This is a genomic window from Bacillus sp. FSL K6-1003 (assembly GCF_037964945.1).
GTDB classification, from domain to species: Bacteria; Bacillota; Bacilli; order Bacillales; family Bacillaceae; genus Bacillus; species Bacillus mojavensis.
Genome location: NZ_CP150176.1, coordinates 2,300,470 through 2,413,192 on the forward strand (window position 1 = coordinate 2,300,470; position 112,723 = coordinate 2,413,192).

The following is a 112,723-nucleotide window of genomic DNA, read 5'->3' on the forward strand; positions in this document are numbered from 1 at the left end:
TAACGTGTGTGTTTGGGCTTAAGTGGATGTATTCTCCCTTTTTATGACCCATGATTTCAAGCGCGCGATTTCCGATGACCTCGTTCGCATTCATGTTCATGGATGTACCAGCGCCGCCTTGAATCGGATCGACGATAAACTGGTCGTGCCACTTGCCTTCCAGAATCTCGTCAGCGGCTTGTACGATAGCTTGGCCAATTCCTTCATACAGCCGTTTTACATCCATGTTTGCAAGTGCGGCAGCTTTTTTTACAATCGCCAGTGCGTTAATCATTTCTTCATGGATTTTATATCCCGTAATCGGAAAGTTTTCTGAAGCACGCAGCGTTTGGATGCCGTAATAGACATCTGCTTCAATTTGTTTTTCTCCAAGGAAATCTTTTTCCACCCGGTATTCTTTTTGGCCGTTTAACATAATCTTTAACCTACTTTCTCTATAATGGTTATGGTTTTAACGAAATTTACAGGACAACGTCATCGGCAATCGGTGTTTCCATAATTCTTTTCACGATCGGCAAATCTGAGGATTGGCCCAGTGCCCACATTAATTTCGGAACGATTGCTTCTGTATTCATGTTTCTAGAGCGGATAATTAAGTCCTGATTGACTCTGCGGCCGACTTCGTAAATGCTCATATCTTCGCCTTCTTCCAAGCATTGAGTCGTAATGACGACAACAATGCCGCTGTCAATCAGTTCATTAACTTTGGACAAAATGTCTCTGCCTTCAAACGGAACGCCTCCACTGCCATAACTTTCGATGACAATTCCTTTGTACATGCTTTTCAGAGCGTCCAGCATTTCCGGCTTTAAGCCCGGATGCAGTTTGAGCAGACAAACATCTGTGCATAGTGAAGTGTCAACTGTGAAGGCGTCGTTCTCAGGTTCCGTTACTTGTTTGTTGTATTCAATCCCGTCTTCTGTAATAAAAGCGATATATGGATAATTGATGCTTTCAAACGCGTCATAGCTTTTCGTTCTTAACTTGATCGCACGTGTTCCCTGGATGACTCTGCCGTCAAACACAACGTAAACCCCACCTACGCCTTCACAGGCAAAGCGAATGGCATCTGTAATATTTTTTTTGGCGTCTGTCTTTTGAAAGGTAATCGGAATTTGCGAGCCTGTAATTACAATCGGCTTTTTAGCATGCTGCAGCATATAAGATAATGCGGCAGATGTATAGGCCATTGTATCTGTACCATGAGTAATAACAAACCCGTCATAGGCATCATAATTTTCCTTAACAGCTTCCGCTATCTCCACCCAGTATTCAGGCTGCATATTGGTGCTGTCTATATTCATAAGCGATTGGGTTTCCATCGTGTAATCGTTATCAAGTTTTGATACGTAACTTAACAACTCGTCAGCCTTCACCCCCGGGGCAAGTCCGTTTTCCCCTTCAACTGAAGCGATCGTTCCCCCAGTTGTCAACATCAATAATTTTTTCATACCATACACCTCTTCACTATATCTAAAGATGGGTTTGCGAGAAGGCATTCGCTTTTCGCATACTTTTAATGCAATTATAGACACGGAAAATAAAATACGCAAGACATTATTATTCAATTCGCGTACACTTCCGAATACCTATATGATATAATCAGCTCAAGTTGAAAAAGGAGCGGAAGTCCATGAATTTAGATCGTTTAACTGAATTGAGAAAAAAGAAAAATTGGTCGCTTCAATATACGGCTGACCTCCTGGGTATCGCAAAAAGCACATACGCGGGATACGAGTCAGGCTACCGCCGCCCTTCGCTTGAGGCCCTGGCAATGCTGGCAGACCTTTTTGATACAACCTGCGATGATCTCTTAGGCCGCACAAAGCAAAAGGAGACTGCTCCTCAGACCATTGAATTGACCACGTGGAGCAGCCTTGACATTGCTGTTGACGGCAAGCCGCTGTCTGAAGACGAAATAATACAGCTGATCACCTTTATCCGGACAAAGAGAAAAGTTCAGGAGGAACTGAGTTAATTTTCACTCACGACTTAACTTTCCCGTAGGTTCCTCCTCCTCCGGCTTTCAGTTCAAGCTTTCCTGACCTCGCTTTCACAATAAGAGCGGCGGTTTTCGGCGGAACAACCCGAGCCAGATCCTCCTCTGAAGTCTCATGAAGAACAGCCATTTCTGTACCAAAGGCCGTTTTTAGTTTGTCCAGGGTTTTCGGTCCGACACCCGGCACAAATTGCAGCGGAATCTGGTGGACATACCTAGGACGCGCTATGCCCTTTCCAGACTGATCACTCAGTTCGCACAGCCTTTCGCTGACACCCTTTGTCAATCTGGCACTTCCGCATTCCGCGCACGCCGTTGCCCCGCTCTCAGTACGCTTTCCGCATACTTCACAAGCCGTTTGATAATACTTTCCCAACAGCGGATCTAATCCGTAATTTGCGGTAATTTTCCTGTTATCCTGTCCCTTTAATGCGAGAGCGAACTCAGAAAAATCAGCTGAGGCCACATATAGTTCATTATATTCTCTGCCGATCTTCCCTAAGGAATGCGCATCAGAATTTGTTAAAAATGAATATTTATTCAATTCAGATACCCGTGAAGCCATAGGTGTGTCACAGCTTAAACCAAGTTCAACAGCATCTATCATAGAAGAATCAAAAACCTCAGTTAAAGTTGACTTAACGCCTTTTCCGTACAAGCTTTTGTGGGGCGTGAAAATATGGGCGGGGATAAACAATCCGCCCATTTCTTTAACTTTTTTTTGAAGATTCAAGCCTGTTTCGTATATCCGCTGTGAACTTAAGTGAATATTTTTCATCCGTTCTGAAAGCCAGGCTGAAAATTGTTTCATATCAGCAAGTGTCGGCATAAAAGCAAGCACATGAATTGGCCCGCTGCATGCTTCATCGTAAATCTCCAGCTCGCTTCCCAATAAAAGAGTTGTGCTGCGATAACGGACTCCGCCGCCCTCAATCTCGTGATACCTGCCTGAAGCAATGCCTTCCTCAAGCTCTATTATGACTTCTGGAGAATGGCAGTCAATAATTCCAAGAAGTTCAATCCCTTTATATTCACTGGCCTCAACCAAAATCCGGTCCAGCGTCAGCGTTTTTGCACCTGTTATTTTGACAGCCCTTCCTGTGTAGGTCCGACCGATATGGATGTGTAAATCCGCGTAAATCTTTTTCATTTTTATGCTTGCAGCGCTTCTTTCAGCTGAAGATATTGAATCGCATAGGCTGTCTTCGCGTCGTAAACCTCGCGCGACTCAACCAGCTTTAGTGCGTCTTCAAGCGTCACCTCCATCACTTCAACAAACTCGTCCTCATCTAGTTCCCGTTTTTCTTCAAGCACAGACAGCTCTTCCGCAAGAAAAACGTGGACAATTTCATCGGCAAAACCGGGCGATGTATAGAATGCTGTCATTTTAGTCAGCTTTTTCGCTGTGTATCCTGTTTCTTCTTCCAGCTCCCGAAGCGCCGTATACTCCGGCTCTTCTCCTTTTTCCAGCTTTCCGGCCGGTATTTCAACGACCGTCCGTTCCAGGGGCTTCCGGAATTGTTTCACCATTATGATTTTCCCTTCGTCTGTGACAGCCAGCACCGCTACCGCACCAGGGTGTTTTACAATTTCGCGTTTACTCGTTTTTCCGTTAGGGAGCTCGACGTCCTCTACATAAAGATCAATAACTTTACCCGAAAAGATCTGTTCTTTAGCAATTGTTTTCTCTTCTAAGTGTTTCATTTCTTCATCTCCCGTTCTGTCTCTATATCATGCCCCATACATTTTATCATACTAGAGAAAAGGGGGCTCCTTTATGAAAGTATACCGTATGCAAAAGGGCGTCGTTTTAGTGGGGAAAGCGTGGGAGGTGCGGGCGAAGCTCAAGGAATACGGGCGCACATTCCGGTATGTGAAAGATTGGATTTCCGAGCCGTAAAAGTTGAAAACTCCGCTCCTTTATATTACGGTCATTACAAAGCCTAAAAAAGGAGTGTGCACATGAGAAAGCGCAAACTAGGTTCATCTGATTTAGAAATAAGCGAAGTCGGACTTGGCTGTATGTCCCTTGGAACCGAAACAAATAAAGCGCTGTCGATCCTTGATGAAGCCATTGAGCTTGGCATCAACTATTTGGACACAGCTGATTTGTATGATCGCGGCCGCAATGAAGAAATCGTCGGCAAAGCAATTCAAAACAGACGCCAGGACATCATTTTGGCCACAAAAGCCGGAAACCGGTGGAGTGACAAAAATGACGGCTGGTATTGGGACCCTTCAAAAGCTTACATAAAAGAGGCAGTGAAAAAGAGCTTAGCACGTCTGAAAACGGATTATATCGATCTGTATCAGCTTCACGGTGGCACAATAGAAGACAACATTGACGAAACGATTGAGGCATTTGAAGAATTAAAACAAGAAGGTGTCATTCGTTATTATGGAATTTCTTCTATTCGCCCGAACGTCATTAAAGAATATGTGAAAAAATCAAATATCGTCAGCATTATGATGCAATTCAGCCTGTTTGACAGACGGCCGGAGGAATGGCTCCCGCTTTTAGAGGAACATCAGATCAGTGTCGTGGCAAGGGGGCCGGTCGCTAAAGGGCTGCTGACTGAGAAACCGCTTGAACAAGCTTCGGAGACCATGAAACAAAACGGGTACTTATCATATTCCTATGAAGAATTGGCAGAGGCCCGTAAGTCAATGGCCGGCGTTGCTCCAGACCTCACCATGACGGAAATGTCGCTGCAGTATCTTTTAGCGCAGCCGGCAGTGGCCTCAGTAATCACCGGTGCCAGCAAGTTAGAGCAACTGAAGGAAAACGTTCAGGCTGCAAACGCGCGGCGCTTAAGCGAGCAGGAAATCAAAGCGCTCCAATTCTATACGAAACAAGACGTTTACGAAGCGCACCGTTCATAAAGGAAACCAGCACCTGACCGGGTGCTGGTTTATTTGTATTGATGCCAATCGAGCTGGCTTTCATTAAGGAGCTGTTCAAAGCTTTTGTTTTTTTCGATCTCCTTTTTCTTTCTGATCTGTTCCGCTTTCTTTCTTTCCTGTCTCTTCTCATCCTCATCCTTCAATTGGCTTTTCATCTGCATCAGCTTTTCTTTTATATCGGATTGAAGATCGTCCTTTAACTGGTGTTTGTCAGCAGATTTTTGTTTTTTCATGCACCGCTTCCCCCGTGTTTTTGTTTTGAAGCCAGTTTATCATGGAGATTCAGGCTGAACAAGAAGACTCTCTTCATAAAAACGCTGTCATATTTTTCTGACGGCTCAGCAGCGTTTAGGTATAATGGTGCTAGAAGGTTATTCATAATAGAGTTGAAAGGTGCTGTGTCTTTTGAAAAGATTCCTTTTAGCTGTCGGCGCTGTATTGGCAGCTGTAGCTGCTATCGGTATTTGTTTTACAAATATCATTATGTTCATAAAGAAAAAAACCGACGAAGAGATTATGAAAAGAGAAACAGATGACGGGCATGATGTATTTGAATCGTTTGAACGCATGGAGAAAACGGCTTTTGTGATTCCATCGGCATACGGATATGACATAAAAGGCTACTATGTTGCACCACACGATACCTCAAAAACAATGATCATCTGCCACGGCGTGACCGTGAATATATTGAACTCTCTCAAATATATGGATTTATTTCTTGATCTCGGCTGGAATGTGGTGATTTACGATCATCGCCGGCACGGACAAAGCGGCGGAAAGACTACAAGCTATGGTTTTTATGAAAAGGATGATTTAAACGAGGTCGTCAAATGGGGCAAAGACAAAATCGGTAAACGCGGATTGGTCGGAATCCACGGTGAATCAATGGGAGCAGTGACTGCCCTGCTGTATGCAGGGGCACATCCTGACGATGGCGCTGATTTTTATATTGCCGATTGCCCGTTTGCAAGCTTTGAGGAACAGCTTGCGTATCGTCTAAAAGTGGAATACCGGCTGCCTTCCTGGCCGATCCTCCCCATTGCCGACTCCTTTTTGCGGTTCAGGGACGGCTACCGCGCACGCGATGTATCCCCGCTTGCCGTCATCAATACCATCGAAAAGCCGGTTCTCTTTATTCACAGCAGGCACGATGATTATATTCCTGTTTCTGCAACCGAGCGGCTTTATAAAAAAAAGCCCGGTCCAAAGGAACTCTATATTGCTGAAGCTGGAGAACACGCCATGTCATATACAAAAAATCGGGACACGTATAGAAAAACCGTGCAAGCCTTTTTAGACAAAATAACGTAAAAAGCGAAAGGCCCCTAGCCTTTCGCTTTTCCATCATAAAACGTCGGTGATGCCATCCATATGTTCACTGATCCATTCAATCGCAAGGTCTATCGTAGTAAACTCCTGCGCTTCAAATGTCATTTCATCCTGCAAAAGCCAAACATCCTTCTTGACGGATTCCGCTCCTCCGATTGACCAGTGCAGCAGGGTGTAGGGATGGTTTTTGTTCAGAAAGGATACCCACGTTTTATTCTGTGCTGTATTCTTAATTGACTTCAGCTTTTGTTCCACGTTTCGTGTCTCCCTACTTTACTAATATGCTCATTCTTGGACTGAGCATTTGAGCCGGACTTTTCAGCGCCAGCGTTTTGGCTTTCTCATTGTAATCGATTGTCATTTGATCGTCAAAAAACACTTTTTGCGACGACTGGATATATAGCGGGATGCCGTTCGTTTCCAGCTGCTCACACTGTCCCGTTAATTCCTCTGTCACCCAAATGGTCGGTACACCGCTTACTGCGCAGCCGCATCCTTCAGCGTCATAACGGAGCTGCGCCTTTTTTCCCGGATTGGCGTCAAGCGCTTGCTGCAGTGCCTGTGCTGCTGCATCTGTCACATGAATGTTCATAAGGTGAAACCCCCGTTTTTTTCATTTTCGCTATTGTAGCACACCACGCGTCCGTTCGCATTGTTTCTGCCTTTTTTCCACCGCTTCGCTTTTTCTTCTGCAGCCTTGATCCAATCAGTTTTTCCCTGTATATACCGCTTGATATTGTCCGGATACTGGGCCGCCAGCTGTTTTTTGAGCGCGGCGTATTCCTTCGCTGTTTCCGGATGAGCTGTGAGATAATCTCTGAACACCAAATGCCTTTCAATAGCAGGATGTCCTCCCTCATAGATATGGACATGATGGGTACGCTTATTTCCGCCCTTTTGGAAATAGCGTCTGCCAATAATGCCGTTTTCTCCTTTTGGCGCATAGCCGAGCTCCGTCATTTTCGAATCATATTGGTTTATGGCCGCGATATCCTTTACTGCAATCAGGATATCAATGACCGGCTTTGCCGCCATATTTGGTATCGATGTGCTTCCGACATGATACACGTCAATGATCTCCGGGCCGAGCACAAGCTTCAGACGATCTTTTTCCTCACTGAACAGTCTTGCCCATTCTTCATTGTAGTAAGCGATTTCAACCTTTCTTTTCGGATAGAGATGAAAGACTGACAGAAAAAGCCCCTCTGACGCTTTGACGGTTTTCGTCTTTTCAAATCCTGCCTGCGTATACAGCGCCACGGCCGGGCTGTTTTTCTCGGCTGTTACTACCTCGATTTTCTCAGCGTCTTCGTTCTGATCAATAACAAATTGCACGAGTGCTCGTCCAATGCCTTTTCTGAAACCGTCGGGATGCACAACAAGCCTGCAAATGGTCAGCTCATGCATAAACTTCTCGTATGAAATGACGCCGAGCAGTTTCCCGTTTTCCCGGAATCCCGCAAATCGCTCCTGAGAGGCTCTGATATCCTCAGCTTTTTCGTGTAAAGCAGGGATTCCGTCAAAACCGATAAGCTCCGCTTCTTTTACATAAGCTGGCTTTTGAACGTCAATAATCTCACGTGATACAGCCTCTTCCTTATGCTGAAGAAATGCAATCATTTGTTTTCTCCTGAAAACAGCCGCTGCTTTTCGACTTTGGCGACGCGGACCGCATACGATTCATACCACACGCTTTTTCCTTTTTCTTTCGCTGCTTGGTGTTCGGTGTGATGCCTCCAATGATTGATTGCGTCCATACTCTCCCAATAGGAAACTGTGATGCCGGTTCCATCCGCTTCGCGAACGCTTTCCACACCTAAAAATCCGGGCTGGCTCGCCGCAAGCGAAACCATCCGCTCTGCTGTTTCTCCATATGCTTCGTCATTTTCACTTTTGACAGAAGAAAAGATAACAGCATAATAAGGAGGCTCAGGTGTTTTTGACAAAAAATCCATAGCGGTTCCTCCTCATATGTTTTTCACAAAAAGAACCCTGTCTTGGCCCGGTCCATCGTAATTTGCAAATACTGAGATGCCATTTACTGTTTTGCTGCCTTTTTCAATCTCAAACCCAAGTCTTGTATGATACGCGATTGACACCTTATTTACCGGGGATGTGACGCACTTTACCCGGGTGCATCCCCTCTGCTTAACCGTTTCAATAAACACATCGTATAATTGTTTTCCAATTTGCATTTTTCTGAAATCCGGATGCACACCGGAAAAATGGATGTATGCCGTTACAGGATCTGATTGCGATTGAAATCCGATTAAAAATCCAGTCATGCTGTTTTGTTCATGTGTAATAAAGCTGGTGTCCTGAAAATGTTCAAAAAATAATCGCGGGAGTTTTTCTTTCAGCTGCCTGCCGCCCCACCATTCATTCATCACAGACGTTACCATTTCATAATCTGAAGACGTGATTGTTCGAATATCCATTACGATTTCTCCCTCCGTCTGGCAAAACGAATGTCTCTTTTTTCTCACAATATAAAAATTATATTTTGCCTGACTGGAATTGTAAATGCCTTCTTTTCTGTATCATACGTTTTCAGACTGCTGAGGGAACATGTTTGCTATTTTTCATACCTAGTTCTCCCCCTCCAGCCGCCGGGAGGGAGAACATTTACAGAAAAATATCAAGCACCTGATCAAGTCTTAGCTTACAGAGCTTGCCGGCGTCTCCTTTGATCCACACTGTCTTTTCAAACTCCTCATAGCGGCAGATTTTCCCGCTGCAGGTGACAATTTCGCCATCCTGAAAGCAGCTGACAGTGATATCCTGAGCAAATTCCATCGCAGTGCAAAGCGTTTGGTTCATCTCCTCCAGCTTATCCGAATCAAGGATCGGCTTTTGCAGCTTCTGTTTATGGCGTTTTCTCTCAAGCAGGCTTTGTTTATGTTCAGGCAGAAACATCCGGCTTCCTTCCCACAGCAGATTGCCTCTTTGTAAATGCTCATTCATTTATAATGCCCTCCTATTTTAGCCGCGCGTTCAAACGCCTGGCCTGCAGCTGTCAGTGAGGCCGCCCTGATGATCGCCGTGTCGCCGAACCGGCTTTTAATCCCGTCCATCACATAGCCGAGGCTCATCTTCTTTGCATAATCCTGAAATAAATTGAGCTGCCATACTTCATCAGATGAAAGCTGAGAGAGGTTGACCCCGAGGCGGCGGACAGGCTTCCCATCCCAAAACTTGAGAAACAGTCTGCATACAGCCTGGTACACATCCTGCGTAGAATTGGTCGGTTCTGCCAGCTTCACTTGCCGATTGAAGCCGGTCGGCAAATCAAAGTCAGCCCCCCTGCAGCTCACCGAAACCGTCTGCCCCATCATCCCGGCGTTCCGGCTTCGCCTGCACACCTCTTCACTTAGCTCCAGCAGAACGACTTTTATTTCTTTGTCAAAGTGTTCATAGTCTCTCGGGAGTGTCATTCCGTGGCCAATTGCTTTTTGTCCGTCCAGCGATGCCGTTGACACAGGAGAATAGTCGATTCCGTTCGCCGTCATCCACAGCACGTGTCCGTTAATGCCCCATTTCTTTTTTAAAAGCTCGAGTGGAAAAACCGCAAGCCCGCCGATCGTGCTAATGCCCATTCGATTTAAATGATGTTTCATCCGGCTTCCAACGCCAAACATACTCCCTACCGGAAGCGGCCACATCTCGGTTTTCATATTTTCTTTCGTTAATGTAAAAATACCGTTCTTATTCTTTTTGGCAAAATTGTCACACGCGATCTTGGCGAGCGCTTTATTAGGGCCGATTCCGACCCGGGCATAAATGCCGACCTCCCGCATAATTCTGTCTTGAATGCTTTTGGCAATTTCCTCGGGCGCCCCAAACAGCTTCTGGCTGCCTGTGATATCCATGAATTGCTCGTCAATGGAATAGGGCTCCACAAGATCTGTATATTCCTCTAAAATGGCGGTGATTTGCAGTGATACATCAATATACCGCTGCATCCGAGGCCGAAGCACAATCGCTTCAGGGCATTTTTCCTGCGCTTCCCACAGGCGTGAGGCATTGGCTACCCCTTTTTGTTTCGCCAGCGGGCATGCAGCCAATACAACTCCGCCCCTCCTTTCCGGATCACCCGAAACAATCACCGGCTGATTTTTCAAATGTGGATTTTCCGCTTTCTCTACAGATGCATAAAACGATTGCATGTCAACGAGAAAAATCACTTTTTCTTTCATCATACACACCTCTAAAAAGAACTTATGTTCGCTTCTGCTATTATATGCGAAAATACGTTCGGTTTATACTGGTAAATGATTCTTGTCTGACAGAAAATATGATGCAAGGGTTTGAGAGAAGGAAAACATTTAGTAGAATGAAAGCGAACCATAAAGATAGGAGAATCAGAATGGAGAAATTTGTCGAAAAAATGTTGGGACAGGCATTGCGCCAATACGGCCGAAATGTTGCCATTGATCCGTTAAGCCCGTATGAAAAACAAAGCCTGAAAGCTGCCTTAGAGGAAAGACAAAATGAAGATCCAGACGAGGACCTGCATGCGCATATAGAGGATATCATTTATGACTACGTCACAAACCAAGGGCTGTTTTCTTAGTGTCATGCACCTTCATTGTTGGAGAAATTTCGTATATCTGTTTTAGTATGGCCAGAAGGGACGCGGCTGATATCAAGGGGAAGCGCCCCTTCTCATATACGGACACTCAAGCCCATCAGCATAAACTTTTATCTGACGCCCGGTCTCACTCAGCATTTCAGGAACCCTTCCATATGAGCTACAGCCTGATGAGTTAACGTCTTTAAACGAAATCCGATTGATCTCCCGCATTCCTCATGCCTTTAAACTGGACAGGCATTTCTGCAAATGGGAATTACACTTTCATGGTCAGATATAAACGCCAGACAAAAAAATCCGAGTACCTCCACTTCAACGGCTAAACGCCATCATCAACGTGAAACATGAACCATCAAAAACAAAGGTCATCCTGCGCACACATAACACTCCCATATAAACCGATAAGTAAAAATATTTAATCCTCCGTTGGATAAGGAAATTTTTTCATGTATGATAGAAAAAGATCTTACTAACAGGAGAGAACAATAAACATGAAGACATGGAAAGATATCCACCCAATCAGCTGGACAATTATTATCGGAACCATTTTCGGCAGAATGGCAACATCGATGAGCATTCCGTTTTTAGCTATTTATTTAACAGCTGTCCAAGGCGCATCAGCATCCTATGCGGGGCTTGTCATTGCGGCGAGCTCATCAGTCGGCATCATTGCAAGCTTTTATGGCGGATATATCTCGGACAAATTCGGCAGAAAGAACATGATGCTTGTATCCATTTTCGGCTGGATGCTGGTGTTTGCAGGGTTTGCGGCTGCTTCTCACCTCTGGGTATTTTTTGTGGTAAATGCGTTAAACGGACTTTGTAAATCACTGTTTGAACCTGCATCAAAAGCATTGCTGTCAGATATGACAGAAGAAAAAACAAGATTGCTGGTTTTTAATCTGCGGTATGCAGCCATTAATATCGGCGTTGTCTTCGGCCCTGTGCTGGGTCTGTACTTTGGTTCATCACAATCTACCGCTCCTTTTTTGGTGCCCGCAGTGATTTATGGGATGTACGGTGTGATCCTTGCCATCCAATTTAAAAAGCATCCACCCGCGACATTAGAACAATCCAGAAATATGAACGTTCGGGAAGCGTTTATGGTAACGCAAAAGGATCGTCTTTTTACAGTTGCTCTTATCGGCATTACACTATCCATCTTCGGCTTTTCGCAGTTCAGCTCTACATTCCCGCAATATATGGCGCAAAATCCTTTTATCGAAGATGGGACAAAATTGTACGGCTGGATGCTGACATTAAACGCCATTGTTGTTTTGGCAACACAGTTTCCCATCGTCTACCTTGGTAAACGGTTTTCGCCGCTTTGCTCCCTGATGCTCGGCAATATCATGATCAGCGCCAGCATGATGATCCTTACCATGTCACACGGCGTTTCTTCACTTGTTATCATTGTGGTTGCATTTACAGTTGGAGAAGTGCTCTTATTCTGTATGATGGATTTGTTTGTAGACCAGATTGCAAAACCCGGATTAAAAGGAACGTATTTCGGAGCGATCGGCTTTTCGCAGTTTGGGAATGTGATTGGCCCTTGGGCAGGCGGCTTATGTATCGATATATTTGGCGCCGAGCATCCAAGTTCCATTTTTTCTGTCCTTAGCGGCATCACCCTGCTTGGCCTGCCGTTTTTAGCGTTTGCCTATCGGAGGATGAAAGCGGGAATCACTGAGCAGCAACCCGGACTAGGGAAGCCGCTTTAACACAAGAAGACGGGAGAGAATCGCTCTCTCCCGCAAAAACGAGGTGATGAAATATGAATATAGGTGATATCATCTTTCAGCTGATCGTGTTTTTCATGATTGCCGCTGTTATCTCGGCGGCTATCATCGGCTCTAAATATGCGAAAAACCGCAAAGCACAGCTGGACCGAATTGAAAAAAAGCTTAACAGCATGTCCGAAGACCAAAACGATTAACCGCTTGGGGCAACGAGCTCTACCTTGATCCGGTCAGGGTCCTCACAATAGACTGCATAATGCCCGTCTCCCCCGGCAAAAGGATGCCGGTCTCGGTACAGCACACGATAGCCTTTTGCCATCAATTTTTCAGTCATCAGGTCGACTTGAAGCCTGGATTCAGCATGAAACGCGAGATGGTTCAGCCCGACACGGCACCTGTGATATTCCGGCTCTAGATATTCTTCTTTTACCTGAACAATCACAAGGTAAAAGTGATCTTTCTTCCAGCTGATGCCGGAACTCCATTTTTGAAACTCTTTATAGCCAAGCTCTGCTAAAAACCATCCCCAAAACCGCTTAGATGCTTCCAAGTCGGAGACATACAGCTCAATATGGTGCATCATGATCACACCCTTCTCACTAACACTTCTTCTACCTTATGCCGGTCTCCCTTTCGCAATATTAAATCTGACCTGAATTTAGTCGGCAAAATATTTTCATATAAATTAGGGCGGTTGACACTCTCCCAAATCGAGGTTGCCATCTCGTCAGCCTCCTGGTCGGACAGGTCTTTAAATTTATGAAAATACGAGTCCGGATTTTGAAAGGCCGTTTCCCGGAGAAGGCGGAAACGCTCTAAATACCAGGTAAGAATCCGGCTTTCGTCCGCATCTACGTAAATTGAAAAATCAAAGAAATCGGAAACAAAGATGCGGGGATTTTCCCGGTCATCCTCCAAGGTCGGCGATTGAAGTACATTAATTCCTTCGATGATCACGATATCAGCCTGTTCTACAACCTCAAACACACCTTCCTCACGGTCATAGGTTAAATGAGAATAGACCGGGGCCTTTACTCTTTCTTTTCCTGACTTTACGTCATTCAAAAATTCGAGGAGCGCTTTCACATCATAGCTTTCAGGAAATCCTTTTCTTGACAGCAAGTTTTTCTTCTTCAGCTCAGCTGTAGGAAATAAAAAGCCGTCTGTCGTGATCAGGCTGACCTTGGGCCGATCCGGCAAACGTGAAAGCAGCTTCTGCAAAATCCGCGCTGTCGTGCTTTTCCCGACAGCGACACTGCCGGCAATACCAATGATAAACGGAATTTTGGCTGAATGAGGGTGCTTCAAGAAAACATTCACATGCTTATTTCGCTCGGCAGCGGACTTGACATGCAAATGAAGCAGACGAACAAGCGGAATATAGATCGTCTCCACTTCTTCTACGGATAAATGATCATTCAGCCCTTCAACAGCTTTTGCCTCTTCTTCAGAAACCGCAATCGACAAATGGCCTCCAAATCCTGACCAAGACTGCCGGCTGTGCTGTGTATATAAAGTATGTAAATTAAGCTCTTTATTTTTCACTGTTTACACCTGACTCTCTGTAGCTTTAAACAAACGCTTACAAAGATTGTAACGGAAAACATTCCTACTGTCTGCTTATTTTTTCAATTTATCTTTTTTAACAAGTCAGCACCGATTCGGTTATATGCAGTCATTTCTTCTTTCGGAACCATACTGCCTCCCGTTCCCCAGACGACATGTACGGCATTTTTCATGCTGTGCCGCAGATCATTTTCAGACATGTAGTGTTTCCCGGTTTCCGCTAGAAACAGCTGAACAGGTCCGAACATGCCGGCAAGCGCAGACGGCTCTAAATGCTTATTTTCAGATAAAGCCAGCAAATGAAGCAAGGCATACAGCGTTTCGTCTTCGATAGTATAACAGCCGCTCAGCAAAGGTTCTATCAGATTGCCGACAAATCCTGACGGGCGCCCAACGGCAAGCCCGTCAGCAGCCGTTACATTATCCAAGCCGATATCCTGTACAGAGATCCGATCATGCAGGCCTGAATATAGACCTAAGAGCATAGACGGTGAATGGGTTGGCTCCCCGAAAAATACATGGACATGGTTTCCGTACAGGAGCTTCAGTCCAAATGCCACACCGCCCGGCCCTCCGCCGACTCCGCAAGGCAAATACACAAACAGCGGTGTTTCAGGACCAGGCTCGATATTCATAAAGCTGAGCTGCGTTTTTAAACGACTGGCCGCTGCCGCATATCCTACGAACAGATGACGGGAATGTTCATCATCAATAAAATAACAGAATGGGTCTTGTTCCGCCTGCCGCCGTCCTTCTTTAACCGCTTCACTGTAATCTGATTCGTACTCAATGACAGTGACACCCTTTTTGCGAAGTAAATCCTTCTTCCACTGTTTAGCGTCGGAGGACATATGCACCGTCACGCGAAAGCCTAGTTTGGCGCCAATGATGCCGATGCTTAAACCAAGATTTCCTGTTGAGCCGACAGCAATGGAATAGCGGGAGAAAAATGAAGTGAACCGCTCTTCGTGCAAGACGCGATAATCGTCTGTTTCCTTAAGCATTCCTTCTTGAAGCGCCAGCTCCTCCGCATGCTTCAGCACTTCATAAATACCGCCACGGGCTTTAATCGATCCAGAAATCGGAAGCTCATGATCGCACTTTAAAAGCCATCTCCCCGGAAACATTTCACCATACACTTCCTCCAGCTTCTTTTTCATATGGCTTATTTCAATAAGCGGCGATTCAATCATCCCTTCGGCGGCTTTTGTTTCCGGAAATGCCTCTGCAATATAAGGAGCAAAGCGCCGAAGTCTTTTGTCCGCCTCGTCTATCTCACATTCCCACTCAGCCGCTTGTAATGCCACCCCCTCTTTCTTGCCGGGATTAGCCCAGAATACCGGTCGGGCATCAATCAGTTTCTGAATAAATGGATCTTTTATCAGGTCACGCAGAGTTTCTTGATTTATTGACATCAGCGATTTCTCCTTCCTTTAACAACTATATATCTTTATAAAAAACTGCCTGCAAACACACCAAAAGGCGTCTCACACAGGCAGTTCCATGCTTATTTTTTCATGAGCACCCGTCCAGCCAGCTTTTCCACAAGTGCTGGAAACATCTGATATAGCTTTGTTCCGGCATTCATCAAACGAGGAAGATTAATTTCACGTTTGTTCGTCATAATGGCAGACGTGATTTGTGCTGCCACATCATCTGGGTCAAGCATCCAGCGTCCGACATTTTTGACATAGTCTCCGCTTTTATCAGCGATAGAAAAAAAGTCAGTCTGAATCGGCCCTGGATTGACTGTCGTCACATAGACGCCCGTGCCCGCCAGTTCCATACGCAAAGCGTTTGAATAGCCGAGCACAGCATGTTTTGTCGCTGAATAAAGGCTGGATTTCGGCGTAGCAATTTTCCCTGCTTGAGAGGCAATATTAATGATATGTCCGCTTTTTTGCTCAAGCATATGCGGAAGAACAGCTTTTGTACAGGCAATCAGACCGAAAACATTGACATCAAACATTGATTTCATTTCATCTAGGGTCGAATCTAAAACCGTTTCAAAAATACCAAAGCCAGCATTATTGATCAGCACATCAACCGGACCGATCTGATCACGGACGAGGGTGATATCTTCAAGACGGGAGACATCCAGAGGAAAAATATCACACTGTCCGCTCCATTCCTCGGTCATTTTTCTTTTGATTTCCTTCAAACGATCCTCACGTCTTGCCGACAGCAAAACATGGGCTCCTTCAGCCGCACATAAATAAGCGATTCTTTCTCCAAGCCCTCCTGAAGCACCTGTAATCCAAATACGCTTGCCAGCTATATTTTTCACCCTGTTCACCTCTCTATTGCTCTAAAGTATGCGGTATTTCCATCCCAATATGACGTGATGCCTGCTTCGGCCGCCAATATATCAAGATGCCCAACCGTTTCTGACATCGTTAAAAACAACTCTTTTTCATAAACAGCAGGAAAGAGCTGCTGACAAACCTGAAAAGCGGTAAGCGGTTTTTCCGACAGCATGTGACGCACATCCTTGGTCCGGCTGCTCTGCTTGTCAAACCGCTTCTTGATCAGCGCTCGTACATTGCTAATCGTCTCGCCATGACCGGGAAACACTGTGTTCGGGGCAAGTTCAGACAGCCTTCTCAGCGACCGCTGATAATCCAGTAAAGGCTCCGTTCTTTTTTCTCCCGTTTTTGGCGCTTCAAGAATCGGGTTAGACGAGCTGTTCGCCAGCAGCAAATCACCGCCAAGCATTCTTCCGGTCTTTTCATGAAAGAGAACAATATGCGACTCTGCATGTCCGGGCATCTCCAGAACAGTCCAGTCATCCATCCCGTCAATTTTTATCCCTTCCGTCACCGTTTGGGTCAAGGATCTTGTACAGGAAAATGCGTACGCCGACCGGATAAGCCTTTCTGCTTTCACATCATCAAATGGAACGCCTAACTCAGGCAGGAGCTTTTGAAAAAAATGTTTTTGCCACTCCATAAATCCCTTGTCTCTGCTGATATATGGTTCGTTAAACGGATGTCCAATCACTTTAATGTCATCAGAAAAAACATCAAGCAACCCTGCATGATCCGCGTGATGGTGAGTCAGCACGATCTGCTCAATATCTGACATTTCTATATGTACAGCGGCAAGCTGCTCTTTTAGGGCTGCAGCCGCCTCTTTGGTTTTCGGTCCACAATCGATCAGTGTCAGCGCATCACCTTTTACTAAGTAAACGATAACATCACCGACGGCAAACGGTGTCGGGACGCGAATCGGAATGATATCTGCAGTTGTCATTCTTTTGCTCCTTGTCTTCATTCATTACTCATATTTTAGCTTTTTCTCGGTCTTGTGTCATTATTGCCGTATGAGAACGGCCCTTTTTGAAAAAGCTATTGACATGAGCTTGTCCCCCATTGCATAATGAACAACAACTAAAATGAGAACCATTGGAACGCTATGACGAGAGGAATAGTATACAGGCAATGGCCAGAGAGAGCGATATCCCCAGGCTGAAAGGTATCGCGGCCCGCTTGTTTGTAGAACCTGCCCTCAGAGCGGTTAGGAAAACCTAAACGTTTCCCGCGTTACGGGATTTGAGCTGAGCACAAGTTGTGCTAATGAGGGTGGTACCGCGAACCTTTTCGTCCTTTACGTGATGAAAAGGTTTTTTGTTGTTCTAATAGAAGGAGGATATCCATGAAAAAGATAGGATTTGTCGGCGCCGGGTCCATGGCTGAAGCTATGATTAACGGTTTTTTGCAAAGCGGCATTACAAAACCTGAAAATATTTATATCACAAACAGGTCAAATGAAGAGAGACTCAATGAATTAAAGGAAATGTACGGCGTGCGACCATGCAGGGATAAGAGCGAGTTTTTCACACAAACTGATATCGTCATTCTTGCTTTTAAGCCTAAGGATGCGGCAGAGAGCATTGACAGCATTCGTCCTTATATGAAGGATCAGCTTGTCATTTCTGTGCTTGCAGGCCTTACCATCGAAACCATTCAGCATTATTTCGGCAGAAAGCTTGCTGTCATACGGGTGATGCCGAATACTTCAGCTGCCATCAGAAAATCAGCAACCGGATTTTCCGTAAGCGCTGAAGCAAGCCAAGACGATATCACAGCGGCTAAAGCATTGCTAGAAACAATCGGTGACGCCACATTGGTTGAGGAGCAGCACCTTGATGCCGTTACCGCGATAGCAGGCAGTGGCCCCGCTTACCTGTATCGCTATATTGAAGCGATGGAAAAAGCGGCGCAAAAGGTCGGTTTAGATGAGGAAACGGCAAAAAAACTGATCCTGCAGACAATGGCAGGCGCGACAGATATGCTTCGCCAAAGCGGAAAACAGCCGGCGCAGCTGCGCAAGGAGATTACGAGCCCTGGGGGAACAACAGAGGCAGGCCTTCGCGCTTTAACGGAGGCCCGCTTTGAAGAAGCAATCATTCATTGTATTGAAGAAACGGCCAAACGAAGCGCTGAAATCAAAGAGCAATTTGCCGGAGCCGCTTTAGAAAAGCATTTTTAGAGAAAAACATAAGACAGAAGACAATGCGCTTTCTGTCTTCTTTATCCTAAGACTGGCTGGCAGCTTCTGATTGTTTTAATAATGCAGAGATTGTAAAGGAAAGCAAGTCGGGAAGCACCTCAAAGGAATAAGGCACATACAGTCGTTCCGTCCATTTGTGCGGGTCTTTTCCAGACGGGCCGACATTTAATACCGGAACATACAGCGCCTCGTCTACCCTGCTTGGAAGTGAGTATCCTCTGTTAAAGAGCGGCATATTGCTTGTGTATGCACCAACATCCTGTTTTTCCAGCTGAAGATAGCTCAAATCCGAGAGCCCTGGGAAATACTGAACCTCCCGTAAAGCAATGCCGTACCTATCAGCTGCATATTGAATGAGCTTGCCGGCAGTATTCTTGATTACCTGATCGTTTTTTGATGACACCGCCGGATAAAACGGAGGGCTATAAAAGAGAGCAATGAGCGGCGCATCTTCCTTACACAGCGCAGCGAGCTCTGATACAATTTTAGTCGAAAAATCTCTGTCTCCAAGGTCTCCCCTGTTTGCATAGGTGAAATTCAGCACCCGTTCTGTTTCCGAGCTTCCGACACGACTTTTCGCACGTGCAAGAAGCTCATCAAACGTAAAAACAGAGACAGTTCGTTCAATTGGATGAAAGTGCTCAAACTTCTGAAAATCACCTGTTTTCTGCTGAATATGGTTTGAAATCTCCTCTGCTGCCTGCTCTGCGGTTTTTTTCAGCATGTCATGCAGCTCACTCGCGGAGCGCTGCATTGTCAGCACATTAAATAACGTAACGGCTGTATGCGGTGTTTGGACGGAATATGCCTCTTTCAAGTCCTTTTGCATTAAGTTTACCGGCGGCGGGGTGACTTCCCCGTCAGCCATTTCGCAGTAATTCACGTTCAGCTCCAGCAGACGATTGATCTCAGAAACCATTAAATTTGCATTTAAACCGGAAAACGGCTCTCCGACATGCGTTTCTATCCCTTTACAGAAAAATCCTGCGAGAACCTTGCCAATGCTGCCTGTATACACATATTGCCGCTGGTCGCCCGGAAATTTTTCAAACATCGGTTCGCTATTCAAACAAGCAGTGTATGTAAGATGATATTTATGCTTGATTTCTTTCAGTGCAGGAACGGCTTCGATCATTCCTCTTGAATTCACTTCCTCGTCAGGAACCGTAATCAAAAGGACATTCCCATCAAAATGACCATTCATTGCCCGCTCAAGCATCGACAGCTGAACAGTAAGCCCCGCTTTCATATCCATCGTGCCTCTTCCAAACAGCCAGTCGCCGCTTTCCGCGTCTGTTCTCACGCGTTCAGGAAGCAACTCTTTTTTCTCCAAAAAGGAGTTTAAAAGCTCAGCCGGCTTACAGGCCATATGCTTGAATTCGCCGTAGTCCTCTATGTCCACGACATCAAAATGGCTCAACAATAGCACTGTCTGTTTGACATCTTTCTTTTTGACAAGCGCCGTCAGAAACGTTCTGCCGTCTTCCATTGGATGGAGTGTGACATGATCAGGGTTATTTTGAAAATAAGGCTTGTCCTTTAAAAGATAATAAAGATATTCCGCAAGTGCGGCTTCTCCTTTCGAACCAGTGACACTTTCGTACTGGACAAGCGAAGTTAAAAGGGTAAGCAAATTATCCTTGGTCTGCCAATTCATCATTTCCGCCCTCCTATGTATAAAAACGCTTCGATTCTAAAAAATAACATGACTCCCTGTCTATTATACAGAAATGTTTGACAAAATCGGATCGTTTGAGCAGTTTATATGACGGGAAAGAAATGACTTGTTATAATCAACCTCTAAAAACCTTACGGGAGGCGAAAGAAATGGCCAGAAAATTATTCACACCTATGACGATTAAAGATGTAACGTTAAAAAACCGCATTGTGATGTCACCAATGTGCATGTACTCTTCTCACGAAAAGGACGGAAAGTTACAGCCGTTCCACATGGCTCACTACATAACACGCGCAGTCGGCCAGGTCGGGTTAATTATTGTGGAAGCATCAGCGGTTAATCCTCAAGGACGCATCACAGACCAAGATTTAGGGATATGGAGCGACGAGCATATCGAAGGTTTTGCAAAGCTGACTGAGCAGGTAAAAGCGCAAGGCTCAAAAATCGGAATTCAGCTTGCCCACGCAGGACGTAAAGCAGAGCTTGAAGGCGATATTTTCGCTCCGTCTGCGATTGCGTTTGACGAGCAATCCAGCACACCGGTTGAAATGACAACTGAAAAAGTGAAAGAGACCGTGCAGGAGTTCAAACAAGCAGCAGCCCGTGCAAAAGAAGCAGGCTTTGATGTGATTGAGATTCATGCGGCACACGGATACTTAATTCATGAATTTTTATCTCCGCTTTCTAACCATCGCACAGATGAATACGGCGGCTCACCAGAAAACCGATACCGTTTCTTAAGAGAAATCATTGATGAAGTCAATCAAGTGTGGGATGGTCCTTTATTTGTCCGTGTATCGGCTTCTGACTATACAGACAAAGGCTTAGACATCGCTGATCATATCGGTTTTGCAAAATGGATGAAGGAGCAGGGCGTTGACTTAATTGACTGCAGTTCAGGTGCCCTTGTTCATGCAGACATTAACGTATTCCCTGGCTATCAGGTCAGCTTTGCCGAGAAAATCCGCGAACAGGCTGATATGGCGACTGGTGCTGTCGGAATGATTACAAATGGTTCAATGGCTGAAGAAATTCTTCAAAATAACCGTGCAGACCTCATCTTTATCGGCAGAGAGCTATTACGCGATCCTTACTTTGCAAGAACTGCCGCAAAACAGCTCAATACAGATATTCAAGCCCCTGTTCAATACGAAAGAGGCTGGTAATCTTGAGATTCGAGATATCCGCGGCTCCGCCGCCGGATATCTCTTTTTTTATTTTTGGAGAAACGATCAGCTGACGTTCTCCGTCTCCCTAGTAGAACCAATTAGAGGAGATGACTCCAATGAATGCAGCATGGATCGAAAGGACCTATATGGTTGACGGTTGTGAATTTCATACAAAATACCGAAAAGGATTTAGCGGTGTAACCATTGTTTTTGAAGCCGGCTACGGCACTTCTTCAGAGACGTGGAAACCATTAACAGCGGACATTGATGGCGAATTTGGCATATTCACATATGATAGAGCGGGTATTGGGAAAAGCGGACAAAGCAAGGCAGAACGAACAGCCGACCAAAAGGTGAGAGAATTAGAAAGCTTGCTTAAGGCAGCAGGTATAAGACCGCCTTATCTGGTTGTTTCACATTCATACGGATCGGTTATCAGCAGTTTATGGGCCTGTAAAAACCGAGAGGATATTATCGGCATGGTGCTCCTTGATCCCGCTTTAGGAGATGACGGCACAGGCGGCTTTACATTTATTCCTGAAGAAATGCATACAGCATACAGAAAGCAGATGATGCTCGAGGAGACATATGCTGAATTTTTGAAAAGCCTGCAGCAAGTCAAACAGCAGCAAGTCCATTTAGGAAACATGCCCCTTATTGTCCTGTCATCAGGTGAACGCACTGAGAAATTCGCCTCTGCTGAAGCGGACTGGAGAAACCTGCATAGCAGTATTTTGTCCCTATCCGATCAAAGCGGCTGGATACAAGCAAAAAACAGCTCACATAACATTCATCATGATGAACCTCATATCGTCCATCTGGCGATTTATGATGTATGGTGTGCGGCCTGCCAGCAGGCCGCCCCGCTGTACCAGGCAGTCAATTAAACAAAAAACCCGGCTAAAGCAGCCGGGTCTTTTATTATTTTGTTTCGCGATGAAGGGTATATTTTTTTAACCGCGGTGAGTATTTTTTCAGCTCTAAACGATCAGGATTTGTGCGTTTATTTTTGGTTGTCATGTAGTTTCTGTCCCCTGTTTCAGTGCAAGCCAAAGTAACATTTACTCTCATGTTTAACATCTCCTTATAAAGCGTAATGATTACGTTTTATTATACAGCTTAATAACAGATTGTCAAACACCTTCTCAGCCTCTCGGAACTTGTACTTCTAAGAAATCATAAGCCGTGATGCTGTTCGGAAAAACGGCTGCCGCTTCTTTCTGAAGCTCCAGAGAGGCCTCTCCCTGATATCTTGCGCTGATATGAGTTAAGATGAGCTGCTTCGCCCCAGCTTCTTTTGCTGTTACAGCTGCTTGTTCTGTTGTACTGTGAAAATAATCAAAAGCAAGCTTCACATCATCCTTAGCAAAGGTGGCTTCATGCACAAGCACATCACAGTCCCGCGCAAGCTCTTTTATCTTATCGCTCACTCTCGTATCCCCGGAAAACACGACAGCTCTCCCCTTTTTAGGAGGCTCCAAAAAATCCTCCCCATTTATGGTGCGTCCGTCTTCAAGCGTCACGATTTCACCTTTTTTTATTTTCGAATATACAGGTCCAGGCGGAATATTCATTTCCTTTAATAACGCCGCCTTTAAAGAACCAGGCACATCTTTTTCTTGTACGCGGTACCCAAAGGCCTCTACACCATGAATCGCGGATGCAGCTGTGACGATAAACTGGTCGTCCTCAAATACGGCTCCCTCTTCAATCTCTTGTATCACAAGCGGATATGTTAGGTGAGTTTTCGTGACGGCAAGACTTGTTTCAATAAAGGCCTTGATGCCTTTCGGTCCGTAAACCGTCAGCTCGTCCTCACCGCCCTGAAAAGAACGGCTGCCAAGAAGCCCCGGAAGACCGTATACATGATCGCCGTGCATGTGAGTAATGAAGATTTTTTCTATTTTTCGAGGTTTAATCGATGTATGTAAAATTTGATGCTGTGTGGCTTCCCCGCAGTCAAACAGCCATACAGATCGCCTTTCTTCAAGCAGCTTTAATGCGATCGACGTCACGTTTCTCGACTTAGCGGGAATTCCGGCTCCCGTCCCTAAAAAAAGTAATTCCACATTTCCTTCCTCCTACTAGAACTAGTTACCTACAAGAATACAGGATCAGGCGTAAAATGTGAATCTCGCCTCTGATTCGGGCAAACCTTTCGTTCTAGAAATATTTTTGCGCCATTCTGCAAAAAAAGGGGCTTAAATGTTTGCTTTCGTTGAATTTTAGATTTAAAATGAAGGAAATATACGGGGTACTAAAATAAAGCTTCGAATAAAGTGAGGTACTTTTAGTGAAAACAAACCAACAACCAAAAGCAGTAATTGTCATATTCGGTGCAACGGGAGATTTGGCAAAACGAAAACTCTATCCGTCCATTCACCGTTTATATAAAAATGGACAAATCGGAGAAGAGTTTGCAGTTGTAGGAGTCGGAAGAAGACCTTGGTCCAATGAGGATCTTCGCCAAACCGTCAAAACATCTATTTCCTCAGCTGCTGATAAACATATAGATGACTTCACGTCTCATTTCTATTATCACCCGTTTGACGTGACAAACCCTGGTTCTTATCAAGAGCTTAACGTACTGCTCAATCAGCTGGAAGATACATATCAAATCCCGAACAACAGAATGTTCTACTTGGCAATGGCTCCAGAATTCTTTGGAACAATTGCAAAGACATTAAAATCAGAAGGTGTTACAGCAACTACAGGCTGGTCCCGCCTTGTGATTGAAAAGCCGTTTGGCCATGACTTGCCAAGCGCGCAAGCATTAAATCAAGAAATTCGTGAAGCATTTACAGAAGATCAAATTTATAGAATCGATCACTATTTAGGAAAACAAATGGTGCAGAATATTGAGGTTATTCGATTTGCCAATGCGATTTTCGAACCGCTATGGACAAATCGCTACATCTCAAATATCCAAATCACATCAAGCGAATCACTTGGTGTTGAAGACCGTGCTAGATATTACGAAAAATCAGGCGCCCTTCGCGACATGGTCCAAAACCATATTATGCAAATGGTTGCGCTTCTCGCAATGGAGCCGCCGATTAAACTGAACACAGAAGAAATTCGCAGCGAAAAAGTGAAGGTGCTGAGAGCCCTCCGCCCTATTGCAAAAGACGAAGTGGATGAGTATTTTGTGCGCGGACAATATCAAGCCGGTGAAATTGACGGTCTGCCAGTCCCTGCTTATACAGATGAAGATAACGTCGCTCCTGACTCAAATACAGAAACCTTTGTTTCTGGAAAGCTTCTGATCGACAACTTCAGATGGGCTGGTGTTCCATTCTACATTCGTACCGGAAAACGAATGAAAGAAAAGTCTACAAAAATTGTCGTTCAATTTAAGGACATTCCGATGAACCTGTACTACGGCAATGAAAACAACATGAATCCGAACTTACTCGTCATTCATATTCAGCCTGACGAAGGCATTACACTGTACTTAAACGCTAAAAAACTCGGAGGAGCAGCACACGCGCAGCCAATCAAATTGGATTACTTCAGCAATTGCAATGATGAACTGAACACTCCTGAAGCATATGAAAAATTGATTCACGACTGTCTTCTTGGCGATGCGACGAACTTCGCACACTGGGATGAAGTGGCCCTTTCTTGGAGCTTTGTCGATTCCATTTCTGAAACATGGGCAGCCAACAAAACCCTATCGCCAAACTACGAAGCAGGTTCTATGGGTCCAAAAGAATCAGATGATCTTTTGGCGAAAGACGGCTTGCATTGGTGGAATATATAAAGAAAAAGGCTGAAAGTGCTTGTAAAGCATTTTCAGCCTTTTATTGATGTATTTAACTCTCTGCCTCTAAGCGGCTCAAAAAGACAATTGATTTTCTCTCTGTCGTAATCTAATATCCAACTGTTATATGTTTCATACATATCCCGTATTGTTTCAGCTGCAGCAGCTAAAATATCGCAGCCTCGATCATCATAAAGATGAAAAATGGTTCTCTTTTTTATATTGATAAAGTAAATATCTTGAGAAATGCTTGGTTTTATCCCCATATCTTGATTACATATCGCTCTCAGCATTGGAATATATCTTACATCACCAGCTTTACACCTCAGAAAAAATCTATGCGTTTTATCATCATCAGAACAAGTATAAGAGACAGCAATGTGCTGCAGTTTTTTCAACACAGCTTTTTCTCGAATGTACCGTGAGAAAATATGTAATTTGCTCTTATATCTCCTTCCCCCTCCAAAACCAACAGCATCAGCTATAACAAATATATCATCATCATCGGCATGTAGAGACTTAAATAAAGTGACAGCTCTCTTGTATGCGTTATCTATATAAGGGTTGTGTAGATAAGCAGCATTCACATTATATCCTACGCCTATTTCAAACCGGATGCCGATCTGCCAGTTATAAAACAAAGGAGGTGTAAGTCGTAAACCAGGAAAATTTTCAAGTACATACTCATTTACAGGCAAAACATACATCCTTTCGTTCCCCGCACTCTATTTCAAAAAAAAATCCCCCAGCTGTCAGGCTGCGGGATTTTTCACATTATTATTTCATCCATTCCGTATGGAAGACACCGTCTTTGTCTGTGCGCTCATAAGTATGGGCGCCGAAGTAGTCACGCTGCGCTTGGATCAAGTTTGCAGGCAGCACGGCTGTGCGATAGCTGTCATAATAAGCTAGTGCGCTTGAGAATGAAGGTACCGGCACACCTTGGGCAACTGCAAGTGAAATCACCTGGCGAAGCGCTCCTTGGTAGCTTTCTGCAATGTTCTTGAAGTGGCTGTCAAGCAGCAGGTTGTCAAGCTCAGGATCACGGTCGTAAGCTTCTTTGATTTTCTGCAGGAATGCCGCACGGATGATACAGCCGCCGCGGAAGATCATAGCGATTTCACCGTAATTGAGATCCCAGTTGTATTCTTCAGAAGCAGCTTTCATTTGGGCAAATCCTTGGGCGTAAGAACAGATTTTGCTCATGAACAACGCTTTTCTGACGGCTTCGATCAGGTCTTCTCTATTTTCTGTAACAGGCTTCACTTCAGGTCCTGAAAGAAGGTTGCTTGCTTTCACACGCTCATCCTTCATCGCTGAAATAAAACGTGCGAATACAGATTCAGTGATAATTGGAAGCGGAACACCTAAGTCAAGTGCACTTTGGCTTGTCCATTTTCCTGTTCCTTTTTGACCCGCTTTATCAAGAATCACGTCAACAAGCGGTTTGCCTGTTTCTTCATCTTTTTTCGTGAAGATATCAGCAGTAATCTCGATCAGGTAGCTGTCAAGCTCGCCTTTATTCCATTCAGCAAATACTTCATGAAGCTCATCAGCTGAAAGGCCAAGTACCTGTTTCAGGATGAAATAAGATTCAGAGATCAGCTGCATATCGCCGTATTCAATACCGTTATGCACCATTTTTACATAATGGCCGGCACCGTCCGGACCGATATATGTCGTACACGCTTCACCATCAACTTTTGCAGAAATTGCTTCAAGAATCGGCTTCACAAGTTCATGAGCTTCTTTTTGTCCGCCGGGCATGATAGAAGGCCCTTTAAGAGCTCCTTCTTCTCCGCCTGAAACGCCTGTGCCGATAAAATGAATGCCGCTTTCAGCAAGCTCTTTGTTTCGGCGCTGTGTATCTTTATAGTATGTATTTCCGCCGTCAATTAAAATATCGTCCTTCTCTAAGTGAGGAAGAAGAGATTGAATTGTCGCATCTGTAGCAGTTCCCGCTTTAACCATTAACAAAATTTTGCGCGGTGTTTCCAAGGATTGAACAAATTCTTCAATGCTGTAGGTGCCGACAACGTTTTTGCCTTCAGCCTCCTGCAAAAATTCCTCGGTTTTGCTGCTTGATCTGTTGTAAACAGAAACAGAAAATCCTCGGCTTTCAATATTTAAAGCCAGATTTTTACCCATTACCGCAAGTCCGATAACTCCGATTTGTTGTTTTGACATATTCTAACGTCCCTTCTGAAAACGTTTAACCATTTTAAAATTTACATTAAAATAAAATGATCTTTATACTATTGAAATTACCATACTTCACCCCCTTATTTCAAGACATTCAGCTTTTCTTTTCATCTTGAAAAAAATCTTTATTAAAGCTTGTCCCGCTTGTTTTGCTCTCGTCTTTTTTAACCTTTGCACCTTTTCTGATCAGCTTGGAGCCGTACTTTTCATTCAGTTTTTCCATCATCTGCTGAATCGGTTCATCCTTCGCATCCTCTGTAAAGCTGAACAAATCGAGTTGCTTATAGGCCTGCTCTTTTTCTACCAAATCCGTTCCGGTAATGCCGAGCAGCCTGATTGGATTTTTGTTCCAATGCTTAAAGAAGAGATGTTCTGCTTCATTATATATCTCGTTTTTTTGATCTATCGGATTCTTCAGTGTGATGCTTCTTGTAATGGTTTTCCAGTCCGCGTATCTGATCATAATAAACAGCTTTGAAGCCATTACTTCCTTACGCTGCAAACGGTCGCTAACGGATGCGGACAGTTTTCGAAAAACAGCTAACAGCTCATCCTCATCGGCAGAATCATGAGAAAGTGTGGATGAATTGCCTACGCTTTTAAATTCATAAATGCGCTCCGGATCAACAGGGGCATGGTGAATGCCGTTCGCTTTATTTTTGAGACGGGGCCCATTGATGCCGAGCAGCCGTTTTAGCGAGTGTTCGTCAGCGGCCGCTAAATCTCCAATCGTATCAATACTAAGCCCGTTCAGTTTTTCCGCCGTCTTTTTGCCTACGCCATGCATTTCTCCAACTGGGAGAGGCCAAAGGATATCAGGCACTTCTCTTTTTCTCAGGATGGTGATCCCAAGCGGTTTTTTCATATCGGATGCCATTTTAGCGAGAAATTTATTCGGGGCAATTCCGATGCTTGACGGAAGCAGCAGCTCTTTCTGCAGTCTGCTTTGTATTTCTTTTGCCGTCTCATAGGCATTGCGGCTGTATGGTGTATCCGTCATATCCATATAGCCTTCGTCGATGGATACAGGCTCCACCAGATCTGTATATTCACGAAGGATGCTAAACATCGCTCTTGAAGAGCTTCTGTAGCGGTCAAAGTTCGGCGGAAGGACGATGAGATCAGGACAGTTGCGCTTTGCTTCCCAAACCGGCATGGTTGTTTTCACGCCGTGCGCCCTTGCTTCGTAGCTGCATGTGACGACGATGCCTTTTCGTTCTTTGACGTTTCCGGCAACTGCAACCGGCTTTCCTCGGAGAGCCGGGTCATATGCCATTTCCACCGATGCATAGAAACTGTTCATATCAATATGGAAAATAATTCGGCCCTTCCCCGGCATAAACATATCTCCTTTCTGTTCATTAGACAACGGCTTGTACATATAGTAAAATGAAGGTATTGAATGGATGTGATGACAATGTTTGTGGAGTCGATAAATGACGTTTTATTCTTAGTCGATTTTTTCACAATTATTCTTCCGGCTCTGACCGCCATCGGGATCGCTTTTCTCTTGCGAGAGTGCCGTGCCGGCGAGCAGTGGAAATCAAAACGAACAGATGAACATCAGACGGTCTTTCGAATAAACCGAACAGACTTTCTTATTATTATATATCATCGCATTACAACTTGGATACGTAAAGTCTTCCGCATGAATTCACCTGTGAATGATGATGAAGACGTCAGTTCCCTTCTTTTATAAACCGCATTTATAAAAAGGAGGAGAACAAATTGTTAAAAACATATCAGAAACTTTTGGCTGTAGGGGCCTTTTTGATCGTATTATGCTCTGGAAACGCAGCTTTTGCTGCAACAAATCAGGTGGGAGGTCTCGGTAACGTCGGTTTTTTCCACGACTATTTAATCGAGCCGTTTTCCTCGCTGCTGAAAGGCGTTGCCGGACTGTTTCACGGAGAATACGGGTTATCTATCATTCTGGTAACCATTATTGTGCGCGTGGTGGTACTGCCTTTGTTTGTCAATCAGTTTAAAAAACAGCGTGTGTTCCAAGAAAAAATGGCAGTCATTAAACCGCAAGTAGACAGCATTCAAGCCAAAATTAAAAAGACAAAGGACCCGGAAAAGCAGAAAGAACTGCAAATGGAAATGATGAAGCTGTATCAGGAGCATAATATCAACCCGCTTGCGATGGGCTGTCTTCCAATGCTGATTCAGTCTCCGATTATGATTGGGCTTTATTACGCGATTCGCTCAACACCTGAAATTGCTTCACACTCGTTTCTATGGTTCAGTTTAGGGCAATCTGATATTCTCATGTCCCTTAGTGCAGGGATTATGTATTTTGTCCAAGCCTATGTCGCACAAAAGCTGAGCGCGAAATATTCCGCTGTCCCGCAAAATCCTGCAGCGCAGCAATCTGCAAAACTAATGGTGTTTATCTTCCCTGTGATGATGACGATTTTCTCGCTTAATGTTCCTGCGGCCCTTCCGCTGTACTGGTTCACCAGCGGACTGTTCTTGACAGTGCAAAACGTCGTACTTCAGATGACACACCATAAACAGAAAAAAACAGCCGCTCTTACAGAACCGGTGAAATAAAAAAACAACTCCGACTTTTGTTCGGAGTTGTTTTTTTATTTCCATCACTTTCAAGAACCTGCATTCGTTTAAAAAGAAGAAAATCGGGAATACCTTTACTCACATCCAAATGAAAGGAGCTGGTGTCGTGACGGAACAGTCTCAACAAAAAAATATTGCTGTGCCTGAGGGAATTTGGATCATGAAACAAACATGGAATGATGTCTTATTTTCTCATTGGCCTGTTGATGACTCTACCCTTCGAGCTAAGATTCCGTCCATATTGGACATAGATACATATCACGGACAAGCTTGGGTAAGCATGCTTCCCTTTATGGTCACAAACCTTCGCGCGCGTTTTCTCCCACCTATTCCCGGAGCCCAGTCCTTTCCAGAGCTTAACCTGCGCACTTATGTCACCTATAAAGGCAAGCCGGGCATTTATTTCTTTAGCTTAGATGCTGATCATCGGCTGGCAGTTCAAGGTGCACGGACTTTCTTTCATTTGCCTTATTTTTACGCCGATATGAAAGCCGAAAAAAAATGGGATGCTATGGAATATAGAAGCAAACGGAGAGACGCTGGAAAAGCAGAATTCGGTGCCACGTACCGGCCACTCTCTGCGCCTTTTACAGCGCAAGAGGATTCGCTTGATTACTGGCTGACGGAGCGATACAGACTTTACACCACTCATCGTGACAAGCTATATTATGAGGACATTCACCATCACCCTTGGCTTCTTCAAAGAGCCGAGGCCCAGTTTTCAACCAATACAGTGGCTGATGCTCACGAAATCACTTTACCAAACTCAGAACCGCTGCTTCATTATGCCAAAAAACAAGACGTATTATTTTGGCCGCTTCGACAATGGCGCTGACTGTTAGGAAAAAACCCGAATGCCAGATCCGCACTCGGGTTTTTATTCATTATTTTGCTGCTTCTTCAATAATCGCAACAACCATTTCTGCTGTTTTCACCAGCTCTTCAATCGGCATTTTTTCGTTCTTCGTATGAATTTGCTCATACCCGACAGCCAGATTGACCGTTGGGATGCCGTGGCCTGCAATTACGTTTGCGTCGCTTCCGCCGCCGCTCGTTTGCAGCTCGCTCGTGCGTCCGATTTTCGCTGCCGCTTTTTTCGCGATTTCAACGACTTGGTCGCCATCTTGATATTTAAACCCTGGATACATGACTTCGATTTCGACTTCTGCACGTCCGCCCATATCAGCCGCTGCCTCTTCAAAAGCAGCTTTCATTTTTTGAACCTGCGCTTCCATTTTTTCTGGAACTAAAGAACGGGCTTCAGCGAGAATGTGAACTTCGTCGCACACAATGTTTGTTTGTGTGCCGCCTTCAAATCGCCCGATGTTTGCTGTTGTTTCTTCATCGATGCGGCCCAAAGGCATCTTTGAAATGGCCTTGCTTGCGATTGTAATCGCTGATATCCCTTTTTCTGGTTCAACTCCAGCGTGTGCAGTTTTACCGTAAATCGCCGCTCTTACCTTCGCCTGAGTCGGTGCCGCAACAATGATATTGCCGACTTTTCCGTCTGAATCAAGAGCATAACCGTAGGATGCTGTTATCATGGAACGGTCAAGCGCCTTTGCCCCGATAAGACCTGATTCTTCACCTACTGTGATGATGAATTCAATCGTGCCGTGCTCAATGTTTTCTTCTTTGAGCACTTTAATTGCTTCAAACATGGCAGCCAATCCCGCTTTATCATCGGCGCCTAAAATTGTTGTGCCGTCTGTTTTAACATACCCGTCCTCAACAACCGGTTTTACGCCGTTTCCGGGTACGACTGTGTCCATATGAGATGTAAAATAAATTGTATCTGTCTTTTTCGTTCCTTTTAATGTGCAGATCAGGTTTCCTGCTCCGTGGCCAGTGATACCCATTGTATCGTCTTCTTTGACGTCTACACCTAAATCAGAAAATTTTTGTTTCAGCACTTTGCAAATTTCAGCTTCGTGCTTCGTTTCTGAATCGATTTGAACAAGCTCTAAAAATTCTTCCAGCAGGCGTTTTTCATTCACCATTTGTAAGTCCCCTCCATGTTTAAAGCGGTATGTTACCGTGCTTTTTTTTCGGTCTCTCTTCTGTCTTATGTGCAAGCATGTAAAAAGCTTGGATGAGTCTTTTCCTTGATTCTTCCGGCAAAATGATGTCATCGACCATTCCGCATGCCGCCGCTTTGTAAGGGCTGGCGTTTTGTTTTTTGTATTCAGCTGTTTTTTCGCGTTTTGTCTTTTGCGGGTCAGCTGACGCTTCAATATCTTTATCATACAAAATAGATGCCGCCCCCTCAGCACCCATCACTGCGATTTCGGCATTTGGCCAAGCAAACACGAGATCCGCTCCGATGGATTTGCTGTTCATGGCGACATACGACCCGCCATACGCTTTTCTGATGATGAGCGTTACTTTGGGAACCGTCGCTTCTGCATAAGCAAACAGCAATTTGGCTCCGTGCCTGATAATGCCGTTATGCTCCTGCTGAATGCCGGGCAAAAACCCCGGTACATCTTCGACAGTTAACAGCGGGATCTCAAAGGCGTCACAAAACCGGATAAATCTCGCTGCTTTATCAGCCGCGTCAATCGTCAGGCTCCCTGCTAAATGTTTCGGCTGGTTTGCCACAATTCCGATCGTTTTTTTGCCGAGCTTTGCAAATCCGATGACGATATTTTTCGCAAAATACGGCTGAATCTCAAAAAAAGACTGTGGATCAGCCAATTCCTGAATCACCGCCCGAACATCATATGGCTTTGTGCTGTCAGCCGGCACGAGGCGGTTTATTAACGAGCTGGAGGCCTCATCCACAGATGAAGGCGGTGATATCTGTTTGTCGAGCGGCAAATAAGACAGCAGCTTTTTCACTCCTGTCAGAACCTCCTCTTCCGTTTTTCCGGAAAAGTGGGCATTTCCGCTGACGGCATTATGTATTCCCGCTCCTCCTAAGCTCTCCGCGTCAACCTGTTCTCCTGTTACTTTTTCAATGACCTTTGGACCGGTAATAAACATTCGGCCCGTCTGTTCTGCCATAAAAATAAAATCAGTAAGTGCCGGAGAGTACACAGCGCCTCCAGCGCACGGCCCTAATATAACCGAGATTTGCGGAATGACTCCGGAATATAAGACGTTTCGGTAAAATATGTGACCGTATCCATCTAATGATACCACACCCTCTTGAATTCTCGCACCACCTGAGTCGTTCAGCCCGATAATCGGGGCTTTATTTTTTGCTGCCAGATCCATAAGAGAGGTAATCTTTTTCGCATGGGTTTCGCCAAGCGCCCCGCCGAATACGGTAAAATCCTGCGCAAACACATATACTGAGCGGCCGTCAATCGTACCGTAGCCCGTCACGACTCCATCTCCCAATATACGCTGCTCCCTTGTTAAGCTTCGGCTCTCCATGAAGGGATATAATTCGATAAAACTATCCTCATCCAAGAGATAGGCGATTCTTTCCCGCGCTGTGAGCTTTCCCTTTTTCCGCTGTTCAGCTTGCTTTGCATGTCCCCCGCCTTCTTCTGCCTGCCTGCGCCTGTTGTATAGATGACCGATATGCTCATTCATATTCAATGTCTTGATCTCCTTTCGGTTCACAGAGCTCGACAAGCACGCCATTTGTTTCCCGCGGAGAAATAAACGCGATCTGTTTCCCGTTTGCTCCCTGTCTCGGCTGCCTGTCTATTACATCAATTTGCCGGTTTGATAAGGCTTGAAGCTGATCTGTTAAGCCGCTGCATAGAAACGCAACATGGTGCAGCCCCTCTCCTTTTTTATCTAAAAATGTACGGACAGGGCTGTCAGGCGTTAACGGCTCAATCAGCTCCAAATAAACGCCTCCCGCTTGGAAAAGGGCAATGGTCACCTTTTGCTCTTCAACCGTTTCTTGATGAAGAAACGTTAATCCCAATACATCTTCATAAAAAGCTCTGGCCTTGTTTATGGAATAAACGGCAATCCCAATATGGTCAAGTCCGGTCATTTTCATCCCTGCTTTCCGGCAATAGATATCGCTTGTCCGCCCATACAAAACACGTTAAAATATAATCAGATTGTCTAAGGAGTGAAACCATGTCTCAAAAACTGATGAAAAGCGTTTTAATCGTGATTTTGGGAGTTTTTATTCTTTCAACAGTGCTCTCAGGAATCGTTATGTTTTTATAATGATAAAAAAGCAGGCGGCCTATTGAACAGGAACAACCTGCTTTTTTATCAGGGCTTTATGCTCAATGGCTATCTCCTCAAAAGACCGGGAGTCTTTCGTGATCAGCACTCTCGTCCCCACCGGTATCTCTTGAAACAGATGAACAACGTCATCGTTATGCATACGTATACAGCCGTTAGATACAAATTGACCGATAGATTCTTCCCGGTTTGTCCCATGAATTCCGTAGACCCGGCCGTCTGTCCCTCTCGCATCAAACCCAATCCACCTTGCCCCAAGCGGGTTCTCAGAAGCTCCGCCTTCAATATTTTTCTTTCTGTAATAAGGATTCACCGCTTTTACTGTAATCGAAAATTCTCCCTCAGGCGTCAAATCATCCGACTTTCCGGTTGCCACACGATAAACGCCTTCAATTTTGTTGTCGATGATGAGAGCAAGCTCATTTGTTTTCTTGTTGACGATGACATACGGGTCACCTGGAAGCGGATTTTGGCCAAGAGGCCATATCGGAGAAATAATCATCATTATTGAACATAAGAAAAAACGCATAAGCTCCTCCTTTTCCATTAGGTTGACCAATGTAGGATGAGCTCATGCGAGTTAAGCGAGCGATTTTTCTGCTTTGATTCCTTTGAAATAACTTTTGATTACCAAATATTGCTCCATTTCCCCCAGAAGATGAAAAAGTGCGGCTCTTGCTTCAAATTCTTCTCTCGTCGCAGGAAGTGGCATCTCCTCGAATTCTTTTCTCATATCAGCAAGTCTTTTCAAAAACTTGTAGGCTGTATTTCCCGGGTGGATTGCTTCCCGCAGATCACAAAGAAATTCGGCAATCATTTTTCCCTGATCCACCGTAATGGAAATCGATGTCACTTTAGGGAGAAGGCGCTCGATGATTTCAAATTGTTTTTCTCTCATTTTAAAATAATGATAGTGCTGATTTTCGTGGCGCAGAATGTGGTTTTGTACATCTCGATACGCCAGGTTTTTGGCTTCAGTGATTAACTGGTGTGTTTCCGGAATTTCTTTTCCTGTCCAATCTTGCTCACCAGTTAACAAATACCGTTCGATTTCTGCGAAAATGACAGCAAAATTGTCCTCTATCTTTTTTCGATAGGCGATTAGCTTCCGGTCAAGGCTCGGCATATACAGATTCATTAAAAGAGCAACGCCGATTCCGACCGTAATTAACTGGACTTCATTCCAAATGAATTGGGGCGTAATGCCGCCGGACATATACAGATGAAGGATAATAACTGAGCTGGTGACGATTCCTTCGTTTATTTTTAAAACAACAGTTGTCGGGATGAAAATCAGCAAAAGCAATCCAATGACAAACGGATCATAGCCAATCAGTTCGAAAAAGAGATAGGAAAAGAGAATTGCCAGACAGCATGCTGCAAATCGGGCCCATGACGCTTGAAGCGACCGTTTTTGTGTGATTTGTATGCACAAAATGGTGATGATTCCTGCTGATGCAAAGTTTTGCAGATGTAAAAGCTGGCTTATATAAATGGCCAAAGCTGTTCCAAGTGCGGTCTTTATTGTGCGGTAACCAATTTTAAACATGTCGGACTCCATTCTATTTGTTTCTTCAACAAAAAAGAAGAAGCACAAGCCTTCTTCTTTTTTCCTATATTCTATAATATTTTTTCTAAAAAGTCCTGCGCTCTTTTGGATTTTGGCGAAAGAAAAAATTCTTTCGGATTGCCGTCCTCGACAATCATCCCTTCATCCATAAATAACACGCGGTCGGCCACTTCTTTTGCAAAGCCCATTTCGTGAGTAACGATCACCATAGTCATGCCGGTTTTAACCAGTTCTTTCATGACCTGGAGCACTTCTTTGACCATTTCAGGGTCAAGCGCGGATGTCGGCTCGTCGAACAGCATGATTTCCGGATTCATTGCCAAAGCACGGGCGATGGCAACACGCTGCTTTTGTCCGCCTGATAAACGGTTTGGATAGTCATTTCGCTTTTCAAACAACCCGACTTTACGCAGCAGTTCCTCAGCTTTTTCTTGTGCAGTCTGCTTTGATTCTTTCTTGACATTTACAGGCGCGTACATGATATTTTCGAGAACCGTTTTGTGCGGAAAAAGATGAAAATGCTGAAATACCATTCCAATGTTTTCCCGTACCTTTAATGTATTGGTTTTCGGCTGCGTAATCTCTTTGTCTTTTATTGTGATGGTTCCGCCGTTAGGCTTCTCCAAAAGATTCAAACAGCGAAGAAATGTGGATTTGCCTGAGCCTGAAGGGCCGATGACGGCAACAACCTCACCTTCAGCGATGTTTGTTGAAATGTTTTTTAATACTTCGTGTTTCCCAAATGATTTTGACAGCTTTTCAACCTTAATCATTGGATTTCAGCTTCCTTTCTACAGCCTTGCCGATAAACGTTAAAATAAGGACAAGCACATAATAAATCAATCCGGCGATAATCAGCGGCTCAAGGTAATTGTACGTGGCGGCGCCCGCTTGATACGCGCGTCTCATGACATCGCCAAGACCAATAACGGTAACAATCGCCGATTCTTTTGTTAACGTAATTAATTCATTTACAATGGCAGGTGATATATTTTTGAAGGCCTGCGGCAAAAGCAGATCCTTCATCATTTTGCCGTACGGAACACCCAGTGCGACAGCAGCCTCTTTTTGCCCTTTATCAATGGCATTGATTCCCGCTCTGATAATTTCCGATACATAAGCAGCGGAATTCAGTGACAATGCGACAACCGCCGCCCAAAACTGGTCAATTTGAAAGCCCAGCAGCTGCGGGAGCCCGAAATAAACAATCATAAGCTGCAGCACTAAAGGCGTGCCGCGAAAAACTGATGTGTAAAAATCAGCAATCCAGATCAGCGGGCGGAACGTGCTGATCTTGCATAAGCTTAGCACAATCCCTAATATAAGTCCGATAATAGCAGATACCACAACAATTTTTAATGTAATTGCTAAGCCTTCTAATATAAAAGGAATTTGGGGGATCGTTGCTGAAAAATCCAAATTCATAGCCTTTGTCTCCTTTTCTTACAGGAAAAAGAATTTCCTATTCAATAAAAAGGCTCAACGAAAAAGTTGAGCCGCTTTTTTTACTTCTCGCCAGTGAACCACTTTTTCTTCAATTTATCGAGCTCTCCATTAACTTGCATTTCTTTGAGGGCTTTATTGAATTTGTCCGTCAGTTCACTGTCTTTTCTGAAAGCAATCGCTGAACCGGCTTCCTCCGCTTTCGCATCAGGAATTACGAAGCCCTGCAGGTCATCATTTGATTTGAAATACCCTTCTGCCACCATGTCTTCGATAATCGCAGCATCAAAACGGTCAGATTTGATTTCCTGCACCAAATCAGAAATTCTGTTGCGGTCTTCAGTTTTAAAATTATACTCCGGTGAAAGCTCTTTCCCCTTCTCTTCTTGAATGGAGCCAAGCTGAACGCCGACTGTTTTTCCTTTCAGATCTTTTAAAGACTTAATGCCGCTGTCTTTTTTGCTGACAATCATATGATTCGCTGTGTAATATACATCAGAAAAATCAACTTGTTTTTTACGATCAGGCGTCGGTGTCATTCCTGACAAAACCAAATCAACCTGTTTTGATTTCAGTGCTGTAATTAAGCTGTTGAAGTCCATATCCTGCACTTCAATTTCGTAGCCGGTTTTCTTTGCAAGGGCCTTTGCCAAATCTACATCAAAACCGACAATGTTATCGCCATCTTTATATTCAAATGGTTTGTAATCCGCCGAAGTTCCCATAATTATCTTTTTCTTTCCGCTTTCTGAACCTGAATTGCTTGAGCCGCAAGCAGATAATGCAAAGGTGATGCACGCAGCTACCAGTAATAAGAGCCATTTTTTCATGATCCATTTCCCCCATATTCATTACTTTTATCATATTTGAATATTTATTCGTTAATTTGTATTTTAAACACTTTCTTATTTTTATGCAATACTATTTTTAAAAATTATCTCGAAGCTTATTTTTCCAGCAATCTCTTCTCCTATCACTAGGCAAAAGGACATCTTTTATAGCGCATCCATTGAATAAACTCTAATATTTATTCATCATGACTTGGAATTTTATGCACAAAAAAACCCCGTGCCGCTCGGGCATCCGGGGTTTTATCTTATACTTCTTCGCAATATTCCTCGAAGGCTTCCTGCAGTTTTGAGACAACTGCCATCGGCTCATGGCCTTCAATTTCATGACGCTCGACCATTTTCATGATCTTTCCGTCTTTTAGAATAGCAAATGACGGAGAAGATGGCGGGTATCCTTCGAAATATTCGCGTGCTCTTGCCGTCGCTTCTTTATCCTGTCCCGCAAATACAGTCACGAGCTGGTCAGGTCTTTTGTCATAATGAACGGAATGGTATGCAGCCGGTCTTGCAATCCCGCCCGCGCATCCGCAGACAGAGTTGACCATGACAAGCGTCGTTCCTTTTTTCGTAAGTGCCTCGTCCACCTCTTCAGCTGTTTTCAGTTCGGTATATCCGGCAGCCGTAATTTCTTGTCTCGCTTGGCGGACAACATCATTCATAAATAAATTAAAGTCCATGTTCAATGAAGACCTCTCCTTTTTCATCATCTGTTCTTATGATAGCAAGGAAACCGCCTTATCGGCAAATGCCACCGCTTATATCGGAGGATTTTTTGCTTTTCGTTTACTCCTTACAAGATAAGGGAATTATATAATCAGATGTATAAATAAAGGAGCAGTTTTGTATGAGCCACCGGAAAGCTTTACTTATTCATAACGGAAACGCCGGCAACAAAAATATAGAAAAAGCATTAGGAGCTGTTGTGCCAGTTTTATCACAATCGTTAGATGAGGTCATCATTAAACAGACAAAGAAAAAAGACGATGCTTATCATTTTTGCCGTTCAATAGATGATTCTGTCGAGACTGTCTTTATTCTCGGCGGCGACGGTACAGTTCATCAATGCATCAATGGCATCAGTTCTTTAGAAAGAAAGCCGTCTATCGGTATTTTGCCCGGCGGAACGTGCAATGACTTTTCAAGAGTGCTGGGCATTCCTCAACATCTTGCAAAGGCAGCCGAAGCACTCGTCTCAGGAAAAAAATCTAAGGTTGATGTATGCCAGATGAACGATCATTATTTTTTAAATTTTTGGGGGATCGGCCTGATCGCAGAAACATCGAATCAAATCAACGAAACGGAAAAAGCGTTATTAGGAAAAATCAGCTATTTTACAAGCGCGTTACGTACCGTCTCATCAGCTGAGTCCTTTCCTATTTCATTGACAATCGATGGGCAAGAGATAAAAGATGAAGCCGTTATGCTGCTTGTCATGAACGGACAATACATTGGAACGAATCGAATTCCCCTGCCGGATGCCAGTATAAGTGACGGATTACTCGATATCCTCATTTGCCGCAGCACCAACCTCTCCGCTTTGCGCGAGCTAATGAATATGGAACAGGGTTCAATAGAGCGGCTCACCGGAGAGCTGTCCTATGTTCAGGCCTCTCGCGTCGAAATTGAAACGGATACCATCAAAAAGGCTGATACAGATGGAGAAGTGTATACACATACACCCGCTGTGATTCAAGTCCTTCCGCAGCACATTGACATGCTTATTCCCCGCAATGAATAACTGTCCGCTGGTAATGGACTTTATAAAGAGCGAAAAGCTTCATAGAAAGAAATCCGTTGACTCTCCCCTAAGAGGAGGTCTTACAGTATAAAGGATACACTTTCGTAAAAAGGGGAAGTTACATGAAGAAACAGAACATCACATTAGCTATATTATTAACCAATTTATTCATTGCTTTTTTAGGGATCGGGCTTGTGATCCCGGTAACGCCCGCGATTATGAATGAATTGCATTTATCCGGTACCGCAGTCGGCTATATGGTTGCATGTTTCGCTGTTACACAGCTTATTGTTTCACCAATCGCCGGACGCTGGGTTGACCGCTTTGGACGTAAAATTATGATCGTGATTGGTCTATTGTTTTTTAGTGTTTCGGAGTTTTTATTCGGCATCGGAAAAACAGTTGACATTTTATTTATATCACGTATGCTTGGCGGTATCAGTGCTGCCTTCATTATGCCCGGAGTCACGGCTTTTATCGCCGATATCACTACTGTTAAAACACGGCCGAAAGCGCTCGGCTATATGTCAGCCGCTATTTCGACAGGTTTTATTATCGGCCCCGGCATTGGCGGATTTTTAGCGGAAATCCATTCCCGTCTGCCTTTCTACTTTGCGGCAGCCTTTGCGTTAATAGCAGCAATTTTATCGATGCTAACGCTACGGGAACCGGAGCGAAATCCTGAGAATGAGAAAATAGAGGGGCAAAAAACAGGATTCAAACGGATTTTTGCACCTATGTATTTCATTGCTTTTCTCATCATTTTAATATCGTCTTTTGGATTAGCATCGTTTGAATCTTTATTTGCGTTATTCGTTGATCATAAATTCGGATTTACGGCCAGTGACATTGCCATTTTGATTACTGGGGGAGCAATTGTCGGAGCCATCACGCAAGTCGTCTTATTCGACCGCTTCACAAGGTGGTTTGGGGAAATCCGTTTAATCCGCTACAGCTTAATTCTCTCAACAAGTCTTGTGTTTTTGCTGACCATCGTAAATTCCTATGCTGCGATTTTATTAGTTACCTTCACCGTATTTGTCGGATTTGATCTTATGCGCCCGGCGGTAACAACCTATCTGTCAAAAATTGCGGGAAATGAACAGGGATTTGCCGGCGGAATGAATTCAATGTTTACCAGCATCGGCAATGTGTTCGGCCCCATCATCGGTGGAATGCTATTCGATATTGACTTAAACTATCCATTCTATTTTGCAACAGGAGCTTTAGCCATAGGCATTGCGCTGACCATTGTCTGGAAAGCCCCTGCCCATATAAAAGCCAGCATGTAAAAGTAGCGTATTCTTTGTGTACTGCAAAGGATGCGCTTTTTCATTATACTGATCATAAGGGGGGATGGCATGAAGGACTCGTTTTACTCAATTGGAGAAGTTTCAAAACTGGCAAATGTGTCGATTAAAGCGCTTCGTTACTACGATAAGATTGATTTATTCAAACCCGCCTACGTCGACCCGGATACGAACTACCGCTATTATACTGACTCCCAGCTCTATCATCTTGATTTGATCAAATCATTAAAATATATTGGCACACCTTTAGAAGAGATGAAAAAGGCACAGGAATTAGAGATGGAGGAACTGTTTGCTTTTTATACAGAGCAGGAAAAGCAAATCAGAGAGAAATTAGATTTTTTATCAACATTGGAGCAGACCATTTCTCTGGTGAAAAAGCGAATGAAACGGCAGATGGAATATCCTGCGCTCGGTGAGGTGTTTGTTCTAGATGAGGAAGAAACACGGATTATACAGACAGAGGCAGAGGGAATCGGGCCTGAAAACGTGCTCAACGCCTCATACAGCAAACTAAAAACATTTATCGAATCAGCCGATGGTTTTTCGAACAATAGCTACGGTGCTACTTTCTCGTTTCAGCCGTACAACAACATTGATGAAATGACTTACCGTCATATTTTCACGCCTGTCTTAACGAATAAACAAATTTCTGCGATTACGCCGGATATGGAAATCACAACAATACCAAAAGGCAAATATGTTTGTATCGCTTATAATTTCTCGCCAGAGCATTATTTTCTCAACTTACAAAAGCTGATCAAGTATATCACGGACCGTCAATTAACGGTTATCAGTGATGTTTACGAGTTAATCATACCGATTCATTATTCTCCGAAAAAACAAGAAGAATATCGGGTTGAAATGAAAATCCGAATCGCAGAATAATGGTACATAGAAAAAGAGCATTTTTTGAAGGTATCGTTCAAAAAATGCTCTTTCTGTTTGTTTAGTAGACAGATGTTTTCTCATCTATCGATTCTAAAATTTCTTTGACACGTGCCAGGAATCTTCCACACACGAGGCCATCAAGCACTCTGTGATCTAAAGACAGGCACAGATTGACCATATCTCTGACAGCAATCATGCCATGATCCATGACAACCGGGCGTTTGACGATCGATTCCACTTGAAGAATTGCAGCCTGAGGATAATTGATGATTCCCATCGACTGAACAGATCCGAACGAACCTGTATTGTTGACGGTAAACGTTCCTCCCTGCATATCGTCTGCTGACAGTTTTCCATCTCTCACCTTTTTGGCAAGGTCGGTAATTTCTCTCGCAATGCCTTTAATCGTTTTTTCATCAGCGTTTTTGATCACCGGAACAAATAAAGAATCTTCCGTGGCAACCGCGATTGAAATGTTGATATCTTTTTTCTGAATGATTTTGTCCCCCGCCCACATGCTGTTCATTTGCGGGAATTCTTTTAACGCCTGAGCGACCGCTTTTACGAAAAAGGCGAAAAAAGTTAAATTAAAGCCTTCTGCTTTCTTGAAGGAATCTTTTATACTGTTTCGGTATGCCACCATGTTTGTGACATCGACTTCCATCATCGTCCAAGCGTGAGGAATTTCTGTTTTGCTTCGTTTCATATTTGAAGCGATCGCTTTTCTAACAGCTGTGACAGGAATTTCTTTATCTCCGGCTGCTGAAACAGGATGAGAAACGTCTTCTTTCGTCTCCTGTTTTTGCGCTGGTGCAGGAGCTGCTGCTTTTGGCTCTTCAGTCTGTTCTGAAACGCCGCCTGAATCAATGATACGCTGAATATCTTTTCGCGTGATCCTTCCGCCGGCTCCCGTTCCTGTCACTTGCTCAAGGTCAATGCCATGCTCTCCGGCCAAACGAAGTACGGCTGGAGACAAACGTTTCTTATTGGCCTGACTGCCTGCTTCGGTGCGGTTTTCAGGAGCTACTTGCCCGGCAGTTGGCGCTTCGGTCTGATCTTGTTTTTGTTCAGCCGGCTTTGCGCCTTCTGTTTCGATTTTGCAAATAATTTCTCCGACTTGCAGGGTCTGGCCTTCTTCTCCCACAAGCTCTGTTATTGTACCGGTAAAAGAGGACGGAACCTCTGCGTTTACCTTATCTGTCATGACTTCTGCAATCGGATCGTATTTGTTCACTTTATCTCCAGGGGCGACGAGCCATTTGCTGATCGTGCCCTCCGTTACGCTTTCGCCAAGCTGCGGCATCGTCATTTGTTCTATTGCCATGATCGTATCCTCCTTACGTCTTTAAAACTCCGCTAATTCTCTCATCGCCGCTTCTACTTTATCAGGGTTGACCATAAAGTATTTTTCCATTGTCGGCGCATAAGGCATAGCTGGAATATCAGGACCTGCAAGCCGTTTGATCGGCGCGTCTAAATCGAACAGACAATGCTCGGATATAATGGCAGCCACCTCACTCATGATACTGCCCTCTTTTGTATCTTCTGTGACCAAAAGGACCTTTCCGGTTTTGGATGCGGCTTCGATGATCGCTTCTTGATCAAGCGGGTATACCGTTCTTAAATCCACCACATGTACAGAAATGCCGTCTTTTTCGAGACGTTCTGCAGCCTGTAAAGCAAAGTGGACACAAAGCCCGTATGTGATCACCGTGATGTCGTCGCCTTCCCTTTTTACATCAGCCTTGCCGATAGGAAGTACATAATCATCTGCCGGTACCTCTCCTTTGATCAGACGGTACGCGCGTTTATGCTCAAAAAACAGCACCGGATCTTCATCACGAACTGCGGCTTTTAAAAGTCCTTTCGCGTCATATGGCGTTGAAGGCATCACAATTTTCAGTCCGGGCTGATTGGCGAAAATTGCTTCGACTGATTGAGAATGATAAAGCGCTCCGTGCACGCCGCCACCGTATGGCGCTCTGACAACGATCGGGCAGCTCCAGTCATTGTTGCTGCGGTAACGGATTTTAGCAGCCTCGGAGATAATCTGGTTTACCGCCGGCATAATAAAATCTGCAAATTGCATTTCAGCAATCGGCCTCATGCCGTACATAGCCGCTCCGATACCGACTCCGGCGATCGCCGATTCAGCAAGCGGCGTATCCATGACACGCTCTTCTCCAAATTGTTCGTACAGACCGGCTGTGGCTTTAAATACACCGCCTTTTTTCCCTACATCTTCCCCAAGAACGAAGACACGTGAATCTCGTTCCATTTCTTCTTTCATCGCCAAATTGATCGCATCAATATATGACATTACTGACATTTGTACTTCCTCCCTACTTCGCATACACATAATCGAGCGCTGACTCAGGAGCTGCATAAGGAGCGTTCTCCGCCTCATCTGTCGCCTCGTTTATGATTGCCATGATTTCGTCCAGCATGGTTTGTTCTATCTCTTCAGTCAGCAGGCCTATTTCCTTTAAGTAAGCTTGATAAGTAAACAGGGGATCACTTTTTTTCGCTTCCTCTACTTCTTCACGGCCTCTGTAGCTGCTGTCGTCGTCATCGCTGGAATGCGGTGTCAGGCGGTAAGAAATCGTCTCAATTAAGGTAGGGCCTTCTCCTCTGCGCGCCCGTTCACGCGCTTCTTTCACCGCTTGATAAACTTCGAGCGGATCGTTTCCATTCACCGTTACACCAGGCATTCCATAGCCTACGGCACGATCTGAAATATTTTCACAGGCCACTTGCTTATCGTAAGGGACCGAAATTGCGTATTTATTGTTTTCACACATAAAAATAACCGGAAGCTTATGAACAGCGGCAAAGTTTGCCCCTTCATGGAAATCGCCTTGGTTTGAAGATCCTTCTCCAAATGTGACAAAAGCCGCAATGTCTTTTTTCTCCATGCGTCCAGCCAGCGCAATGCCGACCGCATGCGGCACTTGCGTTGTTACCGGAGAAGACCCCGTCACGATCCGGTTTTCCTTTTGACCGAAATGCCCCGGCATTTGGCGGCCACCTGAGTTTGGATCTGCTGCTTTGGCAAACCCGGACATCATTAAGTCCTTCGCGGTCATGCCAAACGCGAGCACGACACCCATGTCTCTATAGTAAGGCAGCACATAATCCGTTTCACGGTCAAGGGCGAAAGCTGCTCCTACTTGTGCTGCTTCCTGTCCTTGACAAGAGATAACAAACGGGATTTTACCAGAGCGGTTTAACAGCCACATTCTTTCATCGATTTTTCTTGCTAACAGCATGGTTCTATACATATCAACGGCTTCCTGATCAGTCAGCCCTAATGCTTGATGTCGGTTTGTACTCATTCAAGCGCCTCCTTTATGCTTTTAAAAATGAATGGCTTTGCCATCTGCAGCAAGCGCTGCTTCTCCAATCGCTTCAGACAGCGTCGGGTGCGGGTGGATCGTTTGCCCGACCTCCCATGGCGTCGCATCCAGCACTTTTGCAAGACCTGCCTCTGATATCATGTCAGTGACATGCGGGCCTATCATATGCACCCCGAGAATATCATCTGTGGCACGATCAGCTATGATTTTTACGAAACCATCGCTTTCCCCGTACACAAGTGCTTTTCCGATCGCCATAAATGGGAACTTTCCTATTTTGACATCGAATCCCTTCGCCTTTGCCTCTTCTTCCGTTAAACCCACACTAGCTGCTTCCGGGCTAGAATAGATGCACTTCGGTACAAGTGCCGGGTCAAGCGGGTGCGGATTAAGGCCTGCGATATGCTCCACTGCAAGAATTCCTTCATGTGACGCCACGTGGGCAAGCTGAAGGCCCCCGATGACATCCCCGATCGCATAAATATGAGATTCTTTCGTCTGGCAGCTGCCGTTAACAGAGATGACGCCATTTTCAGTGACAACATCGGTGTTTTCCAAACCGATGCCTTCGATATTTGCCTGTCTGCCAATGGAAACAAGCATTTTTTCCGATGTATAAGTGACGGTTTCTCCGTCTTTTTCCGCCTGTATGCTGATTTCACCTGATGATTTTTTCAACGTATCAGGCAGCACTTTAGCTCCTGTGACAAACTGAATTCCTTTTTTCTTAAGAAGGCTTTGCATTTCTTTTGAAATGTCCTGGTCTTCAGTCGGCAATATCCGGTCCGCATATTCGATAACCGTTACATTTACGCCAAAGTCATGAAGCATGGATGCCCATTCGATTCCAATAACTCCTCCGCCGACGATGATCATCGATTTTGGAAGCTCCTCCATTTGGAGCGCTTCATCCGAGGTTAAAACAAACTCTCCGTCCGCTTCCAGACCCGGCAGCATTCTCGGCCTTGAGCCTGTAGCAATAATGACCTGCTTCGGGATCAGCATGTCATTTTCTTCGCCATTTCCCCGTTCAACAGAAATTGTTCCCGGCAGCGGAGAGAAAATAGACGGTCCAAGGATGCGCCCATATCCGTCGTACACGTCGATTTTTCCTTTTTTCATTAAATGATTCACGCCCGCTGCAAGCTTATCAACAACCGCCTGCTTACGGTGCTGCACCTTTTCAAAGTTGAGGGACACGCCGGACGTTTCGACTCCGAATTGATCGGCTTCACGGGCTGTCCGGTACACTTCTGCGCTTCTAAGCAGCGCTTTACTCGGAATACAGCCTTTATGCAGGCATGTTCCGCCAAGCTTTTCTTTTTCTACAACGGCTGTTTTTAAGCCGAGCTGCGCCGCTCTGATCGCCGCGACATAACCGCCTGTACCGCCGCCCAGAATGACTACATCATACTCAGTTGCCATCTGACTCACTCCTGTCTATTCAATGCGATATTGTTTGGATTGCTCTTCGCCCTGCAATACCCTGAGCGCCCCTTGGGCCAGAGATTGCAGTTCGTTTTCTCCCGGATAAACTAAAACGTCCGAAATCCAATCTATGTATGAGCTGATGCTGGAAACAAAGCTTTTGCCGTAAGCCAGACCTCCTGTCAGAACAATGGCCTCGACTTCGCCTTTTAATACGGCGCTTGCTGCTCCGATTTCCTTCGCTACCTGATACGCCATGGCATCAAAAATTAAGCGGGCTTTTTCATCGCCCCCCTGAATCATTTGTTCAACTTTCACAGCGTCATTTGTACCGAGATAACCGGAGAGCCCGCCGGTTCCGACCAGTTTTTTCATCATTTCTTCTTTTGTATATTTTCCTGAAAAGCATAAATTGACGAGATCCCCCGCAGGCACTGTTCCTGCGCGTTCAGGACTGAACGGCCCCTCTCCGTGAAGGCCGTTGTTGACATCTACCACCCGGCCCCGATCATGCACCCCTATTGTAATGCCGCCGCCCATGTGAGTAATAATCATTTTCATATGCTCATATCGTTTGCCAAGAGAGGCTGCCGCCTTACGGGCGACAGCTTTTTGATTTAAAGCATGAAAAATGCTTTTTCGTTCAATTTCAGGCATGCCTGACATTTTAGCGAGCTCTGACATTTCGTCAACTACAACAGGATCCACAATATAAGATGGAATGTTGAGACCGTCAGCAATTTCTCTTGCGATAATACCTCCTAAATTGGAGGCATGCTGTCCGGCATAACCGCTTTTCAAGTCCTCAATCATGTCGTCATTCACTTCATATGTCCCGCCTTCTATCGGGCGGAGAAGACCGCCTCTGGCACAGACAGCATCAAATTTCGAGATATTAATGCCTTGTTCATGAAGCGTTTCGAGGATATGCTTTTTTCGAAACTCATACTGGTCAATAATATGGTCGAACTGCTGCAGCTCTTCTATGTTGTGTCTCAGTGTTTTTTCAAAAATACTGCGTTCATTATGAAAAACACCGATTTTCGTCGAAGTTGAGCCTGGATTAATGGTGAGAATGCGTTTTTCATCATGTAGCATTTCAAAACCTCCAGATCAATTTCTTAGCGTCTGCTTAATATATGGTGGCCGTTCTGCAAAAACTGGCTTCTTGAGCGGCGATTGCGTTCAATTCGCTCTTCAGCCAAGCGGTCAGCCGCTAAATACGTCGGAATGCCGTCACGCTGGGAAATGTCAAGGACCCGTTCAATATTAGCGTAAATGCCCTCAACCTTTTTCAGTGCACGTTCCGCATTATAGCCGTAAAGCTCATCCGCCACATTGATAACGCCGCCCGCGTTGATGACGTAGTCCGGTGCGTAAACAATGCCCATTTCGTGAATTTGATCGCCGTGACGAGTTTCTTTCAGCTGATTGTTAGCCGCGCCTGCAATCACTTTTGCTTTCAGCTGCTTAATAGTATCGTCATTGATGGTTGCACCAAGAGCACACGGCGCATAAATATCGCAGTTTTGTGAATAAATATCTTCTGGATCAACTGCATGTGCACCAAAATCTTGTACCGCACGTTCAACTGATTGCTTGTTGATATCCGTAACGATTAAGCTTGCTCCTTCTTCATGAAGGTGGCGGCATAGATTGTAAGCCACGTTGCCAACACCCTGTACAGCGATGGTTTTTCCTTCAAGAGAGTCTGTGCCGAATGCAGCTTTAGCGGCAGCCTTCATGCCTTTATACACTCCGTAAGCCGTAACAGGCGACGGATTTCCTGAAGAGCCGAATGCAGGGGAAATACCTGTGACAAAATCTGTTTCATCATGAATGATATCCATATCCTCAACCGTTGTGCCGACATCCTCAGCCGTAATATATCTGCCGTTAAGCCCTTGAATATAGCGGCCAAACGCGCGGAACATTTCTTCATTTTTATCCTTGCGCGGATCGCCGATGATGACCGTTTTTCCGCCTCCCAGGTTTAAGCCTGCCGCCGCGTTTTTATAGGTCATGCCTCTTGCAAGTCTGAGTGCGTCCTCAATTGCAGCCTCTTCATTTTCATATGTCCACATTCTCGTTCCGCCAAGTGCAGGTCCCAGCGTCGTATCATGAATTGCGATAATTGCTTTTAATCCTGATTGTTCGTCTTGGCAGAAAACCAATTGCTCATAATCGTATTGCTCCATATATTTAAACAGTTCCATATCAGTTCCTCCTAAAGTGTGTATTCTTCAGATGCGCATAATGCCAGCGCGATCGAATACAGTTTGTTTTCAGCGGAATCCGCTCGGCTCGTTAATGCAATCGGCGCTTTGGCTCCCGTAATGACAGCCGCCACGTGTGCTTTTGCAAAATAAATCAGTGATTTATATAAAATATTTCCCGCTTCAATCGAAGGAACGAGAAGAATATCGGCGCTGCCCGCTACGTCCCCCGAAATCTTTTTCTGAGCCGCAGCGATTTGCGATACTGCATTATCTAAGGCAAGCGGACCATCTACAATGCACCCTTTAATCTGCCCTCTTTTGTACATTTGGGCGAGAGCAGCTGCATTGACCGTCGCTTCCATCTTCGGATTTACCGTTTCTACCGCTGCAAGGGCAGCCGCTTTTGGCATATTGTTCCCTACTGCATGCGCGACATGAACAGCATTTTGAAGAATCTGCTGAAGCTCCTCCAGCGAAGGGGCGATGTTCATAGCCGAATCTGTCACAAACATCAGCCTCTCAAAACCGGGAATATCAAATACGGCCACATGAGAAAGGACACGGGATTTCCGCAGGCCTTCCTGTTTGTTTAATACCGCTTTAAGCAAAACAGACGTCGGCACATTCCCTTTCATTAAGACATCCGCTGTTTTTTGATGAACAGCGCGAACCGCTAGCATCGCTGATTCCTCCGGCGTATTGGCATGAATGATTTCCACTTGATGCCCTTGCATGGATGATGTCAAGTCGTTCAGTTTTTTGCTGTCGCCCACTAATAAAAAACGGACGGACAAATGCTCGGCTGCCAGTTTCACAGCCCGGATCACTTCCTCATCCTCAGCATGAGCAACCGCAATGGTCTTGTTTTTGTGCATCGACGCTTTGCCGATCAAATCTTTCAGCTTCATCAGTTACCACCTTTCTTGTCTCGACTCCGCTTTTTATTATGCAAGTTCTATGCCAGCTCGGTGCGATGCTGTCATGATGGATGCGAAGAAAGATTCGTGCAGACGTTTGCGCTTATTCTGCAAATTATTGCATGCCTTCATTTGCAAGGCCGTATTTATCCATTTTGTAATATAAATTTCGAATGCTGACGCCGAGAGCTTTCGCTGTTTTCGTACGGTTAAAATGATGCTTTTCCAGCGTTTGCTGAATCAAGTGAGCCTCAAATTTTTCAACGGCCTTAGACAGCTTTTCGCCTTCGATGTCAGGAAAATCAAAACCGGCTCCCTGTTCTGCGCTGTTTTCTTTTTGTTCTATTTCAAATACAGGCAAATGCTCTTTTTCAATCCATTCCATGTGCGGCTTCAGAAAAATCATTGCTCGTCCAAGGACATTTTCCAGCTCGCGGACATTCCCCGGCCAATGGTAAGCCGACAATGCCCGCAAAGCCTGCTGCGTCAGTCCCTTTACATTCCGGCCATAATCCCGGTTAATTTTTTGAATGAGCCTTTCACTGAGTGCTTCAATGTCTTCAATCCGCTGACGCAATGGGGGAATAGAGATGGGATAACGATTAATACGGTAATACAGATCTTCACGGAACGTTCCATCCGCCATTGCTTTTTCGATATTTACATTTGTGGCTGCAATAATTCTCACATTAACAGGGATTGCCTTCGTGCCTCCCACTCTGACGATCTCTTTTTCTTGAAGAACGCGCAGCAGCTTCGCCTGCATATTTTGCGTCAGCTCGCCGATTTCGTCTAAGAAAATACTGCCGTTATTGGCTTCTTCAAATAAGCCCTTCTTGCCGCCACGCTTTGCTCCCGAAAACGCGCCTTCCTCGTAGCCAAACAGTTCCGATTCCAGAAGATTTTCTGAAAGAGCGGCGCAGTTTACGCGGATGAATTTATTGTATTTCCTGTCGCTTTCGTTATGGATGGCATGGGCAAACAGCTCTTTTCCAGTGCCCGATTCTCCGCGCAGCAAAATCGTTGCCGGCGTTTTCGCTCCGAGCTTCGCCTGCTCAAGCGCAACCAGCATTTGCTCACTTTTGCCGATAATGTCGTCGAAGGTATATTTCGCTTCGAGCGTGCGGATAATCTGTCTGGCCCTGTTAAGCTCTGCGGTCAGCATTTTAATTTCTGACACGTCATGGATCACGCCGACACTTCCTTTTAAAATGCCATCCACAATCACCGGCGCTACATTGACGATGACCTCTTTTTCATTCGGGCCGACCTTCATTCTGACGCCGCGCACTGGGCGTCTTGTCTCAAGCACCTTTAAATGCATGCTTTCTCCTTCAGAAATATCAGTGCTTGCCGGCTTGCCGATAACTTCTTTTTCAGAAAGTCCCGTCATTTTTGTGTATGCTTTATTGATCAACAGGCCAATGCCATTTTCATTAACGACAGAAATCGCCTCATCAGAGGATTGTATAATCGCCTCCAGCATCGTGCGCACCTGTTTTAGATTTGTCACTTCCTCCGCCAGCTCGACCGCATCTGTAATATCCTTAAATACACAGAGTGCTCCGAGCAGACGTCCGCCTTCATCAATGATCGGCAGCCTGGTTGTTACAATTTGCAAATTTTCACCCAAAAGCTGCTTTTGATTGTATTCAGGCTCTCTTGTTTTTAAAATCCGAGGCATCTTAGTGCTCGGGATGACTTCTTTGATCGGGCGCCCAATGACTTCCTCGCGTTTTTTTCCCACCATTTTTTCAGCCATATGATTAAACAGAATGATCTCTTCATTGATATCAATAAAAATCATCCCGTCATGGGTGGAATTAAAGATCCGGTCATGCTTGTAGGTTTGTTCTTTTAACATTTGAATCAGCTGCTGTTTTTCTTCCATGAGCTGAAACACAATATAAGCCATCTTCCCCGGCATAACAATGGTCTGCTCATGCTTTTCCTGAAGAAGTTCGTCAAGTACAGCTTGATCACCCGTTGTATGAATGACGATATCCGGCTTTTGTTGTATGTATGGTTTCCAATCTGATGAAACGGCAATTCCATAATGTTTTGCTTCTTTTAATCCCGGCGCTTCGGGGTTTTTGTCAACCACGGCAATAATGTCTATGATGGCTGTTTTAATGAGAATTTGTAATAACGCCGTTCCCCTTTTACCGGCACCTACAATCAGTACCTTCTGCATCCCGATACCCCTTTGTATGAAAAAATTTGCATACCTATTTTTTCCGTTGCAATAATTTGCACAACCCTATGTTACCACGTTTTCTTCTCTTGACAAAATATTTTTTCCGCTGGACAATAAAGGAAATGAAAAATAAAGGGGTTTTCTGAACATGAGCCGACTTTTTGCGCTTTTGATTTTAGTGCTCCCCGGCGCCATTTCTGCTATGGGCATTAAACTGATGAGAGATATGCTTTTCGGCCATACGGTAAAGCCGTTTTCTTCTCTTTGGCTCCAAGGTTTATCAGGATTTATCTTTTTTGTTTTCGGCCTGTATGTGCTGGCCGGGTTCATCTTGTACAGAGACAGAAAACGCAATCAAGTCAGTCCGCGATTCAGAAAACAAAAGATGTAAAAAAGCCGGAGCGCGCTCCGGCTTTTTTGTTCGCACTATTCATCAGGCAAGACAGTCTTGGCAATCGTTTTGTCCAGCGCTTCATAATCATAATAAGAAATCGTTTCATACAGTTCCTTACGCGTCTGCATATCATCAAGCCCTTCTTTTTGCGACCCGCGCTCCCTTATCAGGCTAAACATCCGTTCATAAGCCTTTGCCGCAGCTCTGAGCGTGGTGACAGGATAGATCACCATCTGAACCCCCATAGCAGCAAATTCATCAGCATGATAATACGGCGTTTTCCCAAACTCCGTCATATTGGCAAGAAGCGGGACAGGGATCTGTTCAGCAAACTCGCGAAATTCGTTTTCCGTTTGAAGCGCTTCCGGGAAAATTGCGTCCGCTCCCGCCTCAATGTATGCCGAAGCGCGTTTTATGGCGGATGCAAGTCCTTCCTGCGCTCTTGCATCTGTACGGGCGACAATGACAAGTGATGGCGCCGCTTGTTTGATGGCTTTTATTTTTTGCGCCAATTCCTGAGCCGGGACAAGCTGTTTGCCATTCAAATGCCCGCATTTTTTCGGAAGCTGCTGGTCCTCTATTTGCACAGCTGCCACCCTTGCCTCCAGCATCTCGCGGGCAGTGCGGGCAGCGTTTAATACCCCGCCAAAGCCCGTATCGATATCAACGAGCAAAGGCAGGTCTGCTGCGCGGACAAGATCTTTTGCCCGTTCGGCCATTTCTGCCGACGTAACAATTCCGAGATCAGGCAGCCCCCTGCTGGCCGTATAAGCCGCACCCGATAAGTATAAGGCAGAAAAACCGGCCTCCTTCGCAAGCAAGGCGGCCATCCCGTCATGAGCGCCGGGAATTTGCAATATTTCCGGCGCGCACATCAGCTTGCGGAAGCGTTCAGCAAGCTCTTCTTGTGACGATTGCTTATTGACGATCCAAGACATGATACGAGTCCTCCTTCTACATACAGAACATATCGACAAAATCGTTTACACGCATGGTTTGCAATGTTTCATAACTGGTGCAGTTCTTGTAAATATGGTTTTGCTGTTTCTCAGAAAAATGGGTTTTGAGATTCGCAGAAAACTTTTCTAACAATTTTGGCACAGCCTCGTCTCTTCGAAAACGATGCCCCAGCGGAAATTCACATTCAACCATCTCTGTACTCGTTCCGTCTTTAAAATGAATCTGAACGGCATTTGAAATGGAGCGTTTATCTGGTTTAAGGTAATCTTCAGTATATGCTTTGTTTTCAGTTACTTCCATTTTTTCTCGAAGCTTATCTATTCTTGGATCACTTGCCGTATCTGCCTCATAATGCTGTGCAGTGATATCACCGAATATTAAACCAATCGCTGTGATGTATTGCAGACAATGATCGCGATCCGCCGGATTATGCAGAGGGCCTTTTTTATCAATGATGCGAATAGCTGATTCATGCGTTCTGATGACAACACGGTCAATTTCATCGATACGGTCTTTGACCTGCGGATGAAGAATGACGGCACACTCTGCCGCTGTCTGGGCGTGGAATTCCGCAGGATAAGAGACTTTGAACAACACATTTTCCATGACATAAGCGTCAAGCGGGCGGGCAAGCTTGATCTCTTTCTTATTGAATAATACGTCTTGAAATCCCCATCCCGGAGCGGTCAAAGCTGTCGGATAACCCATTTCGCCTTTTAACGCCATCAGTGCGAGATGAACGCCCCTGCTGGTCGCATCTCCTGCGGCCCACGATTTGCGCGAGCCTGTATTAGGTGCATGCCGATATGTCCTCAAGGCTGCATTGTCAATCCAAGCATTCGAAAGCGCATGATTGATTTCTTCCCTACCGCCGCCCAGCAGCTTTGCGGCTACAGCCGTCGTTGCCACCTTGACAAACAACACATGATCAAGACCGACTCGGTTTAAGCTATTTTCTAACGCCAGCACACCTTGAATTTCGTGAGCCTTAATCATCGCTTCAAGGATGTCACGGACCGTTAATGGCTCTTTTCCTTCAGACAGCCTCACTCGTGATACATAATCAGCCGCCGCAAGAATGCCGCCCAAATTATCTGACGGATGCCCCCACTCCGCAGCAAGCCACGTATCGTTGTAATCAAGCCAGCGGATCATACACCCTATGTTAAATGCTGCCCGTACAGGATCAAGAACATATGACGTTCCCGGCACTCTGCTTCCGTTTGGCACAAGGGTTCCGGGGACAATCGGGCCGAGCAGCTTGGTGCATTCGGGATAGCGGAGCGCTAAAATCCCGCAGCCGAGTGTATCAAGCAAAACGTGACCTGCCGTTGTAAACGCTTCTGAACTCGTAATCTCTTTCTCAAGCACATAGTCTGTTATTTCTTCAATGACATGATCCGTTTTCAACATTCGACCAATTCCTTTCATGATTTGGATTTGTTCTCATATCGCGGGCCGGTATAGCGGACACGAGGGCGGAACAAGCGGTTATTGGAATGCTGTTCCATCACATGTGCGCACAAGCCTGCTGTTCTCGCACTGAAAAAAACAGGCGTATACAATGGAATTGGTATGCCAAGCATCCAATACACCGGGGCGGCATAATAATCCAAATTCGGATAAAGCCCTTTTTCCCGCTCCATCAGCTGCTCCCCCGCTTCACACATTTCGTATAAGCGATGATCGCCGGCTTGATCGCATAGTTGCTGAAGCGCTTCTTTCATCATAAGCGCTCTCGGGTCCATTTTTTTCATATACACCCGGTGGCCGAAGCCCATAATTTTTTCTTTTTTTCTCAGTTTTGATAACAGGATTTGTTCAAAATCAGGCGTTGTTTTTGCCTCTAAGAGCATATACATGACCGCTTCGTTTGCGCCTCCATGTAGATTTCCCTTCAAAGATGCTACAGCTCCTGTCAATGCGCCATAAAGATCCGATTGTGTTGAGGCGATCACCCTGGCTGTAAAGGTTGAATTTGGCATCTCATGCTCGCTGTACAGGATAAGTGAACGGTCAAAGATCCGCTCTTCCAATGCGGATGGTATTTTTCCCGTCATCATGTATAAGAAATTCGCGCTGTAGGATAGGTGCTGAAGCGGGGAAATTGGTTTTCCTTTATTTATCATTCTATAGCTGCTTGCTGTGAGAGCAGGCATTTTTCCTAAAAGCTGATAGGCGCGCTCCTTGTTTGCAGAAGGCGATCGATCGTCAATTTGGCGGTCGTAGCCGGCAAGAGCTGACACCCCGGTTCGCAGACTATCCATCGGATGAGTATGTTCAGGCAGCAGCTCAAGCAGACGGACAATGTCAGCCGGCAGGTTTGAAGCGCTGTTGACCTTCCTTTTGACCGTTTCCGTTTCATTGTCAGCCGGCAGCCTCCCCTCCAGCAATAGATGCACCAGCTCAAGATAGCTTTTGGTTTTTGAAAGATCTATTAAATCATAGCCTCGAATCAATATCTGACTATACTGTGTGTCAAGATAAGAAATATTCGTTTCTGCTGCGACGACCCCGTCAAGACCTGGAGAAAAATGCTGTTTACCATCCATATCCTCAACCTCCGCTTTGCGTTATTATCTGTCAGATTGTGCCAAGCAGGTGCTTGGAAATAATGAGTCTTTGAATTTCATTTGTGCCTTCATAAATTTGTGTTACCTTTGCGTCCCTAAGCAGCCGTTCGACCGGATAATCCTTCATATAACCATATCCTCCATATATCTGGACTGCCTCAAGTGCAGCTTTCACCGCTGAATCAGAAGCAAATTGTTTAGCCATGGACGCTTCCTTTCCGCAGGCCAGACCGCGGGTATGGAGATCTGCCGCATGATAGACAAGGTGCCTTGCCGCCTCTGCTCTTGTCGCCATATCGGCGAGCTTAAACGATATGCCTTGATTGGCTGCGATAGGCCTGTTGAATTGGACACGCTGTTTCGCATAAGCAACCGCATATTCCAGGGCAGCCTCTGCGATTCCCAGCGCTTGTGCCGCAATGCCGATGCGCCCCACATTCAGGTTCGCCATTGCGATTTTAAATCCATCCCCCTCTTGGCCCAGTAAGTTCTCTTCCGGCACTTCCGCATTTTCAAATATCAGCTCTGTTGTGTTGGAACCGTGAAGCCCCAGCTTTCTTTCTTTTTTGCCGACTGTAAAACCAGGTGTGTTCTTTTCAACGATAAAAGCCGAAATCCCGTTCCTGTTTTGGCCTGGGGCAGTTAAAGCAAACGTAATATAGAGGTCAGCGGCACCCCCGTTCGTTATGAAGATTTTCGATCCGTTTAAAATATATTTGCCGTTCTTTTTGATTGCTGTGGTGCGAAGGCTCCCGGCATCCGATCCAGAGTAAGGCTCAGTCAGCGCAAATGCACCCAAATAGTTTCCTGAGGCGAGTTTCGGTATATACTTCACTTTTTGCTCTTCGTTTCCGAAGTACAAAATCGGATTTGTGCCCACTGAGGAATGAACCGAAAGAATGACACCGACCGCCGCGCTGATTTTAGAAATCTCATGAATGGCCAAAATATAAGAAACAACGTCCGCTCCAGCGCCGCCATATTGTTCCGGCACTGGTATTCCCATCAAGCCGTGTTCACCCATTTTCTTCATTAGCTGAAATGGAAATTCATCTGTTTTCTCCATGACCTCCGCAGCAGGAGCAATTTCTTTTCGGGCAAAATCACGCACCATCTTTCGCATCATGACTTGCTCTTGGGTTAAATGCAACTTGGCCACCCCCGGGTTGGAATTGACTTCAGGTATTCTTCTCCTCGCCGTAATGATAAAAACCGCGTCCGCTCTTTTTGCCGAGCCACCCTGCTTTGACGTACTTACGAAGCAGCGGGCAAGGGCGGTACTTGGAGTCACCAAGCCCGGAGTGAAGGACTTCCATAATCGACAAACATGTATCCAGCCCGATAAAATCAGCTAACTTAAGGGGTCCCATCGGGTGATTCATACCAAGTTTCATAACCTGGTCTATTGCGTCTGGCTCAGCTACCCCCTCATAAAGGCAATAGATGGCTTCATTGATCATTGGCAAAAGCACACGATTGGAGACAAATCCGGGAAAATCATTGACTTCGACCGGCGTTTTCCCCATTTTTTCCGCTAATGCAATAATGGCTAACGCAGTTTCATTTGATGTCGCCAGGCCGCGAATGACTTCAACCAGTTTCATCACAGGAACGGGGTTCATAAAATGCATGCCAATGACATGTTCAGGTCGGTTTGTGACAGCTGCAATTTCTGTTATCGGCAAGGAGGATGTATTGCTGGCCAAAAGCGTATGAGCCGGGCAAATAAGATCAAGGTTTTTGAACAATTTAGTTTTTGCCGTCATGCTTTCTGCAATTGCTTCAATCACAACATCCGCATGCTGCGCCTCCTCCAGCGCCGGGGAAAGAGAAATACGGCTGATAACAGCCTTCACTTCTGCTTCCGTCTTTCTTCCTTTTTCAGCATCGCGGGTCAAATGCTTTTTTATGTGCTGAAACCCCGTTTCCGCTGCCTCAGGATTCAAATCATACAGCCGCACATAAAAGCCGGCTTCAGCCGCTGTTTGGGCAATTCCGCTTCCCATTTGTCCGGCGCCGGCTACCATGATATGTTTGATTTCCATTCAAATCCCCTTCTCCGTCAATGTTTAATGAACTTGAACCAAGACAGCGTCTCCCTGAGCCGCTCCGCTGCAAATAGCAGCAATCCCCAGTCCACCTCCCCGGCGCTTTAATTCGTACACAAGTGTCATCAAAATTCTCGCACCGCTAGCACCGATCGGGTGGCCCAGTGCAATTGCTCCGCCATTGACGTTTACTTGTTCAAGATCAAACCCAACGATTTTTTCACATGTTAATACAACAGAAGCAAATGCTTCATTGACTTCAAAAAGGTCAATATCCTGTAATGTAAAGCCGGTCTTTTTCAGCAGCTTGTTTATTGCGTATCCCGGGGCCGCCGCAAGCTCATGCGCTTGCATTCCGGCTGTTGAAAAACCAAGAATGGTTGCAAGAGGACGCTTTCCAAGTTCAGCGGCTTTTTCCTCAGACATTAATACAAATGCTCCCGCTCCGTCGTTGACTCCCGGCGCATTGCCGGCTGTAATGGATCCGTCACTCGAATAAATCGGAGAAAGTTTCGCAAGCTGATCGAGAGTGGTATCGCGGCGAATCGCTTCATCTTTGTCAACAATGTTTGTTTTTCCTTTCCGGCCAAGCCAGCTGACAGGAACAATTTCATCATCAAACTTTCCTTCATCGACCGCAGCAGCCGACCGCTTATGACTTCGAAGGGCCCATTCATCCTGCTCTTTACGTGAAATGCCATATTCCTTGGCCGCCGTATTTCCGTGAACGGCCATGTGCACTTCATCAAAAGCGCACATTAATCCGTCGTAAACCATTAAATCCCTCAGCTCCCCGTTACCCATCCGTGCCCCCCAGCGGCCAGCGGGAACAGCATACGGAATATTGCTCATGCTCTCCATGCCTCCGGCAACAAGAATGTCCGCATCACGCGCCCGAATCATTTGGTCACATAGAGTGACAGCGCGAAGGCCAGAGGCGCAAACTTTATTTAGTGTTTCCGATGGCACACTCCAAGGCAGTCCGGCTATACGGGCAGCTTGCCGGGAAGGTATCTGGCCCGCACCGGCTTGGACAACCATACCCATGATGGCGCCTTCCGCCTGATCTCCAGAGACTCCGGCACGCTTTAACGCCTCTTTCATAGCAGCGCCCCCGAGTTCAGCAGCTTTTACTTCTTTTAACGCACCTCCAAATTTGCCAAACGGGGTTCTTGCGGCACTTACAATGACTGTTTTCCTCATGGTTTCACCTCAAATCAAAAGATAGACAGCGCTTACATTTCTGGGTGTCTTCTATGAATGTATGCTTTGAAACAGGTATGAATGAATGAAAAAGAAGGCTGCACCGGCAGCCTTCTTGAAAACTAATTTGTTCTATTCAATTTCTTAGCGATGGCAGCAGCCCGCTCAGGAAAATCTGTGAAAATGCCGTCTGCTCTCATTTTCATCAAATGCTCCATATCGTCTGGCCGATTGACTGTATAAGGCCTTACCTTAATCGAGCTATTTCGCATTTGCTGCAGCACTTCATCCGTTACCGCCGGGCTATGCAGCTTTGGGTGGTAGCCGGCTGCCGGAATGGATTTTACATATTGATCAGCCTGATATAGCACATCTGAGGTCAGCACCGCCCGTTCAATATGGGGTGCCAGCCGGCCGCATAACGCTAAGCTTTCATGGTTAAATGCGGACAGAATCGTTCTTTCTTCTATTTTAAATCGCTTTACTGTCTCAAGCACTTTTTCTTCCATTCCTTCATAGCGGATCACGCTATTTTTCAATTCAATGTTAATCAGAAAATCCTTTTTTTCCGCCCACGAGAGCACGTCTTCAAGCAGCGGCACCCTTACATCGCCGACTGTTTGTTGATGACCGGCAGCCGCATCAGCGGTTTTCAAAACATCGTACCTCGTGTCCTTTACGAAACCTTTTAAGGATGTCGTCCGGTCAAGCCTTTCATCATGAATAACAACAATATGTCCGTCTTTTGTCAGCTGAACATCTAGCTCGATTCCATCCGCTCCGTTTTCAATCCCTTTTTCAAATGCAATCATTGTATTTTCGGGATAATGACCTGATGCCCCCCGATGGGCAAAAATCTTTGTCATTGTTTCACCTCAAGCCTAAAGTTGCCCGTTTTCTCTATTATACTGATTTAGGCCTTGTCACTCTAGAATGAAGTGTTTTTGTACTCTGACTACTGTGCGTAATAAGAGTCAATTCCGGCGACAATCGCGTCAGCAGCTTTTTTTTGATATTCTTCACTCCCAAGCTTGTCCGCATCAGAGCTGTTTGTAATAAATCCAAGCTCAGCCAGCACACTCGGCATTTTTGAATATGTAATGACATAAAAATCCGATTCTTTCACACCCCTGTCTCTTGTTTGCAAGGATGATACCAGCTCTGACTGAATATCTGATGCCAGCCGCTGACTGTTTTCCGCTTCATAATCAGACTGAAAGTACGTTTCCGTGCCTGAAGCAGAGGAAACGCCCGAATTCACATGAATACTGACAAAAAGATCAGCATGGTTTGCACTTGCTTTTGCCACTCTTTCCTCCAAGGTCAGAAAATGATCATCCATCCTTGTAGCAACAGGAATTGCTCCTTCCGCTTTCAGCTTGTCCACAACATAACCGGAGACAGCCAAATTAATATTTTTCTCTAACAGCCCGTTTCCGACTGCCCCGCTGTCTTTGCCACCATGACCGGCATCAATATATACCGTTTTCCCTGCTATCGGCTCTGCCGCTTGTGCACAGGGCGCGAGCATAAAAGCCAATCCGCATATCGCTAAACTCCTCCATAACATTCTCAATGTTTCTCCCTCCGGTCTGTCATTACGAGTTCTTTTGCAGCTGAATATCTTCCAGCTGTAAGGTTCCGTTTTCTTTTTTTGTATATTTCACCTGGACTTTTGTGTGATCTGGCAGGTCCTCACAATCGTCGCGTTTGTCCCTTGGAACTTGTATCATGGTTTCTTCTCCGTTAAGGGAAACGGCGATTGTATGAGGATCAGCCGAACCAATGTATTTTCCCTCTTCTGTAAACTTTGGGACTGAATCATCTGCGCTTGCAATACTGCATCCGGAAAGCAGCAGCACAGTTAACAGAAATAGACCAGTTTGTTTCACATGATCACCTCTTCCTGATGTTTGGCTTTTATCTTTGACCAGAATGGCGGATTTGTAAAGCTGGCACGAAAGCTGGCACGACGTTTCCATGATTTTCAAAAGGGCTATCTGACCTGCTGATTTCCTGTTGTTAGAAAGAAAGCAAGCGGATCTGTCTATGAAGATGTCTCTAAAAGAGCTGCATTTTAGAAAAAATTAGCGGAAAGAAGCAACTTTTTATTCATTTTAAAAAAATTGTTGAATAGAGTGAGCAGATGGTTTGACGGAAGGGTTGGACAGGCGTAAGCTTTTAAAGAATATTTACTTTACAGAAAGAAGATACAGCTCATAAAAAAATTCGTTTTGATGCTAGCCGCGGAGGTCATCACTTGCTCCATTCGCCATCAAATCAAAGACGGCTACAAGAGCCCCGAAAAAGAGCGCAGAAAACCACATTCGGCACTCAAGATATTCAGCCGGTGAAGCAGATTGATTGCATCAAATTTTACATATAGGCTAGAATATGTGCGAATCCAAACGAAAGAAGATGATCTTATGAATCCAAAGTACAAACCGCTCTTTGAACCATTTACATTTCGAAGCGGCGTTACGATTGACAACCGGATCACGGTTGCTCCAATGACCCATTATTCTTCCAACGAGGACGGCACGATTTCTGAAGCGGAGCTGGACTACATCATCCCCCGTTCAAAAGAAATGGGAATGGTGATTACAGCATGCGCAAACGTCACGCCTGATGGAAAAGCATTTCCCGGACAGCCAGCCATCCATGACGACTCAAATATTGCCGGGCTAAAAAGATTAGCGCAAGCCATTCAAGCACAAGGGTCAAAAGCGATTGTGCAAATTCATCACGGCGGAACTGAATGTCCTCCTGAGCTTGTTCCGAATCAGGATGTTGTCGCGCCAAGTGACGTGTTTGATAACGGTAAACAAATTGCCCGCGCATTGACAGAGGCAGAGGTTGAAAACATTGTGAAGGCTTTTGGAGAAGCGACAAGACGTGCCATTGAAGCCGGCTTTGACGGTGTCGAAATTCACGGTGCAAACGGCTACTTGATTCAGCAGTTTTATTCTCCAAAAACAAATCAGCGCACAGACCGCTGGGGAGGAAGCGACGAGAAACGATTAGCCTTCCCGCTTGCTATTGTGGATGAGGTGAAACAAGCAATTGCTGATCACGCGAAAGGTGCATTTTTAGTCGGCTACCGTCTGTCTCCGGAAGAGCCAGATACACCGGGACTGACAATGACAGAAACCTTCACGCTTGTTGATGCCTTAGTAGAAAAAGAACTGGATTACCTCCATATTTCATTGATGGACGTCAACTCCAAAGCGCGCCGCGGCGCAGACCCAACACGTACACGTATGGACTTATTGAATGAACGTGTCGGACACAAGGTGCCGCTGATTGCTGTTGGTTCCATCCATTCTGCTGATGACGCGCTTGCTGTGCTTGAAAACGATATCCCGCTGGTGGCGATGGGGCGTGAAATTTTAGTGGATCCTGATTGGGCTGTAAAAGTAAAAGAAGGACGCGAAAAACAAATTGAAACTGTGATAAAAGGCACAGACAAAGAAAAATATCACTTGCCTGAGCCGCTATGGCAAGCGATTGTGAACACACATGGATGGGTTCCTTATAAAGATTAATTTGATGTGACTGCCGGAATATTTCGGCAGTCTTTTTTATAAAAAAAGACCCTTAGGAAAGGGTCCTTTTCGTCAATCGAATAATTTGTGCAAATATTTAAACGGCAAAATGAGAAGCTGCCCAATTACTTCGGTTAGAAAATCGAACAGCAGTCCGTCACGTTTTCTGTTTTTCTTTTTTCTCTTTTTCATGCGTATGTCTCCTATATACTTCAATTGCTCTTTATCCTACGAACATCCAGCGTAAAGGGTTTCAATCCGTTTTTGCCTTTCTGTTTCTTATGGTCCAACCAACGAATATACATACGACCATTGCAGCAAAAGAAATGAAGTCAATCAGCATGCCTATTTTGTGTGACTCCACAACGATGTTTGAATTGACACAAAGCGAAAGAATAAATATAGCGATTAGCAGCCCGTACGTTTCACGCATTTTCGATCACTCCAAGCGTATAAACCAAATAGTCATCAATCTTCCGCATTTATTATAACAGATTTATCCAAAAATAAAACGCCTCCTATTTATCAGTGGAAACCAATAAATAAAAGACGTTTGATTTAAGTGCTTTTGCTGATCATGCTTAAGAAGCCTTATGTTCTAATCTCAGCTTATCCGCAACCATCGCAATGAACTCTGAATTTGTAGGTTTTGCCTTCGTCATGCTGACTGTATAACCGAACAATGAGGATATGGAATCAATATTCCCTCTGCTCCATGCCACTTCAATTGCGTGGCGGATCGCTCTCTCTACACGGCTAGCGGTTGTATTGAATTTTTTGGCGATGTCCGGATAGAGGACTTTTGTAATACTGCCGAGCAGTTCGATGTCGTTATACACCATTGAGATCGCTTCACGCAGATAGAGATAGCCTTTAATATGTGCAGGGACGCCGATTTCATGGATAATGCTTGTGATGCTCGCGTCGAGATTTTTCCTTTTTGGTTCAGGCTGGCTGCTGCGTATAATGCTGCTTTGTGATGACGGCGCGCGATGCGTCACACTGCTGGCATTTCCGCTGACCTGGCGAATATGGCCGACAAGGTTTTCCATATCAAACGGTTTGAGAATAAAGTAGGACGCTCCTAAATCGACGGCCTTTTTCGTGACATCTTCCTGTCCGAAGGCTGTCAGCATGATGACGTTTGGCTGTTTTTTCAGATCTGATTCTCTCAGTCGCTCTAAAACAGCAAGTCCGTCCAAATGCGGCATAATAATGTCCAAGACGAGCACATCAGGATCTTTTTCTTTAAATAGCGACAGACATTCCTGTCCGTTATAAGCAACTCCGATGACTTCCATGTCTTCCTGTCCTTCTATATATTCACTCAACAGGCTTACCAGCTCTCGATTATCGTCAGCAACACAAACTTTAATTTTCTCCACGTTTCTTCCTCCCCAAATGTAGTTAACAGGATTCCACCTTGCTACATGTTTACATTCGACAAAACCGCTATATACCCTCTAAAAAAAATCATAACTAACAATAATAGTGGCATATCTTCGTTATTCTATGTTTTTCTCTGTTTTTCGACTAAAAATGAAATTTGACAAATAAGGAAACGTGAATTTGTCGAAAAATCTTCTTTTGTTCATTTTAACGTATGTATGATGAGAAGTGAAGAGGGAGAAAAGCAAAAAAACTGCCGGAATTCCGGCAGTTAGCTTGCTTTTTCTTTTCCGTAAATATCGATTCCTGCTTCAGACAGCATCCATTCAATATGCACACCGTAGCCGCTTGTCGGGTCATTGACAAACACATGGGTAACGGCGCCGACGACCTTTCCATTTTGAATGATTGGACTTCCGCTCATGCCTTGTACAATGCCGCCTGTTTCCTTCAGCAGTCTTGGATCGGTAATTTTTAAGACCATTCCTTTTGTAGCCGGAAACTTTTGAGGTGTCGTGCTGACGATTTCGATATCAAATTTTTCTACCTTATCATCATCAATGACCGTTAAGATTTCAGCAGGCCCTTTTTTCACTTCATTTGAAAAGGCAACCGGCAGCGCCTTGTCTGAGATTTTGTTTTTAATCGGCTGATGCAGCGTGCCGAAGATTCCAAATGGGCTGTTTCTGTTAATGTCCCCGATCGTTTTGCGTTCAGAGGAAAATCGCGCCAGTTTTTCTCCAGGATTTCCGCCTGTCCCTTTTTCAATTGATGTTACAGTCGATTTGACGATTTCTCCATCTTCCACGACAATTGGTTTTTTCGTATCCATATCGGAGATCACGTGGCCAAGCGCTCCGTATTTTTTTGTTTTCGGCTCATAAAAGGTCATTGTGCCGATGCCTGCGGCAGAATCCCTGATATATAAACCGATTCGGTATTTGCCTTCAGCTTCATCCTTTTGAGGAATCAGCTTTGTTTTGATCTTCTGTTTATCACGTTTGATCAGCAAATCAAGAGACTCTCCGGTTTTTCCCGCTTTTTGAATAAACGGGGCAACATCATTCATTTTTTCAATTTTCTGTCCATTCATCTCAATAATAATGTCGCCTGCTGTAATACCTGCCGATTCACCAGGGGATTTTTTCCCTTCGCTTGTGTTAATTTGATGAAATCCGACCACAAGCACTCCCACGGAATGAAGTTTGACACCGATCGATTGCCCGCCCGGTATGACTTTTAAATCCGGTAGAACTTGCACTTTTGTTTTTTTGATTGGAAATCCGGCAAGATCATATACTAATTCTGACTGGCCTGATTTTTTGCCTGTGACTTTGATTTCATGCGGGTCTTTCTCAACTGTAAACGCTTCTGATGATTTTTCCTGGGCGTTTACAGATAAACTCGTTTCAATCGCTTGTGTTTGGGTTTCAAATACTCTCATTTGCGTTGGAATCAGTAAATACTCTTTTAATGGTTTGCATAAACCTACACTTAATAACGAAACAAGGAGAATTAAACCTATTGCTTTTCTGATGTTATCCGGCATTCACTACTTCACTCTCCTCGCTCCTACCCCACACCTTCTTTATGAATTGCTGCTACATCATTACTTTTGCCTTCTCAGCCCTTATTTATAACTGTCATATAAAGAAAAACATTGGATATACTGATAAACGAATGGATGAGTATACAAAAAAAATAAGCTGCGCATATGCGCAGCTTTAGACTGTTGACAAAAGTTTAAAATCGAATAAAGTTTTAAACTTTTGTCATCCTTTCAGCGTGATTGAAAACCCTTGAAGTCTAGAAAGGGCGGGTGCTGTCATTCGTGAGCACCGTCGCTTAGACTTGACAACGATTGCGAGGGTTTGTCAGCACGCTGAAGCTGCTGCGTATATTGCGCAGCTTATCCAGTTGTTTTGACTTGATCCGCTTGTTTTAACAGCTCTTTCGCATGGCGTTTTGTTAGATCTGTGACTTCGACTCCTGCTATCATGCGCCCGATTTCCGCCACCTTCTCTTGTTTAGTCAGCGGCTTTACACGCGTCGTCGTTCTTCCGTCTTTTAATTCTTTCGCAATGTAAAGATGGGTATCGGCCATGGCTGCCACCTGAGGCAGGTGCGTAATGCAAAGCACTTGTGATCCCATTGATACTTTGTGAATCTTTTCAGCAATAGCCTGAGCGACCCTGCCGCTTACGCCTGTATCTACCTCGTCAAATATAATCGAGGTAACGTCCTGCTGTGAGGAAAAAATGCTTTTAATGGCAAGCATGACCCTTGACAGCTCTCCGCCGGAAGCAACTTTAGAAAGAGATTTCAGCGGCTCCCCCGTATTGGTAGAAATCAAAAACTTCACCAGATCAATCCCTTGTTCAGTGAGCTGAACAGGCTGCCCGTTTACAACCGGCGCTTCCTCACCGCGGGTTGCTGTTCTGACCTTAAACTCCGTATCGAAAGTCGACTTTTCCATATATAAGCTTTTCAGTTCACGATGGATTTCGTCAGCCAGCTTTTTCGCCCATGTTTTTCGGATTCGGGAAACGTTTGCCACTTCTACTGCAACATCTTTACCAACCGAATCCAGCTCCTGCTTCAGGCTCTGAAGATGGCTGTCTCTGTTTTCAATTTGATCAATCTCTTCTTCAATTTTAGAAGCATATTCTAAAATATCCTCAACGGTTGCCCCGTATTTCCGCTTTAGCTGCTTAATCTCATTAAGACGCGCCTCAATAAAATTCAATCGTTCCGGGTCATATTCAAGCTCATCCAGCATATTTCTCATCTGAAATGTAGCGTCCTCCAAAAGATAGTAGGAGTTCGAAACACTCTCAGACAGTTTTTGCAGCGGTTCGTTAATATCGGATAAATCTTCAAGCTGAGACGACGCCATTCCGACCCAGTCCAGACCGCCCTGCTCGCTGCGCAGCGCATTATAAGCATTTTGCAGTGATTCAAATATTTTCTCAAAATTTGAAATTTGCTGACGCTCTTCTTGCAACTGCTCATCTTCGTTCAGTTCGAGTTTTGCTGATTCAATTTCTTCCAGCTGAAATTGAATCAGATCAAGCCGGTGCGCCATTTCCTGCTCACTTTCAGAAAGCTGCTTCAACTTTTTAAGCAGCTTCATGTAGCGCTGATAACCTTCCTGATATGCTTGAAGTGCGCTTTCCACTTCGGCTCCCGCAAACTTGTCCAATAGCTGAAGATGATTTTCGTCCTCCATTAACAGCTGGTTATCGTGCTGCCCGTGAATATCTAATAAAAGCCTGCCGATTTCTCTTAGCGACGCAATCGTTACAAGTTTGCCATTTACCCGGCATACGCTTTTTCCGTTCGTGCTGATATCCCTTCTCATGACGATCATTTCATCTGAAACGTCAATCCCCTGTTCAGCACAAACGTCAAAAACGGGATGGCCGCTGTCTAACTGAAACAGCCCTTCAAGCTCGGCTTTTGTTTCTCCATACCTGACAAATTCAGATGAGCCGCGGCCACCGACTAAAAGTGAAATGGCATCTATGATGATGGATTTGCCGGCTCCGGTTTCTCCTGTTAAAACCGTAAGCCCGCGTTCAAAAGAAACCGTCAGTTCCTCAATAATGGCAAAGTTTTTAATCGATAATTCAGCTAACAAACAGCATTACACCTCTTATCTTTGTTAGATTTCCTTTACAGCAGCTCTAGGAGCCTGCTTTTTACGCCGTCGGTATCTTCAGGAGTCCGGCAAATAATTAAGATGGTGTCATCTCCGCAAATGGTCCCCATAATTTCGTCCCAGTCCAGATTGTCCATCAGCGCTCCGATTGCCTGGGCATTGCCCGGCATGGTTTTCAGCACAATCATATGGCTTGCTGAATCTATTTTCACAAAAGCATCCATCAGTGACCGTTTCAGCTTAGACAGCGGATTGAAACGCTGGTCCGCCGGTAGGCTGTATTTATATGAGCCATTATTTGTCGGCACCTTCACAAGGTGAAGCTCTTTAATATCGCGTGAAACCGTGGCTTGTGTGACCTTGTATCCATCCTGCTTCAGCATGTCAACCAATTCATCTTGGGTTTCGATTTCATTGCTTGTAATGATTTCTCTGATTTTGATATGCCTCTGGCCTTTGTTCATGTAAGCACCTCTATTTCCAGCTTATCTGTTCTTATATGGTATATGATTCTCCGTAAAAAGTACATGAATGCAGAAAAAAGGAATAATAGCGCCCTATTATTCCGGTACATCTGCTTTTTTTTCTTTTAACGTCCTATGTGCTTCTTCCACTATGCGGCTGATTTCCTCTTCAGGCAAGCCTGCGCCTTCTTGACCTTCACCCGGCCACTGCAAATGAAGGAGAAATTCAATATTTCCGTCTCCTCCCGTAATTGGAGAAAATGACAGGCCTTTGCAGAGATAGCCCTCGCTAGCCGAAAAACTGACCATACGCCGCAGGACATCTTCATGCACCTTCGGATCTCTGACAATGCCTTTTTTGCCGACGGATTCCCGGCCTGCTTCAAACTGAGGCTTGACAAGCGCAATACAATCGCTGCCTGGTACAAGCAATGTTTTTAAAACAGGCAGGATCAGCCGAAGTGAAATAAAGGATACATCAATCGTAGCAAACTCCGGCATGCCCTTTGTGAAGTCTGCCGGAGTCGCATAACGAAAATTCGTGCGTTCCATCACAACGACGCGTTCGTCCTGTCTTAGCTTCCATGCAAGCTGGTTGTAGCCCACATCCACCGCGTACGACTGTTTTGCGCCGTTTTGCAGAGCACAGTCCGTAAAGCCGCCGGTGGAGGAACCGATATCAATCATAATTTTCTCCTGAACAGAGACAGGAAATTCTTTCAATGCTTTTTCAAGCTTTAATCCGCCTCTGCTCACATATTTCAGCGGGTTTCCTTTGATGGTCAACGGAAGCTCGCGGTCAATTTTTTCACCAGGCTTGTCCAAGCGGTTTTCATTCGAATACACGATTCCTGCCATAATGGCCCGTTTCGCTTTTTCCCGCGTTTCCGCAAGCCCTCTTTCCACTAGTAATACATCTAATCGTTCTTTCTTAGCCGTCATGATCCAATTCCTTTATGTGTCTTGGGCGGTGCCAGCAATCGAATTCGGTCTGCCACCTGCTGTTTCGTTAATCCGATTTCTTCAAGAAGCGCCGTTACGCTTCCATGTTCTATAAATCGATCCGGTATGCCCATTCTGTCAATCGGCGTATGGTACATCCCCTGGTCATGAGCGAATTCTAAAACCGCGCTTCCAAATCCGCCTTCTAAGACCGCTTCTTCAATCGTTAGAATCGGCAATCCTTCATTTAGTATGTCCTTCATCATCTTTTCATCAATCGGCTTAATGAATCGCGCGTTGACGACGCGTACGGAAAGGCCTTCTTTTTGCAGCTCTTCAGCAGCTTCAAGCGCCATTTCAATTGTTGTTCCAAATGTTAAGATGACCGCGTCGTTACCCGGACGCAGCACCTCCCACGTGCCGATTGGAATCGTTTTAAGCTGTTCATCCATTTTGACGCCGAGGCCGTTTCCGCGCGGAAAACGCATGGCGATCGGACCGCCGTCATAGCTCAGCGCTGTATGAACCATATGCTGCCCTTCATTTTCATCCTTTGGCATCATTAAGACCACATTTGGAATGTGGCGCATAAACGCGATATCAAATACGCCTTGATGCGTCTCTCCGTCTGCACCGACTAATCCGGCGCGGTCGATTCCGATAAACACATTGGCGTTTTGACGGCAGATGTCATGAACAACCTGGTCATATGCACGCTGCAGGAAGGTTGAATAGATAGCCAGAAACGGCTTCATGCCTTGTAATGCCATTGCGGCTGCCATTGTAGCCGCATGCTGCTCTGCAATGCCGACGTCGAACATTCGGTCAGGAAATTCCTGCGCAAAGCCTTCAAGCTTCGAACCCACAGGCATTGCCGGTGTTATCGCCACGATTCGCCCGTCCTCACGTGCCATTCGCTGTACTGTGCCGCTGACAAGGCTGCTCCATGCAGGCGCTGCGGCTTTTGGTTTTACAAAGTCACCTGTATTAATTTTATATGGGCCGGTTCCATGCCACGTACCGGTCGTATCGGTTTCAGCAGGTTTGTACCCTTTTCCTTTTTTGGTGATCACATGCAGCAGGACAGGGCCTTTGGTTTTTTTAGCGTATTGAAGATTCTCAATCAGCTCATGATAAGAATGTCCGTCCACCGGGCCTAAATAAGTAAATCCGAGTTCCTCGAAAAACATGCCTGAGACAAGCATATACTTCAGGCTGTCTTTGACACGTTCTGCCGTGGCGGCAAGCTTGCCCCCAACAGCCGGAATCTTCTTAAACAGATATTCAAGCTCATCTTTCACCCATTGGTATTTCCCGGCTGTTCGCAGACGTCCGAGCATGGAATGAATAGCGCCGACGTTCGGAGCGATACTCATTTCATTATCGTTGAGGATAACAATCATGTCTTTTTTCTCGTCACCGATATGGTTCAGCGCTTCAAGCGCCATTCCGCCGGTCAGTGCACCGTCACCGATAATCGGAATGATAAACTCATCCGTTCCTTTAATATCGCGAGCGGCCGCCATTCCCATCGCACCTGACAAGGAAGTTGAGCTATGCCCGGTTTCCCATACGTCATGTTCGCTTTCGCTCCGCTTCGGGAATCCGCAAAGCCCTTTATATTGTCGAAGGGTCTCAAATTCTCTTCCCCGGCCCGTCAGCAGCTTATGGACGTAAGACTGATGACCTACATCCCACAAAAACTTGTCTTTCGGGCTGTTAAATTCCTTATGCAATGCAACGGTAAGCTCAACAACACCCAAATTAGGGCCAATGTGTCCGCCAGAAGCCGATAAAGTCGTAATCAGAAACTGACGGATTTCATCACTTAATTTCTCTAATTCATCAATGGACATGTTTTTTAAAAACGACGGGTCCTGTATTGATAAAAGATCCAAAGCGGATCAACTCACTTTCAGCATGAATTTCTGCAATGATATATGTCTTAAATGCCGAGCTGAACTCAGATCATTTCTCAGGCATAAAAAAAGACAAACGCGCTCTTCCTTTTGTTTTTTCATCGAAACTGCTTACATTTTACCATATGTCGTGCAGCCGCTTCAAATAAGGATCGTTTTAGTGGTCTCTTGCCGCAATTAAATCACAAAGCTCATACAAAAGGTCTTTTTGAAGGGAGAGACCGCCAATCAAGCGCTTTGCTTCTTCTATGTGACCATCCAATTTCTTTTTGGCCCCTTCCAGTGACAGAAGTGACGGATACGTTGATTTTTCGTTCGTTGTATCCGAGCCGACACGTTTGCCGATTTTCTCTTCACTGCCTTCTACATCTAAAATGTCGTCTCTGATTTGAAAACCGATTCCAATGTGGCTGCTGAAGGCGCGCAATGTTTCAATTTCTTCCTCAGGTGCATCCGCCAAAATAGCGCCGGCGATGACGCCAAAACCGAGCAGTTTGGCTGTTTTCCGTTCATGAATGGATTCAAGTTCTTCAAGCGTGACCTGACGATTTTCTGCTTCCATATCGGCGATCTGCCCCCCGACCATGCCCTCGGTTCCCGCCGCTGAAATCAGTTCATTCACAAGACGAAGTCGCTTCTCAGCAGATACCTCGTCTGACACATGGGACGTAATCAGCTTAAAGCTTTCCGTAAGCAGCCCGTCTCCCGCTAAAACAGCCGTGGCTTCACCAAATACTTTATGGTTTGTCGGTTTTCCGCGGCGCAGATCATCATCGTCCATGCAAGGCAGATCATCATGAATTAAGGAATACGTGTGAATCATTTCAACAGCGCACCCGACTGGGATACCGTCTTTTTCACTTTTTCCGTATGCATTCAAAACCGCCAGCACGATGAGAGGCCGCAGCCGCTTTCCTCCGGCCTCAAGGGAATACAGCATAGATTTCTTTAATGAATCCGGGATATTAAGGTTTTCTGTATATACAAAGAGCTGTTCTTCAACCGCTTTTTTACGCTCCGCCAGAAAACTAGCTAATTTATTTGTCACCTTCGTCTTCCTCCTGAACACTAAAAGGTGCCAGTTCGCCGTCTTCTTTTAAAATGAAGTCCATTTGCTTCTCTACTTTTTGAAGCTTTTCATGGCACATTTTTGAAAGGGCCATTCCTTCTTGAAAGTAGTTAATTGCTTGCTCCAGAGGCACATCGCCTTCTTCAAGCTTTGATACAATGCTTTCTAAGCCTTTCATCGCTTCTTCAAACGTCATGTTTTCATTTTTTTTCATGTCTGTCATTATTCTTCCCCTCTCTTATTTAATACTTCACAGGTCAGCACGCCATCCTTCAGCTTTACCTCCAGCTGGTCTTTCTCTTCTACCTGACTGACGCTTTTTATGAGTTCATCTTCCTTATAAGCCAAGCTGTATCCTCTTTCCATAATTTGAAGGGGACTTAACGCGTTCAGCTTGCCCAGAACGGTTTGAAACTGAGAATGCAGCTGCTTCATTTGGATATTCATATTTTTTTTAAGCTGATTCGTTTGATCCTCATACCGCTTTCTGGCCTGCTTCAGCTGTTCATGGGGATGCAGCGCCTCTAATCTGTAAGTTTCTCGCTCAAGCTGTCTGCTTTTCCGGTCCAAAAGAGCGGTAAGCTGAGCTTGAAACTGCTGGTAAGCAAGGTCAAACTGCTGCTCTTTTTGCTCAAACAGCCGCTTAGGAAAGCGAAATGCATATGAGGATTGAAGTATTTGAACCCGTTCTTTTTTTTGGTTGAGATGCTGCTGCATCGCTCTTGACATCCTGACTTCCGCCGTTTTCGTCCGTTCCATTAAATCAGTGGTATGCGGCACTGCAATCTCAGCTGCCCCTGTAGGTGTCGCCGCTCTGATATCCGCAACAAAATCACTGATGGTAAAATCCGTCTCATGGCCGACAGCTGATATGATCGGTATGTTGGAAGCAAAGATCGCACGCGCTACGATTTCTTCGTTAAACGCCCACAGTTCTTCAATTGATCCGCCGCCTCTTCCGACAATTAATACGTCGCACATCTGTTTTTCATTCGCCTCTTCAATGCGCCTAACGATGGATCTGCTCGCATGTTCGCCCTGAACGAGCGCTGGAAGTACAATGACTTTTACAAGGGGATATCTTCTTTTTAGAGTTGTAATGACATCTCTGACAGCAGCACCTGTGGGTGATGTCACAACCCCGATTGTGGCTGGAAATGCGGGGATTTGTTTTTTGTAGCGTTCGTCAAATAAACCTTCTCCGGCTAGCTTCTTTTTTAATTCTTCATACGCTAAATAAAGCGCTCCGACCCCGTCAGGCTGCATTTCTTTTGCATATAATTGATAGTTTCCGCTCGGTTCGTATACGGAAATTCCGCCTCTCACCAGCACTTTCATCCCATTTTCCGGTTTAAAAGGAAGACGCTCGCTCTGTCTGGCGAACATGACCGACTGCATCCGGGCGTTTTCATCTTTTAATGTGAAATAAATATGGCCTCTCGTGTGTATTTTTACATTCGATAATTCGCCTTTAATCCAAATATTTTCAAGGTGAGGATCTACATCGAATTTTCGTTTTATATACTTTGTCAGCGCTGAGACAGTAACATACGCTGTTTCACCCATGTCTCAAACTCCTCTCGTAAGCATTCCTGCACCATAACTAAAGAAAACCCGCCCTGGCTTAAGGAGCCTGAAGAAGCGGGTATCGTGCTCATTATCCAGAGGCAGTGCTTTGTTCCATCTCTGAATATCTCCAAAGATCTATAATAACGTACGTTTCGCAGATTTAACAGTATTATGCGCAAGCATCGTGATGGTCATAGGACCGACTCCGCCTGGAACAGGTGTAATAAAGGATGCTTTTTCCTTCGCTCCTTCAAACTCTACGTCTCCGCAAAGCTTTCCGCTTTCCAAACGGTTAACGCCGACGTCAATTACGATGGCGCCTTCTTTTATCTGGTCAGCAGTGATAAAGTTGGCTTTACCGACCGCCACCACCAGGATGTCCGCTTTTTTCGTATGTTCAGATATATCTTTTGTTCTTGAATGACAGTATGTCACTGTCGCGTTTTCATTTAATAAAAGCTGGCCGACAGGTTTACCGACAATATTGCTTCGGCCGACTACAACAACCTCTTTACCGGAAAGGTCAATATTGGTTTTCTTCAAAAGCTCAACAATTCCGTGCGGCGTGCAAGGAAGAAATGTATCTTCACCTAATAGCATTTTCCCTACATTTAACGGATGAAAACCGTCTACATCCTTATCAGGAGAAATACGTTCAATCACCGCTTTTTCAGAAATATGGTCTGGAAGCGGAAGCTGAACGAGAATTCCGTGAAACTCAGGGTCTTCATTGTATTTGTCAATAATCGAAAGCAGCTCAGCTTCTGTGAGGCTGCTGTCGAATAGATCAAGCTTAAAATTCATGCCCATTGTTTCTGCCGCTTTTTTCTTTCCCCGCACGTAAGAATGAGAAGCTGGGTCATCTCCAATCAGAATAACCGCCAGGCCGGGAGTGACGCCTTGCTTTTTAAGCTCTTCTACCTCTTTTGCCAATTGTTCGCGTTTTTCTTTTGCCGTTTCTTTTCCGTCGATGATTGTTGCAGTCATTTTCTTTCCTCCTATGATTGTTCAATATCAGATTTAATGTTAGAAAGAACCCCGTTTACAAATTTTGTCGCTTTGTCATCACCAAACCGTTTCGCCAGCTCAATCGCTTCGTTCATGGAGACATTTACCGGAATGTCTTCGGCATATGCCATTTCGTATGCTGCCAGACGCAAAATCGCACGGTCAACATTGGCAATCCGATCAAGCTTCCAATTCACCAGATGTTTCGAAATCATTTCATCCAGCTGAATCTGGTGTTCCAATACCCCGTGTACAAGCTGTTCAAAGAAAGGATCTGTCTTTTCTTCATCTAATGCGTGCTCAATGGCTTCATTCACTGCAATATCGCTGACATCAATTTGAAATAGTGCCTGCAAAGCTTTTTCTCTTGCTGTTCTTCTTTTCATTTTCTTTCTCCTTTGATCCTCTTTATCTGCTTGTCGTTAAGCCATAAAGAGATCATAACATATTTTTTTCGTATCCGCATATTGAAATCAAGGTTTTTGACCCTATTACCGAATATTTTCACAAACCTTCATATGATCATTCGGATTTCACGATCATGAAGAAACTCGGCTGACTTGAGCCGGCTTTCTTCATGCTTTGAAATAAAGGGTAACGTGTAAAAAAACCAAAGGGCCGCCCTCCCCTTGGTTTCCTGTTAAGCCATTTTACATTTCTTCGTCGATTTCGACTTCCTGGGCTTTTGTGTCAAATTGAATGCCGACGATGTGAATATTGATCTCGTTAATTGAAAGAGACGTCATATTTAATAAGGTTTGACGAATGTTTTCCTGAACGGCCGCTGCGACTTTCGGAATAGAAACGCCGAATGCGACAACACAGTAGACATCGATCGTAATTCCGTCATCCGCCAAGTCGACTTTTACACCTTTGCCATGGTTTACTTTGCCGAAGCGCTCGACGACGCCTGTCGCAAAGTTTCCGCGCATTTCAGCAACGCCGTCAACTTCAGAAGCCGCAATACCGGCAATCACCTCAATGACTTCCGGCGCGATCTCAACCTTACCTAAATGCGTGTCTTCATGATCCATCTTAAGCAAGCTGTTGTCTTTCATTCAATTCACCTCCGTAAAAATTATGAGCCCATTACATCATATGTTTCTAAAAATTTCGTATTAAACTCTCCACTAACAAATGTTTCGTGTTCAAGCAGTTTGATGTGGAACGGGATTGTTGTTTCTATGCCTTCGATGACGAATTCGCTTAGTGCGCGCTTCATGCGGGCAACCGCTTCATCTCTCGTTTTTCCGTATGTGATTACTTTCGCAATCATGCTGTCGTAGTACGGAGGGATGGTATAGCCCGGATACGCGGCTGAATCTACACGGACACCTAAACCGCCCGGCGGCAGATACATTTTAATTTCACCAGGTGACGGCATGAAGTTTTTGCTTGGGTTTTCCGCATTAATTCGGCATTCGATGGCCCAGCCTTCAAATACAACATCTTCTTGCTTGAGGCTGAGTTCCATTCCTGATGCGACTCTGATTTGCTCCTTAATCAGGTCTGTTCCTGTCACCATTTCTGTAACTGGGTGCTCTACTTGAATTCTTGTGTTCATTTCCATGAAGTAATAGCGCTGTTCTCTGTAGTCATAAATAAATTCAACTGTTCCCGCGCCTGTGTAGCCAACTGCTTTTGCAGCCTTAACCGCCGCTTCACCCATCTGCTCTCTGATTTCTGAATCAAGCGCAGGAGATGGTGATTCTTCCAAAAGCTTTTGAAGGCGTCTTTGAATCGAGCAGTCACGTTCGCCCAAATGAATGGTATTTCCATAATTATCGGCAAGCACTTGGATCTCAACATGACGAAAATCCTCTATGTATTTTTCGATGTAAACACCAGGATTTCCAAATGCAGTTGCAGCTTCCTGCTGAGTAATCTTAATGCCGTTAATCAGTTCCTCTTCGGTGCGCGCAACCCTGATTCCTTTTCCGCCTCCGCCTGCGGTGGCTTTTATAATTACAGGATACCCAATTTCATTAGCTAGCGAAACCGCTTCTTCCACATTTTCTATAATTCCTTGTGAACCTGGAACAATCGGCACGCCCGCCTGTTTCATCGTCTCCCGCGCAACGTCTTTTGTTCCCATTTTTGAAATGGCCTCAGCGCTAGGTCCGACAAACGTGACATTCACTTCTTCACATAATTCCGCGAAGTCGGCGTTTTCCGCTAGAAATCCGTAGCCCGGGTGAATAGCGTCTGTACCAGTCAGCTTGGCGACACTTACGATATTTGTAACGTTTAGATAGCTGTCTTTTGATGCTTTCGGTCCGATACAAAAAGCCTCATCAGCCATTTGTACATGCAGGGCATCTTTATCAGCTTCTGAATAAACGGCGACAGTCTCAATACCGAGCTCTTTACAGGCTCTGATGATTCTGACAGCAATTTCTCCTCTGTTGGCGATCAATAGCTTTTTTATCATGTTAAGTCTCCTTACTCTGCTTTTACAAGAAATAGAGGTTGTCCATACTCAACCAGCTGGCCGTTTTCAACTAACACTTCAACGATTTCGCCTTTTACTTCCGCTTCGATTTCGTTAAATAGCTTCATTGCTTCTACAATGCAGACAACAGTGTTTTCATTTACTTTAGAGCCTGCTGTTACATAAGGACCGGCTTCCGGTGATGAAGAAGCATAAAATGTTCCCACCATCGGTGATTTGATTTGGTGCAGGTTTTCATCTTGTTTCGGCGCCTCTTGTGCAGGTGCCGGCGCTGCTTGCTGCGCTTGCGGAGCTGCTGCTTGTACAGGTGCTGCCGGCGCTTGCTGCATCACTTGAACAGTGCCCGCTTCGTGTTTTTTCAGTTTTAGGGAAACACCTTCATTTTCATATACGAATTCATCAATTGAAGATTCGTCAATTGTTTTAATCAGTTCGTGGATTTCTTTAATATTTAACATTCAATCGCACTCCTATGTATGAAATTTCTTTTTTATAGGTTACTACTAAAAGTACATACTATGTTTATCTTACAGGAGCGGACTTTTGAATTCAACTCTAATATGACTGGCATGCAAAAAGCCCGCGTTTCGGCGGGCGGTTGTTCATTAACTATTTGGAAGGCTCAAATGTGACCGCAACGTCTTTCATCGTTTTAATTTCTTTGGCAACAAGGTCTATGATGGCTGTAGCTTTAGATTTAGAGTGTTTGTCAGATTTGACCGTGATGTTGATTTTGTCTCCTTCCGCATTTACGAGGGCATCTTCATAGCCTTGTGTTTTAATTAGTGTTTCAAGCTGTTTTTCTGTTCCTTCCGCTTCACTGAGGGCTGTCATTTTATCATATGCTTCGCTCTTTTCCTTTGCTGTTGCATCGTCGCTGGATACGATCGCATTCAGTTCTTCCCGTTCTTTGCTTCTGGCATCTTCCAAATCAAGGCGGTATGTTGTGAAAAGATCATCGTCGGCGGTTTCGGTCACAACCGTTCCTTTTTCACTCGCTTCAGCGGAAGTTTCTTTGTCTGAAGAAGAATCTTTCGTACCCTTAGTTCCGTCTTCTTTTTCTGTTTCAGTACCGTTTTTCTCCTTTACGTCTTCCTTGGCAGGTGTTTTTTCAGTTGCTACTTCACCGCTGTCTGACGGGCTTTTTTCACTTTGCATCTGCACCGCGTTTTTACTTTCAGGCGACATGATATAATAAACACTTAACACCACAACAAGACTGAGCATTGTTAACAGCCAAACAGTTTGTTTTTTGAGCATTTATGAATCCTCCTTTATTTTTTTAGGGGCAACCGCAACCCGGTGGCTTGGAACATCCAGGACCCGTGTCACCGCTTCAATAATGGTTTGTTTTATTTGAACGTTGTCCACTCCTTGAGCAACAACGAGTACACCGCGTATATCCGGTTTTTTCGTTTGAACGACAACAGGTGTTTCTTTATCCCCATTCCTGATCATAACGATTTCTTCCTCTGATGTTTGATCCGTCACGCTTCTAGTTCCGCCTTCTTTGTCTGTTTCTTCAGTTGTTGTATTTTTGCTTGATTTGTTTTTTTCATACACCTTCAGTGACGTTGCGTCCACATTAACCACAACCGAGACATCCTCCACGCCGATAATGGTTTCAAGAATTTCCTTCAGCTGATTTTCATATTCTTTTTCATAATCGCCAATAGAGTTTTTAGGATCATCAGATTTTGAGGCCTTAAACACTTCAGCTGTTTTCTCTTTGCTGTCCGCCGAATCAGCTGATGCCGGTGCTGTTATGGTCTGGGCGTTTTCCGTTTTCTCCGGTGAAGAAAAGAGCTGGCTGACAAGCATAAAGGAGACGCCGAGAACAAAAACGAACAGAAAGTAATGATATTTGGTCAGCTTCGGTTTTTCGCCGTCCTTCGATTGCCCCGGAAGAAACTGCTTTTTCAATACGTTCCATAATCCGTTTTTATTCATTGCCGATCCTCTCCCCGCCTTCCATATGAACCGTAATTTTCTCACTGCCGATTTCCCAGATGTCTGCAAGCTTTCCCTGAATCTGTTTAGCTTCTTTTTGTTCCGCTGTATCTTTTGTGACGTATGCATGATCCGTATTAATGTCGACCGGCGCGACCGTTTGGACCGTTTTTTCAGAAGACGGGGCCATATACACGCTGATTGTTTTGATATCCTCTTCTGAATCTACTTTTTCTCCTGCCGTGATCTTGATTTGGTCTACTTTATATTCGTCATGACTGAACATCTCCTCCGCTTTCTTTTTTAGTTGGACAGCCATTTCTTCTAAAATATATGCGCGCTGGGAAGCTTGTATTTCTATTTTTTTTGAATTGATCTGATTTTTTATTTCGGCAGATTCCGATTGCCCGTTTTTTGTGAGGTATTCAAAGATGACTTCGGGGTCTGTTTTGAAAAGCTTAAAAATTGGAGTAAGCATGACGACGATCAGCAGCAGGCTGATGACCATTTTTGCGTACTTTTGCATGCTGGAGCTCGGCAGCAGCATGTCAATGACGATTGCAAATAGGATAAATAAGACGATGCTGGTAAGCCATTCAGTTAGAAAACTCATCCGTCGGCCTCCTTTACTTCATCATCATCGTGAGGTTTCCGGCTGTAATAATGACGGTAAGGCTTAAAAAAAACATGAGAGACACAATGGCGAGAGCCGCAAAAATATAAATGACGCTTTTGCTGATGACATCGAGACAGGTAATGACCGGACCGCCGCCGAGCGGCTGGAGAATCGCGGCTGCCAGCTTGTAAATAAAAGCGAGAGAAAGCACTTTGATTGCCGGGAAAGCCGCAATACAAATCAAAATGGCGACACCTAGAATTCCTACCGTATTTTTCAGCAATAAGGAAGCGCTGATCACTGTATCCGTTGCGTCAGTAAACATTCTTCCAAGAACAGGGATGAAGTTGCCGGTAATAAACTTAGCCGTCCTGAGCGTAATGCCGTCTGTCACTGCCGCCGAGGCCCCCTGCACAGAAATGACGCCGAGAAACACAGTGAGAAAGACTGCCAGCGCTCCGATGGCGATATTCCTGAGAAGGTTGGCCAACTGAGTTACTTTGTACTGTTCTGTCATTGTACTGACAATGCTCAGAATCGCTGATAAGAAAATCAGCGGCATGACGATGTTTTGAATCAGCAGACCGCTCGTATTCATAAGAAAGAGTATAACAGGATGAAAGAAGGCCGCAGATACAGCTCCTCCAGAGGAAGCCAAAAGCGCCAGCAGGAGAGGAATGAGAGCCAAAATAAAACTGGTCATCGTCTGAATCGCCTCTGTCGCATAATTGATCGCTACATGAAAGCTGTTCAGCGCGAGGATAATCAGCACCATATAGACAATTGCGTAGGCAACCTTGCTGACTGTGCTTTGCTGAAATGCATTTTGCAGCAGTTGAAGAATGACGCAGAAAATCGTCAGCAAAATCAACGTGCCGAGAAGCTTTCCATTGGCAAGCACTTCATGAAACAAATAAGAAAAGAGAGCCTTCAGCCATTCTTGCGGTGAAAAGGATTTATCGCCGTTTATAAACTCAAGCAAACTTCCTTTTTGACTTTCCGGCAGCAGGCCGCCGTACTCCGTCATTATGTCATTCCAAAATTCACCGATCTTGTCTGTTTCAAGCGACTCTGCCGTTTTTTCAGCCAATTGCTTCGGCGTTTCGGTATGTTCTTCTGTTTGGACCGAATCGTCTGCTGCTTGTACAGTTTCTGCGCAGCCTAATACGAGCAGCACCGCAAGAACCAACGCCCATTGAAAACGCTTCAATCTGCCGCCTCCTTTCGGTTATGACATGGAAGGTATAAGTCCGAGAATCGTTTCAATAATCACGGTTAAAATAGGAACAGCCATAACGAGAATCAGAATTTTTCCCGCCAATTCTATTTTCGAGGCAATGGCTCCTTGACCGGCATCCTTGGTGAGCTGCGCCCCGAATTCAGCAATATAGGCGATTCCGATAATCTTTAAAATCGTTTCAACATATACCATGTTGACATTGGCGTTAACGGCTATTTTTTCAATCATTCTGATAATGTCGTAGATTTGATCTACCAGATAAAGAAAAATAACACATCCGGCAAATACGATAATTAAAAAGGCAAATGTCGGCTTTTGTTCTTTCACGATCAAAGAAAGGAAGGTGGCGATCAGCCCTAAACCTACAATTTGAACAATGTCAATCTGCAAGCCCCCCTATCCTTGAAATAAAAACACAGCTTTTATCTTTTTAAAGAGGTCATCCACAATGGTGGCGACCATAAATAAAATATAGATAAAACCTAACAGCGTCACCCACTGGGCGTACTCTTTTTTTCCCATCTGATCCAAAATCGTGTGTAAAAACGCGACCACGATTCCCACTCCGGCGATTTGAAAAATGACATTCACGTCTACTCCCATTTTATTTTTGCTCCCCTCACGTTTACATCAATAGAAGAATGAGTAACAAGCCCGCTAAAAAGCCTAAACTTTTTATCATCTTTTCATTTTTCGCTTGTGCCTGCTCAGCATCCGCTTCCGAGGCCTCTAAGTGTGTAAGTGCCAGCTTGATATGTTTTTGCTGTGAGATTCGATCGTGAATCCCAAGCGTCTCGCCGAATTGTTTCAGCACATCATATTCAGCTTTTTTCAGTGACATGTTGTCCCACACTTTCTTTAAGCTTTGCTCCCATGCCGTTTTAGCGGAATCACTGCCTTTTTCCAGCTGTTCGCTAAAACTGAGAAATAGAGCCGAAACTGGCTGCGCAAGCTGTTTTGCGATCTGCTGCGAAGCAGTATGAAGCGGTGTATGGCCGTACATGATTTCTGCCTCAAGGGATTGTAGCGCCGCACGCAGCTGACGGATTTGCCTCGGCCGTTCTGTATAAATTTTCGCCGTCTCGAAACCTGTCCATGTTGTCGCAGCTACTATGAATACTGCGCCTAACAGCTTCAGCATGTCTTCACGTCCCTCGTTCCCGAAAGCACGTTTCCGTCTTTGTCATAAATACGGCTTATCGTGCCCGGCCCCTTCGTTCTGGATAATTCCAAATAGCGGTCAAAGGCTTTTTCTTCCCACAGACGCTTTAATGAAGGCCGCTTCATTAGATCAGAAATACTCCAGCCATGCGCGGATACGATGACCGAAACACCGGCATGCAGCGCCTCGAGAAGTGCGTCTGTATCCTCCGCTCTTCCGATTTCATCGACAATTATCACCTCGGGACTCATGGACCGGATCATCATCATCAGCCCCTCTGCCTTCGGACAGGCATCTAATACGTCAATTCTCTGTCCGAATTGATGCTGCGGAATGCCGCGCAGGCACCCGGCAATTTCTGAGCGTTCATCGACGATGCCAGTCTTTACGGGCGCAATGCGGTTCTTGCCGCTGCTCGCAAGTCTGGCAAGATCCCGAAGCAGGGTTGTTTTACCGGTTTGCGGCGGACCGATAATCAATGTATTCAACCAGCCGTTTTGATGCAGATAAGGCAGCAGCGGCTCTGCAATTCCGAGCTTTTGCCGGGCAATTCGTATATTAAAAGACGCAATGTCACGGAGACCCTTCACTCCTCCGTTTTCTGTAATGACTCTGCCTGCAAGTCCGACTCTGTGACCGCCCCTAATGGTGACATACCCTTTCTTCAGCTCTTCTTCGAGCGTATACATACTATAATTGCTCAGCCGGCTGAGGATCAGATGGGCATCCTCGGCCGTTCCCGCATAGGACAAAAAAAGAGGTTGTCCTTTTCGTATCAGTTCAACAGGGCGGTTAACCCGAATTCTGATTTCTTCGATTTCCAGCCATTGATGTTCCGGTATTTCAGAAAGGGCGTTTTTCATGGATTCAGGGAGAACGTCAGCAATTTCATTCAACAGAGTCTCCTCCTTTCTACCGATCGGCTTCTTTAAAATGTATGATGTGAGGCAGACTTTATGACAAGCCTCTCTTTATTTATGGACACCCGCTAAAATCAATACGACACCCGTAAAAATCAAGATCAGCTTTGCGTATGACAGCTGCCCGGCAATTTGGTAGATTCCCACAGTCATGGTAATGATAAAAATCAGCGGACCGACAATAGCAAGTATGCTGTTGACCACAACGGCTTTGCGGACATCATTTGTCACAAGCATCACAATCGCGGCCGTCAGCTCAATCATGGAGGATAAAACTCGCAATCCGGCCATCGTCAAAACAGTAGAATTGATATTTCCAAGAAAAAATTTCATAGCACTCTCCCAACCTCCCATTTTTTTATATGATATGCTCTAGCTTGCGGAAGTAGTCTTGCCATTTTCGTATAAAAGAAAGATTCTGTTTTTGCGTACAAAAAAAGCCTGCTCCCAATTGGGAACAGGCCTCTTTTTTCTCCTTACGCTCTTGAAACGTAAGAACCATCTGATGTGTTGACTACAAGTGTGTCGCCTTCATTGACAAAGAACGGCACGTTTACAACAAGACCAGTTTCGGTTTTCGCAGGTTTTGTACCGCCTGATGCCGTATCACCTTTAATGCCAGGTTCAGTCTCTACCACTTTCAGCTCAACCGTGTTCGGTAGTTCGATACCGAGTGTTTCATCTTGGTACATCATGATGTGTACAGACATATTTTCAAGCAGATATTTTAATTCCTCTTCAATTTGAGTTTCACTCAGTTCAAGCTGTTCATAAGAACTTGTATCCATGAACACGTGCTGGTCTCCGTTCGCATATAAGTATTGCATTGTTTTTGTTTCGATTTGCGCTTTTGCCACTTTTTCACCAGCACGGAATGTTTTTTCCTGAATCGCGCCGGTACGCAGGTTGCGAAGTTTAGAACGAACAAATGCCGCGCCTTTACCCGGTTTTACGTGCTGGAAGTCAACAACGCGCCAAATGCCGCCATCCACTTCAATTGTTAATCCTGTACGGAAATCGTTTACTGAAATCATGTTTAATGTCCTCCTATATTCCAATCACAAAATAATGAGTTCTTTTGGGGAATGGGTAATTGTCCGGTTGCCGTTTTCTGTAATCACGATGTCATCTTCAATTCGGACACCGCCTGTTTCTGGTATGTAAATGCCCGGCTCCACTGTAACCACCATGCCCGGTTCAAGGATAGCTGAAGATCTGACGGACAGCCCCGGCGACTCATGAACTTCCATGCCGAGCCCATGCCCGGTTGAATGGCCGAAGTACTCACCGTAGCCTTTTGCAGCGATATGATCCCTTGTCAGGGCATCAGCCTCTTTGCCTGTCATGCCCGGCTTAATATGTTCGACGCCACGTGCCTGAGCATCAAATACGACCTGATAAATTTCTTTCAATTGATCACTTGGCTGGCCTACAGCGACCGTACGGGTAATGTCAGAACAATATCCTTTATAGTAAGCGCCAAAATCCAGCGTAACAAGATCCCCGCTTTCAATCAGTTTGTCACTCGCCACCCCATGGGGAAGGCTTGACCGAAGGCCTGAGGCGACAATCATATCAAAAGAAGAGCTGTCCGCTCCTTGGCTTCTCATATAAAATTCCAATTCATTGGCAACAGCTATTTCAGAAATGCCGGGTTTCATAAACGTCAAGATATGGCTGAAAGCATCATCTGCAATCTTCGCAGCTTCCTCTAATATCTTAATCTCTTCATTAGACTTAATCAAGCGCAACTTTTCCACGGATTCAGCCACAGGCACTAATTCAGCCTCACTGATAACCGCATTATATGACGCGTATGTACCGTAGGTCATACTGTTTTGTTCAAAACCGAGGCGTTTGATGCCGAATTTTTCAATTGTGTCGGCAGTTGTTTGAATCAGGCTGCCGCCGTGCTCGATGATTTCAAAGCCCTTTACCTGAACCTTCGCCTGCTCCGTATAACGGAAATCCGTAATAAACGCAGCCCTGTCCCCGGATATGACAGCTAAGCCCGCTGACCCTGTAAAACCGGTCATATAGCGTAAATTGATGCTGCTTGTAATCAGCATTCCGTCTATCCCCAGCTGTTCGAACAAGTTTCTTAATTTCTCAAGTTTCATCTTTATTCTCCCCCTTGCTGGCTTAATAAATAGCGAACAGCAAGCTTGTAGCCTTCAGATCCAAGGCCGACAATCTGCCCTTTCGCAACAGGAGCGATCACTGACTGATGCCTGAATTCTTCTCTGGCGTATAAGTTTGATAAATGCACCTCTACCACAGGAAGACTGATGCTTGAAACAGCATCCCTGATTGCATAGCTGTAATGGCTCAGCGCGCCCGGGTTCAAAACAATTCCGTCATATTGTTCCTCAGCCTCGTGTATGGCGTCTATCAAATCGCCTTCATGATTAGACTGGAAGAAAGTAAGCTGAATATGTAAGGCTTCAGCAAATTGAAAAAGATCTGTTTCAATATCTGTCAGGGTGTGACGCCCAAATACATCCGGCTCACGCTTCCCCAGCCGATTGACATTCGGGCCGTTCAAAATCAAAAAATGAGGCACACGGCTCTCTCCTTTTCGCTAGGGTTTCTCATGTAAAAAATGTTCACTTCTCGTGAACATTTTATCATAACAGAAAAGGATAATACACTATTCTCTCTGTGTTCCCAGCGCACGTGCCAGCTTTTCCGAGTTCAGCTCATTGTATTCAAATGAAATGGAATAGCCGACAAACAGCCCGTAAAGCAGATAGATGCAAATCGTTGTAATAATCGTATCTGATTTCAATTCAGTTACGGCACGCACATCCTGGAAAATCGGGTTAAACACAAAAAACACGAGCAGCCAAAGCAGCAAGCCGTATAAAATACCAGGCCACATCGTTTTCAAGCGTTTCAAGAGAAGATAATAAAGAAACGCCCCGCCAATCGAAATGATGCCAATCACAATGATGCTGATAATCGTTCCTAAACCATGTTTTTTCCACTCTCCGAGCACGAACGGCTGCAATATCATATTAGGGCTGATTTCCGAAAAATGAAATAAGTAGGCGATATAACCGACGAAACTCCATAATACGCCTCCGCAAAAACCCGTCGCCGCTACCCTGCCGCCCATTGGCACAGGCGGTCCCTGATCCTCTATTGTTTGTTCGTTTTGATCTGTATTTTTTTCACTTGTCATTACGGCACCTCCTTGTTAAAGTGTGCCCAAAAAATGAAATGTCAATAAAAAAGCTCACACATTTTGACAGAAGCGAGTAAAATTTGAAAATAACGGGTATACTGCATGTAGAAAAAGCTAGGCGCTGGCAAATTTTGAGCCTGTCAATCTAGAGGTTTAGCGCTGTTTCCTGTACAATAGAGTGAAAGGAAATGGTTAGCAATCCTAAAGAAATAGGCAGGTTGATGAATATGTCAAAACATAAAATCCCGCCCGCTTACGGCGGGCAGGCGGTTGTGGAAGGCGTTATGTTTGGCGGAAAACACCATTACGTTACGGCCATCAGAAGAACAGACGGAAGCATTGATTTCTTCAAGCTTCCCCGGAAACACAATCCGAAGCTGAACATGGTAAAAAAAATACCATTTATAAGAGGGATCGCAGCTATTATTGAAGCGAGCGCTAACGGCACAAAGCATTTGAATTTTTCGAGTGAACGCTACGGACTTGATCCGTCTGAGGACGAGACGCTTAAGGAAGAAAAAAAATCCTCGGGACTGTCAATGTATCTCAGCCTCGCAGTGATCGGCGTCTTATCCTTTTTGTTCAGTAAATTCGTATTTACATTGGTTCCTGTTTTCTTAGCTGAACTGACAAGACCGGTTTTTCCATCGGATACAGCGCAAATCGCAGTTGAAAGTCTGTTCAAATTGATTTTGCTGCTCGGTTATATTTATTTTTTATCCATGACACCGCTGATTAAAAGAGTGTTTCAATATCATGGAGCCGAACATAAGGTCATAAACTGTTATGAACAGAATTTGCCAATTACTGTAGAGAACGTTCAAAATCAATCACGGCTTCATTACCGCTGCGGGTCCAGCTTTATTTTATTTACCATTATTGTCGGTATGTTTGTATACTTGCTTGTTCCGACAGATCCGCTTTGGTTGCGTGTTATAGATCGCGTCGCGCTCATACCGGTTGTCCTTGGGATTTCCTTTGAAGTTCTGCAGCTGACAAATAAAGTGCGTGATATTCCCGGTTTGAAATGTCTCGGATACCCGGGCCTCTGGCTTCAGCTGTTAACGACTAAAGAACCTAAGGATGACCAAGTTGAAGTTGCAATCGAAAGCTTTAACGAGCTTCTCAGACTCGAAGAAAGATCTGAACAAAAAAAGCAGCCTTCTCACAACGTCATCTAATATCCGTTGCCCTGCTATTACTTTCGGAGGTGGACAGTTATGAATCATCGTGTACAACCTATTATTGCTGTATTAATTGCGCTGGGAGCGTTCGGTTTTCTCTATGTGCTGGTAACCAATCCCGGAGAAATGGCCAAAATGGCGATAACCGTCATCCTGGCAGGTATCATTATTTATTTTATTGTGAAATATGTAATGAATCGAAATACTGGCAGTGAAGGAGCGGCTTTTAAAAAAGCGGCCAAACAATCGCGGCGCCGGCTGAAAGAACAAAAAGCAAAGCACCGCGCCGGGCATAAGGGACGGGTGAGCCACCTGCGAAGCGTTCCTAGCGCCAGCAAGCCTAAGCCGATGATTCTCAAGAAAAAAAGCCAGACGCAGCTGACTGTCATAGAAGGGAAAAAAAATAAAAAGAAAAACAGAGCGCTTTTTTAATAGGTCCACTGCTTTAAAAACTGCTCTGTCCGACTTTTACCTAGCTCAATCAGGGCTAGTTTTTTTTGTTGTGTTAAATGAAATTCGGTTGCCATCACGTTGTCAACCGGAAGAAAAATGATATTTTGCTCATAGCGTGACGCGATGTGTCTTGCGTCATGCGCATCCTTCATCGTTTCAAACAGTGCGCCAAACAGTTCAAAAGCGTTCCGGATATTTTTTTTCGGCCGTTCCCTTTCATTCGGCGCTAGCGTCACCCCGATGACAGGTCGTTTTCTTTCCTTGGAAAACAGCCATATGGGAAAATTGCTTAAAACGCCCCCATCCACAACTGTGGCGATTCCTGTATCTGTTTTTAATTTTATTGGTTCAAAAAAATAGGGAATGCTGCAGCTCATTCTTACCGCTCTGGCAACCGGAAACATATCCGGATTTAACCCGTAGCGGACCAAGTCGTCGGGCAGCACGATCATTGTGCCGTTAGTCAGATCCGAAGCGATGAGACGCAAAGAGCCTTTTTTCAAATCGCCAAAAACCCGCACGCCTTTCACTCTTAAAAGGTCAGCAATCCACTTTTCTAACATGTCTCCTTTAAACAAGCCTAGACGCCAATAAATGGACGCCCATTGAAGCATTTTTAAGGGGAGAAATGAGTATCGCTGGTCCAGCAGGCTCTCTCCGTCCGCTTCTTCAATCAAAGCGTGAATTTCCTTACTTGAATAACCTGATGCAATAAAAGCGGCAATAACGGCGCCGGCGCTTGTGCCGGCAAGCCGTGCAAAGCGGAAACCTTTCTCTTCAAGCGCTTCATACGCGCCGGCAAGCGCCACGCCTTTTACCCCTCCGCCAGAAAACACACCGTCAATATACATCCCATACCCTCCCCCTCCATCCGATGGTTTACTATCATTTTAAGAAAAAACACGAAGAAATAGACCAATGAATGAAGCAGGGCGCATTTCATCAAAAAAAGGCGGCCTCCTTTGAGACCCGCCTTTTTACTGATTATGATGTTCTGTTTTCTTTTGAATTGATTTTAGCTCTTTTTTACGCGCATCGTCTTCTTCAAAATATTGAACAAGATCACCGATGCGATCAATGCTGTTCCAGCTTAAATGATGCTCAATTCCTTCAACATCGTTATATATTTTCTCTTCATCAACACCAATGATTCTTAAAAACTGCTCAAGCAATTCATGTCTGTATACTAGCCGTTTGCCTATTTTCTTTCCTTTAGACGTTAGCACGAGACCGCGATATTTTTCATAAATTAAATATTCGTCTTTATCTAGTTTTTGAACCATTTTTGTTACAGAGGAGGGATGGACTGCCAATGCTTCCGCGATATCAGAAACCCTTGCATATCCTTTTTCTTCAATCAGCATATAAATCTGTTCAATGTAATCTTCCATACTTGGTGTCGTCATCGAAACCCTCCCAAAAAGCACCTTAACTTTATAAATCATTACAAGTTTACACTAATGAACTTGAAAAAACAAGGATGCTCTGCAGGCCCAAAAGCCCTTTTTACCGCTTATAATTCCATTCATCAGAAGCATATTTTGTTTCTGCCAAGTTCTGAACAAAATCAAGTTCTTCCTGAGAAAGTTCGTATGGCTCCAAGTGAATATTCAATCCTTTTTCAAATCCGGATTTAAAAGCCTTGCGTGCATCGTCCATCGTCACCTGGTGATCGGTGAGTTCATTAATCGCAACCGCTTTATTTTTAAAATTGCGCTGCATCCGCTCTCTGACTCTTTCACTCGGATACAAAAATAGATCGAACAGCTTATCCTCATCCAAATCAAGCAGAATGGATCCGTGCTGAAGGATGACGCCTTTTTGTCTCGTTTGCGCGCTTCCGGCCACCTTACGTCCCTCGACAACGAGCTCATACCAGGACGGCGCATCAAAACAAACGGATGACCTCGGGTTCTTTAAGCTTTCTTTTTCTTTTTCGGTTCTCGGAATGGCAAAATAAGCGTCCAGACCAAGATTTCTAAAGCCTTGAAGTATGCCTTCCGAAATAACCCGATATGCCTCGGTTACAGTCGCCGGCATTTCCGGATGATCCTCAGAAACGATTACACTGTATGTCAATTCCTGATCGTGGAGCACCCCTCTTCCTCCGGTCGGGCGTCTGACAAATCCAAGATTATACTTATGTACTGCTTCAAAATTGATTTCCTTTTTAATATTTTGAAAATATCCCACAGAAAGTGTCGCCGGATTCCAGCCGTAAAAACGGATGACCGGAGGAATTTTCTTCTCACTGTGCCAATATAAAAGCGCTTCATCAAGCGCCATATTGAAAGCCGGGCTTGCATTTCCTGAGTCTATAAACCGCCAAGTTTCTTTTTCCATTTTGAGACCTTCCTTACCGTTTTAATAGAATCAGTTTAACAAACTGCCGGGAAAATGAAAATATTTTAATTCCATTATGGATGACAATCGCGCCGTGCTTTACTATAATAGTATTTGTCGAAAACGTCTCTATGCCTTGTTTAAAGAAGCAGGGTTTTGATTTTATACGTTAAAGGAGTAGAATCACATTGTCTAATATGATCGTTTTAATTATTTTTGCTGCGTTTATCGTCTATATGATTGCTTCATATGTCTATCAGCAGCGAATTATGAAAACACTTACGGAAGAAGAATTCCGCGCGGGTTACCGCAAAGCGCAGCTTATCGACGTTCGTGAACCGAATGAATTTGATGGCGGACATATTTTAGGCGCCCGTAACATCCCGCTTTCTCAGCTGAAACAGAGAAAAAATGAAATCCGTCCGGACAAGCCTGTCTATCTGTACTGCCAGAACAGTGTCCGCAGCGGACGCGCGGCACAAACCCTGCGCAAAAACGGCTGCACTGAGATTTATAATCTTAAGGGCGGCTTTAAAAAATGGGGCGGAAAAATTAAAGCCAAAAATTAAAAAAACAGCTGTCTGATATCAGACAGCTGTTTTTTAATTTACAAGTTCACTGCTTACATTTTTCTCATATCTGAGTACAGGCTGCCTGGCTGCTTTTGTTTCATCCATTCTTTTGACGATTGTTGTATGCGGTGCCTCCTGTACGAGCTCCGGAGTTTCCTCTGCTTCTTTCGCAATTTGGATCATAGCATCAATAAACGCATCCAGCGTTTCCTTGGATTCTGTCTCTGTCGGCTCAATCATGATGCATTCCTCAACATTAAGCGGGAAATAAATCGTAGGCGGATGATACCCAAAATCGAGCAGCCGTTTTGCAATATCCAGCGTGCGCACACCAAGCTTTTTCTGGCGTTTCCCTGACAAAACAAATTCGTGCTTACAATGGCGGTCAAACGGCAGATCGTAATAAGGGGCAAGCTTTCTCATCATATAGTTGGCGTTCAGCACCGCGTTTTCAGTAACGGCTTTTAACCCGTCTGGGCCCATAGAACGGATATACGTATACGCTCTGACATTGATGCCGAAGTTGCCGTAGTAAGGCTTAACACGGCCGATCGCATGAGGGCGGTCATAATCAAAAGTAAACCGGCCTTCTTTTTTGATTAAAACGGGTTTTGGCAGGTAAGGAATCAGATCTTCTTTTACGCCAACCGGACCTGAACCCGGACCGCCTCCGCCGTGAGGCCCTGTGAAGGTTTTATGCAAATTAAGATGCACCACATCAAATCCCATATCACCGGGTCTCGCTTTACTCAACACGGCATTTAAATTAGCACCGTCATAATACAGCTTTCCTCCGGCTTGGTGAACGATCTCCGCCATCTCAGTGATCTGCTCCTCAAATAATCCGAGTGTATTCGGATTCGTCAGCATAAGAGCTGCGGTTTCTTCATTCACCGCTCTTTTTAAATCCTCTAAATCAACAAGTCCGTTTTCATTCGATTTCACCGTAACCGTTTCAAAACCGGCAACTGTTGCAGAAGCAGGATTTGTCCCATGAGCTGAATCGGGGACAATGACCTTTGTCCGTTTCATATCTCCGCGCGCCTCATGATAAGCGCGGATCATCATCAGTCCCGTCCATTCACCATGCGCACCCGCCGCGGGCTGAAGCGTGACCTCATCCATTCCGGTAATTTCTTCGAGGTGCTTGCTTAAGTCATATAAAAGCTCCAAAGCGCCTTGCACTGTGTCTTCGTCCTGAAGAGGATGAATCGCGGCAAAACCGGGAATCCGCGCGATTTTTTCATTCAATTTCGGATTGTATTTCATTGTACAGGAACCGAGCGGATAAAAGCCCGAATCAACCCCGTGGTTCCGTCTGGACAACGCTGTGTAATGCCGCATAATATCCAGCTCAGAAACCTCCGGCAGCTCTGCGTCCTCATCACGGATATAGCTGTCTGACAAGAGGTCCTCCACTTTCATTTCCGGTACGTCAAGCTCCGGCAGACTGTAGCCGACACGGCCTTCTCTTGAAAGCTCAAAAATAAGTGCCTGATCCTGATTATTCATGGCGATCCCCCAATTCCTGAATGAGTGCGTCAATTTCTTCTTTTGTTCTCAGCTCTGTTACGGCAATAAGCATATGGCGGTCAAGCTCCGGATACGTCAGACCCAAATCGTAGCCACCGATGATCCCATTTGTCAGCAATCTTTGGTTTACCGATTTCACAGGTTCATCAAGTTTGATGACGAATTCGTTAAACATCGGCCCATCAAACATTACGGTGAGCCCCGCTTTTTTCGCTTCTTGCTTAGCATAATTGGCTTTGAAGAGATTTTGGCGGGCGATTTCTTTTACGCCGTTTTTCCCGAGAGCCGTCATGGCGACGGAAGCGGCCAGTGCGTTTAATGCCTGGTTCGAGCAGATGTTTGAGGTCGCCTTATCCCTGCGAATATGCTGCTCTCTGGCTTGCAAGGTAAGCACAAAACCTCTTTTTCCGTTTTCATCCTCCGTTTGTCCGACGAGGCGGCCCGGCACCTTTCTCATTAATTTTTTCGTGACGGCAAAAAATCCACAATGGGGTCCGCCGTATGCTGAAGGAATCCCAAATGGCTGTGCGTCGCCAACCACAATATCAGCCTGAAAAGCGCCCGGCGGGGTCAGAAGTCCCAATGCAAGCGGATTGGCTGAGACAATAAACATGGATTTCCCCTGATGAGCGATCGGCTCAATATCCTTCAACGGCTCAACCCGCCCAAAAAAGTTTGGGTACTGCACAATGACTGCTGCCGTATCGTCACAAACAGTTTCACGTAAAGCATCAAGATCAGTCACTCCATTGGCAGCAGGGACTTCAACAACTTCAATATATTGTCCTTTTGCATAGGTTTTCAGCACTTCTCTCGATTCAGGGTGCACGGTTGTGGACACCACGATTTTTTTCTTTTTCGTATGTCCGGAGGCAAGCATCGCAGCTTCCGCCAAGGCTGTTCCGCCATCATACATAGAAGAGTTGCTGATATCCATTCCTGTTAATTCACAAATCATCGTTTGAAACTCGAAAATTGCCTGAAGCTCCCCTTGAGAAATTTCCGGCTGATATGGCGTATATGCTGTATAAAACTCAGACCTTGAAATGACATGATCCACAATAATCGGCTGATAATGATCATATACACCGGCGCCTAAGAAAGATGCGTATTGAACGGTATCACAGTTTTTAGATGCCAGCTTTGTCAGTTCTTTTGTTAATTCCGTTTCTGATTTTGCCTTTTTGATTTGATACTCTTTTTTAAATCTGACGTCCTCGGGTATATCAGCGAATAAATCATCGATCGTGTTTGCGCCGATGGCATCAAGCATTTCCTGTTTATCCTTTTCTGTCGCGGGCAAATAGCGGTGCTTCATGTGTTGACCCCTCTCCAAAGAAAAATTTTAGCGTTTATAAAAAGGTGTTTTAACTATCTTTGCTTTTACTAATTTTTTGCGAATCTCCACTTCTACAACAGTTCCGATCTCACTCGCTTCAGCATCTACCAAGGCAAGGCCGACGTTTTTCCCCAATGTCGGTGACTGGGTGCCTGTGGTTACCTTTCCGACGGACTTGCCGCTTTGAAACACTTCATATCCGTGTCTCGGTATTCCTTTTTCAATCATTTCAAGACCGACGAGCTTTCGTTTCGCTCCATTTTCTTTCTGTTCACTCAATACAGACTTACCGAAAAAATCAGACTCTTTTTTGTGTTTTACGGCAAAGCCTATACCTGCTTCAACCGGCGTGATGTCCCGAGTCAGCTCCTGGCCATAGAGCGGGAGCTTCGCTTCAAATCTGAGTGTATCACGTGCGCCTAGACCGCATGGCACAAGCCCGTGTTCTTCACCTGCTTCAATGATTTGTTTCCAAATTCGGACGGCGTCATCAGCGCGGCAGTAAATTTCAAACCCGTCTTCACCCGTATAGCCGGTGCGCGAAATCAGTGCTTTGCAGCCGCTGATATCAGCTTCATCAATAAATGCAAATGGTTTTAAAGCAGACACATCTGCAGCTGTCATATGTTTCAAGATTGTTACTGCTTTCGGACCCTGCACGGCCAGAAGCGCGATCTGATCTGACAAATTGTCAATCTGGACATCTCCTGCTGCGTGTTCTTTGAGCCAAGCAAGATCTTTATCTATATTAGAAGCATTTATGACAAGCAAATAGCGGTTTTCAGATTTTTGATAGATGAGTAAATCATCAACGGTGCCGCCATCCGGGTAGCACATCGCGGTATATTGCGCACGGCCGGTTTTTAACGCGGATACATCATTTGTCATCAGCTTTTGTAAAAAAGACAGACTGTCATTCCCCTTGATTTCGACTTCACCCATATGAGATACATCAAACAGCCCGGCTGCTGTTCGGACAGCCTCGTGCTCTTTTTTGATAGAAGAAAATTGAACGGGAAGCTCCCAGCCTCCAAAATCAATCGTCTTCCCTCCATATTCCTTATACAATTCAAATAACGGCGTTCTTTTCAGCATCAAATTCCTCCCCTTTTTCAACGGCGCAGCTAAAAGCACATACAAAAAAGGACAGAGAAACACCTCATATTAAATGAAGGTTCTCTGTCCTGGCACCTGAAAGTTTACTTTGCAATAGCAAAGACGTCCCCTTTGGTGGCTTGCGCATTTCACACAAACACTCTCCAGAGTTGCGTCGAGCAAGAGTTCTTTTGCCTGAGAGATTCACTCCGCAGCTTGCTCCTTCGGCGCCTGTATCCCGGTTTTCTCGGTCAGGTCTCTCCCCTTGCTGTCATTCGCTCATATTTTCATGCTGTTATGGACATACTATAGCAATATCTTACATCAAATACATACTCATATCCTACCATCATCACTATATGCGGGGCAACAGCAATTTGGGCGGATTTTTCTAATATTGTACATTTTAAAATTGAAGAATATGAAAGGCGGTTTCACAGCAATGAATGCAGAAATAACATATGATACAAAATGGCCTGAAGAATTTGCCGATAGACTGAATAACGACGGTCCGTGGTCAAACTGGGAGCTGTACAAGCTTTCATCAGAAATTCAGGAAACATTGGCAATTCCTGAATTTGAAGGCTTGCGGGCCCCATTATATCTCCCTTCCTTTACGCCGCTTCCCCATCAGCTTGAGGTTGCGCAGAAGGTCGTTGAAAAAATGAACGGAAAAGCGATTTTAGCAGATGAAGTGGGGCTCGGCAAAACTGTTGAGGCTGGACTGATTCTAAAAGAATATATGATTCGCGGGTTAGCCAAAAAAATTCTGATCCTTGTGCCAGCTTCTCTTGTTTCGCAGTGGGTAAATGAGCTTCAGGAAAAATTTTTGATCCCGGCTGTTGAGCAAAAGAAAAGCTATGTGTGGGAGCAGTGCGATATCGTCGTGTCCTCCATCGATACTGCAAAGCGCTCGCCCCACCGGGAAATTGTGCTGTCAATCCCATATGATCTCGTCATTATTGATGAGGCCCACAAGCTGAAAAATAGTAAAACCAAGAACTATGAATTTGTCCGGAATCTTGTAAAAAAATACTGCCTCCTGCTGACCGCGACGCCAATCCAAAACCGTGTTGAAGAAATTTTCAATTTGGTTTCCTTATTAAAGCCTGGTCATTTAGGCAATCAGAATCACTTTCAAGAAATGTTTTCTAAAAAGAAATCCAGCTTAGAAGCGCATGATCATTTAAAAGACCTAGTGAATAAAGTCATGATTCGCAACAGGCGACATGACACCGGGCTGAATTGGAAGCAGCGCCGCGTCGAAACAGTGCCGATTGAATTTTCTCCATCAGAGCAGGCGCTTTACGATGAAATTTCCCGTCTGAAAGAAAGCATTAACAAACCGGCCAGCATGTTCTCCATTATGACACTCCAAAGAGAATGCTGTTCAAGCAGGGAAGCTGTGTACATGACACTGAAAAAAATGCTCGACCAAAAAGAAAAACAGGCACCAGCCATTGATGAACACACCATTTCTATATTAATGGACCGCATCAATCAAGTGACGCAAAATTCGAAAGCCAATCAAGTCGTTGATCTGATTAAAAAGATAGACGATAAAGTCATTATTTTTACAGAATACCGTGCCACTCAAATTTATCTGCAGTGGTTTCTTCAGCAACACGGCATTAGCTCTGTGCCGTTCAGAGGCGGATTTAAACGCGGAAAAAAAGACTGGATGAAGGATCTTTTCCGCGGGAAGATTCAAGTGCTGATTGCAACTGAAGCAGGCGGCGAAGGGATCAACCTGCAGTTTTGCAATCACATGATTAACTATGACCTGCCATGGAATCCGATGCGGCTTGAACAAAGAATCGGAAGAATCCACAGGCTCGGGCAGGAGCGTGATGTTCATATTTATAACATGGCTACCAAACATACAGTGGAAGAGCATATTTTAAAGCTTTTATATGAAAAAATTCATTTATTTGAAAAAGTGGTCGGCGAGCTTGATGACATTTTAACAAAAATTCAAGTCAACAATTTTGAAGAGCACCTGCATGATATTTTGTACCATTCGGCAACCGAAGAAGAAATGAAAATTAAAATGGACAACTTAACCTCATTTTTGTCATATAAAAAACAGCAGCCCGCTGAAAAAAGAGGATCTTAGCCGAAAAGGAGGTTTTACAAGTGAGACAGCAAGAGGTTCATCAATTTCTGCTTCGTTTTTTCCAGGCAAACAGCTGTCCGATCATCGACCAAGGCCCCGGTTACATGACGGTGCAGCTTACCGTTGAAATGGACAAACAGATCATGAATCGGCCTTTTTACTGGCACTGGCGCGAGAAGACCGGGGGTGACCCGAATCCGATGAAAATAACGTTCATTACAGATAAAGAGACTGCTCCAAAAGACCTAGAGGGCGAATTTATTTATTTCGGGGCGCCACGTCTATTTCAAATATTTAAAGCTGTTAAACAAAATGGGAGATTTACCAGAATGTATGAGAAAATTGAATCAGCCGGAGCGAAAATTCCGCTTCAGCCTTGGCTTGGTATAAATGTCATGATTTCATACCAGTCCGACATGAAAAAGGATAAGCTATTGTCACTAGGTCTTCACCTTGTCTCTGGAACCATGATTGAAGATTTTCAAAGCAAGCTCATACAGCTTTCATTGACATCACAAATATGTGACTATTGTTTCACCATATCGCCTATGATTAAACCCGAAAGCGGTCTTAAGCGGATGGAGAGCTATATTACCCAGGCCGCTATGCAAGAACCGTCAGACTGGGCAGAGCAGGCGGTAAACAGGTGGCAAAACGATATGAAATTGCTTGATCAGTTTTATGAGCATGCAGAAGAAAAACCAGAAGAGTACCACCTTGAAAAACAGGCGTTAAAAGCCTTGTATCAACCAAAGATATCAGTTCAGATCGAGAATGGCGGATTATTTTTTCTGCAAAATAATATTTCGAGCTAACTTTTTTCATATTCGACATCGTTCTCGTTTTTTTTGGGAAAATGCTATTATAATAAAGGTATATTGGAAAAAAATTCTGGCTATACAATTGGCAAATGACTTCCAGAGATCACAGAAGGCGTACATCATGGCCGGACTGGCTGAAATACATAAACAAGTATTTTAGGAGGAGAAACTGCATGAAAAATGCAAAACAAGAGCACTTCGAATTGGATCAAGAATGGGTTGAATTAATGCTGGAAGCCAGAGAAGCAAATATCAGCCCTGAGGAAATACGCAAATATTTACTTTTAAACAAAAAGTCTGCTTATCCTGGTCCGGCAGCCAGAAGTCATACCGTAAATCCTTTCTGAATGTGCTATAATATCACAAGGAAGGTGATGACATTGATTGGCCAGCGTATTAAACAATACCGTAAAGAAAAAGGCTACTCACTATCAGAACTAGCAGAAAAAGCTGGGGTAGCGAAGTCTTATTTAAGCTCAATAGAACGAAATCTACAAACGAACCCCTCCATTCAATTTCTCGAAAAAGTCTCCGCTGTTCTGGACGTCTCGGTTCATACTTTGCTCGATGAAAAACATGAAACCGAATACGATGGTCAATTAGATAGTGAATGGGAGAAATTGGTTCGCGATGCAATGACATCTGGGGTATCGAAAAAACAATTTCGTGAATTTTTAGATTATCAAAAATGGAGAAAATCTCAAAAAGAGGAGTAGTGTCTGAGCAGAGGCACTTACTCCTCTTTTGTCAATGAACATAAGGAATGGCTCAGTACGCATGTACTGAGCCACCTCTTTTTTCTATTAATGTTTATCCTCGCTATGCGCTTTTTCATTTTCTTTAATGTAACCGTCTTTATCAGTATGTTCCTTTTTGATTGTCAAGCCATTCCACTGTGTAGCTTCGAATGAGAATTGAAGCTGTAAAGAGTTGCCTTGATATTTATTTTGAACCATTTGTCCCTTTTCATCTTTTGTTTTATCGTCTTTAAATTGAATTTCCATTTTAACCTGGTCAAAATCGGTTGGTGTTTTTGGAACACCATCATATTCAGGAGCGGTTTTACCGTCAATTGTCGCTATATTGACTTTTCCGCTTGCGTTTAAGAATTTAGGATCAATTTGTTTTTTAATTTTTTCAGTCGCCGTAGCATCATTCTTAGAGGACATTAAATATAAGTCTTTGAGGTTGGCATCATCCAAAATGATGTTTTTCGGATAGCCGTTGCCTCCCTCTTTGCCGACTGTCAATAATGTAACCTCAAACTGGCTGAGAAAATCTTCTGGAGATGTATTACTTCCGCCATTTGCTTTAAATTCCCCATAATTCAGGGCCATTAATACCTCTTTGATCGCAAGTGAGCCGTTATTTTCAAATTGGAAATCTTTCGTCAATTTGTCTCCCGGCTTTAGATTTGATAAGTTGACACTTGCAGAATTTTCTTTAGCTGCTAAGTCAAGCGTACCAGATGCAAAAGTAGCATCTGTTGATTTAATATCGTTAAATGCTGCCCATGTTCCTCCTCCTACTAATGCTAATCCTAGTGCTGCTGATGCAACTCCTAAACTTAATTTCTTTTTCATACCCATGGTAAACTCCCCTTTTATTGAATGATTATATTATCGAAACCTGTTGCCAGGTTTACAACTGATGTTAAGTGGACATCGTATTGTCCTTTGTCTCTGTTTCCAAGGCTTTCGTCTTTCTTTCAATCTCTCTAATCGCACTGCTGATTGTCACAAAGGAGTAGATCAGCAGCATAATACCTGGAACAATCAGTAAAATAGCAGTGCCGATCGGCTGACTGGCAAAATGAAGCATGTAGCCGGCATAAGGAAGCTGAAAACCTGTATATTGCGCGCGGACATTCTCATTCGACACAGGCGCAGAATCCGCTGCAGCATTATTATCCCCTTTTGTTTGGAATAACAAATGATCGCCTTGCTTTGTAATATCAATAATTCTATGGGTTACCGCAGTGTCTGCATCCTGCATAAATGTGATTACGTCTCCCTTTTGGAGCTTTTTCACATCTGTGATTTCTTTCACGAGAATTAATGAGCCCGTTTTAAATTCAGGGTCCATTGAGCCAGACAGTACTGATTTCAGCGTGTATCCGAATACTGCCGGCTCTCCCCCGGATGAACGTGTTGATATGACAACAAGCGTTAGCACAATAATCAGAGTAAAGATGATAACGTAAAGGATATTACTGATCAGCTTTAATGCTTTTTTCATCCTCTTCCCCGCTTTCCTTCTGAACTTGTTGATTTTCTTTGTCTTCAGTTACGTCTTTGTCAGCTGTTTTTTCTTTATCTGCTTCTTCTTTTCTGTCACTTTCTGCTTGATTGTGCTGAGTTTTCGCAGCCTGCTGACTTTCCTTTTTCGGTGCTGTCGGTTTTTCGTCACACTTCCCAATTGTCATTGGTTCAGACCACTCAGACCTGCTGCCGTCCGCCGGATAGCCGGCCGGTTTATATACTTTAAACGCATAAATGCCAGGTTTCACTTTTTTCTTTGTTTCAATTTTGTAAAGTGATTCGCCTATTTGGTTGGAAACGTATCCTTTATCTATTACGTTCCCCTCTTTTAGCGGTTTGCTGGTGTTTGCCAGTTTATGAAGCTCCCACTTCCATTTCGATTTCTTAAGTTTCTCGCCTCTGTTTTCCAGCTCGGCAAATAGACTGACAGGTGAACAGACAGTACCTTTTGTATCTGTTTGATTCACCACGTGTAAATCACTTTGGTCCCACCGTTTATCATAATGACAGTTTTTATCTGTATGTTGAAAGTTCTCACACGTTTGAAGCGAGACATCCAAGTTTTCAATATCATGAAAAGCAGCGCTTGTATCTCCGGTAAATTGTAAGCATATCGCGGCTGTCAGACTGAATATCGCTGAAAGCTGAAAAACAAGCAGCAATCTCAGTTTCGTCTTAGCCTTATGCTGATTGCGGAACAATCGAAACATACCTTACCTCCTGTAAAACACTATAACTAGATGTGATAATCGTTCTCTTTTAAGAACTGCACAAATTGAGTATAATCAACGATTGATGGATTGAAAAACACCAAAATCCGCCATTTCGTTCGTTTAAGAGAATGTTTTCATCATATTGCATAGCCTTACTCAATATTGCTCACATTTTTAAGTTTTTTGAATTTTTTGGGATTGTTATGTGAGAAATTAAACGCATATCAGGTTAACATTTGGCAATAATAAACAACAAAGAAAGGGTGACGGCTTATGATCAAACAATGTGTAATTTGTCTGTCTCTTCTAGGTTTCAGCACCGCTGCCGCTCAAGCAGAAGAAGGGCCGCTTGTAACCGCCCGCCACATGTCAAAATGGGAAGAGCTTGCTGTAAAAGAAGCAAAAAAAAGGTACCCCCTCGCACAGGTACTGGTTAAACAAAAAGTTTGGGACCGCAAAAGGAAAGACGAAGCTGTGAAGCAATATCATTTAACCCTGAGAGAAGGCTCAAAGGAATTCGGCGTGTTTGTCACAATTTCATTCGATCCTTATAGTCAAAAGGTGAATAAAATTGCAATTTTAGAAGAATATCAATAAGGTCCTCCATGTGAAGGACCTTGTTCGTTATATTGGTGCAATTTATTTTTTTCTTTTCAGCCATAGCCTAAAACCATAAGGTAAAATTCCAAACCAATGCTGAGAAGCCGGCGTTTTTGTTTCTTTTCGAACCTCTTTTCGTTCTTTTCGCTCATCTTTCGGAGTGTCTATATATTTTACAAATTGCTGAGTCATATATTTGACATAATCATTCGTTTTCACGTGATCACCTCATCATTCAGTTATTATGAAGTGTTGGCTCACACGACTTTTTTTATACACATCCCCCTGGTTTATTCTGTCCAGCTCAGCAGTTTTTTCTGATTTTGATCGAACAGCAGCTTGGCGCTTTTTTCTGTTCCCGACTCTGTGATGGCTTTGAGGGTGATTTCTTGCTGTTCTTTTATGGTTGTTTCGTGAATGTCATAAGAAACCTGTCCATATGGAAGCTGCTGTGAACCCTTTTGGCCTTGTCTGTGCTCAAGAATATGCCTGATGGATAGAAGCGCACCATTTTGCAGCAGATTTTCTCCTGTATAATACTCTTTTGTTTCCTTCTCAAACATATGGCGGGAAACAAATTGAGAGGCGGTGAAATTCACAACCAGCATCACAAGGGCAAATGTAAAAAGAACGGCTGGATAGATAAACCCTTTTGAGCAGTGCATTCACCCACCACCTAATGACGTATATACCGGAACAGCGGTTTGATACTCTTTATCATTCTCACTCTTGACTTTCAGCCAAAGCATCCCTTTTCTAACCTCTGCTTTCATTGTTTTAATATGGCCAAGAATCGGAACATGCCCTTTCCCGTCTACTCTTTTCCTGATCATTGAATGGTAGATTTCAAAACGGACCTCTTGCCCAGACAGATTTCTGCAGATTAAGACGCTGCCATGCTCAGCTGTCTGCACAGTCTGCGACTGCTTGCACTCATTCATGATCTGCTCTACCGAAATGATCCATTCTCGCTGCATGAAGCCCTCATTCTCCTGTTGACGTGCCAAAAATAGATGAAAGAACATCGCTAACGATCCTGATATGAGCAAATAAGCAGAAAGCGAAAATAGTACATTAAGAAGCGTATAGCCAGTCTGTCCGCAAAATGCTGAGGCAAAATGGCTTATCTTTATAGGCGTCTGATGAGATACATACGTTTTGATATTCTCCCTCCTCCTCCCATGTCATCGAGTATTTGTTATTGTTCATTGAAACAGTCTTTGATGAATTTCCTGCCCCTGTCAGCATATATTGGCCTATGCTTTCATTAACAAGCTGATAACCAATTTCTCTGGAGTCCGCTATATGTTCATCAGCTATCAGCTTATCCCACATCGGCACAATTGTCAGAAGCATAAACAGCCATATGCTAAGGGCAGACATTGTTTCAATTGTAGAAAAGCCTTTATTTTCTCTCCACATTGACTCTTCCGCTCCCTAAATAAACTGTTATGTCATAGGCGGCATGCCCTTTTATACGTATTTTTCCGCCTATATTCGGGTGCCCTTTCTCATTAAATTCCAATCGGTCTTTTAAAGTCAGTGATTCTGCTAAAAGACCATTATCATAAATACGGTCTATAACAGTGTCACCTATGATTACTTGATATTTTTTCTCTTGAAAAAGAATTTTTGTTCTTTGATGATTGGAAATTGCAGTCTGCTGCGCAAGTAAAATATCGTTTTTCAACTGTGATACTGTCTGCCGTAAAGCTGTATTTTCATAAACAGGAGGAAGCGTGGTAAACACCGCAATCAGCATAATAGAGGCGAGACTTAAAACAAGCAGGCTTTCTAAAAGGGTGAAGCCAGCTTCTCCTTTTAATTTAATGTTCAACCTTAACCTCCCCGCCGGTAATGATAATTTGCTTTCCATTTGGACAAACCGCATCCTTTTTTACATAGCCTTCTGCCTGTAAATCGCCGAGGCTTGGTGTCTTCCCGTCATGATCGAGTTCATATGCTGTTACCTGCGCCTTCATCATGTTTTGCAGGCCTTCACAGCCTTTTTTCTGAATGGTTTGATTATGTTTTGTTACATTCGGTATGGTGATCAATAGCAAAATAGAAATAATAAAGAGCACGATTAGCATCTCCACAAGTGTAAACCCTTTCTCATTCATCAGCCTCTTCCTTTCACATTTGATTCATCATCTGATACATAGGCAGGAGCATCGATAAATACACAATTAAAATCATCGCTGCTACAAATCCATAAATAATGGGCTGAAGAATGCCTGTCCATTTTTGTGACTTGTCCTCAAGCCGCTGCAATATAAACTGACTGTACGTGAAGAGTTCCCGGTCCAAACGGCCGCTTAGCTGGCCATGAGATATTACTTTTGAAAAATCACTTTCGTAAAAAGGGTGTTTGTCTAAAGCAGTTTCAATGGTTTCACCGGCTTTTAACTGTTCAATCATTTGTTCAGCTTCGTGGCGGTAGAAAGGAAGAAACGTTTGATGTCTAAATGCTTTCAAACTGTCATAAATAGAAAGTCCTGATGCCAGAAGACTGCTCAGCTGTAAAGAAAAAAAGTAGCTGTTAAACAGCCTGACCAGCTTTCCAAACAGAGGAATACTTACGCAAATGTGCATTTGGCGGTCAGGGGATTTTTTCTTAAACACAAACCAATAATAAAGACCTATCCCTGCGGCCAAAATGGCCATTAATATGAAGACGGCATCAAGGTGCTGAAAAAACGCAAAAATGATGCCTGTTGTGCGTGAAGTTTCTACATTCATCGATTGATAAATACCGGAAAACTGAGGGATGATGATGTTTTGCAGCATATAGAGCATGACACCAACGGTAAAGATGAGAAAAAGAGGATATCTCAGCACCCTTTTAATATGCTCTGCCTGCGCTGTTTTTCGTTCCAGCAGCTCTCCGCTCTGAATCATGGAAGTCGGCAATTCTCCATGTGTTTCAGCAAAATAACAAATACCAATGGCTTCCTTATGAAATGACAAGCTCTTTAATACATGGTAAAACGATTCTCCTTCTCTCAGCCGTCTTATTGCGGCAGCCAAGTCCGCCAGCTGCCTTTTATTCATTTGCAGCTGCATTAGGCGCAACCCGTCTAAAAGACTGTATCCGCCCGCTGTCATTTCCCCCAGCCTTTTCAGTAAATAGGCTTGATCCTTTAACGGCCAAACTTTTCTAATCTGTTTCATGATAAACCCACCGGTCATAGTTATTTGTCGTTAAATAGCCGAGCGCAATCCCTTTTCTTATAATTTGACGCAGCGTTTGATATTGGTAATTTGCATTGTCCCCTTTTGCTTCCTGAATACACTGCTGAAGGTTTTTCCCGTATAGCAGCTCGTATACGCTTGCTCTCCTTATGTTTCGTGACAGTCGGCAATACACTGAAGAACATCCGTTTTCACAATACGGGCAAGCCAAATCAACTAAACGCTGAGCCGCTATCGCAATAACTGTCTGCTCGATTTCATTCATATTAATGCCAAATTCAAGCAGCCTGTAAATCGCGCCCTTGGCATCTCTCGTATGAAGGCTCGTCAGCACTAAATGACCAGTCATCGCTGCCCGCACCGCGATTTGGGCTGTTTCAGCATCTCTAATCTCACCTAAGATGATCATATCGGGGTCATGGCGCAAAATAGCCTTCAGCCCTGTGGAGTATGTGACACCGGCTTTTTCATTCACCTGCACCTGAAGAACATCTTCATCCCTCGTTTCCACTGGATCTTCAAGTGTGACAATGTTTCGATTAAAATGTTTTTTTGCATATTGAATCAGAGAATATAACGTTGTTGTTTTCCCAGAGCCTGTTGGTCCGGTAAAAATCAGCATGCCGTGGGAGTGTTTTAAAAATGAAAGCAAGGTGGCTCCTGTCTGTGGGAATAAAGACAGTTTATCAATCGAAGGGATATTATACTGAGGCATCACTCTGATGACGAGGCTTTCTTCGTTAATTGTCGGGAGCGTTGACATCCTTAAGTGAACGTCACCCTCTTTTAATTTTAGAGTAAGCGATCCACTTTGCGGCTTTCTTCTCTCCCCAATGTCCATAGCTGAGAGAAACTTAAAATGAGAAATGAGCCTTACACACTCTTCTTTTTTCATGTTTCGCTTTTTCAGCAATGCATTGTCAACCCGAAAATGGATGATCGCGTCCCGTTCCCTTGGCACAATGTGAATGTCAGAGGCCTTCGTCTTATACGCCTCTTCAATTAAGGTTCTACTTATGTTTTCTATCGAATCCAATTTGATTCCCTCTCCTTTCAAAGCGTATTGTAGAAAAAAGAAGACATAGTAATCAAACAAAGAAAATGTGATTTTCTGATCTATTTACAACCTAAAAAAATCATTTATCCCTATCAAAATAGAAATTCAGCTTTATTTAACACATGATTTTCGATTTTAATAAGGATATGAAAAGAGATTAAATGGACAGTGTACGCAGTCCGGCTCTGGCATCTAAGGAGGGAATGATAAAATCGGAGTTTGACGCTTACTAAAAACGGCGGATCAGTTTAGCGTATACAAAATAAAAAGGAAGAGGCAGCTACCTCTTCCCGACTGTTTGTTATGCTGATTTAGAAATGTCACTTAATGGTTAGGCTTTCTGGTCTGTGTCTTTCTTAACGGAAGGGTCGCCTAACGCAACAATACCCGTTAAACGTTCATTTTCAAGAATCGGTAAACGGGGGATTTGATGCTCTGCCATAAGCTGACTCGCTCCATCGTCAGACCTATCCAGATGACCGGCAACGATTTCTGTGCTCATGGATGTCATTAGCTTGACGCTTCTATTTGATCTTCAGCTAATGTTCTGGTGACAATGTCCCGATCAGAAACGAGCCTTGAAGTCTGATGATTCCACAAATTGGAATAGGACCGAGGTTGGAGTCTTTCATCTTTTTGGCTAGGTCAGTGACTGCTGCGGTCGGTTCGCAGCAGTCAAAGCTCTTTTCCCGAGTGCTATTTATTCTTTATCCGTGCACAAAAAATGAAATACCTACTGCCTGTGCCTTTTTCGTGAATTTTTTCTCTTCCTTTCTTGCAGCATATCTCCCGTCCAGCCTTTTTTCTTCAGATACAGGTAAATCAGAATTGTTGAACTGAAAATTAAAAATAGAGAAAAAAGATATCCGTATTTCCAATTCAGCTCCGGCATCACCGAAAAGTTCATTCCCCAAAGGGCGCCAAGTGCTGTAATCGGCGTAAAAAGCGTCGTGAAAATAGTAAGGGCTTTTACGATTTCATTTCCCCTATGAGAAGTAATGACCTCTTCTGAATGCAAAAGGTTGTTAAGCTCCCCCTCAAATTCACTGATGTATGTGAAACCTCTGTCAATTTTCAGATGCGTGCGCTGATAATCCTTTTTCCCTTCATTTTGAGGCAAGAAGGTTTCTTTTAACGCCATCTCAAGTTTTTTGGCGCTTAAGATCAAGTTTTTCCAAATCATCAGCTCATGGCGCAGTAAATGAACGCGGTTTAAAATACTTTTGCTGTTATCATCCTTGATTTGCCACCTAAGCTCTCTCAATCTCACTTCAAATTTGTCGACACCGATTAAATAAGCATTCATTAATTCCCCTAGAAGTATTAAGAACCCCTCTATGGCATTGTTCGCTCTTTTCATTTGCTGGACAACTTGTTTCCCCTTAATCCCTTCTAATATAGAAAAATCAAAATTGATGGTGAAAAAATATTGCCGTGTGATATAAAAGTGAAATACGGTGTGATCCTTTTCTTCGTTCAGCCCTTGATCATATACGATCGAGCCGAATACCGCTTCATTCTCCGCTTCTGTTGTATCCACGCGCAAAAAGTTAATATGATGATTATTTTCAAACCATTTTTCACATTGCGGCCAATGAGAAAAATGGATCAGATCTCTTGCCTTATCTCTTTCCTGAGGCCCCATTTGGTACCAAAACCAATCTTCACCTGTATGTACCTTCATGTTACGATCCTCCAGACTTTTATTCTTTTGTTCTTTAATTGCCCAATGAAAAGCATTCCTAAACCATTTAGGCACTTTATCACATGTTTTGTGAGCTTTTCCTGGTGGTATGGAATGTAGAAAGACATCGTAAAGGGAGGTGCATGCCTTCCTTGGAGAAGGCAGTTTATTTTGGAATTTATCAATTTATTAGCAGTCGCGTTTTTAATTTTGTTGACGGGATTTTTTGTCGCCGTAGAATTCTCGATTGTAAAAGTAAGACGATCCAGGATTGATCAGCTTGTTGCAAAAGGAAGAAAAGGGGCTAAAGCGGCAAAACATGTGGTCACTCATCTTGACGAATATTTATCAGCCTGCCAGCTGGGCATCACGGTCGCAGCTTTAGGACTCGGCTGGCTGGGTGAACCGACCGTACAGACTCTGCTTCGGCCGCTCTTTCATAAAGCAGGCTTAAACGAGTCGCTTACCCATCTTCTTTCTCTTATTATCGCCTTTTTAGTGGTAACGTATTTAAATGTCGTCATTGGGGAGCTGGCACCGAAGAGCTTCGCGATTCAAAAAGCAGAAAGCATTACGTTGATGCTCGCGAAACCATTAATCTGGTTTTATAAAATCATGTTTCCGTTCATTTGGCTCCTTAACCAGTCTGCCCGATTAATCACGGGGCTTTTTGGGCTGAAGCCGGCATCAGAGCATGAACTGGCTTATACGGAGGAAGAGCTTAGAGTACTGTTGACCGAAAGCTATAAAAGCGGAGAAATCAGAAAAAGCGAATTAAAATATATGAATAATATATTTACATTTGATAAACGAATGGCAAAGGAAATTATGGTGCCGCGAAACGAAATGGTCAGTTTGTCAATTGAGGATGACTCGATCCCAAGCATGCGGGAAACGGTTAAGCAGACCAAATATACCCGGTACCCGATTGTTAAGGAAGATAAAGATAACGTTATCGGTGTGATCAATATGAAAGAAGTGCTGTTTTCATTGCTGACGAAAGACTTTTCTTTTCAGAAGCACAAAATTGAACCCTTCATACAGCCTGTCATTCATGTCATTGAGACCATTCCGATTTACAAATTACTCATCAAAATGCAAAAGGAACGCACCCATATGGCGATTCTCATTGATGAATATGGCGGAACTTCAGGTTTGATCACCGTCGAGGATATTATCGAAGAAATTGTAGGAGAAATACGTGATGAATTCGATTCAGATGAAGTGCCTCATGTTCGTGAACTGGGAAAAGATCATTATTTATTAAATGCGAAATTATTAATCAGTGACGTTAATAACCTGCTTGGAACTGATTTATCAGATGCTGAAGTTGATACGCTCGGAGGCTGGTTTCTCACACAGAACATAGACGCCGAGCCCGAAAGTGTCATTGAATATGATGGCTACTCATTCAAGGTTAAAGAAATTGACAGTCACCATATTTTGTTTATCGAAGTAAAAAAAGCTGAATAGCCCTAGCACAGGCTGTTCAGCTGTTGCTTCTCTTGCGTGTTGAACGCGCTTCAAAAAAACACATCAAGCAAGAAACATCTTAAGATTCTTGTATCTTAAATCCTTTGTTGGCTAAAGCTTTAGCAAGACTTTGCTCTGTTTTCACCTTCGAAAAATCTAATCCGAGCTTCACAACAGTCTGGGCGATTTCAGGCCTGATTCCTGAAATAATCGTCTCAATGCCCAGCAGTTTAGTGCTGTCAATCACTTTAAAGATTTGAAAGGCAACCATCGTATCAACGATGGGAACACCGGATATATCTAAAAATAAATATGAAATCTTTAACGCCGAGCATTGGGCCAAAACGGATTCCAAAATGGTTCTCGCTCTATACGTGTCAATTTCACCGACAAGGGGAAGAATTCCAATCTCTTTAGAAATCGGCATAATCGGTGCGCTCAATTCATTGATCATTTCTTTTTGCGCATTTAATTGGATCACCGTGACCTGGTGATATTCTTCTGTAAATACTTCGATAATCTCATCAATCGTTTGATTCAAAATCTTGCTCCACTCACATACATCCTGAATGCCGATTTGTTGGGAAGAAGCAGCTTCACTGAAGTCCTGAATCCATTGCCACATAATGTGTCTAAACGCGTTAAACTGACCGACACTTTCCGTCACAGTCACCTCATGAACAGCACGGTCTCGGGCACATTGAAGTGACCATTGCTTAAGCTCATCCTTCACATCTTCTTTTCTAATGGATTTTGCTACAATCGCTACCAACGATTCATGCTGCTCTTTTAACTTTTGTTCTAATTTTTGCTGATCTTTAGCAGAATACAGTAAAGTTCCTTTTAACGTGCATGTTTCCAGCCATTGAAGTGTAATATCTTCTTTGTGCTCTGTTAAATACTGATCTAGAGCTTTCATTTCAATCGGTTACCTCCTGTGATGTTTATTTTTCAAAAAAAATATAATTGATTTGTATAACTTGTCTCACGTTACACATACTATTTTTACATACAGTGGGCTATAGCCAAGCGGTAAGGCAATGGACTTTGACTCCGTGATCGTTGGTTCGAATCCAGCTAGCCCAGTTTCTGAACCGTGAAAAACCGAAGATAAGCTGATTCAAGCAAATCAGCGGATCTTCGGTTTTTCATCATGCAGATTGATGAACCGTTTTCTTCTTCGATAACTTTAACAGTTCTCCCGGATTGTATCCGATAACAAGCTTCCTGTTGTCCACGAGAATCGGGCGGCGCAAAAGCTTCGGTTTCTCAATTAAAAGTTCAAGCACTTCGTTTACAGTCATATCTTCAATGTTTAAATTTAAATTTTTGAAGGTTTGGCTTCTTGTTGCTAAAATTTCGTCAATTCCTTCTGTCGTTAAAGATAAAATATACTTTAATTCATCCATCGTTGGAGTTTCTCTGAATAAGTGCCGTTCGTTAAATTCAATCTGGTGCGCTTTGAGCCAATGTTTTGTTTTTCGGCATGACGTGCAGCTTGGGTATGAGTAAAATGTTAATTGTTCCATTATGTTTTTTCCTCCTCCAGTTAACCATCTCTTTGTAGAATAACTACCCGTATCAATTTTTCTTTAAACCATTTATTGAACTTTTTTTCGGGTTATTTCTAAAAAACCGTACATATAATAGAAAACGCAATCAAAGGGTTAAATACCATTTTTCATATTAATAATGAAAATGTTTACATTTTTGTCCGTGATCTATTATAATAACAGTCAGAGGGACTCTCGGGAGGGGATAAAAAATGAATCGCATGTTCCGGGTGTTAGGATTTTGGACGGGAATATTTGCAGTCATGTTTTATTTAGGTGATATGAAAGATGCTTCCCTTTTATTTTTTGGACAGACGATCTTATTTGTGTTTCTATCGTATTTGAATTTAACAGAACGGATGTACATTTATATCTTTGGCGCTTATTTAACCATCTTCTTTGCCGGCTTCACATACTATTCCATTTTTATTATGGTACCAGGCGGCGGAGGACATTAAATGCAAAAAGAGACAAACCTCATCGGTTTGTCTCTTTTTCTATAATGAAAAACCATTTAAAAACGGATTTTGATCCTGCTCAGTCTGCACGTCAGTTTCAGGGCCATGTCCGCTTAACACCAATGTGTGCTCAGGCAGCGTAAGCAATTTTTCATGGATAGACGTAAGCAGCGTTTCTTGGTCGCCTCCATGTAAATCTGTACGGCCTATCCCGCCTTGAAACAGGACATCACCGGAAATCACCAGGTCGGCATCCTTCACGTAGTATGAAACGCTTCCTGGGGAATGTCCCGGGGTAAATAACGTCTCCAGATGGAAAGGCCCGATATTCAGCTCACCGTCCCCTTCAATTAAATGATCTGCCGGCTTAGCTGTCACTTCTATCCCTCTCAGCATTCCTGAGCCGTTCAATGAGGCATCTGTAAGCCAATTCTTTTCATTTTGATGCAGATAGACAGGAATGTCCCATCTGTCTCTCACGTTATCCAGCGCCCCAATATGGTCAAAATGGGCGTGTGTCAGTAAAATGGCTAAAGGCGTTAATCCTTTTTCTTTTATGTATTGATTGATTTTATCCCCTTCGCCGCCCGGATCAAAAATTAGGCATTGATCATCACTGATTAAAAAATATGCATTCGCTTGAATCGGCCCTACAGGTATTCTTCTCCATTTCACTTTTCTCACCTCTTTCCTTTTTATGCTCCTATTATGAGGGTTTTTGAAAAAAGATTCAAACAATCGCTATGAAAACGCTATCGACAAACACACTGAAAACAGGTAGAATAAAAATGGAAAGAATTGCAGGTTTTTCAATGTAAAGGGGGCTGCGTAATGTTACTTGTCGTGATTTTCGGCCTTGTCGCTCTTTTCGCTTTATGGGGAGTCTTGCGTTCTGTGAAAAACAAAAATATACTTGGATTTTTATTAGCCGGAGCCACCTTGTGTGTGTTTGGCTGGTTTACAGTGATGACGGTGATAAACAGCGGTTATCCTACTGCACATTAAAACCTGTATCCAGTGGGATACAGGTTTATTTTTTATTGCTGTAAATGTTTATTCACGCTTTCTATTTTACTTTCAAGCGTCGTTTTTTTGTCCCGTCTGTCATCGATGCGAATGTTGGTCGCCACTCTGTGAAGCCCTTTTTGAAATGGCGCTTCGTGAATCGCCTGAATCACAGTGAAAAGGTCGCTGAGCTCGCCTTCAATCAATGTGTTCATCGGTGTCAGCTGATATTTGATTTTCCCTTCGGCTTTATAGCCCTCTAAAATTTTCTGCACATCCGCCACATAGGCGCTTACACTAGGTGTTTCTGTTCCGATTGGGATAATGGTTACATCTGCGATAGCCATTAATTATTCCATCTCCTTTTTATCAATGATGATTGGCTTCATTTCATGTGATATTAATGAAATTATGCGCTCAAAATGAAACCCGTACAACGCATATTTTCCGTTCGGGGATACTTGTATCGGCTCCATTTCAGGCAAAGTAAAAAGATCCTGCGCCTTTCCCGAGTTCATATCGATCGCTGACAGCTTATATGCATCCCCGCTTTCTTTAAACGTATAAAACAGTCCGCCAGCCTCCTCATAATCATACTCCATCGGAGCCAGGCTTGTATATTTGGTTTGGAGTTTCCATTCCGCTGTAACTGCTTCACCATTCGATTGCGGTGATGTAAACTCATACAAGCCGTTCTCTCCGGAATCTGCTTTGACGGTAAAGCTCATATCATGAAAAGAATCAAAGTAAAGGACATCCTCCTCCAGCTTTTTCTCCTTTTCAGAAGCAATATCATACGTATACAAAGGGCCTTCTTTATCGTTTCTTCCCTCTTTTAGATAGTCAAATGTGTTTTTTGAGGTCCAATGGACAAACGGAACCTGTAT

General features: G+C 44.3%; 130 protein-coding genes, 1 tRNA gene, 2 pseudogenes and 1 riboswitch (2 of these 134 running past the window's edge). Of the genes and pseudogenes, 33 read left to right on the forward strand and 100 right to left on the reverse strand.

All coding sequences use genetic code 11. The annotated features are described in order from the left end of the window. Together aspA and ansA are read right to left on the reverse strand one after the other, a co-directional pair. Positions 1-415, reverse strand: the 5' portion of a protein-coding gene (gene aspA / locus NSU16_RS11635; RefSeq protein ID WP_010334814.1) for an aspartate ammonia-lyase. It extends 1,013 nt beyond the left edge of the window; only the first 415 of its 1,428 coding nucleotides appear in the window; the start codon lies at positions 413-415; the stop codon falls past the left edge of the window. A gap of 46 nt (positions 416-461) precedes the next feature. After that, positions 462-1,451, reverse strand: a complete 990-nt coding sequence (gene ansA, locus NSU16_RS11640; protein ID WP_010334815.1) for an asparaginase — start codon at positions 1,449-1,451, stop codon at positions 462-464. 182 nt (positions 1,452-1,633) lie between these two features. Between ansA and NSU16_RS11645 the strand changes: the two genes are divergently transcribed. Beyond that, positions 1,634-1,978, forward strand: coding sequence for a helix-turn-helix transcriptional regulator (locus NSU16_RS11645; RefSeq protein WP_010334816.1), 345 nt, complete (start codon positions 1,634-1,636; stop codon positions 1,976-1,978). A 7-nt stretch (positions 1,979-1,985) separates the two neighbouring features. Here the strand turns inward: NSU16_RS11645 and NSU16_RS11650 are convergent, their stop codons facing one another. Beyond that, positions 1,986-3,149, reverse strand: coding sequence for a TIGR00375 family protein (locus NSU16_RS11650; protein WP_339190906.1), 1,164 nt, complete (start codon positions 3,147-3,149; stop codon positions 1,986-1,988). A 2-nt stretch (positions 3,150-3,151) separates the two neighbouring features. Then, entirely contained in the window at positions 3,152-3,703 is a 552-nt protein-coding gene (gene nudF / locus NSU16_RS11655) for an ADP-ribose pyrophosphatase (RefSeq protein ID WP_339190908.1), read from the reverse strand. Between the two features lie 73 nt (positions 3,704-3,776). Between nudF and mciZ the strand changes: the two genes are divergently transcribed. Next, entirely contained in the window at positions 3,777-3,899 is a 123-nt protein-coding gene (gene mciZ, locus NSU16_RS11660) for a Z-ring formation inhibitor MciZ (protein ID WP_010334819.1), read from the forward strand. A 62-nt stretch (positions 3,900-3,961) separates the two neighbouring features. After that, a complete protein-coding gene (locus tag NSU16_RS11665; protein WP_010334820.1) occupies positions 3,962-4,882 on the forward strand; it encodes an aldo/keto reductase in 921 nt (306 codons plus the stop codon). A 29-nt stretch (positions 4,883-4,911) separates the two neighbouring features. On the opposite strand, the gene NSU16_RS11670 is transcribed toward NSU16_RS11665, so the two are convergent. Then, on the reverse strand, positions 4,912-5,136 hold the full coding sequence (locus NSU16_RS11670; protein ID WP_010334821.1) for a YqkE family protein: 225 nt from the start codon (positions 5,134-5,136) through the stop codon (positions 4,912-4,914). A 172-nt stretch (positions 5,137-5,308) separates the two neighbouring features. On the opposite strand from NSU16_RS11670, the gene NSU16_RS11675 reads away from it, so the two are divergent. Next, complete coding sequence (locus NSU16_RS11675) at positions 5,309-6,214, forward strand: alpha/beta hydrolase (RefSeq protein ID WP_339190909.1); 906 nt, start codon at positions 5,309-5,311, stop codon at positions 6,212-6,214. A gap of 33 nt (positions 6,215-6,247) precedes the next feature. On the opposite strand, the gene NSU16_RS11680 is transcribed toward NSU16_RS11675, so the two are convergent. From NSU16_RS11680 to NSU16_RS11710, 7 genes and pseudogenes are all read right to left on the reverse strand, one after another. After that, positions 6,248-6,487 carry a YqkC family protein gene (locus NSU16_RS11680; RefSeq protein ID WP_010334822.1) on the reverse strand — a complete coding sequence of 80 codons (240 nt, stop codon included), beginning with the start codon at positions 6,485-6,487 and terminating at the stop codon, positions 6,248-6,250. Positions 6,488-6,500: 13 nt separating this feature from the next. Further along, the gene (locus NSU16_RS11685) at positions 6,501-6,824 is read right to left on the reverse strand and encodes an iron-sulfur cluster biosynthesis family protein (protein ID WP_010334823.1); all 324 of its coding nucleotides are present in this window, start codon (positions 6,822-6,824) and stop codon (positions 6,501-6,503) included. After that, positions 6,821-7,852, reverse strand: coding sequence for a bifunctional GNAT family N-acetyltransferase/GrpB family protein (locus tag NSU16_RS11690; protein ID WP_339190913.1), 1,032 nt, complete (start codon positions 7,850-7,852; stop codon positions 6,821-6,823). Before NSU16_RS11690 ends, NSU16_RS11685 begins: the two co-directional genes overlap by 4 nt. Beyond that, a pseudogene (locus NSU16_RS11695) lies at positions 7,830-8,187 on the reverse strand (antibiotic biosynthesis monooxygenase). Before NSU16_RS11695 ends, NSU16_RS11690 begins: the two are co-directional and overlap by 23 nt. Before the next feature lie 12 nt (positions 8,188-8,199). Beyond that, on the reverse strand, positions 8,200-8,670 hold the full coding sequence (locus NSU16_RS11700; RefSeq protein WP_010334826.1) for a GNAT family N-acetyltransferase: 471 nt from the start codon (positions 8,668-8,670) through the stop codon (positions 8,200-8,202). A gap of 187 nt (positions 8,671-8,857) precedes the next feature. Then, on the reverse strand, positions 8,858-9,196 hold the full coding sequence (locus NSU16_RS11705; protein ID WP_029441355.1) for a YolD-like family protein: 339 nt from the start codon (positions 9,194-9,196) through the stop codon (positions 8,858-8,860). Next, positions 9,193-10,431: a DNA polymerase IV gene (locus tag NSU16_RS11710; protein WP_229146973.1), complete on the reverse strand. Its 1,239-nt coding sequence runs from the start codon at positions 10,429-10,431 to the stop codon at positions 9,193-9,195. The genes NSU16_RS11705 and NSU16_RS11710 overlap by 4 nt, the downstream gene beginning before the upstream one ends. A 167-nt stretch (positions 10,432-10,598) precedes the next feature. Between NSU16_RS11710 and NSU16_RS11715 the strand changes: the two genes are divergently transcribed. The 3 genes from NSU16_RS11715 to NSU16_RS11725 all read left to right on the forward strand — a co-directional run bounded on the left by NSU16_RS11715 (position 10,599) and on the right by NSU16_RS11725 (position 12,759). Then, positions 10,599-10,805, forward strand: coding sequence for a YqzH family protein (locus NSU16_RS11715; RefSeq protein WP_010334838.1), 207 nt, complete (start codon positions 10,599-10,601; stop codon positions 10,803-10,805). Positions 10,806-11,314: 509 nt separating this feature from the next. Then, positions 11,315-12,544 carry an MFS transporter gene (locus tag NSU16_RS11720; protein ID WP_339190916.1) on the forward strand — a complete coding sequence of 410 codons (1,230 nt, stop codon included), beginning with the start codon at positions 11,315-11,317 and terminating at the stop codon, positions 12,542-12,544. 53 nt (positions 12,545-12,597) lie between these two features. Further along, positions 12,598-12,759 carry a hypothetical protein gene (locus NSU16_RS11725; protein WP_326202928.1) on the forward strand — a complete coding sequence of 54 codons (162 nt, stop codon included), beginning with the start codon at positions 12,598-12,600 and terminating at the stop codon, positions 12,757-12,759. Here NSU16_RS11725 and NSU16_RS11730 read toward each other — a convergent pair. The 5 genes from NSU16_RS11730 to NSU16_RS11750 form a co-directional block, all read right to left on the reverse strand. Then, a complete protein-coding gene (locus NSU16_RS11730) occupies positions 12,756-13,142 on the reverse strand; it encodes a VOC family protein (RefSeq protein WP_151175208.1) in 387 nt (128 codons plus the stop codon). The two genes, NSU16_RS11725 and NSU16_RS11730, sit on opposite strands and share 4 nt — an antisense overlap. 5 nt (positions 13,143-13,147) lie before the next feature. Beyond that, entirely contained in the window at positions 13,148-14,107 is a 960-nt protein-coding gene (gene coaA / locus NSU16_RS11735) for a type I pantothenate kinase (RefSeq protein ID WP_024121956.1), read from the reverse strand. Positions 14,108-14,190: 83 nt separating this feature from the next. Then, positions 14,191-15,543 carry a D-serine ammonia-lyase gene (gene dsdA / locus NSU16_RS11740; RefSeq protein WP_339190917.1) on the reverse strand — a complete coding sequence of 451 codons (1,353 nt, stop codon included), beginning with the start codon at positions 15,541-15,543 and terminating at the stop codon, positions 14,191-14,193. A gap of 92 nt (positions 15,544-15,635) precedes the next feature. After that, complete coding sequence (locus tag NSU16_RS11745) at positions 15,636-16,415, reverse strand: SDR family oxidoreductase (RefSeq protein WP_010334830.1); 780 nt, start codon at positions 16,413-16,415, stop codon at positions 15,636-15,638. A gap of 5 nt (positions 16,416-16,420) precedes the next feature. Further along, positions 16,421-17,380, reverse strand: coding sequence for an MBL fold metallo-hydrolase (locus NSU16_RS11750; RefSeq protein WP_339190919.1), 960 nt, complete (start codon positions 17,378-17,380; stop codon positions 16,421-16,423). Between the two features lie 402 nt (positions 17,381-17,782). Between NSU16_RS11750 and proC the strand changes: the two genes are divergently transcribed. Continuing rightward, entirely contained in the window at positions 17,783-18,619 is an 837-nt protein-coding gene (gene proC, locus NSU16_RS11755) for a pyrroline-5-carboxylate reductase (protein ID WP_326332433.1), read from the forward strand. Positions 18,620-18,665: 46 nt separating this feature from the next. Here the strand turns inward: proC and NSU16_RS11760 are convergent, their stop codons facing one another. Next, a complete protein-coding gene (locus NSU16_RS11760; RefSeq protein WP_339192682.1) occupies positions 18,666-20,297 on the reverse strand; it encodes a M20/M25/M40 family metallo-hydrolase in 1,632 nt (543 codons plus the stop codon). A gap of 170 nt (positions 20,298-20,467) precedes the next feature. Between NSU16_RS11760 and namA the strand changes: the two genes are divergently transcribed. Both namA and NSU16_RS11770 read left to right on the forward strand, forming a co-directional pair. After that, positions 20,468-21,484 carry an NADPH dehydrogenase NamA gene (namA, locus tag NSU16_RS11765; RefSeq protein ID WP_168748180.1) on the forward strand — a complete coding sequence of 339 codons (1,017 nt, stop codon included), beginning with the start codon at positions 20,468-20,470 and terminating at the stop codon, positions 21,482-21,484. 119 nt (positions 21,485-21,603) lie between these two features. Then, positions 21,604-22,374, forward strand: a complete 771-nt coding sequence (locus NSU16_RS11770) for an alpha/beta hydrolase (protein WP_339190922.1) — start codon at positions 21,604-21,606, stop codon at positions 22,372-22,374. 34 nt (positions 22,375-22,408) lie between these two features. On the opposite strand, the gene rpmG is transcribed toward NSU16_RS11770, so the two are convergent. Then, on the reverse strand, positions 22,409-22,558 hold the full coding sequence (gene rpmG / locus NSU16_RS11775; protein ID WP_326217975.1) for a 50S ribosomal protein L33: 150 nt from the start codon (positions 22,556-22,558) through the stop codon (positions 22,409-22,411). Between the two features lie 74 nt (positions 22,559-22,632). Further along, on the reverse strand, positions 22,633-23,556 hold the full coding sequence (gene rnz / locus NSU16_RS11780) for a ribonuclease Z (RefSeq protein ID WP_095713232.1): 924 nt from the start codon (positions 23,554-23,556) through the stop codon (positions 22,633-22,635). A 224-nt stretch (positions 23,557-23,780) separates the two neighbouring features. Here rnz and zwf point away from each other — a divergent pair, with 224 nt between their 5' ends. Beyond that, positions 23,781-25,250 carry a glucose-6-phosphate dehydrogenase gene (gene zwf / locus NSU16_RS11785; RefSeq protein WP_339190927.1) on the forward strand — a complete coding sequence of 490 codons (1,470 nt, stop codon included), beginning with the start codon at positions 23,781-23,783 and terminating at the stop codon, positions 25,248-25,250. 32 nt (positions 25,251-25,282) lie between these two features. On the opposite strand, the gene NSU16_RS11790 is transcribed toward zwf, so the two are convergent. The 3 genes from NSU16_RS11790 to NSU16_RS11800 form a co-directional block, all read right to left on the reverse strand. Continuing rightward, a complete protein-coding gene (locus tag NSU16_RS11790) occupies positions 25,283-25,948 on the reverse strand; it encodes a DUF3885 domain-containing protein (RefSeq protein WP_029441361.1) in 666 nt (221 codons plus the stop codon). Between the two features lie 79 nt (positions 25,949-26,027). Beyond that, complete coding sequence (gene gndA / locus NSU16_RS11795) at positions 26,028-27,437, reverse strand: NADP-dependent phosphogluconate dehydrogenase (protein ID WP_339190931.1); 1,410 nt, start codon at positions 27,435-27,437, stop codon at positions 26,028-26,030. Positions 27,438-27,546: 109 nt separating this feature from the next. Beyond that, a complete protein-coding gene (locus tag NSU16_RS11800; RefSeq protein ID WP_168748184.1) occupies positions 27,547-28,791 on the reverse strand; it encodes a DNA polymerase IV in 1,245 nt (414 codons plus the stop codon). A 72-nt stretch (positions 28,792-28,863) separates the two neighbouring features. Between NSU16_RS11800 and mifM the strand changes: the two genes are divergently transcribed. From mifM to NSU16_RS11815, 3 genes are all read left to right on the forward strand, one after another. Beyond that, the gene (mifM, locus tag NSU16_RS11805; protein WP_081638334.1) at positions 28,864-29,151 is read left to right on the forward strand and encodes a membrane protein insertion/folding monitor MifM; all 288 of its coding nucleotides are present in this window, start codon (positions 28,864-28,866) and stop codon (positions 29,149-29,151) included. A 29-nt stretch (positions 29,152-29,180) separates the two neighbouring features. After that, positions 29,181-30,008, forward strand: coding sequence for a membrane protein insertase YidC (locus NSU16_RS11810; protein ID WP_168748185.1), 828 nt, complete (start codon positions 29,181-29,183; stop codon positions 30,006-30,008). Positions 30,009-30,135: 127 nt separating this feature from the next. Beyond that, positions 30,136-30,864: a DUF2071 domain-containing protein gene (locus NSU16_RS11815; protein WP_339192683.1), complete on the forward strand. Its 729-nt coding sequence runs from the start codon at positions 30,136-30,138 to the stop codon at positions 30,862-30,864. Between the two features lie 49 nt (positions 30,865-30,913). Here NSU16_RS11815 and NSU16_RS11820 read toward each other — a convergent pair whose 3' ends face one another. Genes NSU16_RS11820 through mce form a run of 3 tightly spaced genes read right to left on the reverse strand, consistent with a single transcriptional unit; the run spans position 30,914 to position 33,987 of the window. Next, positions 30,914-32,029 (reverse strand): tripeptidase T, encoded by a 1,116-nt coding sequence (locus tag NSU16_RS11820; protein WP_024121972.1) that lies wholly within the window; start codon positions 32,027-32,029, stop codon positions 30,914-30,916. Positions 32,030-32,048: 19 nt separating this feature from the next. Next, on the reverse strand, positions 32,049-33,572 hold the full coding sequence (locus NSU16_RS11825) for an acyl-CoA carboxylase subunit beta (RefSeq protein WP_339192685.1): 1,524 nt from the start codon (positions 33,570-33,572) through the stop codon (positions 32,049-32,051). Further along, a complete protein-coding gene (gene mce / locus NSU16_RS11830) occupies positions 33,565-33,987 on the reverse strand; it encodes a methylmalonyl-CoA epimerase (protein ID WP_268445938.1) in 423 nt (140 codons plus the stop codon). Before mce ends, NSU16_RS11825 begins: the two co-directional genes overlap by 8 nt. 89 nt (positions 33,988-34,076) lie before the next feature. On the opposite strand from mce, the gene prli42 reads away from it, so the two are divergent. Further along, a complete protein-coding gene (gene prli42, locus NSU16_RS11835; RefSeq protein WP_003226489.1) occupies positions 34,077-34,169 on the forward strand; it encodes a stressosome-associated protein Prli42 in 93 nt (30 codons plus the stop codon). 19 nt (positions 34,170-34,188) lie between these two features. On the opposite strand, the gene NSU16_RS11840 is transcribed toward prli42, so the two are convergent. From NSU16_RS11840 to brxB, 6 genes are all read right to left on the reverse strand, one after another. Beyond that, a complete protein-coding gene (locus NSU16_RS11840) occupies positions 34,189-34,719 on the reverse strand; it encodes a L,D-transpeptidase (RefSeq protein WP_339190933.1) in 531 nt (176 codons plus the stop codon). Positions 34,720-34,770: 51 nt separating this feature from the next. Next, positions 34,771-35,739 (reverse strand): aromatic acid exporter family protein, encoded by a 969-nt coding sequence (locus NSU16_RS11845; protein ID WP_010334854.1) that lies wholly within the window; start codon positions 35,737-35,739, stop codon positions 34,771-34,773. Between the two features lie 71 nt (positions 35,740-35,810). Next, positions 35,811-36,533, reverse strand: a complete 723-nt coding sequence (gene artR / locus NSU16_RS11850; RefSeq protein ID WP_010334855.1) for an arginine ABC transporter ATP-binding protein ArtR — start codon at positions 36,531-36,533, stop codon at positions 35,811-35,813. Continuing rightward, a complete protein-coding gene (gene artQ, locus NSU16_RS11855) occupies positions 36,526-37,185 on the reverse strand; it encodes an arginine ABC transporter permease ArtQ (protein ID WP_014664528.1) in 660 nt (219 codons plus the stop codon). Before artQ ends, artR begins: the two co-directional genes overlap by 8 nt. Positions 37,186-37,265: 80 nt before the next feature. Continuing rightward, positions 37,266-38,033: an arginine ABC transporter substrate-binding protein ArtP gene (artP, locus tag NSU16_RS11860; RefSeq protein WP_339190935.1), complete on the reverse strand. Its 768-nt coding sequence runs from the start codon at positions 38,031-38,033 to the stop codon at positions 37,266-37,268. 266 nt (positions 38,034-38,299) lie between these two features. Beyond that, positions 38,300-38,737: a bacilliredoxin BrxB gene (gene brxB, locus NSU16_RS11865; protein ID WP_024121978.1), complete on the reverse strand. Its 438-nt coding sequence runs from the start codon at positions 38,735-38,737 to the stop codon at positions 38,300-38,302. A 161-nt stretch (positions 38,738-38,898) separates the two neighbouring features. On the opposite strand from brxB, the gene NSU16_RS11870 reads away from it, so the two are divergent. From NSU16_RS11870 to NSU16_RS11880, 3 genes are all read left to right on the forward strand, one after another. Further along, entirely contained in the window at positions 38,899-39,792 is an 894-nt protein-coding gene (locus tag NSU16_RS11870) for a YegS/Rv2252/BmrU family lipid kinase (protein ID WP_339190937.1), read from the forward strand. A gap of 122 nt (positions 39,793-39,914) precedes the next feature. After that, positions 39,915-41,084: a multidrug efflux MFS transporter Bmr gene (gene bmr, locus NSU16_RS11875; RefSeq protein WP_010334860.1), complete on the forward strand. Its 1,170-nt coding sequence runs from the start codon at positions 39,915-39,917 to the stop codon at positions 41,082-41,084. A gap of 69 nt (positions 41,085-41,153) precedes the next feature. Continuing rightward, positions 41,154-41,990, forward strand: a complete 837-nt coding sequence (locus tag NSU16_RS11880; protein WP_029441362.1) for a MerR family transcriptional regulator — start codon at positions 41,154-41,156, stop codon at positions 41,988-41,990. 61 nt (positions 41,991-42,051) lie between these two features. Here the strand turns inward: NSU16_RS11880 and NSU16_RS11885 are convergent, their stop codons facing one another. The 8 genes from NSU16_RS11885 to NSU16_RS11920 form a co-directional block, all read right to left on the reverse strand. Continuing rightward, positions 42,052-43,317 carry a dihydrolipoamide acetyltransferase family protein gene (locus NSU16_RS11885; protein ID WP_339190940.1) on the reverse strand — a complete coding sequence of 422 codons (1,266 nt, stop codon included), beginning with the start codon at positions 43,315-43,317 and terminating at the stop codon, positions 42,052-42,054. 21 nt (positions 43,318-43,338) lie between these two features. After that, the gene (gene bfmBAB / locus NSU16_RS11890; RefSeq protein WP_103672249.1) at positions 43,339-44,322 is read right to left on the reverse strand and encodes a 3-methyl-2-oxobutanoate dehydrogenase subunit beta; all 984 of its coding nucleotides are present in this window, start codon (positions 44,320-44,322) and stop codon (positions 43,339-43,341) included. 13 nt (positions 44,323-44,335) lie between these two features. Then, entirely contained in the window at positions 44,336-45,328 is a 993-nt protein-coding gene (bfmBAA, locus tag NSU16_RS11895) for a 3-methyl-2-oxobutanoate dehydrogenase subunit alpha (protein ID WP_024121984.1), read from the reverse strand. A 21-nt stretch (positions 45,329-45,349) separates the two neighbouring features. Continuing rightward, the gene (gene lpdA, locus NSU16_RS11900) at positions 45,350-46,774 is read right to left on the reverse strand and encodes a dihydrolipoyl dehydrogenase (protein ID WP_168748195.1); all 1,425 of its coding nucleotides are present in this window, start codon (positions 46,772-46,774) and stop codon (positions 45,350-45,352) included. Positions 46,775-46,789: 15 nt separating this feature from the next. After that, a complete protein-coding gene (gene buk / locus NSU16_RS11905; RefSeq protein ID WP_010334864.1) occupies positions 46,790-47,875 on the reverse strand; it encodes a butyrate kinase in 1,086 nt (361 codons plus the stop codon). Positions 47,876-47,898: 23 nt separating this feature from the next. Then, positions 47,899-48,993, reverse strand: coding sequence for a branched-chain amino acid dehydrogenase (gene bcd / locus NSU16_RS11910; RefSeq protein ID WP_339190942.1), 1,095 nt, complete (start codon positions 48,991-48,993; stop codon positions 47,899-47,901). An 11-nt stretch (positions 48,994-49,004) separates the two neighbouring features. Beyond that, positions 49,005-49,904: a phosphate butyryltransferase gene (gene yqiS / locus NSU16_RS11915; protein ID WP_339190945.1), complete on the reverse strand. Its 900-nt coding sequence runs from the start codon at positions 49,902-49,904 to the stop codon at positions 49,005-49,007. Positions 49,905-50,028: 124 nt separating this feature from the next. Continuing rightward, on the reverse strand, positions 50,029-52,107 hold the full coding sequence (locus NSU16_RS11920) for a sigma 54-interacting transcriptional regulator (RefSeq protein WP_339190948.1): 2,079 nt from the start codon (positions 52,105-52,107) through the stop codon (positions 50,029-50,031). A 151-nt stretch (positions 52,108-52,258) separates the two neighbouring features. Between NSU16_RS11920 and NSU16_RS11925 the strand changes: the two genes are divergently transcribed. Beyond that, a complete protein-coding gene (locus NSU16_RS11925) occupies positions 52,259-52,501 on the forward strand; it encodes a DUF2627 domain-containing protein (RefSeq protein ID WP_010334868.1) in 243 nt (80 codons plus the stop codon). Between the two features lie 35 nt (positions 52,502-52,536). Here the strand turns inward: NSU16_RS11925 and prpB are convergent, their stop codons facing one another. The 9 genes from prpB to NSU16_RS11970 all read right to left on the reverse strand — a co-directional run bounded on the left by prpB (position 52,537) and on the right by NSU16_RS11970 (position 61,180). Next, positions 52,537-53,442 carry a methylisocitrate lyase gene (gene prpB, locus NSU16_RS11930; RefSeq protein ID WP_339190951.1) on the reverse strand — a complete coding sequence of 302 codons (906 nt, stop codon included), beginning with the start codon at positions 53,440-53,442 and terminating at the stop codon, positions 52,537-52,539. A 16-nt stretch (positions 53,443-53,458) separates the two neighbouring features. Then, the gene (locus tag NSU16_RS11935) at positions 53,459-54,877 is read right to left on the reverse strand and encodes a bifunctional 2-methylcitrate dehydratase/aconitate hydratase (protein WP_268449544.1); all 1,419 of its coding nucleotides are present in this window, start codon (positions 54,875-54,877) and stop codon (positions 53,459-53,461) included. 14 nt (positions 54,878-54,891) lie between these two features. Then, positions 54,892-56,016 carry a citrate synthase gene (gene mmgD, locus NSU16_RS11940; RefSeq protein WP_326195953.1) on the reverse strand — a complete coding sequence of 375 codons (1,125 nt, stop codon included), beginning with the start codon at positions 56,014-56,016 and terminating at the stop codon, positions 54,892-54,894. 31 nt (positions 56,017-56,047) lie between these two features. After that, on the reverse strand, positions 56,048-57,187 hold the full coding sequence (locus NSU16_RS11945; protein ID WP_010334872.1) for an acyl-CoA dehydrogenase: 1,140 nt from the start codon (positions 57,185-57,187) through the stop codon (positions 56,048-56,050). A 28-nt stretch (positions 57,188-57,215) separates the two neighbouring features. After that, complete coding sequence (locus NSU16_RS11950) at positions 57,216-58,082, reverse strand: 3-hydroxybutyryl-CoA dehydrogenase (RefSeq protein ID WP_339190954.1); 867 nt, start codon at positions 58,080-58,082, stop codon at positions 57,216-57,218. Positions 58,083-58,106: 24 nt separating this feature from the next. After that, entirely contained in the window at positions 58,107-59,288 is a 1,182-nt protein-coding gene (locus tag NSU16_RS11955) for an acetyl-CoA C-acetyltransferase (RefSeq protein WP_268505004.1), read from the reverse strand. Positions 59,289-59,410: 122 nt separating this feature from the next. Continuing rightward, positions 59,411-60,154, reverse strand: coding sequence for a glycerophosphodiester phosphodiesterase (locus tag NSU16_RS11960; RefSeq protein ID WP_168748205.1), 744 nt, complete (start codon positions 60,152-60,154; stop codon positions 59,411-59,413). Between the two features lie 89 nt (positions 60,155-60,243). Further along, the gene (locus tag NSU16_RS11965; protein ID WP_326227250.1) at positions 60,244-60,864 is read right to left on the reverse strand and encodes an N-acetylmuramoyl-L-alanine amidase; all 621 of its coding nucleotides are present in this window, start codon (positions 60,862-60,864) and stop codon (positions 60,244-60,246) included. Between the two features lie 22 nt (positions 60,865-60,886). Further along, positions 60,887-61,180, reverse strand: a complete 294-nt coding sequence (locus NSU16_RS11970; protein WP_032731307.1) for a hypothetical protein — start codon at positions 61,178-61,180, stop codon at positions 60,887-60,889. A gap of 327 nt (positions 61,181-61,507) precedes the next feature. On the opposite strand from NSU16_RS11970, the gene NSU16_RS11975 reads away from it, so the two are divergent. Both NSU16_RS11975 and NSU16_RS11980 read left to right on the forward strand, forming a co-directional pair. After that, on the forward strand, positions 61,508-61,642 hold the full coding sequence (locus tag NSU16_RS11975) for a hypothetical protein (protein WP_168748207.1): 135 nt from the start codon (positions 61,508-61,510) through the stop codon (positions 61,640-61,642). Between the two features lie 72 nt (positions 61,643-61,714). After that, positions 61,715-62,833: an NADH-dependent flavin oxidoreductase gene (locus tag NSU16_RS11980; protein WP_326217989.1), complete on the forward strand. Its 1,119-nt coding sequence runs from the start codon at positions 61,715-61,717 to the stop codon at positions 62,831-62,833. 581 nt (positions 62,834-63,414) lie between these two features. Here NSU16_RS11980 and spo0A read toward each other — a convergent pair. The 27 genes from spo0A to NSU16_RS12115 form a co-directional block, all read right to left on the reverse strand. Then, on the reverse strand, positions 63,415-64,218 hold the full coding sequence (gene spo0A / locus NSU16_RS11985; RefSeq protein ID WP_010334880.1) for a sporulation transcription factor Spo0A: 804 nt from the start codon (positions 64,216-64,218) through the stop codon (positions 63,415-63,417). Between the two features lie 275 nt (positions 64,219-64,493). Next, a complete protein-coding gene (gene spoIVB, locus NSU16_RS11990; protein ID WP_168748211.1) occupies positions 64,494-65,771 on the reverse strand; it encodes a SpoIVB peptidase in 1,278 nt (425 codons plus the stop codon). Positions 65,772-66,131: 360 nt separating this feature from the next. Then, entirely contained in the window at positions 66,132-67,862 is a 1,731-nt protein-coding gene (gene recN, locus NSU16_RS11995) for a DNA repair protein RecN (protein WP_339190959.1), read from the reverse strand. 35 nt (positions 67,863-67,897) lie between these two features. Beyond that, complete coding sequence (argR, locus tag NSU16_RS12000) at positions 67,898-68,347, reverse strand: arginine repressor ArgR (protein ID WP_010334883.1); 450 nt, start codon at positions 68,345-68,347, stop codon at positions 67,898-67,900. Positions 68,348-68,443: 96 nt separating this feature from the next. Then, positions 68,444-69,289, reverse strand: a complete 846-nt coding sequence (locus NSU16_RS12005; protein ID WP_168748214.1) for a TlyA family RNA methyltransferase — start codon at positions 69,287-69,289, stop codon at positions 68,444-68,446. After that, entirely contained in the window at positions 69,286-71,187 is a 1,902-nt protein-coding gene (gene dxs, locus NSU16_RS12010) for a 1-deoxy-D-xylulose-5-phosphate synthase (RefSeq protein ID WP_010334885.1), read from the reverse strand. The genes NSU16_RS12005 and dxs overlap by 4 nt, the downstream gene beginning before the upstream one ends. A gap of 178 nt (positions 71,188-71,365) precedes the next feature. Then, positions 71,366-72,256 (reverse strand): polyprenyl synthetase family protein, encoded by an 891-nt coding sequence (locus NSU16_RS12015; protein ID WP_010334886.1) that lies wholly within the window; start codon positions 72,254-72,256, stop codon positions 71,366-71,368. Then, positions 72,246-72,500 (reverse strand): exodeoxyribonuclease VII small subunit, encoded by a 255-nt coding sequence (locus tag NSU16_RS12020; RefSeq protein ID WP_010334887.1) that lies wholly within the window; start codon positions 72,498-72,500, stop codon positions 72,246-72,248. Before NSU16_RS12020 ends, NSU16_RS12015 begins: the two co-directional genes overlap by 11 nt. After that, positions 72,500-73,843, reverse strand: a complete 1,344-nt coding sequence (gene xseA, locus NSU16_RS12025; protein ID WP_339190962.1) for an exodeoxyribonuclease VII large subunit — start codon at positions 73,841-73,843, stop codon at positions 72,500-72,502. The genes NSU16_RS12020 and xseA overlap by 1 nt, the downstream gene beginning before the upstream one ends. A 138-nt stretch (positions 73,844-73,981) precedes the next feature. Beyond that, positions 73,982-74,833: a bifunctional methylenetetrahydrofolate dehydrogenase/methenyltetrahydrofolate cyclohydrolase FolD gene (gene folD / locus NSU16_RS12030; RefSeq protein ID WP_326129619.1), complete on the reverse strand. Its 852-nt coding sequence runs from the start codon at positions 74,831-74,833 to the stop codon at positions 73,982-73,984. A gap of 11 nt (positions 74,834-74,844) precedes the next feature. Continuing rightward, positions 74,845-75,240 (reverse strand): transcription antitermination factor NusB, encoded by a 396-nt coding sequence (gene nusB / locus NSU16_RS12035; protein ID WP_010334890.1) that lies wholly within the window; start codon positions 75,238-75,240, stop codon positions 74,845-74,847. A 264-nt stretch (positions 75,241-75,504) separates the two neighbouring features. Then, positions 75,505-75,912, reverse strand: coding sequence for a fatty acid biosynthesis protein YqhY (gene yqhY, locus NSU16_RS12040; RefSeq protein ID WP_010334891.1), 408 nt, complete (start codon positions 75,910-75,912; stop codon positions 75,505-75,507). A 20-nt stretch (positions 75,913-75,932) separates the two neighbouring features. Further along, positions 75,933-77,285, reverse strand: a complete 1,353-nt coding sequence (gene accC / locus NSU16_RS12045) for an acetyl-CoA carboxylase biotin carboxylase subunit (RefSeq protein WP_010334892.1) — start codon at positions 77,283-77,285, stop codon at positions 75,933-75,935. A gap of 11 nt (positions 77,286-77,296) precedes the next feature. Then, positions 77,297-77,764 (reverse strand): acetyl-CoA carboxylase biotin carboxyl carrier protein, encoded by a 468-nt coding sequence (gene accB, locus NSU16_RS12050; protein WP_268445911.1) that lies wholly within the window; start codon positions 77,762-77,764, stop codon positions 77,297-77,299. 151 nt (positions 77,765-77,915) lie between these two features. Next, entirely contained in the window at positions 77,916-78,566 is a 651-nt protein-coding gene (gene spoIIIAH / locus NSU16_RS12055; protein WP_268449561.1) for a stage III sporulation ratchet engulfment protein SpoIIIAH, read from the reverse strand. Then, a complete protein-coding gene (gene spoIIIAG / locus NSU16_RS12060; RefSeq protein ID WP_010334895.1) occupies positions 78,567-79,256 on the reverse strand; it encodes a stage III sporulation protein AG in 690 nt (229 codons plus the stop codon). Then, complete coding sequence (gene spoIIIAF / locus NSU16_RS12065; protein WP_010334896.1) at positions 79,249-79,869, reverse strand: stage III sporulation protein AF; 621 nt, start codon at positions 79,867-79,869, stop codon at positions 79,249-79,251. Before spoIIIAF ends, spoIIIAG begins: the two co-directional genes overlap by 8 nt. Before the next feature lie 13 nt (positions 79,870-79,882). Beyond that, the gene (gene spoIIIAE, locus NSU16_RS12070; RefSeq protein ID WP_010334897.1) at positions 79,883-81,082 is read right to left on the reverse strand and encodes a stage III sporulation protein AE; all 1,200 of its coding nucleotides are present in this window, start codon (positions 81,080-81,082) and stop codon (positions 79,883-79,885) included. Positions 81,083-81,100: 18 nt separating this feature from the next. Beyond that, the gene (gene spoIIIAD / locus NSU16_RS12075; protein ID WP_010334898.1) at positions 81,101-81,502 is read right to left on the reverse strand and encodes a stage III sporulation protein AD; all 402 of its coding nucleotides are present in this window, start codon (positions 81,500-81,502) and stop codon (positions 81,101-81,103) included. Positions 81,503-81,508: 6 nt separating this feature from the next. Further along, entirely contained in the window at positions 81,509-81,715 is a 207-nt protein-coding gene (spoIIIAC, locus tag NSU16_RS12080; protein WP_003153142.1) for a stage III sporulation protein AC, read from the reverse strand. 22 nt (positions 81,716-81,737) lie between these two features. Then, positions 81,738-82,253 carry a stage III sporulation protein SpoIIIAB gene (gene spoIIIAB / locus NSU16_RS12085; RefSeq protein WP_024122020.1) on the reverse strand — a complete coding sequence of 172 codons (516 nt, stop codon included), beginning with the start codon at positions 82,251-82,253 and terminating at the stop codon, positions 81,738-81,740. Further along, positions 82,247-83,170: a stage III sporulation protein AA gene (spoIIIAA, locus tag NSU16_RS12090; protein ID WP_268449563.1), complete on the reverse strand. Its 924-nt coding sequence runs from the start codon at positions 83,168-83,170 to the stop codon at positions 82,247-82,249. The genes spoIIIAB and spoIIIAA overlap by 7 nt, the downstream gene beginning before the upstream one ends. A 75-nt stretch (positions 83,171-83,245) precedes the next feature. Continuing rightward, a complete protein-coding gene (locus tag NSU16_RS12095) occupies positions 83,246-83,527 on the reverse strand; it encodes a YqhV family protein (RefSeq protein ID WP_010334901.1) in 282 nt (93 codons plus the stop codon). Positions 83,528-83,670: 143 nt separating this feature from the next. Continuing rightward, a complete protein-coding gene (efp, locus tag NSU16_RS12100; RefSeq protein WP_024122022.1) occupies positions 83,671-84,228 on the reverse strand; it encodes an elongation factor P in 558 nt (185 codons plus the stop codon). A gap of 24 nt (positions 84,229-84,252) precedes the next feature. Continuing rightward, a complete protein-coding gene (papA, locus tag NSU16_RS12105; protein WP_286058325.1) occupies positions 84,253-85,314 on the reverse strand; it encodes an aminopeptidase PapA in 1,062 nt (353 codons plus the stop codon). A 2-nt stretch (positions 85,315-85,316) separates the two neighbouring features. Beyond that, positions 85,317-85,757, reverse strand: coding sequence for a type II 3-dehydroquinate dehydratase (gene aroQ, locus NSU16_RS12110; protein ID WP_010334903.1), 441 nt, complete (start codon positions 85,755-85,757; stop codon positions 85,317-85,319). 87 nt (positions 85,758-85,844) lie between these two features. Next, positions 85,845-86,378 (reverse strand): YqhR family membrane protein, encoded by a 534-nt coding sequence (locus NSU16_RS12115; protein WP_168748219.1) that lies wholly within the window; start codon positions 86,376-86,378, stop codon positions 85,845-85,847. A 230-nt stretch (positions 86,379-86,608) separates the two neighbouring features. On the opposite strand from NSU16_RS12115, the gene NSU16_RS12120 reads away from it, so the two are divergent. Beyond that, entirely contained in the window at positions 86,609-87,562 is a 954-nt protein-coding gene (locus tag NSU16_RS12120; RefSeq protein WP_168748220.1) for a DUF1385 domain-containing protein, read from the forward strand. A 39-nt stretch (positions 87,563-87,601) separates the two neighbouring features. Then, positions 87,602-87,997, forward strand: coding sequence for an SA1362 family protein (locus NSU16_RS12125; RefSeq protein WP_010334906.1), 396 nt, complete (start codon positions 87,602-87,604; stop codon positions 87,995-87,997). On the opposite strand, the gene NSU16_RS12130 is transcribed toward NSU16_RS12125, so the two are convergent. From NSU16_RS12130 to lipM, 3 genes are all read right to left on the reverse strand, one after another. Beyond that, complete coding sequence (locus NSU16_RS12130; protein ID WP_268449570.1) at positions 87,994-88,869, reverse strand: patatin-like phospholipase family protein; 876 nt, start codon at positions 88,867-88,869, stop codon at positions 87,994-87,996. The two genes, NSU16_RS12125 and NSU16_RS12130, sit on opposite strands and share 4 nt — an antisense overlap. A gap of 126 nt (positions 88,870-88,995) precedes the next feature. After that, complete coding sequence (mntR, locus tag NSU16_RS12135) at positions 88,996-89,424, reverse strand: transcriptional regulator MntR (protein WP_010334908.1); 429 nt, start codon at positions 89,422-89,424, stop codon at positions 88,996-88,998. Positions 89,425-89,524: 100 nt separating this feature from the next. Beyond that, the gene (gene lipM / locus NSU16_RS12140) at positions 89,525-90,361 is read right to left on the reverse strand and encodes an octanoyltransferase LipM (RefSeq protein WP_326191109.1); all 837 of its coding nucleotides are present in this window, start codon (positions 90,359-90,361) and stop codon (positions 89,525-89,527) included. Between the two features lie 188 nt (positions 90,362-90,549). On the opposite strand from lipM, the gene NSU16_RS12145 reads away from it, so the two are divergent. Beyond that, positions 90,550-90,930 carry a rhodanese-like domain-containing protein gene (locus tag NSU16_RS12145; protein ID WP_010334910.1) on the forward strand — a complete coding sequence of 127 codons (381 nt, stop codon included), beginning with the start codon at positions 90,550-90,552 and terminating at the stop codon, positions 90,928-90,930. A 33-nt stretch (positions 90,931-90,963) separates the two neighbouring features. Here NSU16_RS12145 and gcvPB read toward each other — a convergent pair whose 3' ends face one another. From gcvPB to gcvT, 3 genes are read right to left on the reverse strand one after another with little or no spacing between them, the layout of a single operon-like run. Next, entirely contained in the window at positions 90,964-92,445 is a 1,482-nt protein-coding gene (gcvPB, locus tag NSU16_RS12150; protein ID WP_168748222.1) for an aminomethyl-transferring glycine dehydrogenase subunit GcvPB, read from the reverse strand. Beyond that, positions 92,438-93,784, reverse strand: coding sequence for an aminomethyl-transferring glycine dehydrogenase subunit GcvPA (gene gcvPA, locus NSU16_RS12155; protein ID WP_326333972.1), 1,347 nt, complete (start codon positions 93,782-93,784; stop codon positions 92,438-92,440). The genes gcvPB and gcvPA overlap by 8 nt, the downstream gene beginning before the upstream one ends. 27 nt (positions 93,785-93,811) lie before the next feature. Continuing rightward, complete coding sequence (gcvT, locus tag NSU16_RS12160) at positions 93,812-94,900, reverse strand: glycine cleavage system aminomethyltransferase GcvT (protein WP_339190972.1); 1,089 nt, start codon at positions 94,898-94,900, stop codon at positions 93,812-93,814. A gap of 173 nt (positions 94,901-95,073) precedes the next feature. After that, a riboswitch (glycine riboswitch) is annotated at positions 95,074-95,175 on the reverse strand. A gap of 167 nt (positions 95,176-95,342) precedes the next feature. Between gcvT and NSU16_RS12165 the strand changes: the two genes are divergently transcribed. From NSU16_RS12165 to sinR, 4 genes are all read left to right on the forward strand, one after another. Beyond that, a complete protein-coding gene (locus tag NSU16_RS12165) occupies positions 95,343-97,016 on the forward strand; it encodes an SNF2-related protein (RefSeq protein ID WP_268504993.1) in 1,674 nt (557 codons plus the stop codon). 20 nt (positions 97,017-97,036) lie between these two features. Then, complete coding sequence (locus tag NSU16_RS12170) at positions 97,037-97,831, forward strand: YqhG family protein (protein ID WP_339190975.1); 795 nt, start codon at positions 97,037-97,039, stop codon at positions 97,829-97,831. Positions 97,832-98,010: 179 nt separating this feature from the next. Continuing rightward, positions 98,011-98,184, forward strand: coding sequence for an anti-repressor SinI family protein (locus NSU16_RS12175; protein WP_339190978.1), 174 nt, complete (start codon positions 98,011-98,013; stop codon positions 98,182-98,184). A 33-nt stretch (positions 98,185-98,217) separates the two neighbouring features. After that, on the forward strand, positions 98,218-98,553 hold the full coding sequence (gene sinR / locus NSU16_RS12180; protein ID WP_003226345.1) for a transcriptional regulator SinR: 336 nt from the start codon (positions 98,218-98,220) through the stop codon (positions 98,551-98,553). A gap of 87 nt (positions 98,554-98,640) precedes the next feature. On the opposite strand, the gene tasA is transcribed toward sinR, so the two are convergent. From tasA to tapA, 3 genes are all read right to left on the reverse strand, one after another. Next, positions 98,641-99,426, reverse strand: coding sequence for a biofilm matrix protein TasA (gene tasA / locus NSU16_RS12185; RefSeq protein WP_168748227.1), 786 nt, complete (start codon positions 99,424-99,426; stop codon positions 98,641-98,643). 64 nt (positions 99,427-99,490) lie between these two features. Continuing rightward, positions 99,491-100,075, reverse strand: coding sequence for a signal peptidase I (locus tag NSU16_RS12190; protein ID WP_339190980.1), 585 nt, complete (start codon positions 100,073-100,075; stop codon positions 99,491-99,493). After that, positions 100,047-100,808 carry an amyloid fiber anchoring/assembly protein TapA gene (gene tapA, locus NSU16_RS12195; RefSeq protein WP_339190983.1) on the reverse strand — a complete coding sequence of 254 codons (762 nt, stop codon included), beginning with the start codon at positions 100,806-100,808 and terminating at the stop codon, positions 100,047-100,049. The genes NSU16_RS12190 and tapA overlap by 29 nt, the downstream gene beginning before the upstream one ends. Before the next feature lie 276 nt (positions 100,809-101,084). Here tapA and NSU16_RS12200 point away from each other — a divergent pair, with 276 nt between their 5' ends. Then, positions 101,085-101,408: a YqzG/YhdC family protein gene (locus NSU16_RS12200; protein ID WP_168748230.1), complete on the forward strand. Its 324-nt coding sequence runs from the start codon at positions 101,085-101,087 to the stop codon at positions 101,406-101,408. A gap of 42 nt (positions 101,409-101,450) precedes the next feature. On the opposite strand, the gene NSU16_RS12205 is transcribed toward NSU16_RS12200, so the two are convergent. The 10 genes from NSU16_RS12205 to NSU16_RS12250 form a co-directional block, all read right to left on the reverse strand. Then, positions 101,451-101,630, reverse strand: coding sequence for a YqzE family protein (locus tag NSU16_RS12205; protein WP_003236949.1), 180 nt, complete (start codon positions 101,628-101,630; stop codon positions 101,451-101,453). Between the two features lie 71 nt (positions 101,631-101,701). Continuing rightward, positions 101,702-102,076 carry a competence type IV pilus minor pilin ComGG gene (comGG, locus tag NSU16_RS12210; RefSeq protein WP_286058321.1) on the reverse strand — a complete coding sequence of 125 codons (375 nt, stop codon included), beginning with the start codon at positions 102,074-102,076 and terminating at the stop codon, positions 101,702-101,704. After that, positions 102,077-102,460, reverse strand: coding sequence for a competence type IV pilus minor pilin ComGF (gene comGF / locus NSU16_RS12215; RefSeq protein ID WP_026014740.1), 384 nt, complete (start codon positions 102,458-102,460; stop codon positions 102,077-102,079). A gap of 25 nt (positions 102,461-102,485) precedes the next feature. Next, positions 102,486-102,833, reverse strand: a complete 348-nt coding sequence (comGE, locus tag NSU16_RS12220) for a competence type IV pilus minor pilin ComGE (RefSeq protein WP_168748233.1) — start codon at positions 102,831-102,833, stop codon at positions 102,486-102,488. Further along, positions 102,817-103,248 carry a competence type IV pilus minor pilin ComGD gene (gene comGD, locus NSU16_RS12225; RefSeq protein WP_168748234.1) on the reverse strand — a complete coding sequence of 144 codons (432 nt, stop codon included), beginning with the start codon at positions 103,246-103,248 and terminating at the stop codon, positions 102,817-102,819. Before comGD ends, comGE begins: the two co-directional genes overlap by 17 nt. Next, positions 103,238-103,534: a competence type IV pilus major pilin ComGC gene (comGC, locus tag NSU16_RS12230; protein ID WP_168748235.1), complete on the reverse strand. Its 297-nt coding sequence runs from the start codon at positions 103,532-103,534 to the stop codon at positions 103,238-103,240. The genes comGD and comGC overlap by 11 nt, the downstream gene beginning before the upstream one ends. Positions 103,535-103,547: 13 nt before the next feature. After that, a complete protein-coding gene (gene comGB, locus NSU16_RS12235; protein ID WP_339190988.1) occupies positions 103,548-104,585 on the reverse strand; it encodes a competence type IV pilus assembly protein ComGB in 1,038 nt (345 codons plus the stop codon). Beyond that, positions 104,572-105,642, reverse strand: a complete 1,071-nt coding sequence (comGA, locus tag NSU16_RS12240) for a competence protein ComGA (RefSeq protein ID WP_168748237.1) — start codon at positions 105,640-105,642, stop codon at positions 104,572-104,574. Before comGA ends, comGB begins: the two co-directional genes overlap by 14 nt. Before the next feature lie 352 nt (positions 105,643-105,994). Further along, positions 105,995-106,165, reverse strand: coding sequence for a hypothetical protein (locus NSU16_RS12245; protein WP_339190991.1), 171 nt, complete (start codon positions 106,163-106,165; stop codon positions 105,995-105,997). 231 nt (positions 106,166-106,396) lie between these two features. Continuing rightward, positions 106,397-107,347 carry a magnesium transporter CorA family protein gene (locus NSU16_RS12250; protein ID WP_010334929.1) on the reverse strand — a complete coding sequence of 317 codons (951 nt, stop codon included), beginning with the start codon at positions 107,345-107,347 and terminating at the stop codon, positions 106,397-106,399. A gap of 143 nt (positions 107,348-107,490) precedes the next feature. Between NSU16_RS12250 and NSU16_RS12255 the strand changes: the two are divergent. Further along, a pseudogene (locus tag NSU16_RS12255) lies at positions 107,491-108,820 on the forward strand (hemolysin family protein). A gap of 79 nt (positions 108,821-108,899) precedes the next feature. Here NSU16_RS12255 and NSU16_RS12260 read toward each other — a convergent pair. Next, positions 108,900-109,739: an STAS domain-containing protein gene (locus NSU16_RS12260; RefSeq protein ID WP_268451132.1), complete on the reverse strand. Its 840-nt coding sequence runs from the start codon at positions 109,737-109,739 to the stop codon at positions 108,900-108,902. 96 nt (positions 109,740-109,835) lie between these two features. Between NSU16_RS12260 and NSU16_RS12265 the strand changes: the two genes are divergently transcribed. After that, positions 109,836-109,906: transfer RNA gene (locus tag NSU16_RS12265), tRNA-Gln, on the forward strand. A gap of 65 nt (positions 109,907-109,971) precedes the next feature. On the opposite strand, the gene mgsR is transcribed toward NSU16_RS12265, so the two are convergent. Then, positions 109,972-110,352, reverse strand: a complete 381-nt coding sequence (gene mgsR / locus NSU16_RS12270; protein WP_026014741.1) for a transcriptional regulator MgsR — start codon at positions 110,350-110,352, stop codon at positions 109,972-109,974. Between the two features lie 233 nt (positions 110,353-110,585). Here mgsR and NSU16_RS12275 point away from each other — a divergent pair, with 233 nt between their 5' ends. Next, complete coding sequence (locus NSU16_RS12275; RefSeq protein WP_003226300.1) at positions 110,586-110,831, forward strand: DUF2626 domain-containing protein; 246 nt, start codon at positions 110,586-110,588, stop codon at positions 110,829-110,831. A gap of 39 nt (positions 110,832-110,870) precedes the next feature. Here NSU16_RS12275 and NSU16_RS12280 read toward each other — a convergent pair whose 3' ends face one another. Further along, complete coding sequence (locus NSU16_RS12280) at positions 110,871-111,506, reverse strand: MBL fold metallo-hydrolase (RefSeq protein ID WP_339190994.1); 636 nt, start codon at positions 111,504-111,506, stop codon at positions 110,871-110,873. Between the two features lie 156 nt (positions 111,507-111,662). Here NSU16_RS12280 and NSU16_RS12285 point away from each other — a divergent pair, with 156 nt between their 5' ends. Continuing rightward, positions 111,663-111,836 (forward strand): DUF2759 domain-containing protein, encoded by a 174-nt coding sequence (locus NSU16_RS12285; RefSeq protein ID WP_010334935.1) that lies wholly within the window; start codon positions 111,663-111,665, stop codon positions 111,834-111,836. A 32-nt stretch (positions 111,837-111,868) separates the two neighbouring features. Here the strand turns inward: NSU16_RS12285 and NSU16_RS12290 are convergent, their stop codons facing one another. After that, positions 111,869-112,183, reverse strand: coding sequence for an MTH1187 family thiamine-binding protein (locus NSU16_RS12290; RefSeq protein WP_010334936.1), 315 nt, complete (start codon positions 112,181-112,183; stop codon positions 111,869-111,871). Between the two features lie 3 nt (positions 112,184-112,186). Next, positions 112,187-112,723: the 3' portion of a hypothetical protein gene (locus NSU16_RS12295; protein ID WP_339190997.1), read on the reverse strand. It continues 522 nt past the right edge of the window; only the last 537 of its 1,059 coding nucleotides appear in the window; its start codon lies beyond the right edge, outside the window — the gene reads right to left on this strand; its stop codon occupies positions 112,187-112,189.

What these genes read in the sequence shown, in the direction of transcription:
- bcd (WP_339190942.1), bottom strand. Translation starts at nt 48,993, where the DNA reads ATGGAACTGTTTAAATATATGGAGCAATACGATTATGAGCAATTGGTT.
- NSU16_RS11705 (WP_029441355.1), bottom strand. Translation starts at nt 9,196, where the DNA reads ATGAATGAGCATTTACAAAGAGGCAATCTGCTGTGGGAAGGAAGCCGG.
- NSU16_RS11800 (WP_168748184.1), bottom strand. Translation starts at nt 28,791, where the DNA reads ATGCCGGGGAAGGGCCGAATTATTTTCCATATTGATATGAACAGTTTC.
- lpdA (WP_168748195.1), bottom strand. Translation starts at nt 46,774, where the DNA reads ATGGCAACTGAGTATGATGTAGTCATTCTGGGCGGCGGTACAGGCGGT.
- spoIIIAF (WP_010334896.1), bottom strand. Translation starts at nt 79,869, where the DNA reads ATGAGTTTTCTAACTGAATGGCTTACCAGCATCGTCTTATTTATCCTA.
- NSU16_RS11700 (WP_010334826.1), bottom strand. Translation starts at nt 8,670, where the DNA reads ATGGATATTCGAACAATCACGTCTTCAGATTATGAAATGGTAACGTCT.
- NSU16_RS12120 (WP_168748220.1), top strand. Translation starts at nt 86,609, where the DNA reads ATGTCAAAACATAAAATCCCGCCCGCTTACGGCGGGCAGGCGGTTGTG.
- nusB (WP_010334890.1), bottom strand. Translation starts at nt 75,240, where the DNA reads ATGAAAAGAAGAACAGCAAGAGAAAAAGCTTTGCAGGCACTATTTCAA.
- NSU16_RS11760 (WP_339192682.1), bottom strand. Translation starts at nt 20,297, where the DNA reads ATGAATTGGCAGACCAAGGATAATTTGCTTACCCTTTTAACTTCGCTT.
- nudF (WP_339190908.1), bottom strand. Translation starts at nt 3,703, where the DNA reads ATGAAACACTTAGAAGAGAAAACAATTGCTAAAGAACAGATCTTTTCG.
- NSU16_RS11645 (WP_010334816.1), top strand. Translation starts at nt 1,634, where the DNA reads ATGAATTTAGATCGTTTAACTGAATTGAGAAAAAAGAAAAATTGGTCG.
- spoIIIAH (WP_268449561.1), bottom strand. Translation starts at nt 78,566, where the DNA reads ATGCTCAAAAAACAAACTGTTTGGCTGTTAACAATGCTCAGTCTTGTT.
- NSU16_RS12245 (WP_339190991.1), bottom strand. Translation starts at nt 106,165, where the DNA reads ATGAGCACAGAAATCGTTGCCGGTCATCTGGATAGGTCTGACGATGGA.
- NSU16_RS11665 (WP_010334820.1), top strand. Translation starts at nt 3,962, where the DNA reads ATGAGAAAGCGCAAACTAGGTTCATCTGATTTAGAAATAAGCGAAGTC.
- NSU16_RS11870 (WP_339190937.1), top strand. Translation starts at nt 38,899, where the DNA reads ATGAGCCACCGGAAAGCTTTACTTATTCATAACGGAAACGCCGGCAAC.
- folD (WP_326129619.1), bottom strand. Translation starts at nt 74,833, where the DNA reads ATGACTGCAACAATCATCGACGGAAAAGAAACGGCAAAAGAAAAACGC.
- NSU16_RS11750 (WP_339190919.1), bottom strand. Translation starts at nt 17,380, where the DNA reads ATGACAACTGCAGATATCATTCCGATTCGCGTCCCGACACCGTTTGCC.
- gndA (WP_339190931.1), bottom strand. Translation starts at nt 27,437, where the DNA reads ATGTCAAAACAACAAATCGGAGTTATCGGACTTGCGGTAATGGGTAAA.
- NSU16_RS11840 (WP_339190933.1), bottom strand. Translation starts at nt 34,719, where the DNA reads ATGCGTTTTTTCTTATGTTCAATAATGATGATTATTTCTCCGATATGG.
- NSU16_RS12275 (WP_003226300.1), top strand. Translation starts at nt 110,586, where the DNA reads ATGAATCGCATGTTCCGGGTGTTAGGATTTTGGACGGGAATATTTGCA.
- papA (WP_286058325.1), bottom strand. Translation starts at nt 85,314, where the DNA reads ATGAAACTTGAGAAATTAAGAAACTTGTTCGAACAGCTGGGGATAGAC.
- artR (WP_010334855.1), bottom strand. Translation starts at nt 36,533, where the DNA reads ATGATTAAGGTTGAAAAGCTGTCAAAATCATTTGGGAAACACGAAGTA.
- NSU16_RS11980 (WP_326217989.1), top strand. Translation starts at nt 61,715, where the DNA reads ATGAATCCAAAGTACAAACCGCTCTTTGAACCATTTACATTTCGAAGC.
- mntR (WP_010334908.1), bottom strand. Translation starts at nt 89,424, where the DNA reads ATGACGACACCAAGTATGGAAGATTACATTGAACAGATTTATATGCTG.
- spoIVB (WP_168748211.1), bottom strand. Translation starts at nt 65,771, where the DNA reads ATGCCGGATAACATCAGAAAAGCAATAGGTTTAATTCTCCTTGTTTCG.
- mifM (WP_081638334.1), top strand. Translation starts at nt 28,864, where the DNA reads ATGACAATGTTTGTGGAGTCGATAAATGACGTTTTATTCTTAGTCGAT.
- NSU16_RS11950 (WP_339190954.1), bottom strand. Translation starts at nt 58,082, where the DNA reads ATGGAAATCAAACATATCATGGTAGCCGGCGCCGGACAAATGGGAAGC.
- NSU16_RS11825 (WP_339192685.1), bottom strand. Translation starts at nt 33,572, where the DNA reads ATGAATGAGCATATCGGTCATCTATACAACAGGCGCAGGCAGGCAGAA.
- accC (WP_010334892.1), bottom strand. Translation starts at nt 77,285, where the DNA reads ATGATAAAAAAGCTATTGATCGCCAACAGAGGAGAAATTGCTGTCAGA.
- proC (WP_326332433.1), top strand. Translation starts at nt 17,783, where the DNA reads ATGAAAAAGATAGGATTTGTCGGCGCCGGGTCCATGGCTGAAGCTATG.
- tasA (WP_168748227.1), bottom strand. Translation starts at nt 99,426, where the DNA reads ATGGGTATGAAAAAGAAATTAAGTTTAGGAGTTGCATCAGCAGCACTA.
- gcvPA (WP_326333972.1), bottom strand. Translation starts at nt 93,784, where the DNA reads ATGAAGCACCGCTATTTGCCCGCGACAGAAAAGGATAAACAGGAAATG.
- NSU16_RS11925 (WP_010334868.1), top strand. Translation starts at nt 52,259, where the DNA reads ATGAGCCGACTTTTTGCGCTTTTGATTTTAGTGCTCCCCGGCGCCATT.
- NSU16_RS12005 (WP_168748214.1), bottom strand. Translation starts at nt 69,289, where the DNA reads ATGACGGCTAAGAAAGAACGATTAGATGTATTACTAGTGGAAAGAGGG.
- NSU16_RS11885 (WP_339190940.1), bottom strand. Translation starts at nt 43,317, where the DNA reads ATGGCAATAGAACAAATGACGATGCCGCAGCTTGGCGAAAGCGTAACG.
- mciZ (WP_010334819.1), top strand. Translation starts at nt 3,777, where the DNA reads ATGAAAGTATACCGTATGCAAAAGGGCGTCGTTTTAGTGGGGAAAGCG.
- NSU16_RS11690 (WP_339190913.1), bottom strand. Translation starts at nt 7,852, where the DNA reads ATGATTGCATTTCTTCAGCATAAGGAAGAGGCTGTATCACGTGAGATT.
- lipM (WP_326191109.1), bottom strand. Translation starts at nt 90,361, where the DNA reads ATGGAAAAAGAAACTTGGCGGTTTATAGACTCAGGAAATGCAAGCCCG.
- NSU16_RS11820 (WP_024121972.1), bottom strand. Translation starts at nt 32,029, where the DNA reads ATGGTGAATGAAAAACGCCTGCTGGAAGAATTTTTAGAGCTTGTTCAA.
- xseA (WP_339190962.1), bottom strand. Translation starts at nt 73,843, where the DNA reads ATGGGTGAAACAGCGTATGTTACTGTCTCAGCGCTGACAAAGTATATA.
- NSU16_RS12175 (WP_339190978.1), top strand. Translation starts at nt 98,011, where the DNA reads ATGAAAAATGCAAAACAAGAGCACTTCGAATTGGATCAAGAATGGGTT.
- gcvT (WP_339190972.1), bottom strand. Translation starts at nt 94,900, where the DNA reads ATGCTGAAAAGAACGCCGTTATTTGAATTGTATAAGGAATATGGAGGG.
- NSU16_RS12095 (WP_010334901.1), bottom strand. Translation starts at nt 83,527, where the DNA reads ATGAAATTTTTTCTTGGAAATATCAATTCTACTGTTTTGACGATGGCC.
- NSU16_RS12130 (WP_268449570.1), bottom strand. Translation starts at nt 88,869, where the DNA reads ATGTATATTGACGGTGTGTTTTCTGGCGGAGGGGTAAAAGGCGTGGCG.
- NSU16_RS11650 (WP_339190906.1), bottom strand. Translation starts at nt 3,149, where the DNA reads ATGAAAAAGATTTACGCGGATTTACACATCCATATCGGTCGGACCTAC.
- NSU16_RS11935 (WP_268449544.1), bottom strand. Translation starts at nt 54,877, where the DNA reads ATGTTGAAAACGGATCATGTCATTGAAGAAATAACAGACTATGTGCTT.
- accB (WP_268445911.1), bottom strand. Translation starts at nt 77,764, where the DNA reads ATGTTAAATATTAAAGAAATCCACGAACTGATTAAAACAATTGACGAA.
- artP (WP_339190935.1), bottom strand. Translation starts at nt 38,033, where the DNA reads ATGAAAAAATGGCTCTTATTACTGGTAGCTGCGTGCATCACCTTTGCA.
- NSU16_RS11685 (WP_010334823.1), bottom strand. Translation starts at nt 6,824, where the DNA reads ATGAACATTCATGTGACAGATGCAGCAGCACAGGCACTGCAGCAAGCG.
- NSU16_RS11715 (WP_010334838.1), top strand. Translation starts at nt 10,599, where the DNA reads ATGGAGAAATTTGTCGAAAAAATGTTGGGACAGGCATTGCGCCAATAC.
- NSU16_RS12250 (WP_010334929.1), bottom strand. Translation starts at nt 107,347, where the DNA reads ATGAAGGTACATACAGGTGAAGATTGGTTTTGGTACCAAATGGGGCCT.
- NSU16_RS11845 (WP_010334854.1), bottom strand. Translation starts at nt 35,739, where the DNA reads ATGTTTAAAATTGGTTACCGCACAATAAAGACCGCACTTGGAACAGCT.
- yqhY (WP_010334891.1), bottom strand. Translation starts at nt 75,912, where the DNA reads ATGAAAGACAACAGCTTGCTTAAGATGGATCATGAAGACACGCATTTA.
- ansA (WP_010334815.1), bottom strand. Translation starts at nt 1,451, where the DNA reads ATGAAAAAATTATTGATGTTGACAACTGGGGGAACGATCGCTTCAGTT.
- NSU16_RS12020 (WP_010334887.1), bottom strand. Translation starts at nt 72,500, where the DNA reads ATGACAGACATGAAAAAAAATGAAAACATGACGTTTGAAGAAGCGATG.
- artQ (WP_014664528.1), bottom strand. Translation starts at nt 37,185, where the DNA reads ATGAATTTGGATTTTTCAGCAACGATCCCCCAAATTCCTTTTATATTA.
- NSU16_RS12200 (WP_168748230.1), top strand. Translation starts at nt 101,085, where the DNA reads ATGATCAAACAATGTGTAATTTGTCTGTCTCTTCTAGGTTTCAGCACC.
- buk (WP_010334864.1), bottom strand. Translation starts at nt 47,875, where the DNA reads ATGCTACATGATGAAAAACGCATTCTCACCATTAATCCAGGCTCAACT.
- comGB (WP_339190988.1), bottom strand. Translation starts at nt 104,585, where the DNA reads ATGAAACAGATTAGAAAAGTTTGGCCGTTAAAGGATCAAGCCTATTTA.
- dsdA (WP_339190917.1), bottom strand. Translation starts at nt 15,543, where the DNA reads ATGTCAATAAATCAAGAAACTCTGCGTGACCTGATAAAAGATCCATTT.
- bmr (WP_010334860.1), top strand. Translation starts at nt 39,915, where the DNA reads ATGAAGAAACAGAACATCACATTAGCTATATTATTAACCAATTTATTC.
- NSU16_RS12190 (WP_339190980.1), bottom strand. Translation starts at nt 100,075, where the DNA reads ATGAAAAAAGCATTAAAGCTGATCAGTAATATCCTTTACGTTATCATC.
- NSU16_RS11670 (WP_010334821.1), bottom strand. Translation starts at nt 5,136, where the DNA reads ATGAAAAAACAAAAATCTGCTGACAAACACCAGTTAAAGGACGATCTT.
- NSU16_RS11955 (WP_268505004.1), bottom strand. Translation starts at nt 59,288, where the DNA reads ATGAGGAAAACAGTCATTGTAAGTGCCGCAAGAACCCCGTTTGGCAAA.
- rpmG (WP_326217975.1), bottom strand. Translation starts at nt 22,558, where the DNA reads ATGAGAGTAAATGTTACTTTGGCTTGCACTGAAACAGGGGACAGAAAC.
- NSU16_RS11725 (WP_326202928.1), top strand. Translation starts at nt 12,598, where the DNA reads ATGAATATAGGTGATATCATCTTTCAGCTGATCGTGTTTTTCATGATT.
- gcvPB (WP_168748222.1), bottom strand. Translation starts at nt 92,445, where the DNA reads ATGAATAATCAGGATCAGGCACTTATTTTTGAGCTTTCAAGAGAAGGC.
- NSU16_RS11880 (WP_029441362.1), top strand. Translation starts at nt 41,154, where the DNA reads ATGAAGGACTCGTTTTACTCAATTGGAGAAGTTTCAAAACTGGCAAAT.
- NSU16_RS11920 (WP_339190948.1), bottom strand. Translation starts at nt 52,107, where the DNA reads ATGCAGAAGGTACTGATTGTAGGTGCCGGTAAAAGGGGAACGGCGTTA.
- spoIIIAB (WP_024122020.1), bottom strand. Translation starts at nt 82,253, where the DNA reads ATGCTGAAGCTGTTAGGCGCAGTATTCATAGTAGCTGCGACAACATGG.
- prpB (WP_339190951.1), bottom strand. Translation starts at nt 53,442, where the DNA reads ATGTCTTGGATCGTCAATAAGCAATCGTCACAAGAAGAGCTTGCTGAA.
- bfmBAA (WP_024121984.1), bottom strand. Translation starts at nt 45,328, where the DNA reads ATGAGTACAAACCGACATCAAGCATTAGGGCTGACTGATCAGGAAGCC.
- yqiS (WP_339190945.1), bottom strand. Translation starts at nt 49,904, where the DNA reads ATGAAGCTGAAAGATTTGATCGGCAAAGCGTCGATGCACAAAAACAAG.
- spoIIIAC (WP_003153142.1), bottom strand. Translation starts at nt 81,715, where the DNA reads ATGGGAGTAGACGTGAATGTCATTTTTCAAATCGCCGGAGTGGGAATC.
- NSU16_RS12260 (WP_268451132.1), bottom strand. Translation starts at nt 109,739, where the DNA reads ATGAAAGCTCTAGATCAGTATTTAACAGAGCACAAAGAAGATATTACA.
- NSU16_RS11720 (WP_339190916.1), top strand. Translation starts at nt 11,315, where the DNA reads ATGAAGACATGGAAAGATATCCACCCAATCAGCTGGACAATTATTATC.
- NSU16_RS11710 (WP_229146973.1), bottom strand. Translation starts at nt 10,431, where the DNA reads ATGATGAAAGAAAAAGTGATTTTTCTCGTTGACATGCAATCGTTTTAT.
- NSU16_RS12115 (WP_168748219.1), bottom strand. Translation starts at nt 86,378, where the DNA reads ATGACAAGTGAAAAAAATACAGATCAAAACGAACAAACAATAGAGGAT.
- comGE (WP_168748233.1), bottom strand. Translation starts at nt 102,833, where the DNA reads ATGTGGAGAGAAAATAAAGGCTTTTCTACAATTGAAACAATGTCTGCC.
- comGC (WP_168748235.1), bottom strand. Translation starts at nt 103,534, where the DNA reads ATGAATGAGAAAGGGTTTACACTTGTGGAGATGCTAATCGTGCTCTTT.
- comGG (WP_286058321.1), bottom strand. Translation starts at nt 102,076, where the DNA reads ATGCACTGCTCAAAAGGGTTTATCTATCCAGCCGTTCTTTTTACATTT.
- argR (WP_010334883.1), bottom strand. Translation starts at nt 68,347, where the DNA reads ATGAACAAAGGCCAGAGGCATATCAAAATCAGAGAAATCATTACAAGC.
- NSU16_RS12290 (WP_010334936.1), bottom strand. Translation starts at nt 112,183, where the DNA reads ATGGCTATCGCAGATGTAACCATTATCCCAATCGGAACAGAAACACCT.
- NSU16_RS12285 (WP_010334935.1), top strand. Translation starts at nt 111,663, where the DNA reads ATGTTACTTGTCGTGATTTTCGGCCTTGTCGCTCTTTTCGCTTTATGG.
- bfmBAB (WP_103672249.1), bottom strand. Translation starts at nt 44,322, where the DNA reads ATGTCAGTAATGTCATATATTGATGCGATCAATTTGGCGATGAAAGAA.
- efp (WP_024122022.1), bottom strand. Translation starts at nt 84,228, where the DNA reads ATGATTTCAGTAAACGATTTCCGTACAGGATTAACAATTGAAGTGGAT.
- tapA (WP_339190983.1), bottom strand. Translation starts at nt 100,808, where the DNA reads ATGTTTCGATTGTTCCGCAATCAGCATAAGGCTAAGACGAAACTGAGA.
- NSU16_RS11730 (WP_151175208.1), bottom strand. Translation starts at nt 13,142, where the DNA reads ATGCACCATATTGAGCTGTATGTCTCCGACTTGGAAGCATCTAAGCGG.
- mce (WP_268445938.1), bottom strand. Translation starts at nt 33,987, where the DNA reads ATGACCGGACTTGACCATATTGGGATTGCCGTTTATTCCATAAACAAG.
- prli42 (WP_003226489.1), top strand. Translation starts at nt 34,077, where the DNA reads ATGTCTCAAAAACTGATGAAAAGCGTTTTAATCGTGATTTTGGGAGTT.
- namA (WP_168748180.1), top strand. Translation starts at nt 20,468, where the DNA reads ATGGCCAGAAAATTATTCACACCTATGACGATTAAAGATGTAACGTTA.
- NSU16_RS11960 (WP_168748205.1), bottom strand. Translation starts at nt 60,154, where the DNA reads ATGACAAAGATTTTTGCCCATCGGGGGGCATCAGGTCATTATCCCGAA.
- mmgD (WP_326195953.1), bottom strand. Translation starts at nt 56,016, where the DNA reads ATGGATGGTAAACAGCATTTTTCTCCAGGTCTTGACGGGGTCGTCGCA.
- NSU16_RS11770 (WP_339190922.1), top strand. Translation starts at nt 21,604, where the DNA reads ATGAATGCAGCATGGATCGAAAGGACCTATATGGTTGACGGTTGTGAA.
- NSU16_RS12165 (WP_268504993.1), top strand. Translation starts at nt 95,343, where the DNA reads ATGAATGCAGAAATAACATATGATACAAAATGGCCTGAAGAATTTGCC.
- NSU16_RS12125 (WP_010334906.1), top strand. Translation starts at nt 87,602, where the DNA reads ATGAATCATCGTGTACAACCTATTATTGCTGTATTAATTGCGCTGGGA.
- spoIIIAG (WP_010334895.1), bottom strand. Translation starts at nt 79,256, where the DNA reads ATGAATAAAAACGGATTATGGAACGTATTGAAAAAGCAGTTTCTTCCG.